The organism is Aeromonas sp. 75A (genome assembly GCF_051919425.1).
GTDB lineage: Bacteria > Pseudomonadota > Gammaproteobacteria > Enterobacterales > Aeromonadaceae > Aeromonas > Aeromonas veronii.
On sequence record NZ_JBQBES010000002.1, the window covers coordinates 4,236,072 to 4,351,414 of the forward strand.

Sequence of the window (115,343 nt, forward strand, 5' to 3'; positions counted from 1 at the left end):
GCAGGAAGCTGCGATCACTCCACATAAAGAGGTTCTTGGCGGTCTGCTGGCTGAGAGTGCTGGCGCCGCGCACCCGTTCGCTGTGCTGGTTGTGCTTGAGCGCCGCGTTGATGGCATCCATGTCAAAGCCGTTGTGCTCGGCAAAGCGCTGATCCTCGGCGGCGATCACCGCCAGTTGCAGCTCTTTGGAGATGGACTCCAGATCTACCCATTGATGGCGTACCTGGGTGATTTTGGCGGGCGGAAAGAGGGCCCGCTCGATACGCCAGCTCCACATCGGCGGATCGATAAAACGCAGCAAGGCGACCGAGCCGACCGAGCAGAGCAGCCCGGCCAGCGCGATCTTGCCTGCCCACCTCAACACCCGGCGCCCAATGGATGCAGATGGGCGCACGGGGGCCACGGCGTCAGGGCCAGACTCCCACTGATAGTGGCTGGGATCATCGGGATCCGGAATTATTGGGGCAGCCATTCGATGTGGCAGAACTTCTCGTCAACACGGCGGGAGAGCAGCATGCGGGCAAACAGGTGCTCATACTCTTGTTCTTCATTGCCAAGGCCTACCCAGATCTCGGCATAGTCGGTATCGCTCACGGCAAAACCCACGTCCGCCTCCCAGTCATCGGCCGGGTCGGTTTCGGCCAGCAGGCCGCGGTCGTTGAACTCCTGATTGAAGCGGGCGATCTCCTGCTCCGGCAGGTTGTCGGAGGCCAGCTCCATAAAGAGTTCGAGGGCGGTATCGAGCAGTTCCTCGACGCTGTGCATTTCGTCATTCATAGACATAAGCGGTCTGTTCCAGAAAAGAGAAAAAGGTGCCAGCGCAGATCACTGCCTGCGGGGCGGCGCTATTCTAGCGGTCGGCAGACCCCTTGGCGAGATGATGCGAGCCGCTGTGACCTGTTTTTGTGCCAATAAAAAACCGGATCCAGTGACAGGATCCGGTCTTCATTGGGGGAAGGGGTCACGCATAGGGCGTCAGCTCATCCCTTCTTGTCATCGGCGAAGGTGATGTTGAGCTCCAGTACCGACAGCTCATCACTCTTCTGATCCAGTTGGACGGTTATCTTCTCCGGATCAATGTTGACGTATTTGCGGATCACATCGAGGATGTCCTGCTTGAGCTGGGGCAGGTAATCCGGCCCCCCTCTGGATGAACGCTCGTGAGCAACAATGATCTGCAACCGCTCTTTGGCCAGTTGTGCGGTGTTCTGTTTCTTGTTGGAACGAAAATAATCCAATAATGACATGTTTAACTCCCGAACAGTCGGCTAAAGAAGCCCTTCTTCTCTTCTTCCAGAAAACGAAATTCCTTGGCATCGCCCAGCAGGCGGGACACCGCATCTTCGTAGGCCTGACCGGCATCGGACTCCTTGTCCAGAATGACCGGTTCGCCGGAGTTGGAGGCGCGCAGCACCGCCTGGGACTCCGGGATCACCCCGAGCAGCGGGATGGCCAGGATCTCCTGTACATCCTGCACGCTCAGCATGTCGCCGCGGTTGACGCGGGTCGGGCAGTAGCGGGTCAGCAGCAGGTGCTCCTTGATGGGGTCTTCACCACGCTCGGCGCGGCGGGACTTGGAGGCCAGGATGCCAAGGATGCGGTCGGAGTCACGCACGGAAGAGACTTCCGGGTTGGTGGTGACGATCGCCTCGTCGGCAAAATAGAGCGCCATCAGTGCGCCCGCCTCGATCCCCGCCGGGGAGTCGCAGACGATGTAATCGAACTTCATCTCTGCCAGCTGATCCAGGATCTTCTCGCCCCCTCACGGGTGAGGGCATCTTTGTCCCGGGTCTGGGAGGCGGGCAGGATAAACAGATTTTCCGAGCGTTTGTCCTTGATCAGCGCCTGATTGAGGTTTGCTTCCCCATTGATGACGTTGACGAAGTCATACACCACGCGCCGCTCGCAGCCCATGATGAGATCCAGATTTCTCAGACCGATGTCAAAGTCAATGACCACTGTCTTGTGACCACGCTGGGCTAAGCCGGTGCTCAGGGCCGCACTGGTTGTGGTCTTGCCAACGCCACCTTTACCCGATGTAACGACTATGATTCGCGCCATTCTCGCTTCCTTGTAACTCTATTTGATACGGTCTATTCGGAGTTGTTCGTTGTCCAGCCGGACGTGTACCGGTTGCTGGATCAGGCCTGCCGGCAATGCATCGCTCAGCTGGAATGTGCCCGCGATGGAGAGCAGCTCGGCCTGTAATTGCTGGCAATAGATCCGGGCCTGGGTGTTTCCCCGGGCACCGGCAATGGCTCTGCCACGCAGGGTGCCATAAATATGAATGCTGTCGTCGGCGAGCACTTCAGCTCCCGGACTGACGGACCCCAGCACCACCAGAGAGGTGCCGGCGGCATAAATCTGCTGGCCGGAACGAACCGGTCCCACATGTACCTTGCTCGGGATCAAGGGGGTGGGTTCGGGCTCGGGAACCACCTCAGGGGCGGCTGGCACTGGGGCAGGCTCGGGTTCCGGTTCGCTCTTGCGACTCTTGCCCGAGGCCATCACGGCCAGTCCCACCGCCTTGGCGGCTGTCTTCATCTCTTCACTGCGCGCCCCCGTGATGCCGACCAGCACAAACTCTTCGGACTCCACCAGCTCCTTGAGCTGTTCGAAATCGGGAATATGTTCCAGTCGGGAAACATTGATCACCAGCGGCGCACAATTAAAAAAGTAGGGGGCCTGGGCCACTTTTTCGGCCAACAACTGACGTATCCGCTCAGGCTCGCCATCGCTGATATGCAACACAGAAATAGTGAAGGTGGTCCCTTTCAATTCGTTATCGCGCTCAACCATGAATCTTCCCCGAGGCAGAGATGCTAATCCGTTATTGTTATTCAATTCCTGATGTTATAGTTTGCCCCCATCAGAGGCAATAAACTCGTCGGATTATATCAATTTCCATGTTGTGTGCAGTCTATAAAAGTCGCAAAAAAGCCGAGACCTACCTTTTTGTTGAAAAAAGAGAGGATTTCTCCCGCGTTCCCGAGCCACTGCTGAGCGCATTCGGGCGTCCCGAGCTGGTGCTGATGACCAAGCTGGATCCGGCCAAGCCCTTGGGACTGGCTGATGTCGGCAAGGTGATGGCCGCGCTGACCAACCAGGGGTTCTACCTGCAGGTGCCGCCGCCTCCCGAGAATTTGCTGGAGCAGCACAAGGCCAGCCTGAAAAAACCATCCTGAATATCCAGCCCCGCTGTGCGTTCTGCCCAGCGGGGCTAATTCTTTGTGACTCTGCATGACGCATTCCGGCCCCGGAGAGGTGGCCTGCGATAATCCCGTGACAGGATCTGGCCAAATTAAACCCTCCCTTTGGTGATATTCACTTTTCGCTGTTTAAATAGAAAGTCAATCTGCTCCCAACACCATATCGTCAACCTTTGCAGGCGCTCACAAAAATAGCGAGCGGCGCGTTCTCATATCCTCGATTTCAACGGCTATTGGCCCATTCATCGATTATTTTCAGCCCCTTCCTTAGGCGCTTTTTTTGTCTCCACTGCGCGATGAGTTATCCATCAAATGGGGCGCAAAGAGGGCGATGATAACGGTGCTAAAACCAGTTTGCGCGATGCGCTGTGACCACAGTGATGAGCTAACCCCCTGTTTGTGTACTTGATTGTTTGCTCTGATCACGAAAGTGCCACATAGGTGGCACTTTCGTGGCGGCGTGATAATCCGCAGGGTGAGCGGTAACCGCGTCTTGCCCAACAAGGGTATGACCAAAGGTGAGGATATTGAGCCGAGGGGCCATCTCGATATCGATTAGTTGTGGAATCGTGACCGGGGCAAGATAGCAGGTACAGGTTTCATGTAGGGGCGTAATGTCCCTCTCAATGCATTGAGAAGAGTTAATCAAGGTATGTAATTAGAGAGGTATGCAGACAAGGCAATCCGCATTGCGGTGGCGTAGCAGGGTATATCAGCGACGCCCTACAGTGAAATGGTCGGTATGCCGGTATAAGTGTCCAGTATCCCATTCGGGCAATAAAAAAGGCGGGATATCCCGCCTTTGTTCAGATGAGGGTCGTAACCCTTATTTATTCGCAGGCAACCTGCATCACCTTGATGGCCAGACCGCCACGGGAGGTTTCACGGTACTTGGAGTCCATGTCCTTGCCGGTGATGTACATGGTCTCGATCACCTTGTCCAGGGAGACGCGCGGCTTGGAGGTACGACGCAGGGCCATACGGGAGGCGTTGACTGCCTTCATGGCTGCGATGGCGTTACGCTCGATGCAAGGCACCTGTACCTGACCGGCAACCGGATCACAGGTCAGACCCAGGTTGTGCTCCATGCCGATCTCGGCGGCTTCACAGACATGCTCCGGGCTACCGCCCATCAGCTCGGTCAGACCGGCAGCGGCCATGGAGCAGGAGACACCCACTTCACCCTGACAGCCCACTTCGGCGCCGGAGATGGAGGCGTTCATCTTATAGAGGATGCCGACGGCACCGGCAGCCAGATAGAAACGGGTGTACTCGTCACGGCCAACCGGCTGGATGAACTTGTCGTAGTAAGCCAGTACGGCCGGGATGATACCGGCAGCGCCGTTGGTCGGGGCAGTGACCACTCGGCCACCGGCAGCATTCTCTTCACTCACGGCCAGAGCGAACATGTTGACCCAGTCAACGATGTTCATCGGGTCGCTCGAGAGGTTCTCGTTGGTGTTGAGCTGACGGTAGAGCGGTGCGGCACGACGGGGTACGCGCAGCGGACCGGAGAGAACACCTTCGGTACGGCAGCCGCGCTCGATACCTTCACGCATGGTGTTCCAGATCTTGCCGAACTTCTTGTAGATCTCTTCCGGAGTGTTGAAGCACTTCTCGTTTTCCATCATCAGGGCAGAGATGGAGAGACCGGTCTGGCTGCAGTGGGCAACCAGCTCAGCGGCGCTCTTGAACGGATAGCGTACGGACATGTCGCCGCTGTCAGCCTTGCCGAAGTTCTCTTCGTCAACGATGAAGCCACCACCGATGGAGTAGTAGGTCTTGCTGTAAACCACTTCATCTTCGATCAGGGCAGTCAGCTTCATGCCGTTTTCGTGCAGCGGCAGGGCTTCGTCGTGGAATACCATGGCGTCACGCGGGAAGCTGACGGTATGGCAGTGCAGGCCGATCGGCAGGCGCTCGGTCTGTTCAACACGGGAGATAAACTCGGGGATGGCATCGATATCGACATTTTCCGGCAGGTTGCCAGCCAGGCCCATGATGATGGCGGTGTCGGTATGGTGGCCTTTGCCAGTCCAGGAGAGGGAGCCGTAAACATCGACATTGATCCGGGTTACATCGCGGATCTTGCCGCCCGCGCGCAGCTCGTCAACAAACTGTTTGGCCGCTTTCATCGGGCCAACAGTGTGGGAAGAAGAGGGGCCTACACCGATTTTGAAGATATCAAAAACGCTGATCATGTCACTATTACCTCAGGGTAGAAGGGGGCGGCATGCCCACTCACAGAAATTTGGGAGATCCATGGAGCGCGCTTGTCAGCGCAGGTCACAGAACCAGATAACCGTAGTGTAACGGCTCTCGACCTAAAAAAAGTTGAAATAGATCTATTTTTGTTGAATCTGAGGCGCGAGTATAAAATTTATTTTTGTGCTTATCCATTTTGTTAAGCGTTTGCCCATAAAAATACCCGGCGATGCCGGGCATTTAGGAACCAAATGGAGTCATTTGCCGTTTTTTAACATTCGGTAATGTTAACGGCGAGGCCGCCACGGGCCGTCTCCTTGTATTTGGTCTTCATGTCGTTGCCGGTCTCCCACATGGTCTTGATCACCTTGTCGAGCGACACCTTGTGCTCGCCGGTGCCGCGCAGGGCGAGGCGGGCGGCATTGATCGCCTTGACCGCCCCCATGGCGTTGCGCTCGATGCAGGGCACCTGCACCAGTCCGCCTATGGGATCGCAGGTGAGGCCGAGATTGTGCTCCATGCCTATTTCGGCGGCGTTCTCCACCATGGCCGGGCTGCCACCCAGCAGTTCGGTCAGCGCGCCAGCAGCCATGGAGCAGGCGACTCCCACTTCCCCCTGACAGCCCACTTCGGCCCCGGAGAGGGAGGCGTTCTTCTTATATAAGATGCCGATGGCAGCCGCGGTGAGGAAGTAGCGGATCAGCGTCTCGTCATCCACCTTGTGCACGAAGCGATCGTAGTAGTGCAGCACGGCGGGGATGATGCCCGCAGCGCCATTGGTGGGGGCGGTGACCACCCGGCCACCGGCGGCGTTCTCCTCGTTGACCGCCAGCGCAAAGAGATCGACCCACTCCATCACCATCAGCGGATCCTTGTTGAAGTTGGTCTCGCAGCTTAGCTGGCGGAATAGCCCCGGGGCGCGGCGCCGAACCTTGAGGCCGCCCGGCAGCACCCCTTCGCTTTTGCAGCCTCGCTCGACGCAGCCCTGCATCGCCTGCCAGATCTTGCGCAGCCCCGCTTTTATCTGCTCATCGCTGCGAAATACCCGCTCATTGGCGAGGATAAGCCCCGAGATGGAGAGGCCGCTCTCCTGACAGTGGGCCAGCAGTTGGGCGCCGCTGTCGAACGGGTAGGGGACAGGATGTTCGGCATCAGACTTGGCTGCCTCTTCTTTGGCGGTAGCAAAGTGGCTCTCTTCAATGATGAAGCCGCCCCCTATGGAGTAGTAGGTCTGGCTGAAGCGCAGGTTTTCCTCTTTATTAAAGGCCCGCAGAGTCATGCCGTTGGTGTGGGCCGGCAGGGTTTTGCGGCGGTTGAAGATGATGGCACCGGTGCGGGGAAAATGGCTTGGTTGTTCGCCTGCCAGCTGCAGGTTCTGCTCCTTTTCCACTCGAGCCAGAATGGCGGGAATCGCATCGATATCGACCGACTCCGGTTCAAAGCCCGATAACCCCAGAATGATTGCCTTGCCGGTACCGTGCCCTTTGCCGGTCTGGCCCAGTGAGCCGTAACACTCCACTTCGACCCGCGTGACTTGTGGCAGATGCCCTTGCAGCTTGAGCTGCTGGACGAAGGCATAGGAGGCACGCATGGGGCCGACAGTATGGGAAGAGGAGGGGCCAATTCCGATGGAAAACAGGTCAAACACGCTGATCATGACATCAATCCGGTGATGGTTTATGTCTGTTTATTCTAGGATTTTTGACGTGGATGGAAAGCGGGGATGTGCGGTGCTGTGACATGGACACAGATAATGGGGCTGGGGATTGCCCAAGAAGGTTGAAGGGGCTGATCCCCTTCAACCGGCCTGATCAGTCGAGAAATTCGCACAGATAAGCTGTGGGGGTTTTCACTTCCAGTTTGAAGGAGGAGTGACCGGCCACCAGGAAGGATTCACCCTGGCTGTAGGTGTGCCACTCATCTTCATCAGCCAGCTGGATGCTGAGGGCGCCCTTGATCACAGTCATCCGTTCGGGGGCGGCGGTGTTGAACAGGTAGTCACCGGCGTTCATCACCCCGACGGTTGATTTCTCCCCTTTTTGTTCGAAACCGATGGATTTTACATTTCCGTCGAAATACTCGTTAACTTTCAGCATCTTTACATCCCTGTGTGTACGTTTGTGCAGCCAAACTAGCACAATCTTTTGCCAGTTGTCATGGGGGATGAGGTAAAAATCGCCGAGACCGCTTTGAATCTTCACTTTTTCGCAAACTTATTAATAGCCAAGGTTAATGATTTGCTGATTTAAAACAGCAATTAAATGTGAGATAACACGCGCAAACAGGGGAATGGGCAGCCGCTCATTCCCCTGTTTGGTTAATTGCACTGGGAAAAGTGTGAATTTTGCTACATAAAGGAACATATTGTGTTAACTAAAGGACTCATTAAAAACATCGGCTTCCAGGTTGTGGTCGCCATGGTACTGGGCGCAGTGGTCGGCGCGTTCATGGGTGAACAAGCCACCGTGTTTGCTCCGCTCGGTACCCTGTTTATCCAACTGATCAAGATGCTGGTGATCCCGCTGGTGGCGGTTGCCATCCTCTCCGGCGCCGCCAATCTGGGTGCCAGCCCGGCTGCGGGCAAAATCGGTGCGGCTACGCTGGCCTTCTTCCTCGTGACCTCAGCGTTGGCCGTGTTGCTGGCGCTGGTGATGGGGCAGATCTTCAAACCGGGTGTCGGGGTCGATTTCGCTTCCGTTGCCTCCATGTTTGGCGGTGACTATGCCGATAAAGGGGCGTTGCCGGATGCAGTCGCCACCTTGCTTGGCATGATCCCCACCAACGTCTTCAACTCCCTCAACGAAGCGAACATCCTGCAGATCCTGGTGTTCTGCATGTTCCTCGGCATTGCGCTGGCCAAACAGCCGCGCGAGCGGGCCAAACCGCTGGTCGATGGGCTCAATACCCTGGTGGATGCCTTCGTCTGGATGATCAACAAGGTGATGATCATCGCGCCGCTCGGGGTGTTCGGTCTGATGGCTGAGGCCATCGGTACCTATGGCTTCGATGTGCTGACGCTGGTACTCAAGCTGTTCGTGGTCTATGTGGCTGCCATCCTCATCTTCGGCTTTGTGGTCTACCCGCTGCTGGTGATGATGTTCTCCAACACGCCGATAATGAAGTACCTCTCTGCCATGAAGAAGCCGCAGATCGTGGCCTTCTCCACCGCCTCTTCCATGGCGACTCTGCCGGTCAATATGGAGACCTGCGAGCATGATCTGAAAGTGACCAACGCGACAGCCTCCTTCGTGTTGCCGCTGGGGGCAACCATCAACATGAGTGGCAATGCCATCTATTACGGTTTGGTCGCCATCTTCTTCGCGCAGGTTTACAACATCGATCTGAGCGTTGGTGCCTGGGCCGCCATCATTGTGACCTCCACTCTGGGGGCGATCGGTCAGGCCGGTGTGCCGGGCCCAAGCTTCCTGGTGGTTGCCGTGCTGCTGGCGGCCGGGATCCCCATCGAAGGGTTGCCGCTGCTGTTCGCGCTGGATCGTCTGTTCGACATGATCCGCACCTCCCTCAATATTACCGGCGATGCGGCCTGTGCTGTCATTGTTGACCGCTTCAGCCCGGAATATGACCCAGAGCGCTGGAACAAGGCATAATTGCTTTGAACTGGGCTGAGATATAACAGCCCTAAGCTGATACTGCGTAACGCGAGCCCCTGCCATGATGGCGGGGGCTTTTTTATATCTGCCGGACAAGTATCAGAGCAAAGGTGTGCACAAGAGATTGCTGACGGATGTAGCTGTGTTGAATGGAGAGTACAGGAGGGGAAAACATCAGTTGTGGGCATGGGCCGTATGGCGTCAACCGGCCTGTTGTAGATGCCGGGGTAGGGGATTGTCAAACGGCGGGTAACAAAAAGGGGAGCCTTGCTCCCCTCGGATATGATCTGCTGCTGGTTCTACTCCATCAGGCCATATGGTTAAACCATCCTGGTTACACCCTTGTGGCGAAAGAAACAGCGTCAACGTGATGAAATCATATCTATGTTGACCATCTCGGCATTATTGCTGAAAAGCGCCAGTTGGTGGCGATTAAACAGACATGGCAAAGAGGGTCGGTCCGGATTGATGCCTCTCTATCCGGCTCAGAACTGTGACAGTGAGGGCAGAGAGACAGCAACCAGGGTGAAAAACACCGTGAAAACGGCAGTAACGACAAACTCTTTCATTTTTCTCTCCCTAAGTTGTTGGTTGAGGTAGTCAAGATACCATAACAAGGGGGTAAAACAAGGTGTAAGTTGATAAAATAGCTGCTTTATGTGTGTGGCTGGTTGAGATGGCTATTTTTGTCATATTGAGCTGATTTTATCACCTGCTATGGCAGGTTAGGCATTCAAGATTCTGTTTTTATGATTATTTCATTTAAATTCAATTGGTTAGTTGTTTGGTGGTTGGCTTGGTAATGGGTTTTGTATGGGGCTTAAATGGCATTTCATAAGTTTTCTTCCTCGTAATAGTGTCATTAAGGTCATAAAAAGTGTGTAAGGCAATGATTTGACGACTCCTGACGTAGATAGTCCATCCAATAGAAGTCTATGGAGAGAGTCTGGTTGCCAACCCTTGTCGCACCATCACTTTATCAGTCCGGAGTCTCCGCATTTTTACAGCAATACACTGGGGGCATAGGGAGGAGAGCCGTGCATCGAGGGGATACAGAGTGGCAGCTGGCTGTTTTATCACCGCCAATTTCCCCGTTGGCCTCGGAAGAGACATGGCCGCAGCAAGAGTGAGGTGGGCAATAGGCCAGAGGCGTATTCTCTGGCTGTGCTGTGCTGTGCTGTGCTGTGCTGTGCTGTGCTGTGCTGTGCTGTGCTGTGCTGTGCTGTGCTGTGCTGGGCTGGGCTGGGCGCGAGCAGCGATCTGCGTGGGCGATGCACCTGCGTGAGTCATGTGATTGCAATACGAGGGCAGCACCGAAGCATGGTTGGGGAAGATATCTGAATACCTTCAACAAGATTGAGATATAAAAAGCGTCGTATGACGAGGAGGCTGAACAAGCTGGTTTCAGGGGCGACAGAGCGCAGGTCAACGCAATCCGGTGCGCAGTGATAAAACATCCACGACGATACCGGAACTCTGTTCGTAAGCTGATGCCGGTTGGTGTGAGGAGGGGAAGGTTAGTAATCTGTCCGATGGCGCAAGGGTTGGAATCAGGCAACCTTATGGTGAGGGCCACATAGCGTGCCGATGCACCCGTTTTTGTAAGATATTAAAAAACCCTCCGATGGAGGGTTTTTGTCATCAACAGCTGGTTAAAAGCCGCGTAGCTTAGAACAGGGTGGTGGAGAGGTTGTAAAGCTCCTGATCGAACGGACGCTTCATGTTCTCGATGCAGTCGATGATGTCGTGGTGTACCAGCTCGTTGCGCTGAATGCCGACGCAGCGACCACCGTGACCAGCCAGCAGCTGCTCGACGGCATAAGCACCCATACGGCTGGACATGATGCGGTCACGAGCAGTCGGGGCACCGCCACGCTGGATGTGGCCCAGGATGGTGGCGCGGGTTTCACGACCGGTCAGGGCTTCGATGTCCTTGGCCAGCGCGTTCACGTCAGTCACATGTTCACAGATGGTGATGATGGCGTGCTTCTTGCCCTTGGCTTCGCCTTCCTTGATCTGCTTGAGCAGCTTCTCTTTGTCAAAAGCCACTTCCGGTACGATCACATATTCGGCACCACCGGCAACGGCGGCGGACATGGCCAGATCGCCACAGTGGCGACCCATGATCTCGACCACGGAGATACGGTGGTGGGAGCTGCAGGTGTCGCGCAGACGGTCGATGGCGTCAACCACCACGTTCAGAGCGGTATCAAAACCGATGGTGAAGTCGGTACCGGCGATATCGTTGTCGATGGTGCCCGGCAGGCCGATGCAGGGGAAACCCTCTTCGGTCAGCTTCTTGGCACCCATGTAGGAGCCGTCACCACCGATGACGACCAGCGCATCGATACCGTGCTTTTTCAGGTTTTCGATTGCTTCGGCGCGCACTGCGGGGTCTTTGAAGGCAGGGAAACGGGCGGAGCCGAGGAAAGTACCACCACGGTTCACCACGTCGGAGACGCTGTGACGCTCCAGCTTGACGATACGATCCTGGTGCAGACCGAGGTAGCCATCATAAATACCGTAAACTTCCAGGCCATGATGCAAACCGGCGCGAACCACAGCGCGGATGGCTGCGTTCATACCCGGTGCGTCGCCACCACTGGTCAAAACACCAATACGTTTGATTTGTTTGGTCATGAGTGCCTCTGGATCTGAGTTGTCAAATACGAATGTTTAAATAGACAAGCCACTTTTACTATATCGGCTTTCATATGGGATGCGGGGGCCACCATAGGAAAAGCGATACATAGAGAGGGGACGAGCCCCTCTCTTTGCCGTAATCAGCGATTACTTGGCAGCGCCAGCGATGATCTGGGAGAAGTCGTCCACTTTCAGGGACGCACCACCGACCAGGCCACCGTCGATGTCCGGCTGACCGAACAGGTCGGCTGCAGTGGCGCCAGTGACGGAACCGCCGTACAGGATCTGTACTTTGGCAGCAACGGCGGCATCAAAACCGGCCAGGTACTGACGGATGTGAGCGTGAACGGACTGAGCGATTTCCGGAGTGGCAGTCTTGCCGGTACCGATGGCCCATACCGGCTCGTAAGCGATAACGGCGTTGTTGAAGGAGGCGATACCGCAACGGTCGATAACGGCTTTCAGCTGGGTCTCAACCACGTTCTTGGTCACGCCGGCTTCGAACTGCTCCAGAGTTTCACCGATGCACAGAACCGGCACCAGGCCGCCTTTCTGGATCGCTTCATACTTGGCAGCAACCACGTCGTCACTCTCTGCATGCAGGGTACGACGCTCGCTGTGGCCGACCAGAGAGTAGGTGCAACCGAAGGCTTTCAGCATGGACGGAGCGTTTTCACCGGTGAAGGCGCCAGACTCGTGTACGTCGGCGTTCTGGGCACCGTAGGCGATTTTGGTGCCAGCGGTCAGCTGCTCAACCAGACCCAAAAAGATAACCGGCGGGCAGACGGCGACTTGCACAGAAGGATGAGCGGCAGCAGCCGGTGTCAGTCCTTTGATCAGAGCTTCTACAGAAGCCTTGGTGCCGTTCAGTTTCCAGTTACCCATTACCAGGTGCTGTCTCATCTTCTTAATCTCCTAGGCATTTGATTGCGCAACATTATATGAATTGAACCGAGCCCAAGATAGCTGACCCGGCGGCAAATGACGTAATTTTTTTTCGCTTTCCTGATCCAAATCAGGAATGAAACGCTTGATTGCTCATTCGTTAACCTGCCCCCGCAAGCGAGCCCACCATACCCCAATCCATTCGTGGATGGCAGCTTCGGAATACATCAGATAGCGCCCTTTGGGTAAATAACTGTAGAGCGGTTGGGCCACCTGGCTCTGCTTGGCGGTGTAATCGGTGGGGGCCGGCACGGCGTTGAGCCCCTGACCCTGATAGAGGGCCATGGCGCGCGGCAGGTGGGTGGCAGAACTGACCAGCGCCACCTCTTTTCCTTTCAGATGTCGGCTGATACTGACCGCCTCATCATGAGTGTCTTTGTTGTTTTCAAACAACGTCATCCGCGAACGGGGTATGCCGAGGCTCTCGGCCATCCGGGCATTGACCTCGGCATTGGAGAGGGTATCCCCCGATACATAGCCGGAGAACACCAGCTCGGCGTCGGGATAGGCCTGGGCAAGGCGAACCCCCTCCAGAGTCCGTGCCAGCGAGATATTGTTCTGCCAACTGCGCATCGGCACCGCCGGGTCGCTGACATGGCCATTGCCGAGCACCACGATGGCATCGATGTTGGGATGCTGGTTCACCTCGAACGGCGGGAAGGTTTGCTCCAGCCCGCGGGCCAGTTCGTAGCTCACCGGCCGCATTCCCAGCAGGGCGACCAGCAGCAGCGACAGAGTCGCCAGCAGCTTGCCAGTTTTCTGAAAACGGGTGAACCAGAGCAGCAGCAGGGCGACCAGCAGCAGGGAGAGGGAGAAGGGGAGCGGCATCAGCAGCTGACCAAGCCACTTTTTGAGCACAAACACGGCAGACACTTCCTTGAGTTTTCAGCAAATTCGGGATGTGACAGAATACCTCTCTTTTTTGGGATGGCCACAACCCTGTGGCGCTAATGTTGAGTTTCTCCTTGAAGCACGATCAGAGTTTTGACGGGCGCGCCGACAAGTTCGCCCGCAACATTTACGACTCCACCAAGGGGCGCATCCGCACCACCATTGTCTGGAGCGACATCGAAGCCTGCCTGGCTCGCCTTGGCAACCGACCGCTGCGCATCCTCGATGCGGGGGGCGGTTTTGGCTATTTCGCCCAGAAGCTGGCGGCCATGGGTCATCAGGTGGAGCTGTGCGATCTGTCAGCAGAAATGCTGGAACTGGCCCGCAGCCAGATCGCCGAGAAGGGGCTGGAAGACAAAATTCGTCTCATCCATTGCCCCATTCAGGATCTGAAGCAACACGTGACCGGGACCTTTGATCTGGTGCTCTGCCATGCGGTGCTGGAGTGGCTTGCCGAGCCGCGTCAGACCTTGCTGGGTCTGTTCCCTTTCGTCAATGCCGGGGGCATACTGTCGCTGCTTTTCTACAACCGCCATGGCCTGCTGTTCCAGAGCCTGGTGGTGGGCAATTTTGACTATGTGCGCCTTGGTCTTCGCAAGAAGCGCCAGACTGCGCTTACGCCCACCAATCCCCAGCTGCCGGAGCAGGTCTATGACTGGATTGGTCGCGGGGGGCTGCGCATCATCGGCAAGACCGGGGTGCGGGTGATCCACGACTATATGCGTCACAAGCAGGATCAGGTGGAGAAGTTCGACGATCTGCTGGCCATGGAGCAGCAATATTGCCGTCAGGAGCCTTTTGTCTCCCTCGGTCGCTATATCCATGTGATGGCCCAGAAGCCGGCCAGTTGATTGCTCGCTGTTCACGTCGATGTGAACCATGTTTTCGATGCTACCGGATGTAGCCGCGCGCACGATTTTGCGCCCAATACAACAACGAGATGACAACATCATGATGAGTACATCCCGTACCCTGCCAGAGCGTTCTTTGCCGGAGCTAGTAGGGTGGGTCAGGCAGGAGGGGTTGGCGCTGAGCCTGCCGACCGACCGGCTGGCCTTTCTGATTGCAATCAAGACGCTATCCGAAGATGAGTCGGACCTGTCGGAAGCGGCGCTGCACGATGCCTTTGGCTATGTCAGCAGCGCTTTCGGCCAGATGGACGAGACCCTCACCGGTCGCGCCAACAACGCCATCAACGATCTCATTCGCCAGCAGCTGCTGTCGCGTTTCAACACCGACATGGTGGCGGGGGAGAGCCTCTACCGCCTGTCGCGCCTGGGGGTGAGCATCGTCGACTTCTTTATGGATCAGCGTCAGGTTGACTCCATCAAGCTCTCCATCCTGCTCGAACACCTGGCTTCCGAGCTCGACACCGCCCGCAAGGCGGCGCTGGAGACCAACACCCGTGAGCAGTGGGATGCCGAGGTGCTGCCGCGCCTCACCTTCTCGCTGGAAGAGACCCTGGGGCGCATCGATCTCACCCAGCGCGCCATGGATGAGCAGCAGAATCAGGTCAAAAGCGAAATCGCGGCCCTGCTGACCCAGAACTGGGTCGATGCCATTCACAGCTGCGAAAAGCTGCTGCACGAGACCGGCCAGACCCTGCGCGAGCTGCAGGATACCCTGGACGCTGCCGGCCACCGCCTGCAGGCGGGGCTGCTCAACATTCAGGAAGCGGCGCAGGGGCGCGACGATCTGTTCCACGTCGAGGAGCTGACTCACGCCTTGCAGGGGCGTCTTGACGTCATCACCAGCTGGGGTCAGCAGTGCATCGAGCTCTGGTCCCGCTACGACAGACACGTCCACAAATTTATCCGCAACGCCATCGACATGGACAAGAACCGCGCCTTCAGCCAGCGGCTGCGCGAGTCCATCCGCAACTTTGAGCAGCACAACTGGCAGCTGCGGGTGGCCGAAGAGCCCCGTCTGCTGGAGCTGCGCGACGAAACCATCGCCATCCACGACGAGGAGGTGACCGGCGAGGTGCCCCTCGAGATGGAGTACGTCGAGATGGTGGACATCAACCAGGAGCTGGCCGAGCGTATCGAGCGCTATCTGGCCCGCTACCCCGAGCAGGGCCAGCAGCTGGACTTGGCCGATGTGCTGCGGGAATACCTGCTGGACTACCCGGCTCATGCCCACTTCGATGTGGCGCGTCTTCTGATCGACCAGGCCGTGCGCCTGGGCCATGCCAGCGGCGAGCGCGAACTGCATCGCCAACCCGCATGGAAACCCATTAACCAAGCTGGATCCAAGGTTCAGGCCTATGTCATTGATCAATTCTGAGTTTCCCTTGCCGCTGCGCCTTGCAGAGGCGATTGCCAACCCCTTGTTTCCGCGCATCGACACCGCCTTGCGCTCCGGTCGCCACATCAGTGCCGACGAGTTCGAGCAGCATTCGGCGCTGGTCGAATATCACAGCGAGCTGGAGATCTTCTACGGCCGCTATCAGGTGGAGCTGATCAAGGCGCCGGAAGGCTTCTTCTATCTGCGTCCGCGCCCGAGCTCCGACATCGGCACGACTGTGCTCTCCGAGCTCGATATGCTGGTGGGCAAGGTGCTCTGCTACCTCTATCTGAGCCCGGACCGTCTGGCTTCGGAAGGGGTATTCGCCATGGCCGAGCTGCAGGAGGAGGTGCTGAGCCTCGCCGACGAGAAGCAGCTGCTGCGGATGGTCAACAGCCGCTCAGGTGGTACCGATCTCGACAAGAAGAAGTTGCTCGAAAAGATCCGTACTTCCATGCGCCGTTTGCGCCGTCTTGGCATGATCACCGCCCTTGGCAACGGGGATAAATTCCGGGTCAACGAATCGGTGTTCCGTTTCGCCGCTGACGTGCGCTCCGATGAAGATCCGCGCGCCGTCCAGCTGCGGATGATCCAGGAGGGTGAAGCCATCTTCCACGACGACGAAATGCCGAGCAGCGACTCGCTCTTTGATGACATCGAGGCGGATCTCGATGAAGAACAACTGGATCTGGAGGTATAACCGGTGCGAGGCAAGTTCAAATCCCTGACTATGGTCAACTGGAACGGCTTCTTTGCCCGGACCTTCGATCTCGACCAGCTGGTCACCACTCTTTCCGGCGGCAACGGCGCGGGCAAGTCCACCACCATGGCGGCCTTTATCGCGGCGCTCATCCCCGACCAGTCACTGCTCCATTTCCGCAATACCACGGAAGCGGGATCGAGCAGCGCCTCCCGTGACAAGGGGCTCTACGGCAAGCTGCAGCGCGGTCACTGCTATTCCCTGCTTGAAGTGATGAACAGCCGCGAGCAGCGGATCTGGGTCGGTGTTCACCTCGAGCAGGTGGCCAACCGCGACAACAAGGTCAACATCACCCCGTTCGCGCTGGTGGATGTGCCCGAGCAGCTGCAACCCACCGATCTGCTGCTGGAAAAACTCGAGGACGGCAAGGGCCGGGTGCGCGCCTTTACCGATCTGAAAGGGGCCGCCGCCGAGCTGGGGGCCATGAAGGTTGCCAAGTTCAATACTGTGACCGACTACCACAACTTCATGTTCGAGTTCGGTATCACCCCGAAGAAGTTGCGCGACCAGAAGGATCGCGGCAAGTTCTATCGCCTGATCGAAGCCTCTCTCTACGGTGGCATCTCCTCGTCCATCAGCCGTTCCCTGCGTGAATACCTGCTGCCGGAGAACTCCGGGGTGCGCAAGGCGTTTCAGGACATGGAGGCGGCCATCTATGAAAACCGCCGCACCCTGGAAGCCATTAAAGAGACCCAAGGTCAGCGGGATCTGTTCAAGAACCTGATCACCGAGACCACCCACTATGTGGCCGCCGACTATGTGCGCAACGCCGCCGAAAAGAGCCGTCTCTCCGAGCTGGCCCTCAAGGCGCGTCAGGAGCTGGCGGAGAAACGCCGCATCTTGGCCGAAGAGCGCCAGCGCGCCATCTATCTGGCCGACGAGGTGGAGCAGCTTACCAACCGCGAGAAATTGCTGACCGACGAGCTGGAATCGGCCTCCGAGCATCTGGCCAAGGTGATGGCGGCTGTCAGCTTGCAGAAGAAGATCGAGATGTACCGCGCCGATCTGGCGGATCTCTCTGACAAACTCGAACAGCAGCAGGCAGTAGTGGAGGAGATCCACGGCCAGCTGCTGGAGGTGGAAGAGCGCAAGGAGTTGGCGCAGGCAGAAGTCGACAGCCTCAAGACCCAGCTGGCCGACTACCAGCAGGCGCTCGATATTCAGCAGACCCGCGCCATCCAGTACCGTCAGGCGGTGCAGGCCCTTGATGCTGCCCGCGAGCAGTGCGGGCTGCCGGGGCTGACCGCCGAGCAGGCGAGCGACACCCTGCACCAGTTCCGTTCAGCCGAGCAGAGTCTCACCAGCCGGGTGCTGGGGGCCGAACAGCAGCTGGCGCTGGCCAAGGCGGCTGTGGCCGAGCACGAAGCGGCGCTGGCGCTGCTGCTCAGCATTGCTCCGGAGACAGTACGTGAGGCCGCCTGGCCCACTGCGCAGGCGCTGCTCAAGCGTCACATCGAAGACAAGGCCCGCATTGCCCAGGGGCAGGGGCTGCGCGCTGCGCTGGCTCGCCTCGAGAAAGAGAGCGAAAGCCAGAAGAGTCTCTTCAAGCTGCGCGACGAGCTACAGCAGGCCTCTGGCCAGCTAATTGCCAGCAGCGATGAGCTGGAGATCTTCCTCGAAGCCCAACGCACCCGTCAGGAGGAGCTCTCCGAGCAGCAGGCGGAGGTGAATCAGCGCCGCGCCAGCCTCGAGCATCAGGGCGCCCAGCTGGGCCGCGATATTGCGGATCTCACCAAACTGGCGCCGCGTTGGCTCAAATCCTTTGAAAAACTCGAGCAGCTGCGCGAGCAGAGCGGTCTGCCGCTCGCCACCGCCGAAGAGCTTTCGGCCGGCATGCAGACAGTGCTCGACAAGGAGCGCGAGTTCGAGCAGGAGAGCAACCGCATCGCGGCGCAGAAACAGGCGCTGGAGCTGCAAATTCGCAACCTGCAGCTGGGGGCAGGCGAGGCGGATCCGCGCTTGGCTCGCATCGCCGAGCAGGTGGGGGGCGTGCTGCTCTCCGATGTCTACGACGACATCTCCATCGACGATGCCCCTTACTACTCCGCGCTCTACGGCCCGGCTCGCAGCGCCCTGGTGGTGCTCGACCTTGAGGGTGCCATCGAGCGGCTGAAAAAGCTGGAAGATTGCCCGGAAGATATCTACCTGATTCAGGGCAACCCCGACTCCTTTGACGAGGATCTGGTGGAAGCGGACGAGCTGGGGGATGCCGTGCTGGTGCGCACCAGCAAGCGTCAGGTGCGCTTCTCCCGCTACCCCGAGCTGCCGCTGTTTGGCCGCGCCGCCCGGGAAAAACGGATCGAGCAGCTCGACCTTGAGCGTGAAGGGCTCATCGAGGGCTACGCCAAGGCCGCTTTCGAGCAGCAGAAGTACCACCGTCTCTACGGTCACTTCCGCGACTTTATCGGCCAGCATCTGGATATCGCCTTCCGTCCCGACCCGGAAGCCGAAGTGCAGGCCAAACAGGCCGAACTGCGCGCGCTGCAAGGGGCCATCGGCGAGTGCGACAAGCAGCTGAGTGATGCCAAAGCGGCCGCCGCCCAGCTGACCCGCCATATCCAGCTGGTGCAGGGGATGCTGCCCTTTGCCCACCTGTTTGCCGAGACTGATCTGGCTGCCCGCCTCGAGGCGGCACACGCCGATGTGGAAGCGCTGAAACAGGCCGAAGCCTTTATCGCCAAGCACGGCAAGTCGCTGGAGAAGCTGGAAACCATGGTGCAGGTGCTGCGTCAGGATCCGCAGGATCTGGCCGCGCTGCAGGCCGCCTATGATGAGGTGAGCGACCTGCTGGCCGAGCAGAAACGCCGTTGCTACTCCCTCGATCAGCTGGTGGCCCGTCTGCCGCACTTTGCCTATCAGGATGCGCAAGATCTGCTGGGCAAGGCGTCCGAGATGAGCGAGCGACTCAAAGAGAAGCTTAAAGCGGCCGAGCTGGCAGCCCGCACCGCCGGTGAACAGCACAAGCAGATAGCCCAGCGTCACACCGAGGCGCTGCAGCTGCGCACCGCGCTCAACTCCAGCGTCGAGGCCAAGCGCCAGACCCTGACCGAATTCGAGCAGGAGCTGGCGGCCATGGGCCTGACCCTCTCTGACGATATGGAAGAGAAGGCGCGCGCCCACAAGAAAGAGATTGAAGAGCTGCTGATCCGCACCCGTTCCCGTCGCACCAGCGCCGAGGCACAACTGCAGGTCACCAAGCGCGAGATCGAATCCCTCGGTGGTCGTCTCAAGCTCGAAGGCAAGGATTACTACAGCGCCCGTAAATCTCTGGTGGGCCACAAGGCGAGCTGGTCGCGGGTGGTGCGGCTGGCGCGGGAGACCGACGTCGAGAAGCGCCTCAACAAGCGCGAGCTGGCCTACCTCGACAGCGACGAGCTGCGCTCCATGTCGGACAAGGCCCTCGGTGCCCTGCGGGTGGCGGTGGCACACGACGAGGCCCTGCGCGATGCGCTGCGACTGTCCGAGGGCAACCGCAGCACCGAGCAGAAGGTCGCCTTCTACGTGCAGGTCTACCGTTACCTGAAAGATCGCATTCGCAACGACATCATCCGCTCCGATGATCCGGTCGAGGCGATCGAGGAGATGGAAATCGAGCTGGCCCGTCTGGCAGACGAGCTCAAGCAGCGGGAAACCCATCTGTCGCTCTCCTCCCACGAGGTAGCGGCCAAGATCACCAACATCATCCGCCGCGAGCAGAACCGCATCCGGGTGCTCAACCAGGGCTTGCAGAACATCGCCTTCGGTCTGGTGCGCGGGGTGCGCCTCAACGTCAATATCCGTGAGGCTCATACCCGTCTGCTGACCGCGCTGGCCGATCAAACCGCCATGCACAACGATCTGTTCGCCGACAAGGAGCTGAGCTTCTCCGAGGCGATGGCCAAGCTGTTCCAGCGCCTGAACCCGCAGATCGAGCAAGGGGATCGCAGCTATCAGGTGATGGGCGACGTGCTGCTCGACTATCGCAACTATCTGGAGCTGGAGATCGAGGTGCAGCGTGGGGCCGATGGTTGGCTGCGTGCCGAGAGCGGCGCGCTCTCCACCGGTGAGGCGATCGGTACCGGTCAGGCCATCCTACTGATGGTGCTGATCAGCTGGGAGGAGGAGTCCCGCCGTCTGCGCGGCAAGGATATCGCCCCGTGCCGTCTGTTGTTCCTCGACGAAGCTGCCCGTCTGGATGGCAAATCCATCGCCACCCTGTTCGAGCTGTGCGAGCGGCAGGATATGCAGCTGCTTATCGCGGCGCCCGAGAACATCAGCCCCGAGAAGGGCACCACCTACAAGCTCATCCGCAAGGTGCAGGGCAAGCACGAGCATGTGCATGTGGTGGGTCTGCGCGGTTTCGGCTTTGCCGACGACAAGCTGATTGCCTGAGAAGTCTCTGGCCCATCCCGTCACGGGATGACCGGTAACTAGTTGAAAGGGAGGCATTTGCCTCCCTTTTTACATGGAAGATATGGCAAAGTAGCTGCACCGTCGCTGCTGCCTGACAACAAGGCGAGTAACATGGCGAGTGCCTTGGACCGATGGCAAGGTGAGAGACTGCCTGTGAACGTGTCGCCAGCGTCACCGGCCGCATCGAAGAGTTAAAAATAGCGCAGAGCGAAAAGAAGAGAGGAGAGGGGAAAGGTGCAACATATCCAGAAAGGGCTGCTGTTATCTCTTTGCCTGCTGCTGGCGGCCTGTAGCAGCCGTTATGACGAGAGTCACGGCGGTAGCTGGCGCGGCTATAGCGAGACCGGCTATGCCAGCTATTATGCTGACCGTTATCATGGCAAAAAGACCGCCAGCGGAGAGCGCTATCGCAACAACCTCAATAGCGCCGCCCATATGGAATTGCCCTTTGGCTCCATGGTACGGGTCACCAACCTCGCCAACGGCAAGAGCGTAGTGGTCAAGGTCAATGACCGCGGCGCCTTTAAAAGCGGGCGTATTATCGATCTCTCCAAGTCTGCCTTTAGCGCCATCGGCAATATTCGCGACGGGATTATCAAAGTAAAAATAGAGGTGCTCTAGCAGTCCACTTGTTCAGTGGCGTGAACAGAGTGTCCGTTCTGTATGGCTATATCCTGCAAGTCTGCCCTCTTACACTGCTCCGTATCCAAGAGATACACCCTATCGAAATACTTGAATGATTGATCTGATAACGGAGCAGATGAAGATGAATGAAGAGAAACTGGTGTCCATCGCAGTGCTTAAAGCTAGAGCCGGTATGAGGGAGCAGCTGCGCCGGGAGTTGATCAAGCTTATTGAGCCTACTCGGCACGAACCGGGTAACTTGGACTATGTGCTGTTTGAATTGCGGGATGAGCCAGGCACCTTTTACATGCGTGAGGCATTCGTCAGCCAAGCCGCGTTGGATAGCCATTGTCAGACTGACTATTTTCAGGCCTTTGCCGCTCAGGCTGAGTATCTGCTTGCAGAGCCACTGCAGCTTATTTTCCTGGATGAGGTCAGCTACTCTTAATCCATTCGGGCCAGGGGGCCCGATTTTTTATTCATATCTCAAGTGCGAGATAAGATGCGTTTCAAGCAAGTTATCACGCCAGTCTTTTGCCAGCCTGCATCTACTAATCCTCTGATTTTTAATTACTCTCTCCTGTTTATATCCAAGATGTTTTCATCTTCCTGTTAACGGATAAGATATCCAAATGAGAATTTAATTTGGGCTCAAGTTCAGTGGTAGTGGTATAACCTGCTATCGCAGGAAGGCATACCAAACGATGGTGCTGACCATCAGCGTGTCGATATGAGGTGGGCAGGGAGGACGAGAATGGGTATTGAGCTTGTAGATGTACCGCAAAGTGAATTTGAGCTGGTCTTTACTGCCGTGAAACAGGGGATTTTTCCCTATGTTGAGTCGCTCTTTGGCTGGGATGACCAATTTCAACGCGAGCGACTAACCAGCTCATATCGGCCGCAATGGTTTTCGTGGATCCTGCATGGGGGAGAACGCATTGGTTTGTTATGTAGCAAGCCATATGAGGATGCCCAGCATGTTCATCTGCTGATCATTTTCCCTCAGTATCAGGGGCGGCAGCTTGGCGCTGCCGTGATGGAACGGCTGCATCAGGAGGCTGAGCGTGAGGGGAAATGCCGGGTCACCTTGTCCAGCTTCACAGACAACCATGGGGCGATACGGTTTTATGAGCGCCTTGGTTACAACGTGGTCGAAGAGGATCCTGAGTTTGTCTCCATGTCCCGGCCGTTGGGCTGTGACCTCGGATTGAAAAAAGTGGTTAATGGAGAGTTGTGATGGCGATTTTGAATATTTTGACGGCTCCCGACCCCAAATTGAGGCTCAAGGCCGAGCGAGTTGAGGATATCGCTGCCGTACAGGGGCTGATCGATGACATGCTGGAGACCCTGTATGCGACGGAAAACGGGATTGGTTTGGCCGCGACCCAAGTCGGGCGTAAAGAGGCCGTCGTTATTATCGACTTGTCCGAGAGCAGGGATCAGCCGCTGGTTTTGATTAATCCACAAGTGATAAGCGGTACTGAAAAGGTGCTTGGACAAGAGGGCTGTCTCTCCGTGCCGTATTACTACGCGGATGTCGAGCGTTACAGCTCGGTGGTGGTATCTGCTCTGGATCGAAAAGGCAATCCGATCACCATCGAGAGCTGCGATTTTTTGGCCATTGTCATGCAGCATGAAATTGATCATCTGGATGGCAACTTGTTCATTGATTACCTGTCACCGCTCAAGCGGCAGATGGCACTCAAACGAGTTAAAAAATCTCTGAAGTCCGCCAGCTAATGTCTGCGGATAGTGGCTGGCCGTTTTAGTTATGTGGAGAGCAGGCAGAATGAAAGTGGCAAGATGGAATGTCAGGGCACTGTTTGGCCGCAATAGCAATGAGGTGCGGGGACGTTATGGGCTGAAGGCCCTGCTGTTGCTGGGAACATTGTGGGCCGCACTCCCCGTATCAGCCGATGAAGAGCAGCTGCCGGCCGAATATCGCCCCTTTGTGCAGCAGTTGGTCGATGCGGCAGAAGCCCGGGATCATCAGGCCCTTGCCAACCAGATGAAGTACCCCTTCAAGCAGGAGTATCCCATTCCCGCCATCGAAACCCCGGCGGAGATGATGAACCGATTTGGCGAGGTATTTGATGACGCCATATTAAAAAGCATCGCTACCTCCCGGGTCGGGCAGGATTGGCAGACCATGGGCTGGCGCGGCATCATGCTGGGCAGTGGCGAGGTCTGGATGGATTTTGATGGCAAGGTGATCGGTATCAATCATCAGACGGCGCAGGCAGCCAAATTGAAAGCCGAGCTTATCGCCAGGGAGAAGAGCGGTCTGCATCCCAGTGTGCGGGAGTACAAGAGCCCCGAGCTGATGTGGCAGACCGAGAAATTTACCATCCGCATCGACGAGTTGGATGATGGCCACTATCGCTACGCCTCCTGGGCCAAGGGCAAGACGCTCGCCGACAAGCCGGATCTGGTGCTAAAAAATGGCACCGTCAGGGTGGAGGGGACGGGGGGCAATCATACCTATCTGTTCACGAGCGGCCCCTATCGCTACGAGTGCGTTGTCACCGTATTGGGTGAGCGAGGAGTGCCACCGGGTGAGCTGGTGGTCTATAAAGACGACGTCGAGATAGTGCACCAACCGGTGATCAAGGTGCTGTGACAGCAAATCCATATAAAGAGAGATCAAGGAGCGGCCAGGTGCCGCTCTTCTGCTTTCGCGAACTGAGGGATGAGCTGCGCTAGCTTTGCGGCACCCTGACCCCTTTATCGAGATAGAGGCTGCTGTAGTGGGCGCGGTGGGTGACAAACATCACCTGATGGCGGCTGCCGTCGGAGAGGATAATAAAATCCCCCGCCTGAGCGGGGCTCTGCAAGGTGATCTCTTGCTCGGGGGCAGTCAGGCGATCGACATCTTCCTTGAAGGTGAGGGTGTAAGAGTACATATGGCGCTCCACTGCTGGCTCATATCAAACACTCCGTTGAAGGTAGTTGCTGGCATGGGCGCGCGCGGCGCCCGATTGGCGCTGTTAGACCAAATATCAGCGATGAGAACGTGCGTGGCTTCAGTCGGGTTGTTCTGCTGAGGTGCGCTTGAGGCGTTTACATCAAGTCCATCGGTATCAAAAGCGATGGGAGAGGGGCAAAAAGGGATGAAAAAACCGCCAGCTGGCGGTTTTTCTTATGCGATGGGCCCTACTTCAGGGCCTTCTTCAGCTTCTTGATCTTGCCTTCATGCTTGGCAATTTTCTCAAGACGAGCGGCGATCTTCTTCTTGATCTCTTTCTTGCTTGCTTTGGCCATCGGTGGCGCTCCTTTGCAGTGGGGACACATGAGGTGTCAGTGTGGGTCTTCCCTTTGACGTCCCAGAGTGCCACAGGGCTCCTTTGTGAACCAGCACTCTGTTGCTTTAATAGCCAGCTCGCTATAACTGCAAGGGGCTGAGCCAGCGGAGCAGTTGCTGGCCCACTTGCGGGCTGGCGAGCAGGGCCATATGACTGGTGCGATAGACAATCAGGGTATGGGCAGGAAGAAAAGCCAGCAGATGGCGCGCTTCGTTGTGCTGACCGAGGGCGCTACGAAGGGGCACCAGTCCATCGCCAATCAGCCGGTCGGCCAGCAGGCTGCGCTTGGTGGCAGTGGTCGCGGCGATGGCATAGCAGTTGACGCTGCAGGGCAAGGGGAGTGGGACGCGGGGATCGCGCAAGGGCGCGGCAAGGTCGGGTTGGGCGAGCGTCTCGATCACCTTGCCGTGGCGCAGATCCTTGATGCCAGCACTGCGCAGCCGCGCCAGTCTGACGAAGGGCTCGCTGTAGGCAGTGGTGGGCAGCAACTGCTCCAGCCAGTGACCGGCATGTTCGAGCGGCGCGCCGTGGTGTGGTGTGCCGAGAAAGATCAGGTTGGCAAGGTGCGCAGGCCAGGTGAGCCCGGCCACGTCGGCATGGTGGCAGGCGCTGCGGGCAACCAGTCCCCCCATGCTGTAGCCCATTATCGTTATCTCTTTGAGCTCTCCCGGCCAGTGGGCGAGCAACTGCTCCAGCAGCAGGGCCAGCGCCTGTCCGTTTTGTGCAATGGGTAAGCCCGAGTTGTAGCGCAGGTAAAGAGGCTGATAGCCAAGCGCGGCGGCAAGTTGCTCCCCGTGATTGACCGGTTTGCCTTGATGCTCGGTCTGCCACTGCAGATCGTTCATGCAGAGGCCATGGATCATCAGCAGCACCCGTCCCTCGCGGGGTAGATCCTTTGGCATCGCCTGCCAATCGAGGGGCTTGCCCTGATAGCGCAGAGTCATGGGGGTGGCGAGAGCATTGTGGTGTTCGACCAGCTTGTCCCCCAACACGCCGTTGAGCGTGGCGATCAGGGCCGCGCGTTTCGGGGTTTCGGGGATCTGGTGGGGCGGCGGTGTGGCTGGCAGGCGGCTGAGCAGTTGGTTGATGCCGCTGCCCAGGGTGTTGGCGGCGCCATGTACCCCCTTGTAGACCAGCCCGGTGATCCCGGCTGTTTTTCCCTCATCCCGTCCCTTGAGCCCCATACCGCTCAGTACCGCCTGATGTACCGCTTCGGTGATCTCTACCGCGGCGGGTAGCGCCAGGTTAAGCAGGTGCGCCAGCTCGCGGATATCCGAAAGATGCCAGGAAGAGGATGGCGATGGGTCTGTGGCGTCGGTCATGGCAAGCCCTTGTGAAAGCGGGTGTCTCGTTGTCGTGCCGCGAAGAGCGCAGCGTATCTCTATATCAAACCAGCTTGCGCCCTTTGTGGCGGGTTTACCAGTAACGGGCCATGCATGGCGGGGCTGATAAGAACCGCTTGCGAAGCAGGTCACGGTAATGACAGGGAAAATCACCTCTACTTCGTCATATGAAGCCACATGGAGAGGTGATGATGTCGCTGTTTGATGAGGTGCGGGTACAGAATTTGTGTGCACGGTTGTTCGATAGCCAGAACGGAAAGGGCTGCTCCCTTGAGAGTCGGCATGGCCGCGAGTTGAAGGAGTTGTTGCAGGCGGTGGGCGGAGTCGAGTCAGTTGGGCGCAGTTCCCGTCATATATTGACCGAAGCGGGGCGGACTTATCTGACCGGACAACTGGCACGGGCAGAGCTCCCCGAACAGGACAAGGGTGAGCAGCTGCAACGAATGGGAGTGAGTTTGCCTGCACGGCTCAATCAGGCCTGCTTTTATGCCCTCTGGCATGGGGATAGCAAGCATTCGCGGTCAGCATCCCTTGCCGCGCCACAGCTTGCGGAATTGTCGCTCACGCAGGATGAGGTGATCCGCATCCGTACCCTCGAACCGCTCTCACTGGTCGATCAGCAGGGTCAGCAGCACGATATGACGGCAATGATGGCGCTGCTGGGGGAATTGGCGTTGCCGGAGCGGACTCTGGGCACGCTGGCTGCCATCGGCTGGCAAGGGGAGCGGGTCATTACGGTGGAGAACAAGGGGGCCTTTGTCGATTACCCGCTGCAACCCGGGCAACTGCTGCTCTTTGCCCCCGGTCGCAATACCACCCTGGCCAAACAGCTAATCCCGCTGCTGCCTGCGGGCGTGCAGTGGGCCCATTTCGGCGATCTCGATCAACGGGGTATCGATATTGCCGTCGAGTTGGCACGTGAGCTAACTCGACCGGTCATGCTCTGGCTTCCCTGTGAGCTGCAACCTTATCTGGATCACTATGCCCGTCCGGTACGCACCTTTGCGACGGACAGTGGCAAGGTGCCCTGGCGTGTGACGAAGCAGGCTGATCAGGTCGATGATCATGGCACGCCGGCAGGCGTTCCCTGGCTTGAGAAACTGATCACAGACGGGACTTGGCTGGAACAGGAGGTATTGATTCTGGCCCCTCACTGGCGGAGCTGGTCATTGGAAGAGATGGGCAATCAGGTGTGAAACGGGGAGCCCGTGCTCCCCGTCATTTCGTGGTCAGCTGTTTACTTGGCGTTGATGGGCCCCTTGGTGCCGGCATCATTATCGACCCAGCCATCTTCACCCTTGATGCGGCGATCCCCCTGAATGGTGTAGATGACCATGCCATCCTTGAACACCAGCGCGCCATCGGATTTCTTGGCATTGACCTTCTTGTCGTTAACCCACACCTGATCCTTGCTATCGATGCGGATATTAGCCACGGTGGCGCCGGTTTGGGGGAAGGTGGCGATCCAGTTGCCCGCATAGGGGCTGTCGCTGGTTGCCGCTGCCGGAGCATTGCCAACACCGGCAGCCGCGTTCTCAGCCTTGGTTTTGTTGATATCGCAGCCATTGAGCTCGCTCACCTGAGTGCAGCCCGAGCGCTCCAGCTTCTGCTCATAGCTCAGATTCAGACCGCCCTCCGCGGCTGGGGCGGCCGTGCCAAATCCCGCCTTGGCATTTTCCGCTTTGGTTTTGTGAATGTCACAGCCCTGCGCCTCGGTGACCTGGGTGCAGCCGGAGCGCTCCAGTTGCTCGGCATATTTGGCGCTGATGGCGTGGGCAGGGGCGATACCGAGCAGGGTCAGGGTGATGAGCAGAGCAGCATTCCTGGACATAGATAATCCCTCAAAGATGTAAGTCATGCAGGTTCATCCGCGCAGTTGCGGCAGTGAACGTCGGCCTCTCCTGAGCATCCGAGACAGATGCGCAGCTGGCGTATTCACGTTAGCACCTTGGGCCAACCGCGCCCAGCGATGTGGCCGGAAGATAAGGCGAGAGGTGATACGGGAGTGCAGGGGAGGCGAGATAGCAGCAGTGTAAACGCTGGAGAGTTCATTCCAAGAGAAAAGGTGTTGCGGGCATTATCATAATGATAACGACAGCCCCGCTGATATCATTTCAGCCCTTGAAACTGACCTTTGATGATAATTCTCACCGATGCCGAGATATCACCTCTGATTATTATCACTCGGCTATTTTATGGCTTGGCTGATCCGCTCACCTTTTTATTGAATAAACCGCTTAAATAGCCGCTGATTTTGTGGGTGGCATCACACACTTTCGCCATTTATTAATATCTTCCTGCATTTTATTGGTTTGGCACGGTTATTGATTGCCTCATATCGACGCTAACCGACGCGCTCACCCACAACCGGGATGCTGGTGACATCGTGAGTGAAAGGGGAGCTATCCATATCTCATCCAATGATTGGGGCGAACGATGAAAGCAGTTAACGAATTAATCAAAGAGATCAGAGCACTCAAATCCAACCTGCATGAAAAAGATTTTCTGCTGACCTGGGAGCAAACCCCTCAGGAGCTGGAGCTGGTATTGAAACTGGCCGAATCCCTCAAGACCCTGCGCGCCGAAAATATCTGCACCAAACTGTTTAACAGCGGGCTCGGTATCTCGGTTTTCCGCGATAACTCCACCCGAACCCGCTTCTCTTACGCCTCTGCGCTGAACCTGCTCGGTCTGGCCCAGCAGGATCTGGATGAGGGCAAATCCCAGATCGCCCATGGCGAAACCGTCCGTGAAACCGCCAACATGATCTCCTTCTGCGCCGATGCCATCGGCATCCGTGACGACATGTTCCTCGGTGCCGGTAACGCCTATATGCGCGAAGTGGGTGCGGCACTGGATGAAGGGTTCGAGAAGGGGGTGCTCCCCCAGCGTCCGGCGCTGGTCAACCTGCAGTGCGACATTGATCACCCGACACAGTCAATGGCTGATCTCGCCTGGTTGCAGGAGCACTTCGGCAGCCTGGAGAGCCTCAAGGGCAAGAAGATTGCCATGACTTGGGCTTACTCCCCCAGCTACGGCAAGCCGCTCTCCGTGCCGCAGGGCATCATCGGCCTGATGACCCGTTTCGGTATGGACGTGACCCTGGCCCACCCGGAAGGGTATGACCTGATCCCGGACGTGATCGAAGTGGCCAAAGAGAATGCCAAGGCCTCCGGCGGCAGCTTCCGTCAGGTCACCTCCATGGAAGAGGCGTTCAAGGATGCAGATATCGTCTATCCCAAGTCCTGGGCCCCCTACAAGGTGATGGAGCAGCGCACCGAGTTGCTGCGTGCCAATGACCACGCTGGCCTCAAGGAGCTGGAGAAACATTGTCTTGAGCAGAACGCCAAGCACAAGGATTGGCACTGCACCGAGGAGATGATGAAGCTTACCAAGGGTGGCGAAGCGCTCTATATGCACTGCCTGCCGGCCGATATTTCCGGTGTCTCCTGCAAAGAGGGCGAAGTGACCGAAGGGGTATTCGAGAAATACCGTATTGCCACTTATAAAGAGGCAAGCTGGAAGCCCTATATTATCGCCGCCATGATCATGGCCCGTAAATTCTCCGCCCCGGCAGAAACCCTGGAAAATCTGATTAAAGAGGCGCAAAAGCGGGTGAAATAAATAGCAGCAGGGGCGGGGTGAATATTCATCCTGCCCACACTGTCGAATCCATTATTTTGAGTTTTCTCCCCGTGGTATCTGAATAACGGATCTCCCGGCGAGGCAGCTCTTTGTCAGGTAACGCCTAGTGAGGTAAGCATGTCCCAATTTTCGCTGAAGATGGATATTGCCGATAACCGCTTTTTTACCGCCGAGCCATCACCGCTGTTTTCTCGCGCCGAAGCACAAAAGGCTCGCGCTTTTCATAAAAAACTGGCCGGTTATGAGCCGACCCCATTGTGCGACCTGAAAGATCTGGCCGCCTATATCGGGGTGAAAAATATATTGGTCAAGGACGAGTCAAAGCGCTTTGGCCTCAATGCCTTCAAGATGCTGGGTGGCGTTTATGCCATCGCCAACCTGCTCTGTGAAAAATACGGGGTTGCCATCGAGGATTTCTCATTCGATCTCATCAAACGCACCATCAAGGAGCCGATGACCTTCGCCACCACCACAGATGGCAACCACGGTCGCGGCGTTGCCTGGGCCGCCAAACAGGTGGGTCAGCATGCGGTGGTCTACATGCCCAAGGGCTCCGCCCAGGAGCGGGTTGACCATATCCTCAACCTCGGTGCCGAGTGCATCGTCACCGACATGAACTATGACGACACCGTGCGCCTGACCATGAAGATGGCGGAAGAGCGCGGTTGGCACATAGTGCAGGACACCGCCTGGGAGGGTTACACCAAGATCCCGACCTGGATCATGCAGGGTTACTCCACTCTGGCCGACGAAGCGGTCGAGCAGATGCAGGCCATGGGCATCAAGCAGCCCACCCACGTGCTGCTGCAAGCCGGGGTCGGAGCGCTGGCGGGCGGCGTGCTCGGTTATCTGGTGGACTGCTTCGGGGCGAACAACCTGCACAGCATAGTCGTCGAGCCGGATCAGGCCGACTGCATCTACCGCTCCGGCGTGGCGGGGGAGATGGTCAACGTAGGCGGCGACATGCGCACCATCATGGCGGGTCTCGCCTGCGGTGAACCCAATCCGCTCGGCTGGCCTCTGCTCAGAAGCTGCACCACCCAGTTCATCTCCTGCCACGACAAAGTGTCGGCGCTGGGCATGCGGGTGCTGGGTAACCCCCTTGGCAATGATCCGCGCATCATCTCCGGCGAATCCGGCTCGGTCGGTACCGGCGTGCTGGCGGCAGTGCGTCACCACCCGGATCGCGCGGCGCTGATGGAACGTCTCGGGCTAAGTCGCGACTCCGTGGTGCTGATCATCAACACCGAAGGGGACACCGATGTGACCCACTACCGGGAAGTGGTGTGGGAAGGCAAACATCCTGCCTGCGATTAACCCCGGCTGTGAGTAATCCCTGCGAGAGCAGAGACACGAATTGAAGCATTGATCGCGCCTCGCCAACGGGGCGCGGTAACGGGCACAGGGCGCTGCCGATGAACAGGCCGCGCACTCTCAGTTGTTATGGAGAATCACAATGAGCAAGCAAATTCCGTTTGAAATGGTGTTGGAGAAGGCCTACCAGTACAAGGCCGAGATGAGTCAGTTCCTGCGCGACATGATCGCCATCCCGAGCGAGAGCTGCGATGAAGAGCGCGTCGTGCTGCGCATCAAGCAGGAGATGGAGACGGTTGGCTTTGACAAGGTCGAGATCGACCCCATGGGCAACGTGCTGGGCTATATTGGCCACGGCCCGCACCTGATCGCCATGGATGCCCATATCGATACCGTGGGCGTCGGCAACATGGCCAACTGGAAGTTTGACCCCTATGAGGGGATGGAAGATCACGAGATCATCGGTGGTCGCGGCGCCTCCGATCAGGAAGGGGGCATGGCCTCCATGGTCTATGCGGGCAAGATCATCAAGGATCTGGGACTGGAAGATCAGTACACCCTGTTGGTGACCGGTACCGTACAGGAGGAGGACTGCGATGGCCTCTGCTGGCAGTACATCATCGAGCAGAGCAAGATCCGCCCCGAGTTCGTGGTCAGTACCGAACCCACCGACTGCCAGATCTACCGTGGCCAGCGTGGCCGCATGGAGATCCGCATCGATGTGCAGGGGGTCAGCTGCCACGGCTCCGCACCGGAGCGCGGTGACAACGCCATCTTCAAGATGGGCCCCATCCTTGGCGAATTGCAGGAGCTGAGCCACAACCTCGGCAACGACGACTTCCTCGGCAAGGGGACCCTGACCGTCTCCGAGATCTTCTTCACTTCGCCGAGTCGCTGTGCCGTGGCGGACAGCTGCGCCGTCTCTATCGACCGCCGCCTCACCTGGGGCGAAACCTGGCAAGGGGCGCTCGACGAGATCCGCGCTCTGCCAGCGGTAAAAGCCGCCGGTGCCGAGGTCTCCATGTACCAGTACGATCGTCCGGCTTACACCGGTCTGGTCTACCCGACCGAGTGCTACTTCCCGACCTGGAAGGTGGAAGAGGATCACATCACCGTAAAAACACTCTCCAAGGCTTATCGCGAGCTGTTCAACAAGGAGCCGGTGGTGGACAAGTGGACCTTCTCGACCAACGGGGTCTCCATCATGGGTCGCCACGGTATTCCGGTCATCGGTTTTGGCCCGGGTAAAGAGCCGGAGGCCCACGCCCCGAACGAGAAGACCTGGAAAGAGCATCTGGTCAAGTGCGCCGCCATGTACGCCGTGATCCCCATGCTCTATCTGGCCGAGCTGGACAAGTAAGGGGTCTGCCGGGTGGTGGCTGCCATCGCTGTCCGGCTGTTGCAAGTGCCCCGTCTCCATTGAGGCGGGGCTTTGCTGTTTGAAGTGATGTTCGAGGTGGTGGGAATGAAACGGCTGATCAAAAACGGTGTGCTGGTCGATGCGCAGGGGGAATATCGTCAGGATCTGCTGATTGATAACGGGGTGATCCGCGCGCGCGCCGCCGCTATCCAGCCCGATGGCGAGACCGACGTGATCGATGCCAGCGGCTGCTACGTGATGCCGGGCGGCATCGACGTCCATACCCACTTCAACATCGATGTCGGCATTGCCCGCAGTTGCGATGACTTTTTCAGCGGTACCCGAGCCGCCGCCTGTGGTGGCACAACCACCATCATCGACCACATGGGATTTGGCCCGGCGGGGTGCAATCTGCATCACCAGCTGGCCCGCTATCACGACTATGCCGCCACACAGGCGGTGGTCGATTACAGCTTTCATGGCGTGATCCAGCATGTGGATGACGCCATCCTTAATGAGATGGCCGCCATGGTGCAGGAGGAGGGGATCAGCAGCTTCAAGCTCTATCTCACCTACCAGTACAAGCTGGGGGACCATGACGTGCTGCGCGCCCTGGCCCGCCTCAAGGAGGTGGGGGCGCTCGCCACCGTCCATCCCGAGAATGATGCCGCCATCGCGGCGCGCCGGGCGGCCTTATTGGCCGCCGGCCATCATGAGCCCTGGTATCACCCGCAAAGCCGCCCGCTGGAGTGCGAGGCGGAGGCTATCGCCCGGATGATTAATCTGGCGGGGCTCGCTGGCAATGCACCGCTCTATATCGTCCACCTCTCAAACGGACTGGGGCTGGAGTATCTGAAACTGGCGCGCCGTCAGGGTCAGCCAGTCTGGGTGGAGACTTGCCCGCAATATCTGCTTTTGGATGATTCCTGCTACTACCGGGAGAACGGAGTCGACTATCTGCTGAGCCCGCCGCTGCGCTCACGCCGCGAGCAGGACAAGCTGTGGGTCGGTATCGCTGCGGGCGACATCGACACGGTGGCGACCGATCACTGCAACTTCTCCCACGCCCAGCGCATGACCCTCTCGGGCAGCGATTTCAGCCGCTGCCCTAACGGCTTGCCGGGCGTCGAGAACCGGATGCTGCTGCTGTTTGCCCACGGGGTATTGGGCGGGCGCATCTCGCCGTCCCGCTTCGTGGCCCTCACCAGCGCCAACCCGGCGCGCCTGTTTGGCCTCTGGCCGCGCAAGGGCAACTTGCAACCGGGGGCTGATGCCGATCTGGTGCTGATGGATCCCTGTGGCGAGACCCTGATCCGCCATGCCGCGCTGCATGACAACGGTGACTACAGCCCCTACGAGGGGATGCGCTGCCCCGGCCAGATCAGGATGACCCTCAGTCGCGGCGAGATAGTCGCTCGCGACGGCGAGTTTCTGGGGCGGCGTGGTCATGGCCGCTTTCTGGCCAGGGCACCCTTTGATCCGCTGCTGGGCGAAGCGGCCCGAGAACAGCAATTAGCACAGTGATAGACAGAACAACCGAGCCGGTATGACGCCGGCCCACCCTTATCATCGGAGAGCACAAGATGAAACAGCGTATCGTACTGGCCCTGGGGGGCAACGCTCTGGGCAACAACCTGCCCGAGCAGATGAAGGCGGTGCAGAGCACGGCGCACACCATCGCCGACCTGATCGCCCAGGGGCACGAGGTGGTGGTCACCCACGGCAACGGGCCGCAGGTTGGGATGATCCAGCAGGCGTTCGAGGTGGCGGCCCGCCACGAGCCAAAATCCCCCCATCTGCCCATGTCGGTCTGCGTGGCCCTGAGTCAGGGCTACATCGGTTATGACTTGCAAAATGCCCTGCGTGAAGCCCTGCTTGAACGCGGCATCCACAAGCCGGTCGCCACCCTGGTGACCCAGGTTGAGGTGGATAAAAACGATCCCGCCTTCCTCGATCCGAGCAAGCCCATCGGCGGTTTCTTCAGCAAGGAGGAGGCCGAGGCGCTGATGGCCAAGGGCGAGCGGCTCAAAGAGGATGCCGGCCGTGGCTATCGCCGGGTGGTCGCATCCCCCAAACCCGTCGATATCATCGAGAAAGAGACCGTCTCTGCCATGCTGGCCGCCGGTCAGGTGGTGATAACCGTCGGTGGCGGCGGCATTCCGGTACTGCGCGAGGGTAATCACCTGCGCGGAGCCAGCGCGGTGATCGACAAGGATTGGGCCAGTGCCAAGCTGGCGGAGCTTATCGACGCCGACATGCTGATCATCCTCACCGCGGTAGAGAAGGTCGCCATCAACTTCGGCAAGCCCGATGTGCAGTGGCTCGATACTCTGAGCGTGGCCGATGCCAACAGCTTTATTGCACAGGGACAGTTTGCCAAGGGCTCCATGCTGCCCAAGGTGGAGGCTGCGCTCTCGTTTGCCACATCCCTGCCGGGGCGAAAATCCCTGATCACCTTGCTGGAAAAGGCAGCCGATGGCATTGCCGGCAAGACGGGAACCCTTATCAGCCGCTAGGCGTTCCAGCTCGGACTGAGTGTGATCGCGGGGGCCGTCGGCCCCCTTGTTCATTTTGGGGCAGTCATGGTCAGCGGAGGATGAGCGGCGTAAGATGGCCGCCTTCAAGCGCGGGCAAGACGCCGAGAGCAGACCCGGTGCAATGAGTGACAAGAGGTGAGTAACAAAAAAATGAGCGGAAAGATCAATATGGCGGCGCTGGTGGGATTGATCCTGCTCACCGCCATCTGGAGTTACAGCTGGATCGTGATGAAGCAGGTGATGCTCTACGCGGGGGCCTTCGAGTTCACCGCCCTGCGCTGCCTGTGCGGATCCCTGGTGTTGTTGCTGGTATTGGCCCTGCGCGGGCGCCGTTATCTCAAACCCACTCCGTTTCGCTATACCCTGGCCATCGCCCTGTTCCAGACCTGCGGCATGGTGGGGTTGGCCCAGTGGGCCCTGATCAGCGGCGGGGCGGGCAAGGTGGCTATTCTGAGCTACACCATGCCGTTCTGGGTGGTGATCTTCGCGGCGCTCTTTCTCGGCGAGCGGATGCGCAAGCTGCACTATCTGGCGGTCGGGGTGGCGGCCTGCGGGTTGCTGCTGGTGATCCAGCCCTGGTTGCTGCATCTTGAATCCCTCAAGAGTGCCCTCTTGGCAATCCTCTCCGGCATCTGTTGGGGGATCAGCGCCATCATCGCCAAGCGGATGTATGCCCGCCACCCTTCGGTGGATTTGATGTCCCTCACCACCTGGCAGATGATCTACGCCACCCTGGTGATGGCCGTGGTGGCGGCGCTGGTGCCGGAGCGCCCCATCGACTGGCAGCCCTATGTGATGGGGGCGCTGGCCTATAGTGCCATCTTCGCCACCGCCATCGCCTGGAGTCTCTGGCTCTTCGTGCTGAAAAAACTGCCAGCTGGGATTGCCAGCCTCAGCACTCTGGCGGTGCCGGTGACCGGCGTGCTGCTCTCCTGGTGGCTGCTCGGCGAAAATCCGGGGCCGGTGGAGGGGAGCGGCATCGCCCTTATCGTGCTGGCGCTTCTCGTCATCAGCCGCAAGGGCAAGCGCTCTGTGGTGTCGGTGGCGGGGGAGACCCGTATCAAGCACGGTTGAGTAGTGGCTGGGCTGCCAGTGGCACGATAAACGGCACTCAAAAGAGCTCGCGACAGGGAACCTGCCCCTCGTTACAATGGCGCTACATAGCTGCGTTGACGCGCAGGTATTTGATTTATTGTGTTTATTTCAACAAACGTAACGGCAAGGATGAAACCGTATGATGACGCTGATGTGGTTGGCCATGGGCCTGGTGTGTCTGGTGGTGGGGGCTGAATATCTGGTGCGGGGCGCATCGCGCCTCGCCACCATGATGGGTATCTCCCCGCTGGTGGTGGGATTGACCATAGTAGCTTTTGGGACCAGTGCCCCTGAACTGGCGGTGAGCATTCAGTCTGGCCTTGAGGGACAGGCGGGTATCGCGGTGGGTAACGTGGTCGGCAGCAATATCTTCAACGTGCTGTTTATTCTCGGCGTCTCGGCCTTGATTGTGCCGTTGGTAGTTTCGCAGCAGCTGGTGCGTTTCGATGTGCCGTTGATGATCGCCATTTCAGTGCTGGTGCTGCTGTTTGGTTGGGATGGCCGGATCTCAGCCTTCGAAGGGGCGCTGCTGTTTGCCGGTGTCGTCGCCTATACCGTGTTTCTGTTTGTCCAGAGTCGCCGTGAAACCAAGGCGGTACAGGCGGAATATGAGCAGGAGTTTGGCCAGAAGGAGCCCGAGACGCCCCACAGCTTGCCCCGCAATCTGCTCTTTATCGTGGCGGGATTGGGGATGTTGATCCTGGGTTCCCGTTTGCTGGTCAGCAGCGCGGTGGAGATTGCCCACTACTTCGGGGTGAGCGATCTGGTGATCGGTCTCACCATAGTGGCGGTCGGCACCTCACTGCCGGAGGTGGTGACCTCCATCGTCGCCGCCCTGCGCGGGGAGCGGGATATCGCGGTGGGCAACGTGGTCGGCAGCAATATCTTCAACATCCTCTGCGTGCTGGGACTCACCTCCATGGTGACGCCGGGAGGGCTAGAGGTGTCGGCTACCGCCCTGCAATTCGATATTCCGGTGATGATTGCGGTGGCGCTCGCCTGCCTGCCCATCTTCTTTACCGGTTACACCATCGCCCGCTGGGAAGGGGCGCTGTTTCTGGCCTACTACATCGGCTACAGCAGCTGGCTGATCCTCCACGCCACATCCAGTCCGCTGCAAGGTCAGTTCAGCGCAGCGCTAACCGGTTTTGTGCTGCCGCTCACCGCCATCACTCTGGTTGTGCTGGCGGTGCGAGCCTGGCGATTGCAACGAACCCGGTCGTGATGCAGGTTCTCCTGATGTAAAGGAGCTGCATCAACCGACAGGCCGAAAAAAGCCCCACCATCATGGTGGGGCTTTTGCTTGGTGAGGGGAACGCGAAGAGCCGTTATCGGCGCTGGGCCAGATGCATTATGGCTTCCAATACGGCGCCGCCGATGGCGCGTGCCTTGTCCGATACCGTGGTGGCATCGGCGCGCTCGCCGCGCGGGTCGATATCACCAATCTTGAAGCCTACTGGCACCTCGATGCCATCGCTGAGCAGCCCCCGCACCATGCCAGAGAGCGGCGCGATAATGGGGGCATCCCCTACATGGGCAATCACATCCCCCTCCTGCACCAGATCACCGAGCTTGATAATGCTCTTCATCACTCCGGGGACGGGGGCGCGTACCACCCGGCGGGCGGAGTGCCCCTCGATCACCCCGGGAATGCCGGTATTGGGCTGGGCGGGGCCCTGATAGATGACCCGCCCCAGATGGTGACCGCGGTTGGTTTCGATCACCGCATCGCAGTCGCGTCCCGCCTCAAAGCCCGGGCCGAGGGCGACCGTGATGGGGGCCATCTCCTTGTGGGTGCCGAGGTTCTGCTTGGCGAGGATGGCATCCACCAGATAGCGGGGCTTGAGCTCGGTGAGGGTGGCGCAGTCGGGGTCAACCAGCAGCGGAATGATGCCCCGATCCAGCTGCTCGAACGCCTGCTCGACGCTCTCAACCCGCTTGGCGCGCACACCCTCGACGCTGGTTTCACCATCAAACATCCCTTGCGCGAAGGCGACGGTGCGGCGGATCACCGTGGGTTTGTCGAGATCCAGCATCACCACCTTGAAACCGGCATTGTGCAGGCGCAGCGCCACGCCAGTAGCGATATCGCCGGAGCCGCGCATCACCACCAGTTGATCCCGCTTAAGGCGCACGTCATCCTGCATCAGCCCACCCGATTTGCCGTTTTTCACCTGCAGCAGCTCGGCGAGGATGCTGATGGCGATCTCCTCGGGGGTCTCGGCACCTATGTTGTAGCCGATGGGGGCGTGCAGCCGCTGCAGTTGTTCCTGGCTCACCCCTTGCTGGCGCAGCGCCTGGGTGAAGGTCTGTACCTTGCGCTTGCTGGCGAGCAGCCCCAGATAGGCGAGGGGGCGATTGATGAGCCGCTCCAGCGCCTCCTTGTCCTGATGGTTGGTGGCGATGATGACGAAGTTGGTGGGCTCGATGGCTAGCGCCTCGATCACCGCGCTGATGGTATCGGCCTGTTTGAGATGGGTACCCACGGGGAAGTGATCGGGGTTGAGGCTTCCTTCAAAACAGTCGCCCACATGGATATCAAAACCCAGTGGCGCGGCGGCATGGGCCAGCGCCCGGTTGACGTGACCGGCACCAATGAGCACCAGCCGTGGCCGCAGGCCATAGACATCGATATAGACCGACATGGCGCCGCCACAGTCCGACCCGACCGCATGTTCGCCGTTGCGGGCCATCCGGCCGTGGAAGATGCGCGGCTTGCGCTCGGCAATGGCCGCCACGGCTTCTTCGATCACCAGCCGCTCGATCATGCCGCCGCCGATGGTGCCGAGGATCCGGCCATCGGCCATCACCAGCATCTGGGCCTGATGGCGGGGGGTGGAGCCACGGCTCTCGATGATCTGGGCAATTGCAAACGGCGTGTTCTCCTGTTCCAGTCGGGCTGCGTGTGCAAAAAGATTCATAAGGTACCTCTTCTTATCCTTAAACCATCATGGGCGAGGCGGCTGTGCCTCATCCTGAGCGAAGTAACCGAGTGCGAGGCGAATGGGCTGTGGCTCGCGAACCGCCCCCTGCCAGATGGCATGGATCTCGGGGTGGCGGCTATGCAGCTTTATCAATTCATCGAGCCACGACGCCTCATTTTGATAATCCCCATTGATAAACCAGATCCGGCGCGCCCTGGCCGGGGTGCCCTTGAACAGCCCCTCGGGGTGGCAGAGCAGCTGGTGAAACAGGGCCCAGTCGAGCGGGTCACCGGCCTCTATCCCGCACAGGGCCTGAAGCTCTGCCCAGCGGTGGATCTGCTGCGGGTCGGCCTTGGCCCCCACCATGGCGCCGCCTGTCAGGGCGATTACCCAATCACTGCTCTGGGGAATGCAAGGTTCGTGCAAAGCGGGCACTTTCAATAACTTGTGATGGGCGCCATCCGCCTCGACCAGGATGAGATCGAAGCGCTGCTGCCCCTTGATGAGATCAATCTGCTGGGGCGTGGGGCCCGCCACCTTTCCGGTGCGCTCGTCGAGATGGCTGAACAGGGCAACCAGCGCCGGGCCATCCGGTAGCGCCTGACAGCGGGTAAGTTGACGAACGGGATCCGTCTCGATAATCAATTCCCGATAGTGTGACGGGGCAGGCAGAAACATCCGGGTGGTGGTGGTAATTAGCACCCTTTTACCCTGTTGATAAAAATATTCCGCCAGCCAGAACAGGGTGCTGGTTTTTCCGCCGGCGCCGCAGAGGCTAATTAAGGTGGTATGGCTATCAATATTTTGGGTGAGCGAGTTTAATAGCGGTTCTATATCTGGAAATGCGACAGCAACAACGTGTGGTAGCGACATAATGACGACCAAAATAAATCTCGAAGGGAGTGGAAAACAACGTTGCCAGGAACAAGTGCAGTGTGACTGTATAATAACGGCGGCGGGTTTATCTTCCCGAATGGGTACCTGGAAAATGATGCTACCTTATTGCCAGGGGACAATGCTTGATGCAAGTCTCAAAAATGCCCTGGCTTTTTGTCAGCGCGTTATTCTGGTGGTGGGCCATCGTGGCGAGGAGCTTCAAGAACGCTACCTTGAGCGGCCGGATATTGTTGTCGTCCACAACCCCGACTATCGGCAGGGGCTGGGCAGCTCCATCCGCTGCGCCCTGGCGGCCAGTGACGCTGACTACCTCTTTATCAGCCACGGGGATCTCCCCTGTATCCCGCGCGATGTCTATCAACAGCTCTGGCAGGCACGGGGCTGTGAGACACTCTTTCCCACCTGGCTGGGGGAGGCGGGCCATCCGGTGTTGCTGCCAAAATCCCTTGCCCGCGAGCTGGCTGCGGCCCCGGTGCAGTCGTCGGTACGGCGCTGGTTGCAAGGGCATCCGCACCGTATGGTGCCCGTCGACAGCCCCGCCATCCTGTTTGATGTGGATACCCCGGAGCGCTATCAGGCGCTGCTGGGTGGCATTCTTGAAAATGAGAACGAGCCCACGAAATAACCCAGTTTAAAAAAATAACGGGGAGATAAATGGCGTATCAAAGTGATATTTATCGCACTTAATCTGATAGGGTGAGTTCTTTTTGAACTGCTCATTAAGTAAATTCCAGAGTGATTGATAACTACTCGCAATACCCATAATGGTGGCATCGCAAAATATCCTCATTAATTGGAGCTGTCTCACGCTTTCACCCTAAAAAATAGTTTTGTGGCTGGTGTGGCCTGATAGTTGCTCCTCTCCTTGCCAAGGGGTAATGCCCGTGCGGGATACCCCATTTATTCATGCTGCCAATGCGCAGAACAGCTGCAAGGAGATAGCCATGGGCGATATTATGCGACCCGTTCCCTTCAAGAACCTTCTGACCCGTATTTTTGCGGAATATAAAGAGAGTCAGAGCATTTTCGGTATTCCCGCCGCGCAATTCTATCGCAAGCAGGACGAGCGCAAGATCAAGGTGTTCGGTGAAACCTGCGAGACCCCCATTGGCCCAGCAGCTGGCCCCCATACCCAGTTGGCCCAGAACATCGTCACCTCCTGGCTGACCGGCGGGCGCTTTATCGAGCTCAAGACGGTGCAGATCCTGGACCGTCTCGAACTGGAAAAGCCCTGCATCGATGCCGAAGACGAGTGCTTCAACACCGAGTGGTCTACCGAGTTCACCCTGCCCAAGGCGTTTGACGAGTATCTGAAGGCCTGGTTTGCCCTCTATCTGCTGGAGGAGGTGTTCGACCCGCGCCTCGACGGAGAGGCCAAGTCCTTCATCTTCAACATGAGCGTGGGTTACAACCTCGATGGCATCAAACAGCCACCGATGCAGCAGTTTATCCACAGCCTGATGGATGCAAGCCAAAGTCCGAAATTTGCCGAGTACCAGCAGGTGCTGCGCGAGCTGGTGGCCGACGAGCAGTTTATCGCCGAGCTGGGGCTGGGGGCGCGCCGCGATCGCCTGCAACAGCTGGTGGATCGCATCCCGGCCGAGCTGGTGCACGGTGTCACCCTCTCCACCATGCACGGCTGCCCGCCGAACGAAATTGAGGCCATCTGCCGCTACATGCTGGAAGAGAAGGGACTCAACACCTTTGTCAAACTGAACCCGACCCTGCTGGGCTACCCGAGGGTGCGCGAAATCCTCGATACCTGTGGCTTTGATTACATTGGTCTGAGCGAAGAGTCGTTCGATCACGACCTCAAGCTGGATCAGGCCAAGGCGATGCTGACCCGCTTGATGGCGCTGGGGGCCGAGAAGGGGCTCACCTTCGGGGTGAAACTCACCAACACCCTTGGCACCATCAACCGCAAAGGGGCGCTGCCGGGTGATGAGATGTACATGTCCGGCCGGGCGCTGTTCCCGCTCTCCATCAACGTGGCAGCCGTGCTGTCTCGCGCCTTCGATGGCAAGCTGCCCATCTCCTACTCGGGCGGTGCCAGCAAGTTCAACATCGCCGAGATCTTCGAGACCGGTATCCGCCCCATCACCATGGCCACCGACCTGCTGAAACCGGGCGGTTACCTGCGCCAGATCGAGTGCCTCAAAGAGATCGACGCTTCTGACAGCTGGGGCATGGCTCAGGTGGATGTGGCCAAGCTGGAGGCGCTTGCCGCCAAGGCCCTCACCATGGATTACACCCAGAAGGAGTGGAAGTCCGAGGATCGGATCGAAGTGGGCGGTGGTCTGCCGCTGACCGACTGCTATGTGGCACCCTGCGTCACCGCCTGCGCCGTGCATCAGGATATCCCCGAGTACATTCGCCTGATGGGCGAGGGGGAGTATGTGGCAGCCCTTGAGCTGATTTATCAGCGCAACGCCTTGCCCGCCATCACCGGCCATATCTGCGATCACCAGTGCCAGTACAACTGTACCCGTCTCGATTACGACAGCGCGCTCAATATCCGTGAGCTGAAAAAAGTGGCGCTGGAGCGCGGCTGGGAAGGGTACAAGGCCCGCTGGCACAAACCGGCAGGCAGTGGTGACAAGCACCCGGTTGCAGTCATTGGTGCAGGTCCGGCTGGTCTCTCCGCCGGTTACTTCCTGGCCCGTGCCGGTCATCCGGTCACCGTGTTCGAGCGCGAAGCGGATGCCGGTGGCGTGGTCAAACACATCATCCCCGAGTTCCGCATCCCGGCCGAGCTTATCCAGCACGACATCGACTTTGTCGCCGCCCACGGGGTCAAGTTCGAGTTTGGTTGCGATCCGGCGCTCACCGTCGACAAGCTGCACGCCCAGGGCTTTACCTATGTCTTCGTCGGCATCGGCGCCGACAAGAATGGCGGCATGCGCCTCGAAGGGGGACATGATCGGGTCTACAAGTCCTTCCACTTCCTGCGCAGCTTCAATCAGGGCAAACCGCTGCCACTGGGCCGCCATGTGGCGGTGATCGGCGCCGGTAACACCGCCATGGACTGCGCCCGCGCCGCCCTCAAGGTGCCGGGTGTCAGCGATGTGACCGTTATCTACCGCCGCAGCGAGAAAGAGATGCCCGCCTATCGTGAGGAGGTTCTGGAAGCGGTGGAGGATGGGGTACGTTTCTGCTTCCTCACCAATCCGGAGCGCTTTGACAAAGATGGCAAGCTCACCGTGCGGATGATGGCGCTGGGGGAACCTGACGAGCAGGGCCGCCGCCGTCCGGTGCCCACCGAGCAGACCGAAGTGATGCAGATGGATGCCCTGATCACCGCCATCGGTGAGCAGCCTGACTGCGAGGTGCTCAAAGCGATGGGCATTCCCCTTGGCAGCGATGGCTGGCCCGAAGTGGATGGCCAGACCGGCGAAACCAGCCGTCGCAACGTCTTCCTTATCGGTGATGTGCAGAGCGGCCCGTCCTCCATCGTCGGTGCCATCGGTGGTGCCCGCCGCGCCGCGGATCTGATGCTCTCGCGCGAGCATGTCGCCAGCCAGCAGAGTGAAGTGACCATCCAGCCGTCGGGCAAGGATGAGATCTACCGCCGCAAGGGGAGCATCGCCGTCACCCTGGTCGACAAAAACGAGCGCGATGCCTTCGTGGCGCAAGAGGCGCACCGTTGCCTCGAGTGCAACTACCTCTGCAGCAAGTGCGTGGATGTCTGCCCCAACCGGGCCAACATCGCCATCCCGGTACCGGGCTTCAAAGACCAGTTCCAGACCCTGCACCTGGATGCCTACTGCAACGAATGTGGCAACTGCGCCCAGTTCTGCCCGTGGCAGGGCAAGCCCTATCAGGACAAGGTCACCATCTTCAGCCTGCCCGAGGACTTCGACAACAGCCGCAATCCCGGTTTCTATCTGGCGGATGGCGGTGAGCTGCGGGTGCGTCAGGATGGCGAGACCTATCGCCTGACCATAGACGCCCAGAGCCGGATCAAGGATGCGCCAGCGGCCCTTGGCGACATGTGCCGCATCATCAGCCATGTCCACGCCCATCACCACTACCTGCTGGGGGCCGTCGAGGCCTGAGCGAATAACGAATAAGCGAAGGAGCACACCATGTTTATTCTGAAAAACGTCACCGCCGTCCAGCTGGAGCCGACCCGTGTGCTGGAAGGGGTGGATATCGCCATCGAAGGCACCCTTATCAAAGCGGTAGGGCCCAATCTGCGGGCCCTCTACCCGGAGGCCAACTATCGGGAGATGGGCGGCAAGCTGGTGATGCCGGGCATCGTCTGTGCCCACAACCACTTCTACTCCGGCCTGTCGCGGGGGATCATGGCCAACATCGCCCCCTGCCCGGACTTTATCTCCACCCTGAAAAACCTCTGGTGGCGGCTCGATCGGGCGCTCGATGAGGAGTCGCTCTACTACAGCGGCCTTATCTGCTCACTGGAGGCGATCAAGAGCGGTTGCAGCGCGGTGATCGACCACCACGCTTCGCCCAACTTCATCAAGGGTTCCCTGAATGTATTGCGCAAAGGGTTTATGGAGGCGGGTTTGCGCGGCATGACCTGCTTCGAAACCACGGATCGCAATAGCGGCCTCGCCGAGCTGCAGGCCGGGGTGGAGGAGAACATCCTGTTCGCCCAACAGATCGATGCGACCAAAGCCAAGGGGAGCGAACCCTATCTGGTGGAAGCTCATATCGGTGCTCACGCCCCCTTCACCGTGCCCGACGAGGGGCTGGCCATGCTGCGCGAGGCGGTGCAGGTCACCGGTCGTGGTCTGCATATCCATGTGGCGGAAGACCGTTACGACATGGCCCACGGCCACCACCACTATGGCAAGGAGCCCATCGCCCGGCTGGACGAGTTTGGCCTTATCGACAGCAAGACTCTGATCGCCCACGGCATCTACCTGAGCCCGGCCGACATCGAGCTGCTCAACAGCCGCGATGCCTTCCTGGTGCATAACGCCCGCTCCAACATGAACAACCACGTGGGCTACAACATGCACCTGCCGGAGTATCGCAATCTGGCGCTTGGCACCGATGGCATCGGTTCCGACATGCTCGAAGAGCTCAAGTTCGCCTACTTCAAGCACAAGGATGCCGGTGGTGCCCTGTGGCCCGACAGCTTTGCCCGCTTCCTGTGGAACGGCAACACCTTGCTGGAGCGCAACTTCGGCGCCAAATTTGGCCGCCTGGAGCCGGGTTACAAGGCCGACCTCACCATTTGCGACTACGACGCACCGACCCCGCTGGCGCCGCGCAACCTCGGCGGCCATCTCGCCTTTGGTATGGGATCGAACAGCGTCAACAGCGTGATGGTGGAGGGGCGCATGGTCTATCAGGATCGCGAGTTCCCGTTCGATGTCGCGCCCATTTACGAGCAGGCCAGCAAGGTGGCGAGCCGCCTGTGGCAACGGATGGATCAGCTGGCCTAAGGCCACCTTCCACAGTTTTGGACCGGATTGCCCGCCCTGTGGATTTTCCCGGCGGCGGGCAGCAAGAGTAAGGACGACACATGATTGAGCAATTCTTCCGACCCGAGCAACTGGGTCAGGCTTTGGAACTCAAGGCCAGTTTCGGCAACGATGCCGTCTACATGGGAGGCGGCAGCAAGCTTAACGCCGCTCCGACCCGCACCGACAAGAAGGTCGCTATCTCGCTGGACAAGCTGGGGCTTGACCAGATTGAGCAGCAGCACGGCCAGCTCCATCTCGGCGCCACCGTCACCCTGCAAGCCCTCAAAGACGACCCTCGTACTCCGGCCGCCCTGTGCGAGGCGCTGGGGTTTGTCTACTCCCGCCATCTGCGCAATCAGGCCACCCTCGGCGGCGAACTTGCCTGCCAGCAGCAGGACTCACCTTTGCTGCCGGTACTGCTGGTGCTCGAAGCCGTGGTGGTACTGGAGAACAATCAGTTGCAACCCATCGACGCCTATCTGGCGGGGCAGCGCAATGCCCTGGTGCTGGGAGTTGTGCTGCCGGAGCCCGAACTGCGCTGCGCCACTCGCCGCATCAGCCGCAACGCCGATGGCTTGGCGGTGATGACCGCCGCCGTGGCCCTCGACAGCATTGGCGAGATGCGGGTGGCCGTCGCTGGCGTCACCCCGCAGCCGATGCGCCTGCGGGATCTGGAGCGCCGTGAACTGCACGATGCCGCGCTGGAGGCCGCCGTGAGCGAGCTGATCTCGCCCCGTGAGGATCTGGCGGGAAGCGTGAGTTACAAGCGGTATATCACCGGTGTAGTGGTGGCGGATCTGCTGGTGGACTGCCAGCAGCAGGAGGTACAGGCATGATGGAACTCAACTTCACACTAAACGGTGCCCTGTGCACCGTCATCACCCCGGCTGGCGAGAATGCCCAGCGGGTGCTGTTCAACCAGTGCCGGATGCACTCTGTGCGCAACAGCGACGACGGCTTCGGTTTTGCCGGCTCCGACGCCATTCTCTTCAATGGCAAGGTGATCAACGCCTCCCTGCTGATCGCCGCGCAGCTGGATGGATCAGAGGTGCGCACCGCCGAGTCGCTCGGCAGCTGGAACCAGCTCAGTCTGGTGCAGCAGGCGATGGTGGATGTGGGGGTGGTGCAGTCCGGCTACAACGATCCGGCCGCCGCGCTCATCGTCACTGACCTGCTTGATCGCCATCCCGAGCCTACCCGTGATCAAATCGACGATGCCCTCTCGGGCCTCTTTCACCGCGATGGCGGTTATCAGCAGTTCTATCAGGCCATCGAGCTCGCTTGCTCGCGGATGAAGGATCCCGATTACCTGTGCCAGATCGCCCCGGAGTTTCGCGACGATCTGCGCCATATCGGCAAGAGCTGCCCGAAAGTGGACGCCGCCAAGATGGTGCAGGCCAAGCCCTGCTATGTGGAGGATCGGGTTACCGAGGATGCACTGATCATCAAGATGCTGCGCAGTCCCCATCCCCATGCGGTGATCACCAAACTCGATGTGAGTCGCGCCGAAGCGCTGCCGGGCGTCGTGCATGTCATCACCCACCTCAACTGCCCGGATGTGTTTTACACCCCGGGTGGACAGAGTGCTCCCGAGCCATCACCGCTCGATCGCCGTATGTTCAGCCGCAAGGTACGCCACGTAGGTGACAGGGTCGCCGCCGTGGTGGCCGAGAGTGAAGCTGTCGCTCTGGCGGCCCTCAAACTCATCGAGATCGAGTATCAGGTGCTGCCAGCGGTCATGAATATCGATGAGGCGATGGCCCCCAATGCCCCGCTGGTCCACGACGAGCCCATCGTCTATATGGCCGGGGCGCCGGCGGATCTGGAGCAGCAGAACGCCTGCTCGGTGCGCCGCGGCGACGAGCACATGATCATCAACTTCCCCATCGGTTCCCGTCCGCACGAGAACCTGGCTGCCAGCGTCCATGGCCAGATCGGTGATGTGGCCAAAGGCTTTGCCGAGGCGGACGAGATTGTCGAGCGCACCTACGAATCGACCCAGGCCCAGCAGTGCCCGACTGAGCCGCACATCTGCTTCACCTACATGGATGGCGATCGTCTGGTGATCCACGCCTCCACTCAGGTGCCGTGGCACGTGCGCCGTCAGGTGGCGCGCATCGTCGGCATGAAGCAGCACCAGGTGCATGTGATCAAGGAGCGGGTAGGGGGCGGCTTTGGCTCCAAGCAGGATATCCTGCTGGAAGAGGTGTGCGCCTGGGCGACCAGGGTCACCGGCCGTCCCGTCACCTTCCGCTACACCCGTGAAGAGGAGTTCATCAGCAACACCTCCCGCCATGTGGCCAAGGTGAAGGTGAAAGTGGGGGCCAAGAAAGATGGCACCATCACTGCCATCGAAATGGATTTTCGTGCCAACACCGGTCCTTACGGCAACCACTCTCTGACGGTGCCGAGCAACGGCCCGGCGCTCTCCCTGCCGCTCTATCCGTGCGACAACGTGCGCTTTACCGTTAACACCTACTACAGCAACATCTGTCCGACCGGCGCCTATCAGGGCTACGGTGCGCCCAAGGGCAACTTTGCCCTGACCATGGCCATTGCGGAACTTGCCGAGAAACTGGGCATCGATCAGCTCGACATGGTGGAGCACAACCGGGTGCATGAAGGGGACATCCTCAAGGTACTGGGGGCCATCGGCGAGGGCAAGATGCCCACCTCGGTGCCCCATGCGGCCAGCTGCGCCCTCGAACCCATCCTCAAACAGGGCCGCGAACTGATCGCGTGGGATAGCCCCAAACCCGCTGACGGGGATTGGCGGATCGGCCGTGGCGTCGCCATCATCATGCAGAAATCGGGGATCCCGGATATCGATCAGGCCAACTGCATGGTCAAGCTGGAATCGGACGGCACCTTTATCGTCCACTCCGGTGGTGCCGATATCGGCACCGGCCTCGATACCGTGGTGGCCAAGCTGACTGCTGAAGTGCTGCATTGCCCGCTCGGGGATGTGCATGTCATCTCCGGCGACACCGACCACGCCCTGTTCGACAAGGGGGCCTACGCCTCGTCAGGTACCTGCTTCTCCGGCAACGCGGCCAAAAAGGCGGCCGAGAACCTCAAGGAGAAGATCCTGTTCCACGGTGCCGCCATGCTGGGCGAGCCGGTAGCAGATGTTGAACTGGCGTTCCCGGGCGTGGTGCGCGGCAAGCTGGGGGAGGTGAGCCTCGCCAAGCTGGCCCACAAGGCCGAGACCGGTACCGGCTTCGGTATCCTCGTGGGCACCGCCAGCTACATCACCTCTGAGCTTGCCTTCCCGTACGGGGCCAACTTCGCCGAGGTGGCGGTCAACGTCAGAACCGGCGAGATCCGGCTCGACAAGTTCTACGCCCTGCTCGACTGCGGCACCCCCATCAACCCGGAGCTGGCGCTCGGCCAGATCTACGGGGCGACCATGCGGGCCATCGGCCACTCATTGACCGAGGAGATCTGCTACGACGGCAAGGGCATTCCGGTCACCCGGGATCTGAAGAGCTATGGCGCGCCCAAGATTGGCGACATTCCGCGCGATTTTCGGGCCTTCCTGGTACCGAGTGACGACAAGGTAGGCCCTTACGGCGCCAAGTCCATCTCGGAGATCGGTGTCAACGGCGCGGCGCCAGCCATCGCCACCGCCATCCACGACGCCTGCGGTGTCTGGCTGCGCAAGTGGCACTTCACGCCGGAGCAGATCCTGCGCGAGCTGGGCAAGCTGTAGTCATAAAACGGCAGAGACCGGCAGGCGGAGCAGACTCCGCCTGCCGGATAAACCCGGGTCACTGTGGGGTGTGATGCATCGGGGTTATTGGATCGTGTTCGATACACCGGAGTAATGAAGGATGTCTGAGAAATCGCGCAAGGACTCTGACCTGATCTATGCCTTGGAAGATCAGCCCCCCTTTGGCCAATCCCTGGTCGGGGCGGTGACCCATCTGCTGGCCATTCTGGTTCCCATGGTCGCACCTGCCCTTATCGTGGGGGCGGCCCTTAATCTCTCGCAAGAGATCACCACTTATCTGGTGTCGATGTCGATGATTGCATCGGGCATCGGTACCTGGTTGCAAGTCAACCGTTATGGCCCCATCGGTTCGGGCCTTCTCTCCATTCAGTCGGTCAACTTCTCGTTCGTCACCGTGATGATCTCGATCGGGACCGCCATGGGCAAAGAGGGGATCGACGAGGCTCAAATCATCTCCTCCCTGATGGGGATCTCCTTTGTCGGGGCCTTTTTGGTAATGGGGGCCTCGTTCGTGCTGCCCTATCTGACCCGGGTGATCACCCCGACCGTGAGCGGCATTGTGGTACTGATGATTGGCCTGTGCCTCATCAAGGTCGGGATTATCGACTTTGCCGGTGGCATGGCGGCCAAGAGCAGCGGCACCTTCGGCAACTATGAAAACATCGGCGTCGGCCTGCTGGTGCTGGCGGTGGTGATCGGGTTCAACTGCTGCAAGAGCCCCCTGCTGCGGATGGGTGGAATCGCCATCGGCCTGCTGGTGGGGTATATCGCCTCCATCATGCTCGGGATGGTGGACTTCTCCGTGTTGCAGGGGTTGCCGGTGGTGACAGTCCCCATGCTGTTCAAATATGGCTTCTCCTTTGATTTCGGCGCCTTCCTGGTGGCGGGCACCATCTATCTGCTGAGCGTGCTGGAGGCGGTCGGTGCCCTGACTGCCACCGCCATCGTCTCCCATCGTCCGGTGGAGGGGGAGGAGTATACCCGCCGCCTCTCCGGCGGTGTGCTGGCAGATGGGCTGGTTTCCGTCATCGCCTCGGCGCTGGGTTCACTGCCGCTGACCACCTTCTCCCAGAACAACGGGGTGATCCAGATGACCGGGGTGGCATCGCGCCATGTCGGCAAGTTCATCGCCATGATCCTGGTGATAATGGGGCTCTTCCCGGTGGTTGGCCGCTTCTTTACTACTATCCCGTCCCCGGTATTGGGCGGAGCCATGACCCTGATGTTCTCCATGATCGCCATCGCCGGTTGCCGGATCATCCTGACTCACGGCATGGATCGAAGGGAGACCCTGATCGTTGCCACCTCTCTGGGTCTCGGGCTCGGTGTCTCCTACGACCCGAGCGTGTTCAGAGTCTTGCCTGATGCCCTCTACGTGCTTGTAGAAAACCCCATCTGCGCCGGCGGCATCACCGCCATCATCATGAATCTGGTATTGCCCCAGAGCCGCACCCGCAAGGCAAAGGCTGCTGCCAAAGCGCTCAAGACGGCCGATGCGGTAGAAGTGATCCAGCTTAGCGATAAACCGGATGTGGCCTTCACGGTCCGTCCTGTCAGCACCGCGAATCGCCGCGATGAAGAGGCGCTGGCCGATGCCAAACCGGTCGCAGCCGTCCAGACCGAACGGGTTTGATGGTCACAACAGAACAATAAAAAGTAGGGGAACGAGGTATGAAATACGACAACTCCGTCAAAGCCGTGCGCGGCAGCTTCTTCGACATTACCCGGGTGGTGGATCAGCCCGAGGAGATTGAGTCCAACGCCCGGCTTATCGAGGATGGTCTGCTGATCATTCGCAACGGCTGCATCGACTGGTTCGGTGAGTGGGAGGAGGGGAAGGATCGCATTCCGGCCGAGGTGCGGGTGCGGGATTACCGCGGCAAGATGATAGTGCCGGGCTTTGTCGACACCCACATTCACTATCCCCAGAGCGAGATGGTGGGGGCCTATGGCGAGCAACTGCTGGAGTGGCTCAACCGCCACACCTTCCCGGCCGAGCGGCGTTACAACGATCTCGAGTATGCCCGCGAGATGTCCACCTTCTTTATCAAGCAGTTGCTGCGCAACGGCACTACCACGGCGCTGGTGTTTGGCACTGTTCACCCCGAGTCGGTGGATGCTCTGTTCGAGGCGGCCAGTCGCATCAATATGAGGATGATCGCGGGCAAGGTGATGATGGATCGCAATGCACCCGATTATCTGCTCGATACCGCCGAGAGCAGCTATGTGCAGAGCAAGCAGCTTATCGAACGCTGGCATGGTAACGGTCGACTTCTATATGCCATCACACCAAGATTTGCACCCACCTCGACATCCGAGCAGCTGGCGATGGCGCGGCGGCTGCGCGAAGAGTTTCCCACCACTTATCTGCACACTCATCTGTGCGAGAACAAGGACGAGATCGCCTGGGTGAAATCCCTCTTCCCGGCGCACAAGGGTTATCTCGATGTCTATCACCAGCATGGCCTCACCGGCCACAACTGTGTCTTTGCCCACTGCGTCCATCTGGAAGAGCAGGAGTGGGATTGCTTGAAAGAGACCAATTCCACCATCGCGTTTTGTCCCACCTCCAACCTTTATCTCGGCAGCGGCCTGTTCAAGCTGCACAAGGCGTGGCGCAAGCAGGTGAAAGTGGGGATGGGCACCGACATCGGCGCCGGTACCACCTTCAACATGCTGCAGACCCTCAACGAGGCCTACAAGGTGATGCAGTTGCAGGGTGAGCGCCTCTCGGCCTATCAGGCTTTCTATCTGGCGACCCTGGGCGGTGCCCATTCGCTCGGGCTTGATGAGAAGATCGGCAGTTTTGCGGTAGGCAAGGAGGCGGATTTCGTGGTACTCGACCCGGTCGCCACCCCGCTGCAGCAACTGCGTTATGACAACTCCACCACCTTGCGCGACAAGCTCTTTGTGCTGCTGACGTTGGGTGATGACAGAGCCATCTACCGCACTTATGTGGACGGTCAACTGGTCCACGAACGGGGTTAGGGAGAATAAACCGGGCAGGGCAGCAAAAGCGCCGCTCTGCCACGAATACGGAGGCTGGCGTGCCCGCTCGGGGCGCCAGCGCCGCGATACATCAGGGCGACCCCCTGATGACCAACCTGAAATGGCCCGGTTTTTTGATCAGCAAGGCAAACGTTTGATTGGTGCTGCCAGCCCTGGTCTCTGAGTTGCACCTTCCGTGTGCAATGGCAGATCCACAGATCCTGTCGCCATTTCGTGATGAAACACTCAGGCGCTTGTGAAGGAGTTGGGTATGACCCAAGCAAACAGCAGGACAAACAGCGTGGAAGGGCTGGCCAGTCAAGACACCGGCAAGACCGCATCACACCAGCAATCGCTCACCGCTCTCGATCGCTATTTCATGATCAGCGAGCGGGGCAGCAACGTCAGACAGGAGGTGCTGGCCGGGCTCACCACCTTCCTTGCCATGGTCTATTCGGTGATCGTGGTGCCCGGCCTGCTCGGCAAGGCTGGTTTTCCACCGGGAGCCGTCTTTGTGGCCACCTGTCTGGTGGCGGGGTGTGGTTCATTGTTGATGGGGCTCTGGGCCAAGCTGCCGATGGCGATCGGCTGTGCCATCTCGCTCACCGCATTTACCGCTTTCAGTCTGGTGCTGGGGCAGCAGATCCCCATTCCGGTCGCGCTCGGTGCCGTCTTCCTGATGGGGGTGTTGTTCACTGCCATCTCTGTGACCGGGGTGCGTAGCTGGATCCTCGACAACCTGCCGATGGGGATTGCCCATGGTACTGGCATCGGTATTGGCCTCTTCCTGTTGCTGATAGCGGCCAACGGGGTAGGGCTGGTCATCAAGAACCCGCTCGAGGGGCTGCCGGTCGCGCTGGGGGCCTTTACCTCGATGCCGGTCATCATGACCCTGCTTGGCCTCGCGGTGATCTTCGGTCTGGAGAAGCTCAAAGTCCCGGGCGGGATCCTGCTGGTGATCATCGCCATCTCCATCTTCGGTCTCATTTTTGACCCGGCGGTGAAGTATCAGGGGTTGTTCGCTCTGCCGAGTCTCTCCGACGATCAGGGCAAGTCTCTCATCTTCAGCCTGGACATCATGGGGGCGCTCTCGCCGCTGGTGCTGCCCAGCGTGCTGGCATTGGTGATGACCGCGGTGTTTGATGCCACCGGCACCATCCGCGCCGTGGCGGGGCAGGCCAACCTGCTCGATAAGGATGGTCACATCATCAACAGCGGCAAGGCGCTCAGTGCCGACTCGGTGAGCAGCATCTTCTCCGGTCTGGTGGGGGCATCTCCGGCCGCCGTCTATATCGAATCGGCGGCGGGCACGGCGGCGGGGGGCAAGACCGGCCTCACTGCCACCGTGGTGGGCGGCCTCTTCCTGCTGATGCTGTTTCTGGCGCCGCTCTCCTATCTGGTGCCTGCCTATGCCACCGCACCGGCATTGATGTATGTGGGTCTCCTGATGCTGAGCAACGTCACCAAACTCGATTTCAGTGACTTCGTCGGGGCCATGTCCGGTCTGCTGTGCGCCGTCTTTATCGTGCTCACCTGCAACATCGTCACCGGCATCATGCTTGGCTTCAGCTCGCTGGTGATCGGCCGCATCTGCTCGAAGGAGTGGCACAAGCTCAACGTCGGCACCGTGGTCATCGCCCTGGCGCTGGTGCTCTTTTATGCTGGGGGGTGGGCTATTTAGGGATAACCCGCCCGTTTGGGGCCGCACTGGCGGCCCCATTTTTATGCCTGTTATTTTTAGCCCGCCCACGCAGGCGTCACGCCTAGGCCGTCTACGCAGTTGGGGGGCATCGCGATACCATTTTGATAAATCCCCCTACCAGATTGATAGGCTTCCACCCTTGCTCTCCTCGCTCTGCCGCTTTTTTCACCGCAAATGTGCCCCGTTTGCTCAGGGGCTGCCCTTGGCTTGTCGCTGCGAGCCAACAAAAGCGGGCTAGATGGGATCCCCTTCACACTTCTCCCCATTCTCCTGACTATGGTGGGAAACAGGCGCATATCTTGCTGTTTTTTATGCCGGTTCCAGATTTTTCCCTTCGAAAAAAGGACTTGCATATGTCCATAGGATTACCGCTCAAGCGGGTGGATGCTGAGGCCAAGGTGACCGGCAGTGCCCGTTATACCGATGACAACATCATGCTCGGCATGCGCCACGCCAAGTACGTGCGCAGCAATATCGCCCACGGCAAGGTGCTTGCCATCGACGCCAGCGAGGCACTGGCCCTGCACGGGGTCGAAGCCGTGTTCACCCATGAAGATGTGCCCACCACCTGTTTTCGCACTGCCGGCCACGCCTGGTCCCTCGATGAGGCCAAGCGGGATGTGAAAGACCGCCGTCTGCTCACCGACCATGTGCGCCACTTTGGCGATGGGGTCGCCATCGTGGTGGCCCGCGATCCGCTGGTGGCCGAGAAGGCTGCCGCCCTGGTCAAGGTGACCTACGAACCGCTGCCGGTGATGACGGATGCCCACAGTGCGCTGGCCGAGGATGCTTATCCCATCCATCCGAATGGCAACCTGCTGCGGCAAAGCCAGATCCGGGCGGGTGAGCCGGAACAGGCAATCGCAACAGCGGATCTGCAGTTCAAGGCGCACTATCAGACGCCGGTGGTACAGCATTGCCATCTGGAGACGGTGACCTGCTACGCCTATATGGATCAGCCGGACCACATCATAGTGGTCAGCAGTACCCAGATCCCCCAGATTGTGCGTAGCCGGGTGGCCAAATCCCTCGGTCTGCCCTGGTCGAGCGTGCGGGTGATCAAGCCCTACATGGGCGGCGGTTTTGGTAACAAGCAGGATGTGCTGGAAGAGCCGATGGCGGCATTTTTGAGCTACAAGCTTGGCGGCGTGCCGGTCAAGGTTACCTTGAGCCGGGAGGAGTGCTTTTTTGCCTCCCGCACCCGCCACGGCTTTGCCATCGATGGCAAGATGGGCCTCAACCGCGATGGCACCCTCAAGGGCTATCAGCTCTACGTGCTCTCCAACACCGGCGGCTATGCCTCTCACGGCCACTCCATCGCCAGCGCAGGGGGCAACAAGATCAGCTACCTCTATCCGCGCAGCGCCTTCGGTTATGACGCCAAAACCTTCTACAGCAACCTGCCCACCGCAGGTGCCATGCGCGGTTACGGCGCGCCGCAGGTGATTTTTGCCCTCGAGTGCATGCTGGATGACGCCTGCGCCGAACTGGGGCTGGATCCGCTCGATGTGCGGATCGCCAACGTGGCGCGCGAGGGGGATGTCAATCAGGTCAACCAGAAGACCATCTACAGCGCCGGGTTGCCGGACTGCCTGCTGCGTGGTCGCGAGATGTTCGAGTGGGATCGGCTCAAGGCCGAGTGTCTGGGGCAGGATCCGGCAAGTCGGGTACGCCGTGGCATCGGGGTTGCGTGCTTTAGCTACGGCTCCAACACCTATCCGGTGGGGGTCGAAATTGCCGGCGCCCGCATGCTGCTCAATCAGGATGGCACCGTCAATCTGCAGATCGGCGCCACCGAGATAGGGCAGGGGTCGGACACCGTCTTTGCCCAGATGGCGGCCCAGACGTTGGGCATTCCGTTTGAGCAGATCCGGGTCATCTCGACTCAGGATACCGACATCACCGCCTACGACCCCGGCTCGTTCGCCTCGCGCCAGAGCTATGTGGCGGCCCCTGCCATCCATCAGGCGGCGCTGCAGTTGCGGGCCCGCATCCTCTCGCTGGCGGCCCAGCTCTGTCATCAGGATGTGGGGTCGCTCACCCTGATCGACGGCTACGTGGTGCTGGCCGGCGCACCGGACAAGGTGCTGATCAGCGTCGCCGAGGTGTCGGTCAACGCCTATTACCACCTCACCATCGGCGGCCAGATCACCTCCGAGGTCTCCCACAAGACCACCACCAACCCGCCGAGCTTTGGCTGCACCTTTGTCGATCTCAGCGTCGACATCGATCTCTGCAAGGTGACCATCAATCGCATTCTCAACCTGCACGATGCCGGCAAGATCCTCAACCCGCAGCTGGCGGAGGGGCAGGTGCACGGCGGCATGGGGATGGGGATCGGCTGGTCGCTGTTCGAGGAGATGATCATCGACGCCAAGAGTGGCGTGGTGCGCAACCCCAACCTGCTCGACTACAAGTTTCCCACCATGCTGGATTTGCCCGAGCTCGAATGCGACTTCGTGCAGACCTACGAGCCCCAGTCGGTCTATGGCCACAAATCCCTGGGGGAGCCGCCCATCATTTCACCGGGCCCGGCGATCCGTAACGCCATTCGCATGGCGACCGGGGTCGCCATCAACGAGCTGCCAATCACCCCCAAGACCCTGTTCCGGGAGTTTGTCGCGGCGGGTCTGATTGGCGAGGGAGCAGGGGAGGAGCAACGCCATGTTTGATATTGCCCGTTACTACAAGGCCCACAGCGTGGCCGAGGCAATCGCCCTGCGCCAGGCCGACCCCGAGGCGCGCCTGCTGGCCGGTGGCACCGATGTGATGATCCAGCTCCATCACCTCAACGCCGCCTATCGCCATATCGTCGACATTCACGACTTGTCCGAACTCAAGGGGGTGAGTGAGCTGGCCGACGGCGCTATTCGCATCGGCTCTGGCACCACCTTTACCGAGTTGATTGAAAGCGAACTGGTGCAGCGCCGCCTGCCGATGCTGGCCGAAGCCGCCGCCACCATCGCCGGCCCGCAGATCCGCAACGTCGCCACCTATGGCGGCAACATCTGCAACGGCGCCACCAGTGCCGACTCGGCGGCGCCAACGGTCGCGCTGGAAGCCGAGCTGGAAATTGCCGGCCCCGATGGCACGCGCCGCATCCCCATCGCCGGCTTTCACACCGGCCCCGGCAAGGTGGCGCTGCAACCGGCGGAGATCCTGGTGGCGTTTCACTTTGCCCCTGACCCTCATCCCCAGGTGGGCTCCCACTACTTCAAGTACGCCATGCGGGGGGCCATGGACATCGCCACCATCGGCTGCGCCGCCTACTGCCAGATTGAGGATGGTCACTTCAAGCGCCTGCGGCTGGCCTACGGGGTGGCGGCCCCGACGCCGGTGCGCACGCCACACGCGGAAGCGGCGGCTGAGGGGCAACCCCTGACCCGGGCGACGCTTGCGGCGATTGCCGAGGCGGTGGTGGCCGATGTGGCGCCGCGCTCCTCTTGGCGGGCAGAAAAGGAGTTTCGCCTGCACCTGATCAAAACCCTGGCGCAGCGGGTGGTCGCCTGCGCAGTCGAACGTGCCGGAGGCAAGATCCTATGATGCAACCGCAAAGCTGTCCCGCCGTGGAGATCCAGTGCGAGATCAACGGCAAGCCTTACTCCTATGCAGTGCCGCCCACCATGTCGCTGCTCCACTTCCTGCGCGGGCAGGGGCTCATCAGTGTGAAAGAGGGGTGCAGTGTCGGTGAGTGCGGCGCTTGTACCGTGCGGGTGAATGGCACGGCTATCGACAGCTGCCTCTATCTGGCGGTCTGGGCCGATGGCAAATCCATTCGTACCGTGGAGGGGGAGCGTAAGGGGAATGAACTCTCCGATGTACAGCAGGCCTTTATCGACGAGGGGGCGGTGCAGTGCGGTTTTTGCACCCCGGGCCTCGTGATGGCGAGCGCCGCCCTGCTCGACAAGACTGAGCGCCGTCCGCTGACCGATGCGGAGATCCGCCGCGGGCTGTCAGGCAACCTCTGCCGCTGTACCGGTTATCAGAACGTGGTGCGGGCGGTGAAGAAGTGCTGCAAAGGGTGATAGTTCGGGTGCCGTGAGTGGTGCGTGCCGTTGTTTGAAAAAAGGAAATCAAGCCGCCCAAAAACACAGGCCCGCCTCGAAAGAGGCGGGCCTGCTGCTGAGTGGGGTCAGGAGACATCACACTTTTGGCTGGTCGATCACCAATTTGCCATCCTTGACCGGAATGGTGGCGCCGGGGGCTTGCTTCATGCGGATCACCCCCTCCTGACCTGCGAGGCGATAGGTCACGTCATAACCAATGGTGTTGACGCTCGTATCCTGCACGGTTTTGCAGCGCTGCTCGGTGGTGGTGTAGGTATCGCCCGCCTGCATATTGCCCTGCACCTGATTGCCGGCATAACCCCCCGCGACCGCCCCAGCTGCGGTGGCCACCTTCTTGCCGCTGCCGCCGCCAAACTGGTGGCCAACCACGCCACCTAGTGCCGCGCCCACCACGGTGCCGAGGATCTTGTGCTCATCCTGTACCGGCTTGCGATGGGTCACGGTGACGTTGCGACACTCCTGGCGGGGAGTCTTGATGGTCTCGGTGATCGGCTTGCTGGCGATCACCTCGGCAAAGGTGGGCTGAGGTGTAAAGAGGGAGCCGCTGGCCGCGGCCGAGAGCGCCAGGGCCGAGGCGATGCCAATACCGATACCTGCCATCATGGATCTGTTCATCTTATGGTTCTCCTGCATACCCATACGGGCTGTTCCAATCTGGCGCCATCTTGTCATAACCGGTTGGCCGGACAAGGCGAGTGGGATGGGCCTGCGACAGGCACTGGCAAGGTCAAAAAATAGCCACCATGAAAAAGTGTCTGACTTTGGCGACAACGGACTAAAAGTGACCAGTTTCCGGCGCATGGTGGACTGTGCCAGTGTAATAAGGAGCAATTCGAGTCGCAATTTGCAAGGCGGGCGGTGAGCAGAATGCCAGAGTGGCAAAGTGCTGACGGGGGCAGGTCAAGGGAGAGGTTTTGAACGGCGTGCTGTTCTTTGAGATGGCCACGCAAGTGGTTGATAAATGGCTCCAGCCCCATCGGATGTTGGCCGATAAGAGATCACGGCAAGCATTTTGCTTTGATTGGGTGAAGCCGAGGGTGAACGGGTCGGCAGACAACGGCGTAAGACCTGATATGAAGACGTTTACCCGAGGTCACCGGATCAACGAGGGGGAGATATGTCAATGTTACCCAGCTGGATCAACCCGGCCATTCAGGCCAACATCATCACGGTGCAGCAGGCCGAGCGTCTGCTCTCATCCCTCTACCAGCCCCTGGCCGAGCAGGGAGAGGAGCTTCCCGCCGATATCGCCGACATCAGCCTTAAACTCTACTGCTTCCGCCAGCAGGGGCGGGTACGCCACTAAGGCTGAATAAAAACCCCGCGCGCCAGGCACGGGGTGTTGTCACTGATGTATCACAGGCCCATCAGGCCAACATAACTTGCGCTACCAACATCAGGGCGCCAAATCCCAGCACAAAGCCCACCATGGGCAGCACGAACTTGACCCACTTGTTGAACTGGATGCCGAGCATCTGCAGAGTGACCAGCACCAGTCCGGTGGGGGCCAAAAACAGCATGGCGTATTGCCCCCAGTTGTAGGCCGACACCACGATATAGCGGGGGATCATCACAGTATCTGCCAGCGGCGCCATGATGGGCATGGAGAGTACTGCGAGCCCCGAGGAGGAGGGCACCACCAGTCCCAGCAGGGTGAACACCAGCATCTGCGCCACCGCGAACACGGCGCCATGCATGCCGGAGACCAGATCGGAGGCGTAGGCCAGAATAGTGTCCGAGATCATCCCCTGATCCAGCACCAGATTGACACCCCGTGCCAGCCCGATGATGAGCGAGACGGCTACCAGCTCCGACGCCCCCTGAGTGAAGGCTTCGACCGCCTCTTTCTCTTTCAGGCCCGAGATAAAAATGATGATGATGGCGATGGTCAGGAAGGAGGCCGCCATCTGCGGAAACCACCAACCGGCCATGGAGACGCCCCACACCATCAGCGGGAAGGCGAGGATAAACAGGGTCAGAATGATTTTGCGGCGCAGGGTGAAGGGCACCCCTTCGTCCATAGAGCCCTCTTTGAGAAAACGGGCGCGAAAACTCTCTCTGTCCTCATAGGTGTAGGAGAAGGCAGGGTTGGCCTTGATCTTCTTGCAGTACCAGTAGAGATAACTGATCACCACCAGGGTGCCCACCAGACAGCCAATGGCGCGAAAGATCAGCCCCTCGGTAAAGGGAATGCCGGCGGCATTGGAGGCGATCACCACCGAGAAGGGATTGATGGTGGAGAAGGTGGTGCCCATGGAGGCAGCGAGGAAGATGGCTCCCACGCAGACGATGGAGTCATAGCCGAGCGCCAGAAAGACGGGCACCAGTATGGGGTAGAAGGCGACCGCCTCTTCCTCCAGTCCGCAGGTGGTGCCTCCCAGCGCCATTACGAAGCAGACCAGCGCCACAAACAGGAACTCGTTGCCCCGGGTCTTGCGCGACAACGCCACCAGCCCTGCACTGAAGGCGCCTGTCTTGTTGATGACGCCGATCAGCCCCCCGAGCACCAGAATAAAGACGATGATATCCGCCCCCTCTATGGTGCCCTTGACCATGCTGACCGCCACGTCACCGAACCCCTTGGGCGCTTGCTCCAATCGGGCATAGGTGCCGGGAATGGCGATGGGCTTGCGGATGGTGCCGTTGGTAAATTGCTCCACCGCAATATTGATATTGAGTTTTGCCAGGGCATCCTGGGTTGCGGGAAGTCGGCTTATTTCCCCCTGTGGGCTATTGACCATCAGGCTTTCACTGGCCGGATTATAAGATAGCTTGGCATAGGCGCCCGCCGGAATTATCCAGGTCAGCGCAATGGCCAGTAACATAATAAGAAACAGAATGGTAAATGCAGTAGGGAATTGTCTGCGTGGTGTGGTATTCGGCACGGCACACATAAAATGCTCCTTGATAAAGCAGGTTTGGGCTCGGCGGAATATCGGGTCGATAGGGTTTCTGCGTCATACATCCAAGGTACGCAAACCCACTGTGGATTGCGTAGTGATTGGCGAGAAATCTGGCCTGATATTGAACATCCGGTAGATTGTTTCACGTTGTAACCGTAACCCGTGCGTGGCTGGATGAACATGGTGCCATGCTCGCTTTATGGGATGGCTCACAGAATTTATTTTCCATGGATTTAACAGCTGATATGAAATAAAAGTTATTATGCAATAACTATTTCAGCTTTCGTTTTACGCGGCTTGCCTTAAATAAAAGTCATGAAAATAGTGCGTGCCGAGATGAATGAAGTGACATATAAAGCAGCTTTGACGGAATAATATTCCACCATCGTCATTTTTCGTCATTCGCCAAAAACAGCCTGTGAAAAAAATGGCACGCTTTCTAGTAACGAAATATTTTTTGCAACGAAAACAGGGGGCCCTGTTGGCAGGCGGCAGCTCCTGTCTAAGACGTTTTGCTAATACCTGCAGCCGCAGGCTCACTGTTAGGCTGTCATCCCCATAAGAGACCAGTGACGGGCAGGATGCCCATGTCGCTTCCTGATCTCTGAATCATCCCGGAACAGCCCGTTTTGTGCCACCTGTGAGGAAGGAATCCGATGACAGTGCAGAACATCTATGAGCGCGACCTTGCCAAAACCGCCGCCAATTTCGAGGCCCTGACCCCCATCAGCTTTCTGGGGCGGGCGGAGCGGGTCTATCCCGACTATCTAGCGCTGATCCACGGCTCGCTGCGCCAGAGCTGGGGCGAGACTGCCCGCCGTTGCCGCCAGTTGGCCTCGGCCCTGCGGCTGCGCGGCATCGGGGAGGGGGATACCGTCTCCATCGTTGCGCCCAATATCCCGGCGATGTTTGAAGTGCACTTCGGGGTGCCCATGAGCGGCGCCGTGCTCAACACCATCAATACCCGGCTCGATGCCGAGTCGATGGCCTTTATCTTCCAGCATGCCCAGAGCAAGGTGGTGCTGGTGGACAGGGAGTTCGGCCCTGTGGTGCGCAAGGCATTGGATCTGCTGGAGAGCCAACCGCTGGTCATCGCCATCGATGATCCCCTCTACCGGGAAGGGGCGCTTATCAGTGACCTCGACTATGAGACCTTTATTGCCACTGGTAACGGCGATGAGCCCGGCTGGCTGCCCCAAGATGAGTGGCAGGCTATCTCCCTTAACTACACCTCCGGCACCACCGGCAACCCCAAGGGGGTGGTCTATCACCATCGCGGCGCCCACCTCAACGCCATCAACAACGTGCTCTCCTGGGAGCTGCCCAAACATCCCGTCTATCTCTGGACCTTGCCGATGTTTCACTGCAACGGCTGGTGCTTCCCCTGGACGCTGGCGGCCACCGCCGGGGTGAGCGTCTGCCTGCGCCATGTGCAGGGCGCCGCCATTTATGAGGCGCTGCACGAGCACAAGGTGAGCCATTTTTGCGCGGCGCCCATCGTGCTCAATATGCTCAACAATGCCGAACCAGCGCTCAAGCAGGGGCTGGATCACCCCATCAAGGTGATGACCGCCGGCGCTGCGCCCCCCGCCACCGTGATCGCCGGGATGGAGGCGATGGGGATCGCCGTGACCCACGTCTATGGCCTCACCGAAACCTATGGCCCCTGCGTGTTGTGCGAGCCGCAAAGAAGTTGGCAAGGGCAGGATGCCACGGCGCTCTCCCGCCTCAAGGCACGGCAGGGTGTTGCGTCGCCTCTGCAGGGGGAGATGCGGGTTATCAATCCGGTCACTGGCGAGCCGGTGGCCAAAGATGGCAAAACCATGGGGGAGATAGTGCTGCGCGGTAATGTGGTGATGAAGGGCTATCTCAAAAATCCGGCGGCCAGCGCCGAGGCGATGGCGGAGGGGTGGTTTCGCAGTGGCGATCTGGCGGTATGGCACCCGGATGGTTATGTGGAGATCAAGGACAGATCCAAGGACATCATCATCTCCGGCGGGGAGAATATCTCCAGTCTGGAGGTGGAGGACGTGCTCTATCGTCATCCCGATGTGGACGAAGCGGCAGTGATCGCCATGCACGATGAGAAGTGGGGGGAGGTGCCCTGCGCCTTCGTCAAACTGAAAGAGGGGCGAGAGACCACCCAGGCGGAGCTGATCGCCTTTTGCCGGGAGCAGATGGCCCACTTCAAGGCCCCCAAACGCATCATCTTCACCCCGCTGCCGAAAACCTCGACCGGCAAGGTGCAAAAATTCGTGCTGCGCAAACAGCTGGGGTAGCGGCCTGTTCGTAAGGAGCCAGCACAGACTTTCATAGGAGGGAGATACGAGGGAGCTGGAGGGCTGCGGGCCCTCCCGTTGTGTGGCTAGGGAGCCTTGCAGGCGACGCAGTTGCGGCCGCTCTGTTTAGCCTGATAGAGCATCTGATCGGCGCGGGCGTAGAGGCTCTCCATCAGCTCCCCCTCGCCATTTTCCACCAGTCCGGCGCTGATGGTGATGACCAGCTTATCTCCATCTGGCAGGGGCAGCGGGCTTTGCATCACCTGCAGGCGCAGCCGCTCGGCCAGGGATGCGGCGGCCAAGAGGGTGGTGTTGGGCAGCAAGATGGCAAACTCGTCACCGCCGATGCGGGCCAGCACATCTTCGCTGCGCAGCACCGATTGCATCACCCTGCCCAGATGCACCAGCGCGCTATCCCCAAGGGGATGACCGAAGCGATCGTTGATGCACTTGAACTGATCCACATCCAGCACCATCAGCACCGAGGTAAGGTGGTGGCGCATGTCCAGACTGAGGTTCTTCTCGCACATTTCGAAAAAGAAACGGCGGTTGTAGAGACCGGTGAGGCCATCGCGCACCGACTGCTGGTGCAGCTGCTCCTTGAGCTGGTGCAGTTCGGTAATGTCGGAGGAGATACCGATCAGGGTGGGAGTGCCATCCCCCAACAGAAAGGGCACCTTGACCGACCAGTAGTAGTGCTGATTTCCCTCGGGATCGGTCAACATCTCTTCCCCGGCTTGCAGCTCGCCGGTTTCGAATACCCGGTTGTCCAGTCGCCACAGCTGGCAGGCGCTGGCCGCGGGTATCACCTCATCATCGCGCCGGTTGATGATCTGCTCGGCAGGAAGGCCCAGCAGGTCGGCGACCTTTTGGTTGACGTAGAGAAAGCGGTGCAGGCTGTCCTTCATATAGATATGGGCATCCACGTTGGCGAGGATGATTTCCAGCAGCTGATGCTGCTCCGCCATGCGGGCCTCAATCAGCTTGTGTTCGGTGATATCGGTGGAGATGCCGCACAGGCCGATCAGGTTGCCGTCCCGGTCATACATGGGCTTTTTAACGGTCCAGTAGCAGCGCTTTTCCCCTGTGGTTTTGAGGTAGTTGATCTCCTCCTGGGCGAGGGCGAGCTGCTGCTCCAGTACCAGTTGGTCGTTGCGCTTAATCGCATCCGAGAATTCGAGATCAAAAAAAGCCCGATCATCCTGCCCCTGCAACTCGACGAGGGTGCAGCCAAAGAGATCCAGCACCGCCTGATTGGCATAGGTGTAACGGCCCGCCAGATCCTTGGTGAACATGTAGGCGTCCGTCTCGTTGAAGATGGCTTTGAGGTGATCCAGCTCATGCTGTAACTGGATAGAGAAGGGTTCATCCTTCATGGGGTTAACCATCCTTGGTCAATGGAGTCGTTGTATACCGCGCGAATATATGTACCAACGGTTTAAATTAAGCACTGAACAGGCCATATTTCGTGTTTATTTCCGCAAGTTCTGCGCCATGTCACACGATTGTCATCGTTGGTGTGGTCAAAGGAAATCAACTGAGTCCGTGGCTATGCAGATAACCGTCCCACCTATATCGGCCCGGCATCGTGGGCCAGCAGCAGAGCAATTGCCCGGCAGTCAAATACGCCAGCCCGAGCGGCAGAAAGGGCAACAAACAGGTCTTTAATCAAACTATTTTCACTGTGCCCCTGATATCATCCTCAGCAACGTAATAAGGAGAGATACGAGATGGCAGTGGCACCGTTTAATTGGGATGACGCAGTTCAGTGGGACGGGCCGGGGGCCATTGCGGGCGGTGAAGAGTTGGCTGGTGATCGGCTGGAACGTGCCCGCTATGCCGAGTTTCTGACCAACTACCTCGCAGCCGAAGGCACGCAGCGCAACTATGTGCTCAATCTCAATGCCGAGTGGGGGGCGGGTAAAACCTGGTTTATCAAGCGTTGGTATATGGAGCTGAAAGCGCACTATCCCACGGTCTATATCGACGCCTGGCAACAGGACTTTTCCGACGATCCCTTATTGACGGTGATTTCGTCGATTATCGAGCAATTGAGAGATGCAACAGGAAATAAGGTTTCAATACCTGATGGCATCAAGTCCAAACTATTGGGTTTGCTAAAGGTGGGCGGAAAATTGGTGCTCAAGTCAGCCATTAAAAAAGCTGGATGGGAAGATAGTGATTTTTCTGTGGAAGGCGAAGATGCAGATAAGCTGGTTGATACGCTTTGTAGCAATCACAAAGAGCGTTATGAATCTATCCAGTATCTTAAACAAGAAATTCGGCAATGGGTTGAAGCTGCGGTTTCAGCAAACTTAGACCAATTGGATGGCCAAGGTCGATTGGACTATCCCGCCTTTATTCTGATTGATGAGCTGGATCGCTGTCGCCCCTCCTATGCGGTAGAAATGCTGGAGACCATAAAACATATTTTTGATATTCGCGGCGTGGTGTTTGTACTTGCAACCGATACCGAGCAGTTACAGCATGCTATCAAGGTAATTTATGGCGATGGTTTTGATGCAGAAAGTTATCTTGGCCGATTTTTTCATAGACGATTTACGTTAGGCAGTATCTCTCGACGAGAGTTTATTCAGCAGGCAATTGTAGATAAAAAATTGCATTTTGAGCATATCAATGCATGGCCGAAAATAACTGATAGTCAAGTGTTGGTAAATGTATTAACAGCTGTCTGTGATCATTTTTCATTGAGCTTAAGAAGAACAGAGCAAGTGTTGGACCGAACGATTGCTTCCATCGTTAATTACGAAGGTTGCACATTAAATCTGATTTTTCTTGTCTATCTGTTCTCTCTATGCGAGAAAAATAATGAAGATTATCGGGCTGTAGCGGATGGCAAAATGCCTACGACAGATAACCATCCTAAGCTAAAAGGTTTCAATACTCTTACAAGTGAGTATGAAGAACAACATTTTCAATGTTTTATAAAAGCAGGGAGTGCAATAGGAAGTTATATTGAGGATGTCGATCATGAACGATATCTAAATCCTTTTATAGATGGAATATATATGGTTTCATTAAAAAATATGTTAGCCATTTCTTATGGAAGTCTATTGAAATCGACTTCAGATGATGAGTGTTCATATCGTTTTATCACGTTAGCAAAAGATTGTGTTAAGCGAATGCGAAATTTGACTGTAGAAGAAAATACTATTTTGGCAGAAAAGGAACTCTCACTATTGGAGCGACGTTTAACAACGTATAAAAATTTAGTTGAGCTGGCTGTGCATCTTGACTAAATAAAGCCGGGAAATCCCGGCTTTATTATCAGTTTATTTATTGTGCCGCTCATAAAGCCGCTGAACGACATCCTGTAATCCCAGCCCTTCGTTTTGCAGCAGCACGGTCAGGTGGTAGAGCAGATCGGCGGATTCGTTGATGAGCTCCTCCCGATCCTTGGCCATGGCGGCCAGCGCCACTTCAACACCCTCTTCACCTACCTTCTGGGCGATGCGCTTGGTGCCCTTGCCATAGAGGCTGGCAGTGTAGCTGGTGGCCGGATCGGCCCCTTTGCGGGCGGCCAGGATCCGTTCCAGCTCAGCCAGAAAACCGAGCGGCGGCAGCGGGTGGCCGTTAAAACAGGAGGTTGTCCCCTTGTGGCAGGTGGGGCCGACGGGGTTGGCGGCGATCAGCAGGGAGTCCTGATCACAGTCGGTGCTGATGGCCACGAGTTGGAGCACATTGCCCGAGCTTTCACCCTTGGTCCAGAGCCGCTGTTTGCTGCGGCTAAAGAAGGTGACCTGACCGGTAGTCTGGGTCTTCTCCAGCGCTTCGCGGGTCATAAAGCCCTGCATCAGCACCTCGCCGCTGGCGGCATGCTGGACGATGGCGGGGATCATGCCGTCGCATTTTTCCCAGTCGAGCTGTTCAATTAATAAGTTGGAATTATGCACGGGTATCGGCTCCTCTATTATCAGACCGGCACTCAGGGCGGGGGATCATGGCGCATTTACATTTTTCCCAGTCGAGCTGCTCGGCAAGAGGGCGCGCGCTGGCGGTTGTTTGTGCATTTTCAGAGAAATTACTCACGGATGGCGACTCCTTCGGTTTTCAGCCAGCGTTTCAATTCGGGAATGGGGATAAGGCCCTTGTGGAACACAGAGGCGGCCAGCGCCCCGTCCACGTCGGCGAGGGTAAAGGCATCGCGAAAGTGCGCCATGGCACCGGCGCCGCCGGAGGCGATCAGCGGCACCTTGCAGACGCTGCGCACCAGCTTGAGCTGCTCGAGATCATAACCTTGGCGCATGCCGTCCTGATTCATCACGTTCAGCACGATTTCGCCCGCGCCGCGCTTTTGCACCTCCTGCACCCAATCGAGGGTGTGCCAGGCGGTGGTGCGGGTGCGACTCTCGTCACCGGTAAACTGTTTGACCTGATAGTGGCCCGTGTCGGCGTCGAAGTAGGAGTCAATGCCCACCACCACGCACTGCACGCCAAAGCGCTCGGCCAGTCGGCTGATGAGGGTCGGGTCGGCCAGCGCCGGAGAGTTTATGGAGACCTTGTCGGCGCCAAATTCGAGGATCTGGCGGGCATCTTCCACGCTCTTGATGCCACCGGCGACGCAGAAGGGGATATCGATCACCTCCGCTACCCGGCTCACCCAGCTCTTGTCCACTACCCGGGCATCGCTGGAGGCGGTGATGTCATAGAACACCAGCTCGTCAGCGCCTTCCTCGGCGTAGCGGCGCGCCAGCTCGACAATGCCGCCCATCACCTCGTGGTTGCGAAACTGCACCCCCTTGACCACCACGCCATCTTTCACGTCGAGGCAGGGGATAATGCGTCTTGCCAGCATCAGTTACCTCCTGTGGTATCGGCAGCGGGTGCTTGCCAGCAGGCGATGGCGTCACCCACCGAGAATTTTCCCTCCAGCAGGGCGCGGCCAAGGATGATCCCCTTGACGCCGGAGCCCTTGAGCGCCTCGATATCCGCGATGCCGCCAATGCCGCCGGAGGCTTGAAAGGCGACGCTCGGGTAGCGGGCGCAGAGATCCCGATAGAGCTCGACGTTGGTGCCAGCCAGGGTGCCGTCACGGCTGATGTCGGTACAGAGCACATGCTTGAGCCCGGCGGGGAGGAAGCGCTCGATCAGCGCCTCGATGGTCACGCCGCTGTTCTCCTGCCAGCCCGCCACCGCGATATGGCGATTGCCCTGATCATCGATATTGACGTCCAGCGCCAGCACGATCTGCTCGGGGCCATATTTCTCCATCCAGCTCGCCACCAGATCCGGAGATTTGACGGCGGTGGAGCCAATCACCACCCGGCTGGCACCGGCGGCCAGCAGATCCGCCACATCCTGTTCGGTACGCACGCCGCCGCCGACCTGCACCGGCGCTTCGGTGGCTGACAGCAGTTGGGTCAGCAGGGGCAACTGGCGCGCCTTGGCATCCTTGGCACCGTCCAGATCCACCAGATGGAGCTGCACCGCCCCCTGAGAGACATATTCGTCGAAGCGGGCCTGCGGGCTGCTGCTGTATTCGGTCTTCTGCTCGTAGTCCCCCTGATAGAGGCGAACTACCTGACCGTTGATAAGGTCAATTGCGGGAATGATCATGCTAGTCACAGCTCCAGAAAATTTTGCAGCAAACGGGCACCGGCTGCGCCTGAGCGCTCCGGGTGGAATTGGGCGCCAAAGAAGTTGCTGTGCTCTGCAACCCCACCGACGATGGCGGTAAACGGCTGGCCGTAGTCGCAGGTCGCCAGCGTCGCTTCGGTTACCTCCAGCGCATAGGAGTGCACGAAGTAGAAGTAGCTGCCGCTCGGGATCCCCTTGAGCAGAGGATGGCTCTCGTCGTGCTCAATCTGGTTCCAGCCCATGTGGGGCAAACGCAGGTTGCCCACCTCCATCAGCTTGATCCTGCCCGGTACTATGCCAAGACAATCGATCAAGGCATGGGCCTTGCCATCGGTAGCCATGCTCTCTTCGGACGCTTCCGCCAGCATCTGCATGCCGAGGCAAAAACCCAGCAGCGGCTGCTTGGCGGCGCGAATGAGCGGCACCAACCCCCGTTCGTTGAGATTCTTCATGGCGGCCACTGCGGTGCCGACGCCGGGCAGGATCAGCTTGTCCGCCGCTTCGATGTCGGCTGCCTCGCGGGAGACCCGCGGCTGCACGCCGAGGCGCTCGAATGCCATGCGCACCGAGGCGAGGTTAGCGCAGCCGGTGTCGATAATGACCAGCTTCTGCTTGCTCATATCCATCACAGCACTCCCTTGCTGGAGGGAAGCTCGATCCCTTCCACCCGAATGGCCTGACGCAGGGCGCGGCCAAAGCCCTTGAACAGCGCCTCTACCTGATGGTGGGTATTGCCGCTGCCCACCTTCATCTGCAAGGTGATGGCCATGGCGTCCGACAGCGAGCGGAAGAAGTGGGGCACCATCTCGGTGGCCATCTCGCCCACGTTGTCGCGGCCAAAGCCGCTCGGGCAGTCAAACACGAAGTAGGGGCGACCGCTCAAGTCCAGCGCTGTGCTCACCTCCTGCTCGGTCAGCGGGCGCGCATCGATTACCGCCTGCACCTCGTCCATCGCCAGCACGAAGCCGAAACGGCCGATGCCGCGCTTGTTGCCAAGGGCCTGACGCAGCGCCTGACCCAGCGCCAGCCCCACATCCTCTACCGTGTGGTGATCGTCGATATGCAGATCACCGCTGACGTTCAGCTTGAGCTGGAAACCGGCGTGGGTGGCGATCTGATCCAGCATGTGATCAAAGAAGCCGATGCCGGTGGCAATCTGGTTGCCACCGCTCTTATCCAAGTCAAGCGCCACCTCAATACGGGTCTCCTTGGTGTAACGCTCAACCTCGGCCACACGCCCCTTGGACAGTAGCTGATCACGGATGGCGAGCCAGTTGTGATCCTGCGGGTGGTAGCGAATACCGCCAATGCCCATGTTCTCGGCCAGCTGCAGATCGGTCTGGCGATCGCCAATCACGAAGGAGTTGGCAAAGTCGATGCGACCCGAGGCGAGATACTCCTTTACCAGCCCGAGGTGGGGCTTGCGGCAGCTGCAACCGTCGGTGGGGAAGTGCGGGCAGATCAGCACCTGCTCCCACTTCACCCCTTGCGATTCAAACAGGTGCATCATCAGGTCGTGGGGTGGCTGGAAGTTTTCCAGCGGCAGGCTGGCGGTGCCCAACCCATCCTGGTTGGTCACCATCACCAGCACGTAACCGGCGGCCTGCAACTCGCGCAGCACCGGAATGACCATGGGCTCGAAGCGAAGTTTGGCGAGGCTATCCACCTGCTTGTCGGTCACTGGCTCTTCAATCAGGGTGCCGTCGCGGTCGATAAACAAAAACGGGGTCTTCATCGCTACATCCTTGTCTTACAAAGTGGGAGAGGGCATATCACGCAGTATCGCCAGCACGGCATCCATCTCGCCCTGATAGCCGATGGTGACGCGAATGCTGTTGTCCAGACCCGGCTTGCTGGAGAAATCCCGCAGTATGATGCCAGCGGCCTTCATGGCGGCAAAGACGGCGGCGCCATCAACAAAGCGCACCAGCACGAAGTTGCCCTTGTCTTCGAATACTTCCTTCACGCAGGCAAGCGTTGCCAGCTCTGCCTTGAAGGCGGCTTTTTGCTTGTTGAGCTCTATTACTCGCTCGCGCATCAGCTCCAGCCCCATGGGGGAGAGTGCCTGCGCCGCGATCTGGGCGATGGGCTCGGGGATGGGATAGGGGGCGATCACCTTGGCCAGCATGGCGATCACCTCGGGGCTTGCCAGCGTAAAGCCGCAGCGGATCCCCGCCAGAGCAAAGGCTTTGGAGAGGGTGCGGGTCACCACCAGATTGGGGAAGCGGGCCAGCAGGTCCACCACGGACGCCTCGGGGCAGAACTCGATATAGGCCTCGTCCACCACCACGATGGCGCGATCCCGAGCTTTTTCCAGCAGGGCGATGAGGCCGTCGCGACCCACCAGATCCCCGGTGGGGTTGTTGGGGGAGCAGAGAAACACCAGTTTCACGTCGGACAGGCGATCGGCGATGGCGGGCCAGTCCGGTTGGCGGCTGGCGGTCAGCGGCTGTTCGACGATGCCAACGCCACAGGTCTCGGCGCTGATGGCGTACATGCCGTAGGTGGGCGGGCAGATGAGGATCTGATCTTCACCCGCTTCGCAGAAGGTGCGAATAAGCAGCTCGATGGCCTCGTCGGCGCCGCGGCTCACCAGTACCTGATCGGGATTGACCCCGGCGTAGGCGGCATAGCTGTTCACCACCTCGGCCGGTTGGCACTCGGGGTAGCGGTTGAGGCGGCTCCCCTCGATGGTAAAGGGATAGGCCTGCGGCGCCTCATTGGCGTTGAGCCAGACGTGGCCCTTGCCGCCGATGCGGCGGGCGGATTGATAAGGGGTGAGGGCCCGCACCACGCGGCGCGCCAGATTGGCAATGCTCATGACAAATCCTTCTGCTGTGCTGTTGGTTGGGGCGCGGCGACCAGGGCGTTCAATCTCAGCGTCACGGCGTTCTTGTGGCCATCGAGCCTCTCGGCCTGGGCGATACGCTCGACGATGGGGCCAAGGCCCTGAATGCCGCGCTCGCTCAGCTCCTGCACCGTGTAGCGGCGCTGATAATCGGCGAGGCCAAGGCTCGAGCAGGTGCGGGCATAGCCATAGGTGGGCAAGGTGTGGTTGGTGCCGCTGGCGTAATCGCCGACTGACTCGGGCGTCCATGCTCCCAGGAAGATGGAACCGGCGTTTTCAAGCTGGTCCAGCAGCTCGCGGGGTGACTGGGTCTGCACAATCAGGTGCTCCGGCGCGTAGGCGTTGGAGATGGCACACGCCTCGGCCAGATCGTCACAGAGGATCACCAGACTGCTGCCGAGCGCCTGGGCGGCGATATCGCGGCGGCTCAACTTGGCCAGCTGGCTCTTGATTTCGCCAGCGATGGCATCGGCCAGCAGGGGCGAGGTAGTCACCAGCACAACCTGACTGTCGGGGCCATGCTCGGCCTGGGAGAGCAGATCTGCTGCCACGAACGCCGGGTTGGCGCTCTCGTCGGCGATCACCAGCACCTCGGAGGGGCCGGCTGGCATATCGATGGCGGCGCCGCGCCAGTCGCGGGATACCTGCCCCTTGGCCTCGGTCACATAGGCGTTGCCCGGGCCGAAGATCTTGTCCACTTTGGGAATGCTCTCTGTGCCGTACGCCATGGCGGCGATGGCCTGGGCGCCGCCAATGGCGAACACCTTCTCGACGCCGCAGGCGCGGGCGGCAAACAGGATCTCGTCGCTGGCGGGGGACGGGGTGCAGAGCACCACTTCACGGCAACCGGCGATAGCAGCCGGAATGGCCAGCATCATCACGGTGGAGGGGAGCGGCGCGCTGCCCCCCGGCACATAGAGGCCGACTCGACTGATGGGTTGGGTGCGCAGCTCGCACACCACCCCGGGCTGGGTTTCTACCCGTACCACCGGCTGCACTTGCGCGGCGTGGAAGGTGCGAATATTGGCAATGGCCGCTTCGATGGCATTTTTGATGTCGTCATCCAGCCGCGCGCATGCAGCTTCAATCTCATCTTCGCTGACGCGCAACTGCTCACGGGGGGCACGCTCGAAGCGCAGGCTCAGCTCGCGCAGGGCCTCATCGCCACGGCTACGCACCGCGGCGATGATATCCCGCACTACGGCGCCGATATCCGCCTCGTCATTGAGGGCGGGCCGAGTCAGCACGTCGGCCTGCTGGGCAGGGGAGAGGGTCTTCCAGATCAGGGTCTGCATGATGTCCCTTCCTTATTCCATCATTTTTTCGATGGGCAGCACCAGAATGGAGCTGGCGCCGAGGGCCTTGAGCTGCTCCATGGTCTCCCAGAACAGGGTCTCGCTGGAGACGACGTGCAGGGCCACCTGATTGGTGTCACCGGCCAGTTGCATGATGGTGGGGCGCTCGGCACCCGGCAGCAGATCGGTGATGGCATCGAGCTTGTCTTTGGGGGCGTGCAGCATGATGTATTTGCTCTCGCGGGCCTGCTGCATCCCCTGAATGCGGGGCAGCAGTTTGTCGATGAGCTTCTGTTTGGCATCAGACAAGGGGTTGGGGGCCTGGACCAGTACCGCCTTGGAGCGGTAGATCACCTCCACCTCTTTGAGGCCATTGGCTTCCAGGGTCGCGCCGGTGGAGACCAGATCGCAGATGGCATCGGCCAGGCCTGCGCGGGGTGCCACTTCCACCGAGCCGCCCAGCATCACGCTCTTGAAGCCAAGGCCCTTTTCGTCAAAGAAGCGCTTGAGCAGCCCGGGATAGGAGGTCGCGATGCGCTTGCCGGCAAGGCTAGCTGGCCCTGTGTAGTTCACATCTTCCGGCACCGCCAGCGAGAGGCGGCAGCCGCCAAAGTCCAGCTGCTTGAGGGTTTTGACCTCGAAGGGCAGTCCCTGTGAAGCGCGAATAAGCTGCACCTCTTCCAGCACGTTCTCGCCGATGATGCCAAGGTCGACCACCCCTTCCATCACCAGACCCGGGATATCGTCATCACGCACCCGCAGGATATCGATGGGCATGTTCTCGACATGGGCGATAAGGCGCTGCTCGCGCAGGTTGATTTTCAGACCACAGCTCTTGAACAGGGCTTGGGAGTCCTGGCTCAGACGACCGGACTTTTGCATGGCGATACGCAGACGTTGTGTTTCCATTGCTCGATTTCCTTCTAGTCAAAAACGAAAAAACCCTCGGAAGTGGGTGCTTCCGAGGGTTTATGAATCTTGCGGTCCTTTTGGAAGTCACCAGTTAAGTGTCTTCCAGCAGTCAACCTCCTGAAAGACTAGTCGGGATGATGATGGTGGTGATGAGTCTTCAGGGTGGTGAACTTCATGTAATCAATCCTTTACAAAATAAGATGTCGTAATTGACGCCTGATTTAAACTACCTGCCTTGACAGAAAATGCAACCCGAAATTGTGATTTGATCGATTAAAGTGGCGAAAACGGTTTTCTGGTCGATAACTAGACAATAACCCCTGCAGGAGTCGCCATCATGCCCAGCCAGGACCTGTTGTTCCCCATTTTGCCCCGGGCGCCCGCTGCGCCCGGCAGCGAAGAGATCAAGCGGGAAGTGAACCAGATCAGCAAAAAGCACCAGCTGCGCAAGACCAGCACTGACAACAGTGACTCCCAGCAGCGCCAGCAGGCATATAACACGCCAGCCAAACGTGATCAGCCCAAGGCGGAAGAGGGCGATCACAAGCCGGACCCCGAGCATCAGATCGATCTGTTCGTCTAGGCAGATTATCTGTCCCGCTTTTGCCGCGCTTTTGGCATAATGGCCGCTTTTGCTGCGGGACGCCCTTTTGACCATCCAGACCCTGTTCAAGCCAGATGGCCCTCTGGCCAGCCATATCGACGGTTTCAAAGCCCGCGCTCCCCAACTGGAGATGGCCGAAGCGGTCGCGCGCGCCATCAAAAGTGGTGGCCGTCTGTTGGTGGAGGCGGGGACCGGTACCGGCAAGACCTACGCCTATTTGGTGCCTGCGCTGGAGTCCGGCAAGCGGGTGGTGATCAGCACCGGCTCCAAGAACCTGCAGGAGCAGCTCTTCTATCGGGATCTCCCGACCATCACAGGGGCGCTCTCCTACACCCCGCCGGTGGCCTTGCTCAAGGGGCGCAGCAACTATCTCTGCATCGAGCGGATGAACCGGCTCTTGAGCGAATCCCATCTGCAAAAGCCTGAAATTCTCAACGATCTGGTGAAGGTCAAATCCTGGTCCACTGCTACCGATAACGGCGATGTGGGGGATATTCCGGGATTGCAGGAGAACGCCGAGATCCTCGCCCACGTCACCAGCACCAACGATAACTGCCTCGGTCGCGACTGCCCCTATTACGACGACTGCCATCTGGTGGTGGCACGACGCCGCGCCATGGACGCCCAGGTGGTGGTGATCAACCACCACCTCTTCTTCGCCGATATGGCGGTGAAAGACACCGGATTTGGTGAGTTGGTGCCCGAAGCGCAAGTCTATGTCTTTGACGAGGCACATCAGCTGCCGGAGATCGCCACCAACTACTTCGGCAAGTCGGTGGGCAGCCGAACGATTCAGGATTTGGCGCAGGATATCCAGCTTGCCTATCGGGCCGAAGCCCACGACATGGCCCAGCTCGGCAAGGCGGCGGACCGGCTCGCTATCGCCAGTCAGGATCTGCGGCTCGCCTTCGGGGTGGATGGCGGTCGTGGTAATACCCGCGACATGCTGCGCCAGCAGCTCTGGGGGCAGGCTTTGGCTCGTCTTAACGATGCCATCGGGCTCTGCTACGAGGTGCTGAAACTCGCTCTTGGCCGTGGCGAGCAGCTGGATCACGCCTTCGAGCGCATCAGTGAACTGCGCACCCGCCTGGGTGAAGTGCTGGCGGTCAACCAGACCGGTTTCTCCTACTGGTACGACTGCTCACGGCTTCATTTCACCCTCAATCTGACGCCGCTTTCGGTGGCCGAGCGATTCAGTGCCGAGGTGCAAAGAGCGGAAGTGGCCTGGGTCTTCACCTCCGCCACCCTGACGGTGGATATGCGTTTTGACCACTTCAAGGCCGAGCTGGGACTGGCGGGCAGTGCTGAGCTTATTCTCGACAGCCCGTTCGACTATGGCGAGCAGGCGCGGCTCTGTGTGCCCCGCTATCTGCCGGAGCCCAACGCCTTTGGTCGCGGCGAGCAGCTGGCAATCTGATGATTCCCCTCATCAACAAGACGCCGGGTGGCTGTTTCTTCCTCTGCACCAGCCATCAGGTGATGCGTCAGGTGGCCGAGGTGCTGCGCCGGGAGATTGGCCGAACCGTCTTGTTGCAGGGGGAGGACAACAAGCAGCGGCTGCTCAAGGAGTTTGTCGAGAATGGCCGCGCCGTGCTGGTGGCGACCAGTAGCTTCTGGGAGGGGATCGACGTGCGAGGGGCTGCGTTGTCGTGTGTTATCATCGACAAACTGCCGTTTGCCAGTCCCGATGATCCGCTGCTCAAGGCGCGGGTGGATGATTGCAAGCTCAAGGGGGGTGATCCCTTCGCCGAGCTGCAGTTGCCCAAGGCGGTGATTGCCCTCAAACAGGGGGTGGGGCGGCTTATTCGTGATCGCACAGATCACGGGGTGCTGGTGATATGTGATCCCCGAATGGTCAACAAACCTTATGGCGCCACTTTTATCAAGAGTCTGCCCGCCATCCCCCGTACCCGGGAATTGGGAACGTTGGGGAGTTTTTTCGATCGCACTGAACGCGGTGAATAAGTGTGCCGCCAGCTAACAGATTTGAACAACGGGTGAGCATATCTCGCTTGCCGGTTATGTAATTGACTGATTTTATAGAGATTGGAAAGCATGAACGAGTTGAAGATCCTGGCCGTTGATACCGCCACCGAAGCCTGCTCCGCCGCCTTGCTGGTGGGTGACAAGCTGTTCTCCCGCTGGGAGGAGGCGCCACGGGATCACACCCGAAAAATCCTGCCCATGGTTCAGGCTGTGTTAGAGGATGCCGGGATAAGTTTGAGTGACCTCGATGCCATTGCGTTCGGTCGCGGCCCGGGCTCCTTTACCGGCGTGCGGATCGGCATCAGTGTGGCGCAAGGTCTGGCGTTTGGTGCGGGTGTGCCGCTGATTGGCATCTCGACCCTGGCCGCCATGGCGCAAGGCGCCTATCGACTGGATGGCGCCGAGCAGGTGCTGACCGCCATCGATGCCCGGATGAACGAGGTCTATTTCGGCCGCTATGAGCTGATTGATGGCCGCATGCAGCTGGTGGGTGACGAGGTGGTGAGCGATCCCGCGGCGCTGGTTGACGTCCGTGGCAAGCTGGCGGGCCCTGTGACCTGCGTCGGCACCGGTTTTGAAACCTATGGCGAGACCCTGAGTGGTCTGGCCGATGAGCTGGCGGTGAGCCAGGTGCGCTTCCCGGCGGCAGAGGACATGCTGCCGCTGGCCCGCGCCGCCTGGCTGGCGGGGGAGGCTGTGCCGGTGGAGCAGGCGACGCCGGTTTATTTGCGTGACAAGGTGACCTGGAAAAAACTGCCGGGTCGCGAATAAGGGCAGGAGCACTGACAGCATGTCGCTCTTGCCGCTCATCAGCTGCAATATAAGCGGGTGGCCCCTACGGGCCACGCCGGCAACAGGAGAGTGACATGATGCGTAATAGCAGAAGCGACATGATGAAACGCGGGATGGTGGTCGGGGCGCTGGCTCTGCTGCTCGGGGCCTGCAGCTCGGTCCCCAAGGAGCTGGCCTATGAGCCAGAAAACCAGCTGGTGGCCTATCAGCCCGCCCTTGGCGGAATGGAGGGCAAACCGGCCCGTTGGAGCGGTGTTATCTCGGCGGTGCACAACAAGGCGGATCAGAGCGTTATTGAAGTGGTCTATCTGCCGCTCAAGTCCAACGGTGTGCCGGAGCAGACCGAGCAGAGCCCGGGCCGTTTTCTGGCCATCATGAAGGGTTTTGTCGATCCGACCCTCTACGCCAAGGGGCGCAGCCTGACAGTGCTTGGCACCATAGGCCAACCGGTTGATAGCCAGATTGGCGAGCACAAGTACCGCTTCTCTGTGCTCAATGTGACGGGCAGCAAGCTGTGGCCGCCAGTCAAGGAGGTGGAGGTGCGCTATATGGACCCCTACTTCTACGACCCCTTCTATGATCCCTTCTGGCCGAGACGGCCGCTGCGTCGCTAAGGCTTGCCATGATCAAGAGCATCAAAAGCACTCTGCACGAACGTCTGCTCACCTTGGCAGATGGTCGGCAGGTGGCCCTGCTTGAGAATCAACTCGCGGGTCAGACTCAACAGGGCAAACCCCTGCTGATTGCCCTACATGGCTGGCTCGACAATAGCGCCAGCTTCTTGCCGCTGGCGCCGCATCTGGGGGATTTTCACCTCATCTGTGTCGATCTGCCGGGGCATGGTCACTCCGATCACAAAACCACCCCTTATGTCTTTGTCGACTGGCTGGACGATCTCTACCAGATCGTGCAGGCGGCGGGCTGGTCGCGTTTCACTCTGCTCGGTCACTCCCTCGGGGCGCTGATCGCCTCCGCCTATGCCGGGGTGTTCCCCGAACAGGTGGAGCGGTTGATCATGCTGGAGGGGCTGGGGCCGCTGAGTCAGCCCGATGAGGAGGTACCTGCCCAGCTGCGACGTGCAATTTTAAACCGCAGCCGCACACGGGAGCGCAGTGCCAACGGCTTTGCTTCCATTGATGAGGCTGTCGCCGCCCGTTGCAAAGTGGCGGATATCACGCCGCAGGCGGCGCATCTTATCTGTGAACGGCAGCTTGAGATGAGGGCAGGGCGCTGGCACTGGCGAAGCGACCCCCGCTTGCGGGATCTGTCGCCCCTGAGAATGAGCGAAGGACAAGCTCGGGCACTGATGGCGGCTATCCGTTGTCCTGTGCTGTTGATTCAGGGGGAGCAGGGCTTTGCTGCGCTGGAAGCCCAATGGCAGGCCCGTCAGGATGCCTTCCAGCAGATCGAGCGGGTCATATTGGGTGGAAACCATCATTTTCATATGGAAAATTCGGTTGATACGGCCGTTTGTATCGTAAAGTTTTGTCAAGTTCGGTAGAATCGCCAGCTTTCAATAATTCCAGGTTTGTTTTCTCCCTCACATTTTTCCGTTGTTAATTTGCTGTTAATTGATGTTGCGCTGTGTAAATATGTGCGGCATTAGAGCATCAGCTTAAAACAACCGATTAAAATGGATGTGAACCGGGACGGAGGCAACACAGTGAGCGCACAGGTGCTAGTTATGCAGGAGAAGTTTGTGGAAAAAGTCTGGCTGAAACGTTATCCGGAAGGGGTCCCCGCCGAGATCAATCCAGACCAATACAGCTCCCTGGTCGAGATGTTCGAATCCTCGGTGACCCAGTTTGCCGATCAGCCCGCCTTCGTCAACATGGGCCAAACCATCACCTACCGCCGGCTGGAAGAGCAGTCCCGCGCCTTTGCTGCCTATCTGCAAAACGAGCTGAAGCTGGAGAAAGGGGATCGAGTTGCGGTGATGATGCCTAACCTGCTGCAATACCCCATCGCCGTGTTCGGCATCCTGCGCGCCGGCATGATAGTGGTCAACGTCAACCCGCTCTATACCCCGCGCGAGCTGGAGCATCAGCTCAAAGACTCCGGTGCCAAGGCCATCGTCATCGTCTCCAACTTCGCCCATACCCTGGAAAAGGTGGTCTACGACACCCCGATCAAGCACGTTATCCTGACCCGGATGGGGGACAATCTGGGGCTGGCCAAGGGCACTCTGGTCAACTTCGTGGTCAAGTACGTCAAGAAGCTGGTGCCGAAATACAATCTGCCCCACGCCACCACCATGCGTCAGGCCCTCTCCAAGGGGCGTTTCCTGCAGTACATCAAGCCGGAGATCACCAACGACGATCTCGCCTTCCTACAGTACACCGGTGGCACCACCGGCCTCTCCAAAGGGGCCATGCTGACTCATCGCAACATGATTGCCAACGTCGAGCAGTGCCTCGGCGTCTACGGCCCCATGCTGGAGCGCGGCAAGGAGTTCGTGGTCACCGCGCTGCCGCTCTATCACGTCTTTGCCCTGACCGTGAACTGCCTGCTCTTTATGCGCATCGGCGGTTACAACCTGCTGATCAGCAACCCGCGCGACATCCCGGGCTTTGTCAAAGAGATCAAGAAGTATCCCTTCACCTGCATTACCGGGGTCAACACCCTGTTCAATGCGCTGGTCAACAACGAAGAGTTTCAGGGGATCGCCTTTGACAAGCTCAAGCTCACCATCGGCGGTGGCATGGCGGTGCAGCGCGCGGTCGCGGAGAAGTGGAAGACGCTGACCGATACCCCGCTGCTGGAAGGCTATGGCCTGACTGAGTGTTCGCCACTGGTGAGCGTCTGCCCCTACGATCTGACCGATTACAACGGTTCCATCGGTCTGCCGGTCTGCTCTACCGAGATCCGGCTGGTGGATGACAACGGTCAGGTGATCCACGCCCTCGGCACCCCGGGCGAGATGCAGGTGCGCGGCCCGCAGGTGATGGTGGGCTACTGGCAGCGTCCCGAGGCGACCGCCGAAGTGATGCAGGATGGCTGGCTCTGTACCGGTGATATCGCGGTGTGCGACGAGCAGGGCTTCTTCAAGATCGTTGACCGCAAGAAGGACATGATCCTGGTCTCCGGTTTCAACGTCTATCCGAACGAGATCGAAGATGTCGTCGCCCTGCACCCGAAAGTGCTGGAAGTAGCTGCCGTGGGTGTGCCGCACAAGGTTTCCGGTGAGCTGGTGAAGATCTTTGTGGTCAAGAAAGATGCAAAATTGCAGGAGGACGAGATTATTGCCCACTGCCGCAAACATCTGACTGCCTATAAGGTGCCGAAACTGGTAGAATTTCGTGACGAACTTCCCAAGACCAATGTGGGCAAGATCCTGCGCCGCGTACTGCGCGACGAGGAGATTGCCAAGCAATAACCGGACTGTGGCTGCAGAAGCCTCTGCAAACCAGCACCGTCGTTATGCAAAACCGTGGGTCATCCCACGGTTTTTTCTTTTTGGCCCTGATCAACCGCGCAGGCACAGATGCACTATCAACTTATCACTCAGCAAGCCGAACTTGAGCAGTATCTCGCTTCTCTGGCCGACGTTCCCCTGGCTATCGATACTGAATTCGTTCGCACCCGTACCTACTACCCCCAGCTTGGCCTGTTCCAGATCTATGACGGCGAGCATCTGGCACTGCTGGATCCGCTGACGCTGGATCTCTCCGCCCTCTGGCAGCGACTGGGCAGGGAAGGGCAGATCGCCATCCTGCACGCCTCTGGCGAAGATCTGGAGCTTATCCAGCATCAGGCGGGCCACCTGCCCAACCAGATGCACGACACCCAGCTGGCAACCGCCTTTCTCGGTTACGGCGTCTCGGTCGGCTTTGGTGCGCTGGTGAACGAATTCCTTGGGGTCGAGCTGGAAAAAGATCAGGCGCGCACCGATTGGCTGGCCCGCCCGCTTACGCCACGTCAGCTCGAATACGCGGCAGCGGATGTCTTCTACCTGATGCCGCTCTACGAGAAAGTGATGGCCAAACTGCGGGAAAGCGGCAAGTTTGCCTGGTTCGAGCAGGAGTGCCAAAACCACTCCGCCCGCAAGACCCAGGGTAGCGATCCCCGTCAGGCATATCTTGACATCGTCAACGCCTGGCAACTGGGTCGCCGCGAGCTCGCCATTCTGCGCGAGCTGGCCGCCTGGCGCCAGCAAGAGGCGGTGCGCCGCGATCTGGCCCTCAACTTCGTGGTCAAAGAGCTGCACCTGTTCAAGGTGGCAGAGCGTCGTCCTGCCTCCCTGCGGGATCTCAACGAGCTCGGCCTATCGCCCATCGAGATCAAGATCCACGGCAAGCGGATGCTCGATATCGTCGCCAAGGCGCAGCAGAGCGATCCTGACAGCTGGCCCGAGCCCATTCGTCGGCTGGTCGACTTCCCCCAGTACAAGGCCGAGCTCAAGCGCATCAAAGCCATGGTGGAAGAGAAGGCCAAGGCGAGCAATATTCCGCCTGAGCTGATTGCCAGCAAGAAGATCATTCACCAGTACTTCACCTGGAGCTGGCGGATGAACGACGAAGAGCGGGCCCGCAGCGACAAGCCGATGCTTCTGCAAGGGTGGCGTCATGAGCTGGTCGGGCACCTGCTGGCACAATAAGCCACCAGAGTGTTGCACCTATAAATCAATCCTCACCCTCGGGTGGGGATTTTTATTTTTAGGGGGAATTTATGATTTAAAATGTCAGAATATCTTGCGGTCGCTTATCAAATAATTGTGGCTCAAGAACAAGAGCTCGAAATAAACGAGCTTATTTTTCGTGACTGTGTTGGCAATAAAAAGTCATATATCATTAATTGTCTTGTTGAACTTGATAGTGAAAATTCTTACAAGATAAATAGAGGTAAGTCCGCTACCAATAAGACTGCAAACATGTAGATAGGGTGATGCTTCAATAATTCCATTTCGTATGGCAGATGGGCATACTATAAAAATAGTCAACAAGAAGCACATAGGGATATTGATTGTATGCTGTCTATTTATTGCATTTCTATCATCTGGCCATATGAAAAAACCATATTTATATGCCATTACTAAAAAAATGGTGATCAACAATAGGTAGTATATAACTTGAGGAAGTACATAGGTTAGTAAGGTGCTGTAACTGGCCTGAATGGGGATAAATTCAGCTCTATATATTATTTCAAATGAAATATTAACGAGTAGTATTATTATCCCATGAATGACTGTTGGGCGTTTGTAATCTCTGATTCTATATCTGGCTCGTGACTTCTTCAGGAAAAAAATAAATAACAATATGGCGATAGCTAAAGCAAGATACATTTTTTTTCCCAAGTTTGGATGGTCAGAGCCAAATCATGGTGAATTATAAAGACTCGCTTGTACCTATAGCAATGAGGGCTTCAGAAAAAAAAGGAAAAAGGCAGCGGAACACCGCTGCCTTTTTTGATCACCAGATAGGCTGGGTCAGATAAGGGTTGCTCACCTTCTCGCGACCGAAGGTGGAGCTGGGGCCGTGGCCCGGGATAAAGACGATCTCGTCCCCCAGCGGCAGCAGGGTCTCGGTGATCGACTTGATCAGCGTACCGTGATCGCCACGGGGGAAGTCGGTGCGGCCGATGCTGCCGGCAAACAGCACGTCGCCAACCCAGGCGAGTTTTTCGGCCTGACTCAGCAGCACGATATGGCCCGGGGTGTGGCCTGGGCAGAAGTAGACCTCCAGCTCGCACCGGCCAATCTGCACCTTGTCACCCTGCTCAAGCCAGCGATCAGGCGTGAAGGCGGGGCTATGGGCAAAGCCGAACATCTGGCTCTGCTGGGGCAGCATGTCGAGCCAGAAGGCGTCTTCCTTATGAGGGCCGGTGATGGCGACGCCGGTTTTTTCCCGCAGCTCGGCGGCGGCACCGACGTGATCCAGATGACCGTGGGTCAGCAGGATGTGGGTCAGGGTCAGGCCGCGTTTGGCGATGGCGGCCAGCAGTTTGTCCGCTTCGCCGCCCGGATCGATCAGGGCCGCCTGATGGGTCTCGTCACACCAGATGAGGGAGCAGTTCTGGGCGAACTGGGTGACCGGGATCACCTCGAATTTCAACATAGAGTTCCTCGCTTGGGATGGGTCAGCCGCGCAGCGCGCTGGCATGTTGCTCGGCGAAATAGTCGAGACAGGCCTGCTTGTCACCGCGAAACACGATGCGCTCCTGCTTGTTGCCAAGCTGATAGAGATACATGGGGTCGTAGTAGCGGGTCAGCAGCAACGTGATCCAGGCCAGATGCAGCCCGGTATCGCCGCTCTTTTCCTGCTCGGTGAGGGCGGTCTGCATCAGGGCATCCAGCTCGCGGTGGGCCAGATCGCCAAGACGGCGCTTGAGGCGGGCCAACGCATCGGTGAGATAGGCGGCAAACAGCGGCCATCCCTCTTCTTGGCCATACATGGCTTGATAGCGCAGCCAGAGATCGTGCACGTAATCTTCGCGGATCTGCTCGGCGCGCTCCTCCTGCGGTACATCCACCACCACCAGCGGTGCCTGACTCATGGCCTCATGGAGGGAGAGGGGCAGGCAGCAGCGGCCGATCAGGCGACTCTCATCTTCGACCACGAAGGCATGCTCGCCCTGATGGCGGCGCTTGAGCAGCTCGATGGCCATGTTGTTTTCAAAATTGATGTTGCTGGGCTGGCCGCCGGGCAGCTGACCAAACGACGACCCCCTGTGATGGGCGTGTCCTTCCAGATCGAGCGCCTGGGCAACATGGTCCAGCATATGGGTCTTGCCGGAGCCGGTCATGCCGGTCAGCACAGTCCAGCGGCACTCGGCAGAGGCCTTGTCCTGGGTGTCGATCAGGAAACGGCGCAGCTCCTTGTAGCCACCGGCGACGCGGGGGCGAGTCACCCCGGCATCCGCCAGCCACTGTTGTACAGTTTGCGAGCGCAGGCCGCCGCGAAAGCAGTAGAGCAGGGCATCGGGCTGCTTGCGCAACTGCGCCAGCCAGCCTTCGAGTCGTTCGGCACGTACTGCTCCCCCCACCAGCTTGTGTCCAAGCTCAATGGCGGCGGCCTGACCCTGCTTCTTGAAGCAGGTCCCCACCTGGGCGCGCTCATCGTCTGTCATCAAGGGCAGGCTGGTCGAGCAGGGGAAGGCCCCCTCCTTGAACTCGATGGGGGCGCGCACATCAATCAACGGCACATCGCCTAAAAAAATCTGGGCGTAGTCCGTGGCCAGTGGCAATTCACTCATTGGACAATCTCGATAAAGCGGGTGCCTTCAAGGGGCTTGATCTGGCCGATGGGCGAGAGCGCAAGGCCAGCTTCGTGCGCGATGGCGAGCAGCTCGGCTTCGCTCTCTTTACCCACGGCAACCAGCAGGCCGCCGCTGGTTTGCGGGTCGCACATGATGTTGCGGGTGCGATCGTCCATGGCATCCAGCTTGTGGCCGTAGGAGTCGTGGTTGCGCAGGGTACCGCCCGGTACGCAGCCCTCACTCAGGTAGTAATCCACCTCATCCAGCAGCGGCAGCGCCTTGAAGTCGAGGCGGGCACTGACGCCAGATCCTTCACACATCTCCAGCAGATGGCCAGCCAGACCAAAACCGGTGACGTCGGTCATGGCGTGCACACCCGGCAGCTCGGCAAAGCGCTGGCCGATCTTGTTGAGGGTGCACATGGCGTCGGGGGCCAACTGCTCGTGTTCGGGCTTCAGCTTGCCCTTCTTCTGGGCGGTGGTGAGGATACCGATACCAAGGGGCTTGGTCAGATAGAGGGTGTCACCCACTTTGGCGGTGTCATTCTGCTTGATGGCGTCAAGGGGCACGATACCGGTGACCGCGAGGCCGAAGATGGGCTCGGGGGCATCGATGCTGTGGCCACCGGCCAGCGAAATACCCGCTTCATGGCACACCTGACGGCCGCCGTCGATCACCTGCTGGGCCACTTCGGCGGGCAGGGTATTGATGGGCCAGCCGAGGATGGCGATGGCGACGATGGGCTTGCCGCCCATGGCATAGATATCGCTGATGGCGTTAGTGGCGGCGATGCGGCCAAAGGTGAAGGGGTCATCGACGATGGGCATGAAGAAGTCGGTGGTGGAAACAATGCCCTGACCGTTGCCGATATCGACCACGGCCGCGTCATCCTTGCTGCTGTTGCCAACGATCAGGGTCGGGTCGTTGAAGCCCGGGATCTGGCTCTTGAGGATGGTGTCGAGTACCTTGGGAGAGATTTTGCAGCCGCAGCCAGCGCCGTGGCTGTATTGGGTCAGACGAATGGAAGACATACTTACCCCTTTTATTTGCAAACAGAGCAGAGGCTCTGTGGAGCCGTCTTGGTCAATGGGCGGTCTTGTAGAGAGAATGACAAGAAGCCGCAAATATGGGTGGCCTCGGTGCCAACAGGGGCAGCGATGACTGGCAGTTATGAAGGACCGCCAGGCCTGACGGGGAAGAAAAGGGCGACAAGATGCGCCAGCGCAGCCCCGCCAAGGGCCACAGGACGGGGCATTATGCCACATTTGCCCCTTGGGGTTCGAACAGGAATTCACATAAACAGCAGGGAATTGCCCGCACTTCCCTGTCATCGGTCTGGATCCAGCGCTGGCTGATTGATTGCGGTACAGATGCAGCAAAGAGAACGTCAAAGAGACCAACAGCACGCAACTGCCGATCTACAACAGGAGAGCTTAGTGACCACCACATTTTTGGTTAACCACCCCATCACCACGGCACAGTTTGCGGCGTTGTTGGCGCAGACCTCGCTGGGGGCGAGACGGCCGCTGGACCATCCGGCCACCCTGCAGGGCATGCTGGATCACGCCAATTTGCTGATCACCGCCTGGCAGGGTGAGACCCTGGTCGGGGTGGCCCGCTCGGTGACCGATTTTCATTTTTGTTGTTACCTCTCGGATCTGGCGGTAGCCGAGTCGGTGCAGGGGCAGGGGATTGGCAAAGCCCTTATTCGCGAGACATTCTTGCAATTGCAGCCCGGCTGCAAGCTGATCCTGCTGGCCGCGCCGCAGGCGGTGGCATACTACCCCAAGCTTGGATTTAGCCAGCACCCGAGTGCCTGGGTGATGAGCAATCTGGATGAACTGGTACTGGATGAGTTGGCATAAAACCGTCAACTCATCCAGACAGGGCGAGATTAACTTATCCGGCTTGCTCCAGCACCGGCTGGCGAGCCTTGCCCCAGCGGCGCAGGCGCCGTTGCAGTGGCCGCTCCAGCAGGTTGTAGCTCAGCGCCGAGAGCCCGATCAGCACCGCCAGCATCATCAAGGTTGCCACTACCCCCAGCAGCGGGTTGGTCTGGCCATACCACCATTCGGTGAGCCCCGGCGCCAGATAGTGGATGAGCTCGCAGCCGGTGAGCAGTACCAGCGCATGGAGCAGGTAGATGGAGTAGGAGAGATCCCCCAGCCAGTTGGTGAAGCGGTTATCCAGGAGGTGCAGCAGCGGGCTCTGGCGCTCCCCCTGTGCGGCGGCAATCCAGATCAGCAGTATGTAGGAGCCGATCAGCAACAGAGTCAGCTGTGGCGTCATGGTGAACTGCATCAGCGCGAAGGGCAGCACAAAGGCGATCAAGAGCGGCAGATCCCGCTTCATCATGGGGAAGTTTTTCGCAGCCTTGACCCTCGGCAGCAGCCAGAGGCCGAGTACAAATTCACTCACCCCGCGTCCCACCGCCAGCGCCCCGCTGGTGACATCCAGTGTGCCGCGACTGTGCACGATAAAGGCCAGCACCGTCAGCGCCAGCAGGGGTGCGAGATGGCTCCAGCGACTGCGGGTGACCGCCAGCGGGATCAGTAGCGGGAACAGCAGGTAGCTGATCCACTCCACGCTGAGCGACCAGGCGGCGAAGTTCCAGGTCAGCCCGTGATCGGTCACTACCTGCAGCAGCAGGAAGGCGCTTGGCAGCGCCTCGGCCGGGGTGAAGGGGGAGCCGAAAGGCGGCATCCCTTCCCACTCCCACATCTTGAACATGGGGCCGGCATAGAAGCCCACCCCGTGCCGCGCCTTGTAAAGCTCCCAGCTAACCAGCAACAGCAGGGTCACCAGATAGAGAGGGTAGACACGAGTCAGCCGCAGCCAGAGAAAACGGCCATAGCTCACGGTGCGGGGCGTGCGGGTGAAGGCCTCGCCATAGACATGGGCCAGCACCACGCCGCTCAAAATAAAGAACAGGTCGACCCAGAGGTAGCCATTCTCGATGAGTTGGGTGTGGCTTGCGATCGACTCCATCCACTGGGGAAAGAGCAACAAGCGGGCATGGAACAGCACCACCATCAGGGCAGCGATGCCCCGCAGCGGCGTTAACAGCGGCAATGATTGATTCATAACGGGATCCCTTGTGATGTTCAGCTTGGCCTGACATCGATTTTTGTTGTTGTACCGTCCATTACTCCTGATAGGACGGTTGCCCCAGCTTGGCTGCCGAAGGCGGGATCACACTACGGAAAAGAGAGTCATACGGGTGTGATTTGAATCATAAATGCGCAGTTATTGTGCAAAAAAATTTAAACAGATAAAGACGTGGGACGCAGGCAGGGAAAGAGGAGGAGAGAGAACACCCATAAAGCAGAGAGGTGGAATCGGGGCGAGCGTCAGGCTCAGGCCTATACGGCGCGAGCAAAACAATCAGGCCCGCAAGGGGCCTGATTGATCACAAGGGAAGATGACGGCCGATCAGCGGGCGCGTACCACCAGACCCTTGAGGTAGAAGCCTTCCGGATAGGCGGTACCGATAGGGTGATCGGAGGCCTGGGAGAGCAGCTCCAGGATCTGGGCATCGCGACCGGCATCGAGCGCCGCATCGGCAACGATCTTCTGGAACAGGCTCTGCTCCATCAGGCCGGAGCAGGAGTAGGTCAGCAGCACGCCACCCGGCGCCAGCAGCTGGAACGCCAGCATATTTATGTCCTTGTAGCCACGGCAGGCACCCAACAGCTGGGCCTTGCTCTCGGCGAACTTGGGCGGATCCAGCACGATGACGTCGAACTTCTCGCCCTTCTCGCGATATTCCCGCAGCAGCTTGAACACGTCGTGACGGACAAACTGGGTGTTGCTGGTATCCAGCCCGTTCAGCTCGGCATTCTGGCGGGCGATATCCAGCGCATTCTGGGAGAGATCGACGTTGACCACTTCCTTGGCGCCGCCCTTGAGGGCATAGACGCCAAACCCACCGGTGTAGCAGAAGCAGTTGAGGACGCGCTTGCCTTCGGTGTATTTGGCGGCAGCCTGACGGTTATCCCGCTGATCCAGATAGAAACCGGTTTTATGGCCGTTGCGAATGTCTACCAGGATCTTGACGCCACCGTTCTCTTCAATGACCACCGGCTCGTTCGGGGTCTCGCCATAGATAACGCCGGTGCGCTCTTTCAGCCCTTCCTTCTTGCGCACTGCCACATCGGAGCGCTCATAGATGCTGCACTCGGGGTAGAGGGTACGCAGTGCTTGCGTTATCAGCTCACGCTGGAACTCGGCGCCGGCAGAGAGGATCTGGCACACCAGAAAATCGGCATAACGGTCGATGGTCAGACCCGGCAGGCCGTCGGATTCGGCGGCGCAGAGGCGATAACCGGTGAGACCCTGACGCTTGATCAGCGGATCGCGAGACTCCTGCGCATATTTGAGGCGACGGATAAAGAAGTCGAGATCGACGGTCTCATCCTTGTCGAAGGTCCAGACCCGGGCACGGATCTGGGAACTGCCTGACCAGGCGCCACGGGCGAGCCACTTGCCATCGTTGGCATAGATCTCGACGGTATCGCCGTCAATGGGATTGCCCTGAACCCGCTCAATCCCCTTGGAGAAGATCCAGGGGTGGCGACGCAGCAGGGATTTTTCGCGGCCTTTGACGAGATAGATGGAAGCGCTCATGGATGTTTGCCGATGGTAGAAAGAAAAGGGGCCACATTCTATGTGGCCCGCAGGTAAAACTCAAACAACCCTGTGTAATGGATGGGGTTGCCCTGATATGACACCTCATATGGTCAGAGCTTAATCCCCTTGAGTGCCTGGGTCAGCTCGCTGGCGGTGGCTTTCAGCCCCTGCGTGCCAGCTACCGAGGCGCTGGCGGATTCTTCCACCTGCGCCGCTTCATGGCGCACCTGATCCAGATTGTGGGTGATCTCGGCGGCGACCGAGCTCTGCTCTTCGCTGGAGGTGGCGATCTGGGTGCTCATCTCCAGCACAGCATCGCTGTGGTTGCTCAGTTTTTCGATATCTAGCCCCACCTCGCTGATGAGCTGCTGGCTGCTGGCGGCACGCCCCACGGTTTTCTCCATGATCTCGTTCAGCGCCCCGGTACCGGTCTGAAGCTCTTCGATCATCTGCTGGATTTCGACCGTCGCCTGCTGGGTACGGCTGGCGAGAGTACGTACTTCATCCGCTACCACCGCAAAGCCGCGACCCTGCTCACCGGCACGGGCCGCTTCGATGGCGGCGTTGAGGGCCAACAAGTTGGTCTGCTGGGAGATGGCGTTGATGACGTTGACCACCTCGTTGATCCGGTTGGCGTTGTGGGTGAGCCGCTCGACCGCGCCGGAGGCGTTGCCAATCTCGTCGGCCAGGGTGCGGATTGCCTCTATGGTGCGGGCTACCCGGTTGGCGCCATTGGCTGCCTCTTCGCTCGACTGGCGGGTTTGTTGCAGGGTGTCGTTGGCATTGCGCGCGACTTCGCGGATCGCCGCCGACATCTGCTCCATGGCGGTGGCCAGCGAATCCATGTGCTGGCGCTGGGAACGCGCCATGTTTTCGCCTTCACTGGCGTGGTCACGAAACTCGTCGGCGGCCATGGTCAGCGCCTCGGCAGACTCTTCGACCAGTTTGACGATCTGGTGCTGGCGGTCGGTAAATCGGTCGATGCTGCCCGCCAGGGTGGAGAACTCGTCCCGCACCGGGAAGAAGTTGAGACGGAAGGTGAGATCCCCGTCCGCCACGGTTTGCAGCGCCTTGTTGGTGGAGTAGAGCGCACCGGAGACAAAGGTCATCATGTAGTGGATCACCAGTGCCATCAGGGCGGCCAGCGCGCCGATCAGGAGCAGGGTCGAGCCCTGACCCTCCCACATGGAGAGGTTGCCGGTATCGAGATCGCCGATGACGTAGCCTGCCTGACCCGCTGGCGCGCTAAAGAGGTAGTGATCTCCTTGCTGCTGCAACCCGCTGCTGCCTTGTCGAGTCAGACGCAGATCAGCAGGCAACACCAGAGTTGGCTGCTGGCTGACCAGCTGCGCCGTGGTCTCGACCCGTTGCTGCAACTGTGCTACCCGCAGGGAGATCTCCTGCTGATGGCTGGCCGCCAGCATATACCAGCTGAGAAAGGCGATGATGAAGAGAGGTAACCAGAACGCGATATGGAATTTTTCACTGATGGTGAGGTGAATGAGATAGCGGTCAACCCACCGGAATTTAACTTCTTTCATAATGGAGCTGCATCCTGCAGAGATAGAGTGTCGGGCACATTATCGTCTCGGGAATTTTTTTCTTAAGCAGAAGGTGTGAGAAATGGGAGAGCAATCGTTTGTCATTCGGGTGTGGGGGCAGGTGCAGGGGGTGGGATTTCGCTATTTCACCCGTGAGCGGGCGCTGCAACTGGGTTTGCGGGGCCATGCCTACAACCTGGAGGATGGCTCGGTGGAGATCCTCATCAGCGGCCCCGCGCAGGGGGTGCAGATGATGCTGGGTTGGCTGGAGCATGGCCCGCGCACCGCTAGGGTGACCCGGATGGAGTATGAAGAGGCGCTGCCGCCCACCGGTCAGGGCTTTCACACCAACTGAAGGGGCGGAGACGAGATGGACGCGGACAAGGAAGGTCTGTTGCTGACTCAGGCAACAAGCTGGGTCGCCCGTTATCAGGAGGCGGCGCGGGCGGTGCGCGAAGAGGCCAGCGAACCGGCCGTGCATGGCTACCGTATCGCGGCACGCCGCTTGCTGGCGCTGCTCGCCCTGTGGCGGCCACTCATCTATCATCCCGAGCTGGAGCCGCGTCTGCTGCGCTCGGTCGGGCGGCTCTCGGCGCTGCGGGATGCGCAGGTCTACGCCGAGCGTTTTGGCAAGCCGCCTGCCAGCACGGGCAATACCCACAAATCGGCCTGTCGCGTGCCCCTGTTGTCGCGGCGACTGGCCCGCTGGCTTGCGGCGGTGGCGCAGGTGCCGGATGCGCGGGCATTGGCGTTCCTCTATCAGCAGCATCTGGCCCTGAGCCTTGATGAGGCGCAGAGCGCTCTCGATGAACCTATTCCCTGCGTTGGGAAATCTGTCAGCTCCCGTCAGCAACAGTTGCGCCGCTGGCATCGGCTGCGCCTCGAGATCAAGCAGGCCCGTTATGGCGTGGAACTGTTGCTGGATCTGGGGAGTGGAGATCCCGGCTGGTTGAGCACCCTGACTCACTGGCAGGAGCGACTCGGCCAGTTGCAGGATTGGCGTCAATGGCGGCGGAGGTTGCGAGCAGAGCAGGGGAACACCCGCAAGCAGACGAAACTGCGGCAGCAGTTGAAGGGGAAGATCACCACCCGTTTGCGTCAACTGGACTGCCAGCAGGCGGAGCTGGTGGCGCTCAAACTGGCGATGCTGGCAGGCCACAACATGAATGACATGCCAAGTCGGCTGGTCAGGTATTCAGAACAAAATGTATCGCCCGCGAATCCCGGTGGTGGATAGCCCCAAGGCCGCAATCTACGAAAGTCAACCGCGACCAGCATCTACAGAAACTATCCAAGCCAAACAGGTGAGACAAAAAAGAGAGGCCGTTTGGCCTCTCTTCTTCTATCTCGCTGTGGTCGCAGTCAGCGATACGCTTACTTGACGCGCATACCCGGCTGGGCGCCTTCCTGCGGCTCCAGGATCCAGAGATCCTTGCCGCCCGGGCCTGCAGCCAGCACCATGCCTTCGGACATGCCGAAACGCATTTTGCGCGGCGCCAGGTTGGCCACCATCACGGTCAGCTTGCCTTCCAGATCTTCCGGGTTGTAGGCGGACTTGATACCGGCAAACACCTGGCGGGTTTCGCCGCCGATATCCAGTTGCAGCTTGAGCAGCTTCTCGGCTTCCGGTACCGCTTCGGCCTTCTTGATCAGCGCTACGCGCAGGTCAATCTTGGCAAAATCGTCATAGGTGATGGTTTCGCTGATGGGGTCATCAGCCAGGGGGCCGGTCACTTTCGGTGCCTGCTCCTTGGCCAAGTCTTCCTTGGAGGCCTCGATCATGGCTTCAATCTTCGCCGGCTCGATGCGGGAGAAGAGGGCCTTGAACGGCGCAACGGTATGATCGACCAGCGGCATCTCGATGCCATCCCAGCTGAGGGTTTCGGCCAGGAAGGCTTCGGCACGTTCGGCCAAGAACGGCATGACGGGCTTGAGGTAGGCCATCAGCACGCGGAACAGGTTGATGCCGACCGAGCAGACAGCTTGCAGCTCGGCATCAGCCCCTTCCTGCTTGGCGATAACCCAGGGAGCCTTGTCGTCCACGTAGCGGTTGGCCTTGTCGGCCAGCGCCATGATTTCGCGGATGGCGCGGCTGAATTCGCGGCTCTCATAGGCTTCCGCAATAGCGGTGCGGGCGTTGGCGAACTCGGCGTAGAGCTCCGGTTCGGCGCAGGTGGCAGCCAGCTTGCCGCCAAAACGCTTGGCGATAAAACCGGCGTTGCGGGAGGCGAGGTTGACCAGCTTGTTGACCACGTCGGCGTTGACCCGCTGCACGAAATCTTCGAGGTTCAGGTCCAGATCATCGATGCGGCTGTTGAGCTTGGCGGCGTAGTAGTAACGCAGGCACTCCGGATCCAGGTGGTTCAGGTAGGTGGATGCCTTGATAAAGGTGCCCTTGGATTTGGACATCTTGGCGCCGTTGACGGTCACATAGCCGTGCACGTTGACCTTGGTCGGCTTGCGGAAGTTGGCACCTTCCAGCATGGACGGCCAGAACAGGCAGTGGAAGTAGGCGATATCCTTGCCGATGAAGTGGTAGAGCTCGGCGTCGGAGTCCGCTTTCCAGTAGCTGTCAAAGTCGATGTCGCCACGCTTGTTGCACAGGTTCTTGAAGGAAGCCATGTAACCGATGGGGGCATCCAGCCAGACGTAGAAGTACTTGCCCGGCGCGCCGGGAATTTCGAACCCGAAGTAGGGGGCATCACGGGTGATGTCCCACTGCTGCAAGCCGCTCTCGAACCACTCCTGCATCTTGTTGGCCATCTCTTCCTGAATGGCGCCGGAGCCGCGTACCCACTCAGAGAGCCATTTTTCAAACTGCGGCAGGTCGAAGAAGAAGTGCTCGGAGTCCTTCATTACCGGAGTCGCGCCGGAGACGGCAGATTTCGGATCGATCAGCTCAGTCGGGCTGTAGGTGGCGCCGCAGCTGTCGCAGTTGTCGCCATACTGCTCCGGAGATTTGCACTTGGGGCAGGTTCCCTTGACGAAACGATCCGGCAGGAACATGGATTTTTCCGGATCGAACAGCTGGGAGATGGTGCGGCTCTTGATAAAGCCACCATTTTTCAGGCGGCCATAGATCAGCTCCGCCAGCTCGCGGTTCTCGTCGCTGTGGGTAGAGTGATAGTTGTCAAAGCTGATGTTGAACCCGGCGAAATCAGCCTGGTGCTCCTTGGAGACAGCGGCAATCATCTCTTCCGGGGTGATCCCCATCTGCTGTGCCTTGAGCATGATCGGGGTGCCGTGGGCATCATCGGCACAGATGAAGTGCACCTGATGACCGCGCATTCGCTGATAACGAACCCAGATATCGGCCTGGATGTGTTCCAGCATGTGGCCAAGATGGATGGAGCCATTGGCATAGGGGAGGGCGCAGGTTACCAGCATTTTACGAGGATCAGTTGCCATATTACGTTCTTGATGTGCTTGTTGGGATGATAGAGTGCCGTGCATGTTACCCGAATTGGGGGTAGCCTGCCTAGGGTTGTGGCTATGCCAACCTTGGCAGCACCTGCTGTTACGATGGCAGGCAAGCCACTGATTTGTGTGCGGTAACCGTTCACCTCAAGATAATGACAAGATAATGAGGAGTTAATGGTGATTGATTCAGTAAAACAGATCCTCGCCGAATTTAAGCCAGCTGGCTGGCACAAGGATCTGGTGGATGCCGGATTCGTTCGCGAGATCATCAATCAGGGTCAGGGGCTTACTATCCGGCTGGTATTGCCGTTTGCCGGTCTCTCGCTGCTCGATCAGCTCAAAGAGAACTACGATGCCAGGCTGCGCAGCGCCACCGGCGCCGCCCGTATCGACTGGGCACTGGAGATTGACGTCGCCAGCATGCCGCGGGCGCAGGGCCTCAATGCCGTGCAGGGCATTCGCAACATCATCGTGGTCGCCTCCGGCAAGGGGGGGGTGGGCAAATCTACCACTGCGGTCAACCTGGCGCTGGCCCTGCAAAAAGAGGGGGCGCGGGTTGCCATCCTCGATGCCGATATTTATGGCCCCTCCATACCTACCATGATGGGCACCCTCAAGGAGCGCCCGGTCAGCCATGACGGCAAGCTGATGGAGCCGGTGATGGCCTGCGGCCTCAAGAGCAACAGCATCGGCTATCTGGTCTCCGAGCAGGATGCCACCATCTGGCGGGGCCCGATGGCGAGCAAGGCGCTGGCGCAGATCCTCCATGAGACCCGCTGGGGCGAGGTGGATTATCTGGTGGTAGACATGCCGCCGGGCACTGGCGACATCCAGCTCACCATGGCCCAGCAGGTGCCGACGTCGGCGGCAGTGATCGTCACCACCCCACAGGATGTGGCGCTGGCCGATGCCCGCAAGGGGATCGCCATGTTCAACAAGGTCAATGTGCCGGTGCTCGGCATCATCGAGAACATGAGTTATCACGTCTGCAGCGCCTGTGGTCATCATGAGCCGCTGTTCGGTACCGGTGGCGGTCAGAAGATGGCAGAGCAGTATCAAGTGGCGCTGCTTGGCCAGTTGCCGCTGCACATCGACATCCGCCAACACATGGATGATGGCTGCCCGACGGTGTTCGGCGCACCGGAAGGAAGCCTGGCTCAGGCCTATTTGAAGCTGGCGCGCAGGGTAGGGGCTGAACTCTTTTTCAGCGCAAAACCGATTGCGACCCCCCTCTATGCCATGGCGCTGGATGAATAATCGGCGGTCGGTCACTTGAAAGGGAATTGAGGGTGGGCATGACCCACCCTTTTTTATATAATGGATCGGTTTAAACCATCCCCACTGCTCTTCTCTTTTAGGTATTTGTCATGTCTGATACTCAACATTCGTGTGTGATCATCGGTATTGCGGGCGCATCTGCGTCTGGCAAAAGTCTTATAGCCCAGACCATTTATGAAGAGCTGGTGGCCGAACTGGGCGCAGGTCAGATTGGTGTGATCACCGAAGATTGCTACTACCGTGATCAGACCCACCTGACCATGGAAGAGCGGGTCAAGACCAACTATGACCACCCCAACGCGCTGGATCACGACTTGTTGGTACAGCATTTGAGCCAGCTGGTCAAAGGTGACGCGGTTGCCATTCCCCAGTACTCCTACACCGAACACACCCGGATGAACGAAGTGACCCCGTTTGCGCCGCGCCGGGTGATCATTCTGGAAGGGATCCTGCTGCTGACCGACAGCCGTCTGCGGGATCTGATGGATGCCTCCATCTTTATGGATACTCCGCTCGACATCTGCCTGCTGCGCCGTCTGGTGCGTGATGTGCAAGAGCGTGGCCGTACCATGGACTCCGTGCTCAAGCAGTACCAGAAGACGGTACGTCCGATGTTCCTGCAGTTTATCGAGCCGTCCAAACAGTATGCCGATGTGATCGTGCCCCGTGGTGGCAAGAACCGCATCGCCATTGACATGCTCAAGGCGCGTATTCGCCACATGTTGATTGGTTAAGATGAAACAAGCCGGGTGATGCCCGGCTTTTTTAAAAGCACAATTTGTCAGGAGAGTCGCCCAATGCGTCTGTGTGATACCGATATTGAACGCCATCTGGATGAAGGCAAGATCGTAATTGAGCCACGGCCCGGGGTAGAGCGGATCAGTGGTGTCAGTGTCGATGTGCTGCTGGGTAACGAGTTTCGGGTGTTTCGCGATCATACCGCACCCTATATCGACCTGAGCGGCCCGAGCAGCGAGATGGCCGATGCCATCGATCGGGTGATGAGTGACGAGATCCACATCCCCGATGGCGAAGCCTTCTATCTGCACCCGGGTCAGCTGGCGCTGGCGGTGACCTACGAATCCGTCACCTTGCCTGCCGATATTGTCGGCTGGCTGGATGGCCGTTCTTCATTGGCGCGCCTGGGTCTGATGGTGCACGTGACCGCGCACCGGATCGATCCGGGTTGGTCCGGTCGCATCGTGCTGGAGTTCTACAACGGCGGCAAATTGCCGCTGGCGCTGCGTCCGAAAATGAAGATCGGCGCCTTGAACTTCGAGATGCTCTCCGGCATCGCGGCCCGTCCCTACAACAAGCGGGAAAATGCCAAGTACAAGAGCCAACAGGGCGCCGTTGCCAGTCGCATCAATCAGGACTGATAACTGGCAACACGGCAACGATTCAAGGGAGCACAAGGTGCTCCCTTTTTGCATCTGGAATCAAACGGATATGGGATTGATGGTGCTGGTCGGATGAGATTGGCGGGCGGGGACGTTTTATCACCACTTTTTCCCGTTTTTCTGTCATAAAAACGTCATAAAAATGAAATTATTGGCTTAATTGTCAGCTATTTTTGCCCTTTCCCGCAATCATTGATGGCTTTAATTAATCGATGGCAAGCCGCATGAAGACTGGCTCTAGGATATTTTTTTCCAAAAAGCTCTTTTTTTTTATGGCTGAAATATTTCAATGGTGGCTATGGTGTTGGCCGCCATCTGGCATAATCCGCCGCAACTCATAAACAGGCTTTTTTTTATGTTTGAAATGTTTAGTGGTTTGGGTTTGTGGTGGTCAATCGGTTTGGTATTGGCCGTTTTTTTTGTGCTTGCCTATGAATTTATCAACGGCTTTCACGATACCGCCAACGCGGTAGCAACGGTTATCTATACCAAGGCGATGCCAGCTCACCTGGCGGTCGTTGCATCGGGGATCTTCAACTTTTTTGGCGTCATGTTCGGCGGTCTGGGTGTGGCCTATGCCATTGTCCATCTGCTGCCCATCGACCTGCTGCTTGGGATGGACTCCACCCAAGGGTTGATCATGGTCTTCTCCTTGCTGTTTTCCGCCATCGTGTGGAACCTGGGCACCTGGTTCTTCGGGATCCCGGCCTCCAGTTCACATACCTTGATCGGTTCCATTCTGGGGGTAGGCGGTGCCTATGCCTGGATCACCCATAAACCGGTGACAGAAGGGATCAACGTGGGCAAAGCGATCGACATCATGCTTTCCCTCATCATCTCTCCCACCATAGGTTTCATCATCGCGGCACTGCTGCTGCTGGCGATGAAGCGCATCTGGACCAGCAACAAGATCCACAAAACGCCGGAAGAGCGTCAGCTGGTGGATGGCAAGAAACACCCGCCGTTCTGGGCGCGTCTGACCCTGGTGGCCTCGGCCATGGGCGTCAGCTTCGTACACGGCTCCAACGATGGCCAGAAGGGCATCGGTCTGGTGATGCTGGTGCTGATCTGTATGGCGCCCGCCTATTTCGCACTGGACATGAACAGCCGCGCCTATGATCTGGACCGGACCCAGGATGCCAACCAGCGCATCATGGAGATCTACCAGCGTAACCAGTCCGCCCTCTCTGGCGTCATCAACTTCTCTGCACCGGCAACTGCTCAGGAAGAGCTGATGACTCACTGCTCCGCCGATGGCGTGCTGCAGGCGATGGCCACTCTGGATGCCCGTCTGGGGGCCGTGCGTACTTATGATCAGATGAGCCTGACCGACCGCCGCGAAGTGCGTCGTCTGCTGCTCTGTATCGATGATACCGCCCGAAAGGCTGCCAAGCTGCCGCTGCCCGCCAAGGAGCTGACCGATCTGGCCAAATGGCGCAAGGATCTGACCGCGACCGCTGAATACGCACCGACCTGGGTTATCGTCTCCATCGCGCTGGCGCTGGGTTGCGGCACCATGGTGGGCTGGCGTCGTATCGTTCATACCGTGGGCGAGAAGATCGGCACCACCGGCATGACCTACAGCCAGGGCATTGCGGCCCAGATCACGGCTGCTACCTCCATCGGGGTCGCCAGTCTGACCGGTATGCCGGTGTCCACCACCCACATCCTCTCTTCTGCGGTGGCGGGGACCATGATTGCAAACAAATCCGGCCTGCAGAGCCAGACCATCAAGACCATCCTGATGGCCTGGGTATTGACTCTGCCGCTGACCATGCTGCTCTCCGGCGGCCTGTTCATCGTCAGCCACCATCTGTTTGGCGGATAACATCGTTACCTTTCTAAGGGCCTGAGGGCCCTTTTTTCATATCTGCGATTGGTTTTAATATGCCAACAAACAAAGTATTATATTGAAATTATCAATGGGTGTGATACTGAACATTAACGCTTTGAATGAACTTTCTCAGAGATATCCAAAGCGCAAACACAGGAGAAAGCAGGGCGTTTTCCTGTAGCAACACTCCCTTCAAAATCCCGTTCACCCGCTCCGCCAACGCATTCTGGTAACAGTCATACCCATCCGTCATCGAGCATTTCACCCCGTATCGTTCATGTAGTGACTGATACAGCCCAGAGCAATACTGCACGCCGCGGTCTGAGTGATGGATTAACTCCCCGCCGCCACGTCGTTGCTTCAGTGCTTTCTTGAACGCCATCGCAACCGACTCCGCGTGCATCCCTTCGTGCACGTGATGGCCCACTATCTTGCGTGAGTAGACATCCGTCACCAGGCTCAGGTACAGCTGTCCGCTCCTGGCGGGCAGATAGGTGATATCAGCGACCCAGACCTGCTCCGGGGCCACCGGCGTGACCTGCTCTGGCCCCGCCTTGAGCAAGTTGGGATGACGGTAGAAACGGTGAAAACTGTGGGTGGTCTTGTGATACGCCCGCTTAGGCTGCACCAGCAGGCGGTGCTCGGCCAATATCCGAAACAGCCTGTCACGCCCGACCTTGAGCCCGTCATCATCCTGACCCTGCAGCAGATAATGCAGCTTGCGAGTGCCGACCCGAGGTTGTCGCAGTCGAACCTGACGCACGAAGCGCACCACCTGCAATCCCTGAGCATGGCGCTCGTCGGCGACCCGATTGCGCTTGTAGTAAGCCTGCCGGCTTATCCCCAGAAACAGGCAAGCCCTGACAATGGTCAGTCTCTCGACTTGCCGCTGCGAGAGGACTTGCCGGGTCGCTTTTTTACGATGGAGACGCCGTAGTCATTCTTCAGTACATCGACGACGGCTTCAAAGAACTGGGCTTTCTGGCTCATCAGCGCCAGCTGTTGCTCGAGTTCCTTGATACGCTGCTCGGGCGTCTGGTTGTCGGGGTCAGGCATGGTGATGCTCCTGCCGGCACGAACAGAAGCCCCCTGGCTCCAATCTTGCCGACCATGTTTACGCAACCATACCAGAACGGTGGAGCGGCCCTGAATGCCATAACGCACCTGAGCCTGTTTGTAGGTGAGCTCGCCTTTTTCAATCTGCTCGACCAGTGCCAGTTTAAAAGTCAGCGAGTAATCGCGCTGTGTCCGTTTCACACCTTGTCCCATCGGGTTCTCCATTTATTGGGGGGATGGTGTAAACCATATTCAGGACGGGACAAGAGAAATAAAAAAGCCACACCGGTTGGTGTGGCTTTGTTTAGGGGTCACCCGGGTTGCTTAGGGGCGACCGGCCGGGCAGGTGGCCACGTTGACGGCGGCAGTGCTGCCACCATGACGACCTGATGTGCTCACCTCGTTGCGTACCAGCGGCGGGTAGTTAACCGGCTCACGGGCAGGCAGGGCAGGGGCTTCGGCAGGGGTTGCCATCGGGGCGGATGCTTTGCGGGCACGAGCCAGCAGGCCAGCACCGTGAGCTACCTGTTTGGTCACGACCGGAGTCTCTTCCACCACAACCGCAGCGACAGGTGCCGGGGCTTCGACAACAGCAACTGGCATTTCGACTGCAGCCGGTTCAGCTTCCACGACAGGAGTGCTGACAGCTGGGGCCTCTTCAACAACCTGAGCAGTTTCAACGACTTCAGTGGCAGCCATGTCGACAGCCTGAGCGGCGACAACGGCAACTTCTGGCGCTGCTGCAACCACGACTTCTGCGACAGCGGCAACAACCGGGCTAGCGATCTCATCGGCTTGAGTTGCGTCGACATGGGCAGCAGCCTGCTCGGCCGCTTCTTCAGCAACGGCTTCGACAACCACATGCTCGGTCAGTGCCGCAGAGGCTTGCAGGGCAGCTGCGACGGCTTCAGCGCTCGGGATGGTAACAACAGGCACTACCGGCTCTTCAACCTGCGCTTTGGCAATATCTGCCTGGGCTGCGGTGGTCAGAGTGGTGGTCTCTTGCTGTTCTTCGTCACGCTGGCTGCGGGCATCTTCGTTGATGCGCTTGCGGCGCTGACCTTCGATACGCTGGCTGCGCGGAGTGCGGCGTGAACGGCGTTGGCCTTCACTCTGCTCTTCCTGCTCGTTACCCACGGTGGCATCGATCACTTCAGCTTGCGCTGGTACTTCTTCAACCGGCAGGGCAGGGGTGTCAGCAGCGGCGACATCGACGCGGATCTGCTTGCGCAGTTGGCGACGTTCGCGGCGCTCGGCCACTTTCAGCTCTTTCTCCTGACGTGGCTGGACGGCAGCTGCATCAACGGTGTCTACCGCGTCAACAACGACTTCGGCGCGCGGCTCACGGGGAGCACGAGGTTCACGGGCAGGACGTGGCGCACGTTCCTGCCGCGGTTCGCGAGGCTCGCGCTCCTGACGGGGTTCACGTTCCATGCGTTGTTCGCTGCGCACTTCGCCACGAGCTTCACGCTCCTGACGAGGCTCGCGCTCTTTACGTGGACGGCGATTGCGGTTTTCACCAGCTTCGCGGTTGCCACCTTCACGCTTCTCGCCTGCTTCCGCATTGTTGCGGTTGCCACGATTGTCGTCACGACGAGGACGCTGACCACGGCCACGGCCTTCTTCGCGCTGGTGACGTTGACCTTCATCCTTGCGTGCTTCACGAGCTGCAGGTTTCTCGGCGGGAGCTTTCACGTCGGCAGGGGCTGCATCGCTGCTGAACAGGCCGGTAATGCCTTTGATCAGCTTGCTGAAGAAGCCGGCTTCGGCAGGGGCCGCAGCAACGGGAGCCGCCGGCTGTTGCGGCGCAACAGGGGCAGGTTGTGCCGGTTGGGCAAAGCCTTGCAGCAGCGGTTGCTCACGCTCGATCACCTGAGCTTGCTTCGGTTGGTAGACCGGCTTGGCAATCTCGGTTTTCAGCTCGTAGCTGGCCGCTTCCGGGATCTCGTTCTGACGAATGCGAGTCACTTCGTAGTGCGGGGTTTCCAGATGCTGGTTCGGAATGATGTAAACACGCACATCATTGCGCTGTTCCAGACTGGCGATGGCGGCACGCTTCTCGTTAAGCAGATAGGCGGCAACATCCACCGGCACCTGGCCGTGAACCTGCTCGGTGTTGTCCTTCATGGCCTCTTCTTCGATGAGACGCAGGATGGATAGGGCGAGAGATTCGTTGTCACGGATCACGCCCTGACCCTGGCAACGAGGGCAGATATGGCTGCTGGATTCGTTGAGGGAGGGGCGCAGACGCTGGCGAGACATCTCCAGCAGACCGAAACGGGAGATCCGGCCAAGCTGGATGCGGGCACGATCCTGATGAACCGCTTCTCGCAGACGGTTTTCCACTTCGCGCTGATGGCGAACCGGCGTCATGTCGATGAAGTCGATTACGATCAGTCCCCCTAAGTCGCGCAGACGCAATTGACGGGCAATTTCGTCGGCCGCTTCCAGGTTGGTTTGCAGCGCAGTCTCTTCGATATCGCCGCCCTTGGTGGCGCGGGAGGAGTTGATATCGATGGAGGTCAGCGCTTCGGTCGGATCGATAACGATGCTGCCGCCGGAGGGGAGGCGCACTTCACGCTGGAAGGCTGATTCAATCTGGCTCTCAATCTGGAAGTGGTTGAACAGGGCGACTTCACCCTTGTACAGCTTCACACGGTTGAGGAAATCGGGACGTACCAGTTCGATATGGGCCTTGGCGCGTTCAAAAATCACCGGATTGTCGATCAGGATCTCGCCCACATCGCGACGCAGATAGTCACGGATGGCACGCACGATGACGTTGCTTTCCTGGTGGATCAGCACCGGCGCAGCGCGCTCCTGAGAGGCTTTGTGGATGGAGTCCCAGTGGTTGAGCAGAACGTTCAGATCCCACTCCAGCTCTTCTGGCGACTTGCCCACACCTGCGGTACGTACGATCAGGCCCATGCCTTCCGGCACGGTCAATCCGCTCAGGGCTTCTTTCAGTTCAGTCCGCTCATCACCCTCGATGCGGCGGGAGATACCACCGGCACGGGGGTTGTTGGGCATCAGTACCAGGTAGCTACCTGCCAGGCTGATAAAGGTGGTGAGGGCTGCACCCTTGGTGCCACGCTCTTCCTTGTCGATCTGGACGATAACTTCCTGACCTTCGCGGACCACTTCTTTGATGTTGGGACGACCCTGATAGGAGTAACCGGAGGGGAAGTAATTGCGGGCGATCTCCTTCAACGGCAGGAAACCGTGGCGCTCGGCGCCGTAGTCAACAAAAGCAGCTTCAAGGCTGGGTTCTACGCGGGTGATCTTACCCTTGTAAATGTTCGCTTTCTTCTGCTCGTGTCCCGGACTTTCAATATCCAAATCGTAGAGCTGTTGTCCGTCAACCAGCGCTACGCGCAACTCCTCTTCTTGAGTTGCGTTGATAAGCATTCTTTTCATTGAGTTCTCATTATTGTGTCATTTTGATTTCCTCCATCTGGGTCCTGCCAGCGCCGGCCTCGGGTCTTCAGCATACTGGGGCAACCTCCCGGTTGGGGTATGCATGAGGCGCAAACTAAGGGCGTTCTGGTCATCACTTCTCGAGAAGGAATGAATAAGGATACCGAAATGGAGACAAATAAACGGTGATGTTTGTGTTCTCCATGCGTTGTACCTCGCACCCGGGAACCGTCATGTTCTTGTATACACGGTGTTTCGGGATTGGGTGGCATACTTTTTGGCCACTTAGTACAAGGCTTGAACACAATGACAAAACCTTGTTTATTATCCCATTTAAACCTCTTTTATAGCAAGGCGCCATTTTTCAACAAACCATGCAGCCAAGGGGCGCTGGCAGTGTTAAAATCCGCGCCATGACACAGATACAACAACAAGTGCAGCTGCTCACCATCGAAGCTGAGCATGACGGGCAGCGCATCGACAATTTTCTCAAGACTCAGCTAAAGGGCGTCCCCAAGAGCCTGATCTATCGCATCCTTCGCAAAGGCGAAGTGCGGGTAAACAAAAAGCGCATCAAACCGGAGTACAAACTCTGCGCAGGTGACGAGGTGCGGGTTCCCCCCGTGCGCGTTGCAGAGAAAAATGAGCTGCCTTCAGCCAACCTCGGGGTTATCCAGCGTCTGGAGAGCCAGATCCTGTTCGAAGACGATGCCATGATCGTGCTGAACAAGCCCTCCGGCATGGCAGTACACGGTGGCAGCGGCCTGAGCTTTGGCGTTATCGAGGGGCTGCGAGCCCTGCGGCCGGAAGCCCGTTTTCTCGAACTGGTTCATCGACTGGATCGCGACACCTCTGGTGTATTGCTGGTTGCCAAGAAACGCAGCGCCCTGCGCAGCCTGCATGAGCAGTTGCGGGTCAAGACCATGCGCAAGCAGTATCTGGCGCTGGTGCGTGGCAAATGGCAGGCTCACGTCAAGGTGGTCAATGCGCCGCTGCGCAAAAACGACCTGCAGTCTGGAGAACGGGTGGTGCGGGTCAGTGCCGATGGCAAGCCCTCCGAAACCCGGTTCCGTATCGTGCGTCAATTTGCCGAAGCGACTCTGGTCGAGTGCAGCCCCATTACTGGCCGTACCCACCAGATCCGCGTGCACACCCTGCATGCCGGTCACCCGATCGCCTGTGACGATAAGTACGGTGAAGCGGCGTTTGACGAGAAAATGCGCAGCCAAGGGCTAAAACGGCTCTTTTTGCATGCCTGGAAGCTCAGCTTCACCCATCCGGCCGATGGTCGCGAGATGCAGGTAGAAGCGCCGCTGGCACCTGAACTCGACAACTTCCTCAACGGCTTGCCACGCTGATGCAGGATATCCGGCTCGCCATTTTCGATTGGGACGGTACCCTCATGGATTCGGTGGGCAGGATTGTGGCCTGTGTGCAGGGGGCCGCCAGAGATTGTGAGCTGGCGGTTCCTGCACCAACCCAGATCCGGCAGATCATCGGATTGAGCCTTGATGTCGCCATGTCCCGTCTGTTCCCTTTAAGTAGTGGTAGTGGCAGTGCCTTTGATGAGCGCCAGATTGCCGCACTCATCGATCGCTATCGTCATCACTATCTGCACGATGCGACCCCCAGCCCGTTGTTTTCCGGGGCAGGGGAGTTGCTGCATGATTGGCGGTCACGAGGGCTGCAACTGGCCGTCGCGACCGGCAAATCACGCCGCGGGCTGGATCGGGTATTGGATGAGACCGGACTGCGCCCGTTGTTTGTAACCAGTCGCGGGGCCGATGAGGCTCGCTCCAAGCCTGATCCGCTGATGCTTGAGCAGATCCTGGACGAGCTGGGGCTGTCACCCCGGCAGGCGGTAATGATCGGCGACTCTGTTCACGATATGGCGATGGCCGAGGCGATCGCCATGCCGCGCATTGGCGTTACTTGGGGTGTAGATAGCCGCGATGTCCTCAGTCGTCACGGGCCTGTGGCGGTGGTGGATTCCATGGTGGCTCTTCGCGGGCTGTTATAGACGCCTCTCTTTTAAGAGACATCGATCTGATTGATAACAGAAGCCCGGTCTATTGACCGGGCTTTTTATATTCTCGTTCTAGCTTATCTATTCGTCCGCAATCAGGGCAGGGCAATACCGTGGCGCTCCAGCAGCTCGATCAGGCCGATCAGCGGCAGACCGATCAAGGCGTTAGGATCGCGCCCCTCCAGCCCCTTGAACAGAACGATCCCCATCCCTTCACATTTGAAGCTGCCCGCACAATCTAGGGGCAATTCTGCCTCTACATAACGGCGAATGGCGGCTTCATCGAGGTTGCGAAAATGGACGGTGAAAGGCTCCACCAGTTGATGAGCCTCACCGGTTGCGGCATTCACCACGCACAGCCCGGTGTAAAAGGTGACGCTGCGACCTTGAGCCGCCATCAGCTGGGCGATGGCATTGTCGATGGTGCCCGGTTTGCCGAGGATGTGATTATTGCAGACACACACCTGATCAGATCCGATGATCAAGCCGTGATCACGATGTTGGGCGACAGCATCAGCCTTGGCACGAGCCAGTCTTGCCACCAGCGCCTCGGCGGATTCGCCAGCCAGCGGGCGTTCATCCACATCGGGCGCGGCACATTCAAAGGGGAGGCCGAGCTTCTCCAGCAGGGCTTTGCGATAGCGAGAAGTTGAGGCGAGGATCAGATTCTGTGGCATAATCAGGTACCGATGAAAGCAAGTACCGGCATTCTAGGGACTTGTGACGTTAAAATCATCGGCGGTAAGGACTTTTTCCTTTGACTATCAGTTGTTGGACCTATATTATTCGCGCCCTATGCAAAAGGTGAAGTTGCCCGTTAAGGTTGATCCAGTCCGTAGTGCCTTGAAGCTACTCGATTACATCGGGATAGTGGAAAAGTCGCAGATGCCCAGGCTGGAGGAATCAACCGCTGGCTTGCAGAGTGATATCGATGTATCACTGCACTTTGGCAAAGATGTCCAGAAGTTGACCGTTATGAAAGGCACTGCCCATGCCAAGGTTGACCTGGTTTGCCAACGTTGCGGAGAGACATTCGAACACCTCTGTGAAGCTGAATTTATCTACACTCCGCTGTTCGAAAGAACAAACGAGGAAGAACTGCCGGAAGCTTATGAGCCCATTGAGTTGGACGAAAACGGCGAGATAGATCTTCATCAAATCCTGGAGGATGAACTCATCCTCTCGTTGCCTCAAGTCGCAATGCATTCTTTGGATGCATGCCCGAGAGGAAACATGGAGATGACCTGGGGTGAAATCGAACCTGCTGATGAGCGGCCGAATCCCTTTGCAGTTCTTGAAGAGCTTAAACGTAAGTGAATTTAGGAGTTAGCCTACAATGGCCGTACAACAGAACCGTAAAACCCGTGCCAAGCGTGGCATGCGTCGTTCCCACGATGCGCTGACCACCGCTGCCCTGACTGTTGATCAGACCAGTGGCGAAATTCATCGTCGTCACCACGTGACTGCCGATGGTTTCTACCGCGGTAAAAAGGTAATCGCTTAAGGATTGCCTTTGTCTACGCAAACTGTCGCGCTAGACATCATGGGGGGAGATATTGGCCCCTCGGAAACAGTGCCTGCCGCCGTGCAGGCACTGTCTCTTTTACCCCAGCTAAAACTGATCCTGGTCGGCGACCAGCACCAGACCTCCTCTCTGCTGCAGCAACATGGTTTGCTGAATCATCCCCGAGTCCGTTTCGTACATGCATCCCAGGTGGTTGGCATGGGCGATAAACCGATCGTGGCGCTGCGTACTCTGAAAGACTCCTCCATGCGGGTGGTACTCAATCTGGTGAAAGCCGGTGAGGCCGATGCCTGCGTCAGTGCCGGCAATACCGGTGCGTTGATGGCGATGGCCAAGTGCGTGCTCAAATCCCTGCCCGGGGTAGACAGACCTGCCCTTATCAAGGCGCTGCCCACATTGAGCGGCAAGCGCACCGTGATGCTGGATCTCGGCGCCAACGTCAGTTGCGATGCGGATACCTTGCTGCAGTTTGCCGTGATGGGCTCCGTCGTAGCCGAAAAGGTCGAAGGGATTGCATCCCCCCGTGTTGCCTTGCTCAACATCGGCGAGGAGGAGATCAAGGGCAATGATCTGGTACGCCACAGTGCCGAATTGTTGCGTCAGTGCCACGCGCTCAATTATGTCGGGTTCGTCGAAGGGGATCGCATCTTCAGCGGCGACAGCGACGTGATCGTCTGCGACGGTTTTGTCGGCAATGTCGCCCTCAAGACAGCAGAAGGGGTGGTGCGGATGATGGCCCAGCTGGCCGGATATCCCCGCAAGAAACGCACTTTTCTTGGCCGGATCGCCGGATTTATGTTCAAACGGCGTTTTTCTTACCTGAACCCCGACCAGTATAACGGGGCAAGTCTGTTAGGATTGCGCGGCATTGTGGTAAAAAGTCATGGGCGGGCCGAACGGCGCGCTCTGTGTAATGCGATCCTGCTGGCCGCACAAGAGGCCAAACATCAACTTCCACTGCAAATAGCAGATCGCCTTGAAGCTGTCTTCTCTGACAGGGATCTATAAGAACTCTATGCATAGCAAAATTCTGGGTACTGGCAGCTACCTGCCGAGTTCAGTGCGTACCAACGCCGATCTCGAGCAGATGGTTGAGACCAGTGATGAGTGGATCGTGGAACGCACCGGTATCCGTGAGCGCCGTATTGCCGGGGCTGACGAAACCGTTGCCACCCTCTCTTACCAGGCCGCCCTGCGCGCCCTGGATGCAGCCGGTCTGACCGCTGCCGATCTCGATATGATAGTGCTGGCCACCACCAGTGCTGAAAATGCCTTCCCGGCTGCCGCCTGCGAGCTGCAGGGGCTACTCGGTGTTCCGGGCATTCCTGCCTTTGACGTGGCTGCAGCCTGCGCCGGTTTCACCTACGCACTCTCCATTGCCGATCAGTTCGTCAAATCCGGCGCTGCCCGCCATGTGCTGGTCGTCGGGGCCGATGTACTCTCCCGCATGTGCGATCCACAAGATCGCGGCACCATCATCCTGTTTGGTGACGGGGCAGGGGCTGTGATTGTCGGTGCCAGCGAGACGCCGGGTATCCTCTCTACCCATCTTCATGCCGATGGCCGTTATGGCGAGCTGCTCAAGCTGCCTCATCCCCGTCGCGGCATGCCGGGTGCCGAGCTCGAAGCCTACATGTATATGAAGGGCAACGATGTCTTCAAGGTCGCGGTCACCCGTTTGAGCGAGATCGTAACCGAGACGTTGGCCGCTGCTGGCATCGAACCGAGCGAGCTGGACTGGCTGGTGCCGCATCAAGCCAACTTCCGCATCATCAGTGCCACCGCCAAGAAGCTGGGTATGAGCCTCGATAAAGTGGTACTGACCCTCGACAAGCACGGCAACACTTCTGCTGCGTCCGTCCCTGTCGCCTTCGATGAAGGGGTGCGGGATGGCCGGATCAAACCGGGTCAGCTGGTACTGCTGGAAGCCTTTGGCGGCGGTTTTGCCTGGGGCTCGGCGCTGGTTCGCCTCTGATCTTCGGCGGGATGGTGCGCCCATCATCCCGTCACCGATTTCATTTTTGTCTTATCTAAAAGGAATCAATGATGACCCAATTTGCCATTGCCTTCCCGGGACAAGGTTCCCAGTCCGTTGGCATGCTGGCCGAGCTGGCCGAACAACATGCCGTGATCAAGGAGACCTTCGCCGAGGCGAGTCAGGTGCTGGGTTATGACCTGTTTGCCCTGGTGATGAATGGTCCGGTTGAAGATCTGAACAAAACTTGGCGCACCCAGCCTGCGCTGCTGACAGCCTCTGTCGCCCTGTGGCGCCTGTGGCAACAGCAGGGTGGGGCAACGCCTGCCATGATGGCGGGTCACAGCCTGGGTGAGTACTCCGCGCTGGTTTGCAGCGGCGCACTCGATTTTGCCGATGCGGTCAAACTGGTCGAGCTGCGTGGTCTGGCCATGCAGGAAGCGGTACCGGAAGGCACCGGCGCCATGGCGGCCATCATCGGTCTGGATAACGAATCCATCGCCGCCAACTGCGAAAAAGCGGCAGAGGGGCAGGTGGTCTCTCCGGTCAACTTCAACTCCCCGGGCCAGGTGGTTATCGCCGGTCACAAAGAGGCCGTTGAGCGCGCCAACGTGCTGATGAAAGAGTCGGGCGCCAAGCGTGCGCTGCCGCTGCCGGTCTCCGTGCCGTCTCACTGCGCGCTGATGAAACCTGCCGCAGAAAAACTGGCAGCTGCGCTGGACGGGATCGAGATCAAGGTTCCAACTATCGCGGTCATCAATAATGTCGACGTATCCTGTGAACAGGATCCGGCCGCCATCAAGCAAGCGCTGGTACGTCAGCTGTTCAGCCCGGTTCGTTGGACCGAGACTGTCGAGCGGATGGCCAATGAGGGGGTTACCCTCGAGATCGAGATGGGACCGGGCAAAGTGTTGACCGGGCTCGCCAAGCGCATCGACAAGCGCGTGGAAGGTATTCACGCCAACGATGCAGCCTCTTTCGAGCAGGCGCTGGCCCAGATCAAGTAAACAGGAGCAAGAGATGAGCTTTACCGATAAGGTTGTGTTGGTGACCGGTGCCAGTCGTGGCATCGGCCGTGCGATTGCCGAAACATTCGTGGCCCGTGGCGCGAAAGTGGTCGGTACGGCGACCAGCGAGAGCGGTGCCGAGGCGATCAGCGCCTATCTGGGCGACAATGGTTGCGGCATGGCACTGAACGTGACCAGCCAGGAATCCATCGAAGCCGTCTTCGCCGCCATCAAGGCGCGCTTTGGCGACATCGACATCCTGATCAACAACGCGGGGATCACCCGTGACAACCTGTTGATGCGGATGAAAGATGACGAGTGGAACGAGATCATCGATACCAATCTGACCTCGCTTTACCGTCTGAGCAAACCGGTGTTGCGTGCCATGATGAAGAAACGTCACGGTCGCATCATCAGCATTGGCTCCGTGGTGGGAACCATGGGCAATGCCGGTCAGGTCAACTATGCTGCCGCCAAGGCCGGTCTGGTTGGTTTTACCAAATCGTTGGCGCGGGAAGTGGCATCCCGTGGTATCACAGTGAACGCGGTTGCCCCCGGTTTCATCGAAACCGACATGACCCGTGCCCTGAATGACGATCAACGTGCCGGCATCATGAGTCAGGTGCCTGCCGCCCGTTTGGGTGATCCAAAAGAAATTGCCGCAGCTGTGGTATTCTTGGCTTCTGATGAAGCAGCCTATATCACCGGCGAAACCCTGCATGTTAATGGCGGGATGTACATGGTGTAATCAATTTGTCGTGAGATCTGTTCAAATTTGCGATAGTACGCCGAAGTTTGGCACATTTCGTGGTTTGACCAGCGGCAAGCTACTTGCAAACTCACGTCAATTGAATAAACTACCCCAACCAGACGCAAATAGCGTATTTTTAAAGGAAAATTCAGGTCATGAGCAACATCGAAGAACGCGTAAAGAAAATCATCATCGAACAACTGGGTGTTAAAGAGGAAGACGTTAAGAACGCTGCCTCCTTCGTCGACGACCTGGGCGCTGACTCTTTGGATACCGTTGAACTGGTAATGGCGCTGGAAGAAGAATTCGATACCGAAATTCCTGATGAAGAAGCCGAGAAGATCACCACTGTTCAAGCGGCTATCGACTACATCACCGCTAATCAGGAATAAGTTCCTGTTCTGAAAGAAGCGGCCCAAGGGCCGCTTCTTTTGTATTTGTTCCTTTTCAAAACACCTCTCGGAGACTACCTCAGTGTCAAAACGCAGAGTCGTGGTGACCGGCTTGGGGATGCTTTCCCCGGTGGGTAACACTGCCGAATCCAGCTGGCAAGCACTGCTCAACGGGCAGAGCGGCATTTCTCTTATCGAACACTTTGATGCCAGCGAGTTTGCAACCCGCTTCGCAGGTCTGGTCAAGGATTTCGATCCCGAGCAGTACGGTATCAACCGTAAAGACGCTCGCAAGATGGATCTCTTCATTCAATACGGCATCGCGGCCGGTATGCAGGCGCTGGATGATTCCGGCCTGACCATCAATGAAGAGAATGCCGAGCGTGTCGGCGTGGCGATTGGCTCCGGTATCGGCGGTCTGGGTCTGATTGAACAGAACCACGAAAGTTTGGTCAACGGCGGCCCGCGCAAGATCAGTCCCTTCTTCGTTCCGTCCACCATCATCAATATGGTGTCCGGTCATCTTTCCATCATGAAAGGTCTGCAAGGGCCGAACATCGCCGTGACGACCGCCTGTACCACTGGTACCCATGCCATCGGCATTGCTGGCCGGATGATCGCTTACGGTGATGCCGACGTGATGGTCGCCGGCGGTGCCGAGAAAGCCTCCACCGCGATGGGGATGGGTGGTTTTGCTGCCGCCAAGGCACTCTCCAACCGCAACGACGAGCCGCAAAAAGCGAGCCGTCCGTGGGATAAGGATCGCGACGGTTTCGTGCTGGGTGACGGTGCCGGGGTACTGGTGCTGGAAGAGTACGAACACGCCAAGGCCCGTGGCGCCAAGATCTACGCCGAGCTGGTCGGTTTTGGTATGAGCGGTGACGCGTACCACATGACTGCGCCTCCTGCAGATGGCAACGGTGGTGCTCGCGCCATGAAAAATGCCATCAAGGATGCCGGCATTGCCCCCGAGCAGATTGGTTACATCAACGCGCACGGCACCTCCACCCCGCTGGGTGATGTGGCTGAACTGCGTGGCATGAAGTCGGTGTTTGGTGAGCACGCCAAATCCCTGATGGTCAGCTCCACCAAGTCGATGACTGGTCACCTGCTGGGTGCAGCTGGCGCCATCGAGGCGATCATCACTGTGCTGGCCCTGCGCGATCAGATTGCACCGCCCACCATCAACCTGGACAACCCGGATGATGAGTGCGATCTGGATCTGGTGCCTCATGTGGCCAAGCCAGGCAGCTTCGAGTACGCCCTTTCCAACTCGTTTGGTTTTGGCGGCACCAATGGCTCACTGATCTTCAAACGCGTATAATTTGCCGCAGGGCAAAGACACAGGCCCGATACTGCCGGTATCGGGCCTTTTTTATCGGAGGGATCCCTTTGCTTATCAATGGCATGAAGCTTGATACGATCTCGGCCCATGATCGGGGGCTGGCCTATGGTGACGGTCATTTCACCACCATGGCGGTCAGGGAGGGCCGCGTGTTGCAGTGGCCTGCCCATCTGGCACGGCTGCAGCTGGCTAACAACCGGCTGGGATTGGTTGAGCCTGACTGGGATCTCTTGACCCGGGAGGTTGAAGAGATGGTGGTCGACCAGTCACAATGCGTGGCCAAGGTGATCCTGACCCGCGGCGAGGGGGGGCGGGGCTATGATGGCAGCGGATGTCAACACACAACCCGGATTGTCACTCTGGCGCCATTTCCCACTCACTATGGCCAGTGGCAACAGGTGGGGATCGAGATGGTGGTGTGCCGCCAGCGGATTGGCGATGCACCTATGCTTGCCGGGCTTAAAACCTTGAATCGTCTGGAGCAGGTATTGCTAAAAAGCGAACTTGTCAGCCGGAATGCAGTCGAAGGGATAGTGCTTAACAGTCGCGGTGTTCTCATTGAAGGGGTCAGTGCCAATCTGTTTTGGCGTCGGGGCAAGACGGTGTTTACGCCCGATCTCGCCCGCGGTGGTGTCGATGGCATCATGCGCCGCCAGGTGATGGCGATGTTGAAACAGATGAGTATTGAGTTGCGTGTGGTAGAGGCTCCGCTGGAGTCACTATGGCAGGCGGAAGAGGTGTGGCTCACCAATACCCTGATGGGGATCGTGCCGGTCAATGGCATAGAGGATATTCACTATCCCCCAGCGGTATTGAGTCGCCGTTTACAGGAGCGTTTGGTCATTGAAGTTTAATCGGCTTTACACCCTGCTCGCGGGGGCGGCACTGACGGTAGCCGCTGCCGGGGGCTATGTACATTACAAATTGCAACAGGTAGAGACGCTCACCAACAAGGGGCCGACCCGGCTCTTTACGGTGGAGAAGGGCGCCCATGCGGCGCGCCTCATCGCCGAACTGGGGGAGGGGGAAACCAGCCCTTGGGCGGTGCGGCTCTGGCTGCGCAGCCACCCCGAACTGGTGGCCATCAAATCGGGCACCTACGAAATCAAGGAAGGGGCCCCTCTCAAGGAGACCCTTTCTCTGTTCGCATCGGGCAAGGAGTTTCACTTCAGCCTCACCTTCGTCGAAGGTTCCCGTTTCGAGGATTGGCAGAAGCAGCTCTCCAGCGCCCCATACCTTGAGCGATTGACCGTTGAGCAATCCGAAGCCGACTTGGCGCAGGAGCTCGGCATTGAGAATGGCAAGCTGGAGGGGTGGTTCTTGCCGGAAACCTACGCCTATACCACCCATGCCAGCGATCTCTCGATCTTGCGCCGCGCCCATCAGGATATGGAGACCTTCCTGCAGCAGAGCTGGGAAAAACGTCAGGCTAACCTGCCTTACAAAACGCCCTATGAGGCGTTGATCATGGCCTCCATTATCGAGAAAGAGACCGGTCAGCCGGACGAGCGGGCGCAGATCGCCTCCGTATTCGTCAACCGTCTGCGTTTGGGCATGAAGTTGCAGACTGATCCCACCGTCATTTACGGGGTGAAGGATCGCTACGACGGCAACATTCGCCGCAGTGATCTGACCGACAAGAATCCCTACAACACTTATGTGATCGACGGTCTGCCGCCCACGCCCATCGCCATGCCGGGCAAGGCCTCCATCGAAGCAGCGCTCAACCCCAAATCGACCGACTATCTCTACTTTGTCGCCAAGGGGAGCGGTGCTCACTATTTCTCCAAGACCCTCGATGAACACAATCGGGCGGTTCGTGAGTACATATTGAAGAAACCCTAATGTCTAAATTTATTGTGATCGAAGGATTGGAAGGGGCAGGGAAGAGCTCGGCCGTTCGTTATGTGACCGACTATCTGCAGCGCCACGGCATCAACCGGATCGAGTGCACCCGCGAGCCGGGTGGTACGCCACTGGCCGAGCGGATGCGGGCTATCGTCAAAGAGGTGCACGACGAGCGCCTCACCATCGAGGCGGAATTGCTGCTGATGTATGCCTCGCGGGTACAACTGGTGGAGACCCGCATCAAACCCGCGCTGGCCGACGGTGTCTGGGTGGTGGGGGATCGCCACGATCTCTCCTCCCAGGCCTATCAGGGTGGCGGCCGTGGTATCGATGCCCAGCTTATCGGAGCCATCAAGCAGGCGGTGCTCGGCAACTTCAAGCCGGATCTCACCCTCTATCTCGATATCGATCCCGCCCTTGGCTTGCAGCGTGCTCGCCATCGCGGCGAGCTGGATCGCATCGAACTGGAGCAACTGAGCTTCTTCGAGCGTACCCGAACTCGTTATCTCGAACTGGCCGCCAAGGATGATTCCATTGTGGTGATCGATGCGGCGCAAACGCCGGAACAGGTCAAAGCTGCCATCGAGCGTGCATTGGAGCACTATCTGTCGAACGAGCCGCTATGTATCCCTGGCTGATCCCCGACTGGCATGCCCTGAGCCAGACGGCCCAGTCCGGTCGTCTCGGCCACGCTTGGTTGTTGCTGGGCGATCCCGGTCTTGGCAAGGAGCAACTGGCCGAGCGGCTGGCACGTTTGCACCTTTGCCAGCAACCGGATCGCGGAGAGCCGTGCGGCCACTGCCACTCTTGCCAGCTGTTTGACAAGGGCAACCACCCGGATCTCGGCACCATAACTCGCGACAGCAAGACCATCGGGGTCGAGGCCATTCGCGAGATCTGCACCCGGCTACAGGGCTCTGCCCAGCTCGGCCGTGGCAAGGTGGTGATCATTCCTGATGCGGAGCGAATGACCGAATCGGCGGCCAACGCCCTGTTGAAAACCCTGGAAGAGCCGGCCGGCGACAGCTTGCTGTTGCTGATCGCTTCCCAGGTTTCCCGGTTGCTTCCCACCATTCTCAGTCGCTGTCACAAACATGTCTGTCAGTTGCCTGCGGAAGGGGAGACAGTGCGCTGGTTGGCCGAGCAGGGTCATCAGGCCACTCTGGCTCAGGTGCGGATCTGTCAGGGGGCCCCGCTGCGGGTACTCGACTATATCGAGCAGCAACAGGACGGTACTCGCCGCGAATTGCTGGAACAGTTTGTCGCCCTGAGTCAAAGTCCGGTCAAGGCGACGGCACTGTGCAGCCAGCTTGGTCAGGAGACGCAGGTCAGGTTGCACTGGTTGCAGCTCTTCTTGTGCGATGCCCTGAAAACCCAGGCCGGATGTGGTCACCATCAGCTGGCAATGCCTGATCTGGCCATCTTGAGTCAACGTTTGGCGGAGCAGCACTCCAGCGAAAAACTGCTGGAGGCAGAACAAGATCTGGTTGCCCTGAAAGCGGCATGCCAGCCGGGTCAGCTCTCCAATCCCACCATCCATCTGATGAACTGGCTCAGTCGCTGGTTATAAGTACCAACAA

At 58.8% G+C, this 115,343-nt stretch carries 95 protein-coding genes, 3 pseudogenes and 1 other annotated feature (1 of these 99 only partly in view); of the genes and pseudogenes, 61 read left to right on the plus strand and 37 right to left on the minus strand.

Annotated features, from left to right (window positions below; translation table 11 throughout):
• From mtgA to minC, 5 genes and pseudogenes are all read right to left on the minus strand, one after another.
• A protein-coding gene (gene mtgA, locus ACTG2T_RS19680; RefSeq protein ID WP_439973812.1) for a monofunctional biosynthetic peptidoglycan transglycosylase crosses the window boundary here: on the minus strand, positions 1 to 472 show its 5' portion. 320 nt of this gene lie to the left of the window's left edge; 472 of the gene's 792 nt are visible here — the first part of the coding sequence; it begins with the start codon at positions 470 to 472; its stop codon lies off the left edge, out of view.
• On the minus strand, positions 457 to 783 hold the full coding sequence (locus ACTG2T_RS19685; RefSeq protein WP_005352317.1) for an HI1450 family dsDNA-mimic protein: 327 nt from the start codon (positions 781 to 783) through the stop codon (positions 457 to 459). The genes mtgA and ACTG2T_RS19685 overlap by 16 nt, the downstream gene beginning before the upstream one ends.
• Positions 784 to 980: 197 nt before the next feature.
• On the minus strand, positions 981 to 1,247 hold the full coding sequence (minE, locus tag ACTG2T_RS19690) for a cell division topological specificity factor MinE (protein WP_005336848.1): 267 nt from the start codon (positions 1,245 to 1,247) through the stop codon (positions 981 to 983).
• 2 nt (positions 1,248 to 1,249) lie between these two features.
• Positions 1,250 to 2,061: pseudogene (minD, locus tag ACTG2T_RS19695) on the minus strand (septum site-determining protein MinD).
• An 18-nt stretch (positions 2,062 to 2,079) separates the two neighbouring features.
• A complete protein-coding gene (minC, locus tag ACTG2T_RS19700; RefSeq protein ID WP_330124168.1) occupies positions 2,080 to 2,799 on the minus strand; it encodes a septum site-determining protein MinC in 720 nt (239 codons plus the stop codon).
• A gap of 107 nt (positions 2,800 to 2,906) precedes the next feature.
• Between minC and ACTG2T_RS19705 the strand changes: the two genes are divergently transcribed.
• Entirely contained in the window at positions 2,907 to 3,185 is a 279-nt protein-coding gene (locus ACTG2T_RS19705) for a YcgL domain-containing protein (protein ID WP_005360946.1), read from the plus strand.
• Positions 3,186 to 4,039: 854 nt separating this feature from the next.
• On the opposite strand, the gene ACTG2T_RS19710 is transcribed toward ACTG2T_RS19705, so the two are convergent.
• The 3 genes from ACTG2T_RS19710 to ACTG2T_RS19720 all read right to left on the minus strand — a co-directional run bounded on the left by ACTG2T_RS19710 (position 4,040) and on the right by ACTG2T_RS19720 (position 7,510).
• Positions 4,040 to 5,410, minus strand: a complete 1,371-nt coding sequence (locus ACTG2T_RS19710) for an L-serine ammonia-lyase (protein WP_005336844.1) — start codon at positions 5,408 to 5,410, stop codon at positions 4,040 to 4,042.
• Between the two features lie 275 nt (positions 5,411 to 5,685).
• Positions 5,686 to 7,071: an L-serine ammonia-lyase gene (locus ACTG2T_RS19715; RefSeq protein ID WP_201992129.1), complete on the minus strand. Its 1,386-nt coding sequence runs from the start codon at positions 7,069 to 7,071 to the stop codon at positions 5,686 to 5,688.
• Positions 7,072 to 7,225: 154 nt separating this feature from the next.
• Positions 7,226 to 7,510, minus strand: coding sequence for a pyrimidine/purine nucleoside phosphorylase (locus ACTG2T_RS19720; protein ID WP_201992130.1), 285 nt, complete (start codon positions 7,508 to 7,510; stop codon positions 7,226 to 7,228).
• Positions 7,511 to 7,780: 270 nt separating this feature from the next.
• Here ACTG2T_RS19720 and ACTG2T_RS19725 point away from each other — a divergent pair, with 270 nt between their 5' ends.
• Positions 7,781 to 9,022, plus strand: a complete 1,242-nt coding sequence (locus ACTG2T_RS19725) for a dicarboxylate/amino acid:cation symporter (RefSeq protein WP_201992131.1) — start codon at positions 7,781 to 7,783, stop codon at positions 9,020 to 9,022.
• 1,671 nt (positions 9,023 to 10,693) lie between these two features.
• Here ACTG2T_RS19725 and pfkA read toward each other — a convergent pair.
• The 3 genes from pfkA to elyC all read right to left on the minus strand — a co-directional run bounded on the left by pfkA (position 10,694) and on the right by elyC (position 13,477).
• Positions 10,694 to 11,665 carry a 6-phosphofructokinase gene (pfkA, locus tag ACTG2T_RS19730; RefSeq protein ID WP_005336840.1) on the minus strand — a complete coding sequence of 324 codons (972 nt, stop codon included), beginning with the start codon at positions 11,663 to 11,665 and terminating at the stop codon, positions 10,694 to 10,696.
• Between the two features lie 150 nt (positions 11,666 to 11,815).
• On the minus strand, positions 11,816 to 12,571 hold the full coding sequence (gene tpiA, locus ACTG2T_RS19735) for a triose-phosphate isomerase (RefSeq protein WP_041207655.1): 756 nt from the start codon (positions 12,569 to 12,571) through the stop codon (positions 11,816 to 11,818).
• Between the two features lie 135 nt (positions 12,572 to 12,706).
• Positions 12,707 to 13,477 carry an envelope biogenesis factor ElyC gene (elyC, locus tag ACTG2T_RS19740; RefSeq protein WP_330124169.1) on the minus strand — a complete coding sequence of 257 codons (771 nt, stop codon included), beginning with the start codon at positions 13,475 to 13,477 and terminating at the stop codon, positions 12,707 to 12,709.
• Positions 13,478 to 13,578: 101 nt separating this feature from the next.
• Here elyC and cmoM point away from each other — a divergent pair, with 101 nt between their 5' ends.
• The 9 genes from cmoM to ACTG2T_RS19785 all read left to right on the plus strand — a co-directional run bounded on the left by cmoM (position 13,579) and on the right by ACTG2T_RS19785 (position 24,186).
• Positions 13,579 to 14,355, plus strand: coding sequence for a tRNA uridine 5-oxyacetic acid(34) methyltransferase CmoM (gene cmoM, locus ACTG2T_RS19745; protein WP_033113262.1), 777 nt, complete (start codon positions 13,579 to 13,581; stop codon positions 14,353 to 14,355).
• 100 nt (positions 14,356 to 14,455) lie between these two features.
• Complete coding sequence (gene mukF, locus ACTG2T_RS19750; RefSeq protein ID WP_111901131.1) at positions 14,456 to 15,790, plus strand: chromosome partition protein MukF; 1,335 nt, start codon at positions 14,456 to 14,458, stop codon at positions 15,788 to 15,790.
• The gene (gene mukE, locus ACTG2T_RS19755; protein WP_005336835.1) at positions 15,771 to 16,490 is read left to right on the plus strand and encodes a chromosome partition protein MukE; all 720 of its coding nucleotides are present in this window, start codon (positions 15,771 to 15,773) and stop codon (positions 16,488 to 16,490) included. The genes mukF and mukE overlap by 20 nt, the downstream gene beginning before the upstream one ends.
• 3 nt (positions 16,491 to 16,493) lie before the next feature.
• Positions 16,494 to 20,921: a chromosome partition protein MukB gene (mukB, locus tag ACTG2T_RS19760; RefSeq protein WP_330124171.1), complete on the plus strand. Its 4,428-nt coding sequence runs from the start codon at positions 16,494 to 16,496 to the stop codon at positions 20,919 to 20,921.
• A 255-nt stretch (positions 20,922 to 21,176) separates the two neighbouring features.
• The gene (locus tag ACTG2T_RS19765; protein ID WP_330124172.1) at positions 21,177 to 21,563 is read left to right on the plus strand and encodes a septal ring lytic transglycosylase RlpA family protein; all 387 of its coding nucleotides are present in this window, start codon (positions 21,177 to 21,179) and stop codon (positions 21,561 to 21,563) included.
• 139 nt (positions 21,564 to 21,702) lie between these two features.
• Entirely contained in the window at positions 21,703 to 22,014 is a 312-nt protein-coding gene (locus ACTG2T_RS19770; protein ID WP_330124173.1) for a putative quinol monooxygenase, read from the plus strand.
• Between the two features lie 306 nt (positions 22,015 to 22,320).
• Positions 22,321 to 22,803: a GNAT family N-acetyltransferase gene (locus ACTG2T_RS19775; protein ID WP_330124174.1), complete on the plus strand. Its 483-nt coding sequence runs from the start codon at positions 22,321 to 22,323 to the stop codon at positions 22,801 to 22,803.
• Positions 22,803 to 23,306 (plus strand): peptide deformylase, encoded by a 504-nt coding sequence (gene def / locus ACTG2T_RS19780; protein WP_330124175.1) that lies wholly within the window; start codon positions 22,803 to 22,805, stop codon positions 23,304 to 23,306. Before ACTG2T_RS19775 ends, def begins: the two co-directional genes overlap by 1 nt.
• A 49-nt stretch (positions 23,307 to 23,355) precedes the next feature.
• Positions 23,356 to 24,186, plus strand: a complete 831-nt coding sequence (locus ACTG2T_RS19785; protein ID WP_330124176.1) for a hypothetical protein — start codon at positions 23,356 to 23,358, stop codon at positions 24,184 to 24,186.
• 79 nt (positions 24,187 to 24,265) lie between these two features.
• On the opposite strand, the gene ACTG2T_RS19790 is transcribed toward ACTG2T_RS19785, so the two are convergent.
• Both ACTG2T_RS19790 and ACTG2T_RS19795 read right to left on the minus strand, forming a co-directional pair.
• On the minus strand, positions 24,266 to 24,469 hold the full coding sequence (locus tag ACTG2T_RS19790; protein ID WP_005352285.1) for a hypothetical protein: 204 nt from the start codon (positions 24,467 to 24,469) through the stop codon (positions 24,266 to 24,268).
• 479 nt (positions 24,470 to 24,948) lie between these two features.
• Positions 24,949 to 26,190 carry an esterase/lipase family protein gene (locus ACTG2T_RS19795; protein WP_330124177.1) on the minus strand — a complete coding sequence of 414 codons (1,242 nt, stop codon included), beginning with the start codon at positions 26,188 to 26,190 and terminating at the stop codon, positions 24,949 to 24,951.
• 212 nt (positions 26,191 to 26,402) lie between these two features.
• On the opposite strand from ACTG2T_RS19795, the gene ACTG2T_RS19800 reads away from it, so the two are divergent.
• Positions 26,403 to 27,407 carry a Wadjet anti-phage system protein JetD domain-containing protein gene (locus tag ACTG2T_RS19800; protein ID WP_330124364.1) on the plus strand — a complete coding sequence of 335 codons (1,005 nt, stop codon included), beginning with the start codon at positions 26,403 to 26,405 and terminating at the stop codon, positions 27,405 to 27,407.
• Positions 27,408 to 27,448: 41 nt separating this feature from the next.
• Here the strand turns inward: ACTG2T_RS19800 and ACTG2T_RS19805 are convergent, their stop codons facing one another.
• Entirely contained in the window at positions 27,449 to 28,042 is a 594-nt protein-coding gene (locus ACTG2T_RS19805; RefSeq protein WP_330124178.1) for a hypothetical protein, read from the minus strand.
• 605 nt (positions 28,043 to 28,647) lie between these two features.
• On the opposite strand from ACTG2T_RS19805, the gene ygeW reads away from it, so the two are divergent.
• The 7 genes from ygeW to ACTG2T_RS19840 all read left to right on the plus strand — a co-directional run bounded on the left by ygeW (position 28,648) and on the right by ACTG2T_RS19840 (position 37,387).
• Positions 28,648 to 29,835 (plus strand): knotted carbamoyltransferase YgeW, encoded by a 1,188-nt coding sequence (gene ygeW, locus ACTG2T_RS19810; RefSeq protein ID WP_005336811.1) that lies wholly within the window; start codon positions 28,648 to 28,650, stop codon positions 29,833 to 29,835.
• Positions 29,836 to 29,973: 138 nt separating this feature from the next.
• Positions 29,974 to 31,173, plus strand: a complete 1,200-nt coding sequence (gene dpaL / locus ACTG2T_RS19815; protein ID WP_330124179.1) for a diaminopropionate ammonia-lyase — start codon at positions 29,974 to 29,976, stop codon at positions 31,171 to 31,173.
• A gap of 139 nt (positions 31,174 to 31,312) precedes the next feature.
• A complete protein-coding gene (locus tag ACTG2T_RS19820) occupies positions 31,313 to 32,530 on the plus strand; it encodes a YgeY family selenium metabolism-linked hydrolase (RefSeq protein ID WP_330124180.1) in 1,218 nt (405 codons plus the stop codon).
• Between the two features lie 105 nt (positions 32,531 to 32,635).
• Positions 32,636 to 34,054 carry a dihydropyrimidinase gene (gene hydA / locus ACTG2T_RS19825; protein WP_330124181.1) on the plus strand — a complete coding sequence of 473 codons (1,419 nt, stop codon included), beginning with the start codon at positions 32,636 to 32,638 and terminating at the stop codon, positions 34,052 to 34,054.
• A 59-nt stretch (positions 34,055 to 34,113) separates the two neighbouring features.
• Complete coding sequence (gene arcC, locus ACTG2T_RS19830; RefSeq protein ID WP_236341660.1) at positions 34,114 to 35,046, plus strand: carbamate kinase; 933 nt, start codon at positions 34,114 to 34,116, stop codon at positions 35,044 to 35,046.
• A 171-nt stretch (positions 35,047 to 35,217) separates the two neighbouring features.
• Positions 35,218 to 36,141 carry a DMT family transporter gene (locus tag ACTG2T_RS19835; RefSeq protein ID WP_330124182.1) on the plus strand — a complete coding sequence of 308 codons (924 nt, stop codon included), beginning with the start codon at positions 35,218 to 35,220 and terminating at the stop codon, positions 36,139 to 36,141.
• 160 nt (positions 36,142 to 36,301) lie between these two features.
• On the plus strand, positions 36,302 to 37,387 hold the full coding sequence (locus ACTG2T_RS19840; protein ID WP_330124183.1) for a calcium/sodium antiporter: 1,086 nt from the start codon (positions 36,302 to 36,304) through the stop codon (positions 37,385 to 37,387).
• Positions 37,388 to 37,490: 103 nt separating this feature from the next.
• Here ACTG2T_RS19840 and yqeB read toward each other — a convergent pair whose 3' ends face one another.
• Both yqeB and yqeC read right to left on the minus strand, forming a co-directional pair.
• Positions 37,491 to 39,083 carry a selenium-dependent molybdenum cofactor biosynthesis protein YqeB gene (gene yqeB / locus ACTG2T_RS19845; protein ID WP_330124184.1) on the minus strand — a complete coding sequence of 531 codons (1,593 nt, stop codon included), beginning with the start codon at positions 39,081 to 39,083 and terminating at the stop codon, positions 37,491 to 37,493.
• Between the two features lie 27 nt (positions 39,084 to 39,110).
• Positions 39,111 to 39,959, minus strand: coding sequence for a selenium cofactor biosynthesis protein YqeC (gene yqeC / locus ACTG2T_RS19850; protein ID WP_330124185.1), 849 nt, complete (start codon positions 39,957 to 39,959; stop codon positions 39,111 to 39,113).
• A 1-nt stretch (position 39,960) separates the two neighbouring features.
• Here yqeC and mocA point away from each other — a divergent pair, with 1 nt between their 5' ends.
• The 11 genes from mocA to xdhC all read left to right on the plus strand — a co-directional run bounded on the left by mocA (position 39,961) and on the right by xdhC (position 57,866).
• Positions 39,961 to 40,608, plus strand: coding sequence for a molybdenum cofactor cytidylyltransferase (gene mocA, locus ACTG2T_RS19855; protein ID WP_330124186.1), 648 nt, complete (start codon positions 39,961 to 39,963; stop codon positions 40,606 to 40,608).
• Between the two features lie 319 nt (positions 40,609 to 40,927).
• Complete coding sequence (gene ygfK, locus ACTG2T_RS19860; RefSeq protein ID WP_330124187.1) at positions 40,928 to 44,038, plus strand: putative selenate reductase subunit YgfK; 3,111 nt, start codon at positions 40,928 to 40,930, stop codon at positions 44,036 to 44,038.
• Between the two features lie 30 nt (positions 44,039 to 44,068).
• Positions 44,069 to 45,397, plus strand: a complete 1,329-nt coding sequence (gene ssnA, locus ACTG2T_RS19865; protein ID WP_330124188.1) for a putative aminohydrolase SsnA — start codon at positions 44,069 to 44,071, stop codon at positions 45,395 to 45,397.
• 80 nt (positions 45,398 to 45,477) lie between these two features.
• Entirely contained in the window at positions 45,478 to 46,254 is a 777-nt protein-coding gene (gene ygfM / locus ACTG2T_RS19870) for a molybdopterin-dependent oxidoreductase FAD-binding subunit (protein ID WP_330124189.1), read from the plus strand.
• Complete coding sequence (locus ACTG2T_RS19875; protein WP_330124190.1) at positions 46,251 to 49,130, plus strand: molybdopterin-dependent oxidoreductase Mo/Fe-S-binding subunit; 2,880 nt, start codon at positions 46,251 to 46,253, stop codon at positions 49,128 to 49,130. Before ygfM ends, ACTG2T_RS19875 begins: the two co-directional genes overlap by 4 nt.
• A gap of 121 nt (positions 49,131 to 49,251) precedes the next feature.
• Positions 49,252 to 50,784, plus strand: coding sequence for a nucleobase:cation symporter-2 family protein (locus ACTG2T_RS19880; RefSeq protein WP_330124191.1), 1,533 nt, complete (start codon positions 49,252 to 49,254; stop codon positions 50,782 to 50,784).
• A 38-nt stretch (positions 50,785 to 50,822) separates the two neighbouring features.
• The gene (gene guaD, locus ACTG2T_RS19885; RefSeq protein WP_330124192.1) at positions 50,823 to 52,139 is read left to right on the plus strand and encodes a guanine deaminase; all 1,317 of its coding nucleotides are present in this window, start codon (positions 50,823 to 50,825) and stop codon (positions 52,137 to 52,139) included.
• Between the two features lie 379 nt (positions 52,140 to 52,518).
• Positions 52,519 to 53,820 carry an NCS2 family permease gene (locus tag ACTG2T_RS19890; RefSeq protein WP_233267213.1) on the plus strand — a complete coding sequence of 434 codons (1,302 nt, stop codon included), beginning with the start codon at positions 52,519 to 52,521 and terminating at the stop codon, positions 53,818 to 53,820.
• Positions 53,821 to 54,194: 374 nt separating this feature from the next.
• Positions 54,195 to 56,513: a xanthine dehydrogenase molybdenum-binding subunit XdhA gene (gene xdhA / locus ACTG2T_RS19895; protein ID WP_330124194.1), complete on the plus strand. Its 2,319-nt coding sequence runs from the start codon at positions 54,195 to 54,197 to the stop codon at positions 56,511 to 56,513.
• Positions 56,506 to 57,384, plus strand: coding sequence for a xanthine dehydrogenase FAD-binding subunit XdhB (xdhB, locus tag ACTG2T_RS19900; RefSeq protein WP_330124195.1), 879 nt, complete (start codon positions 56,506 to 56,508; stop codon positions 57,382 to 57,384). The genes xdhA and xdhB overlap by 8 nt, the downstream gene beginning before the upstream one ends.
• Positions 57,381 to 57,866: a xanthine dehydrogenase iron sulfur-binding subunit XdhC gene (xdhC, locus tag ACTG2T_RS19905; protein WP_021230037.1), complete on the plus strand. Its 486-nt coding sequence runs from the start codon at positions 57,381 to 57,383 to the stop codon at positions 57,864 to 57,866. The genes xdhB and xdhC overlap by 4 nt, the downstream gene beginning before the upstream one ends.
• 117 nt (positions 57,867 to 57,983) lie before the next feature.
• On the opposite strand, the gene ACTG2T_RS19910 is transcribed toward xdhC, so the two are convergent.
• A complete protein-coding gene (locus ACTG2T_RS19910) occupies positions 57,984 to 58,523 on the minus strand; it encodes a glycine zipper 2TM domain-containing protein (protein WP_026035120.1) in 540 nt (179 codons plus the stop codon).
• 502 nt (positions 58,524 to 59,025) lie between these two features.
• On the opposite strand from ACTG2T_RS19910, the gene ACTG2T_RS19915 reads away from it, so the two are divergent.
• On the plus strand, positions 59,026 to 59,214 hold the full coding sequence (locus ACTG2T_RS19915; RefSeq protein WP_111901154.1) for a hypothetical protein: 189 nt from the start codon (positions 59,026 to 59,028) through the stop codon (positions 59,212 to 59,214).
• Positions 59,215 to 59,275: 61 nt separating this feature from the next.
• On the opposite strand, the gene ACTG2T_RS19920 is transcribed toward ACTG2T_RS19915, so the two are convergent.
• Positions 59,276 to 60,802: a YfcC family protein gene (locus ACTG2T_RS19920; RefSeq protein WP_330124196.1), complete on the minus strand. Its 1,527-nt coding sequence runs from the start codon at positions 60,800 to 60,802 to the stop codon at positions 59,276 to 59,278.
• A 665-nt stretch (positions 60,803 to 61,467) separates the two neighbouring features.
• Here ACTG2T_RS19920 and ACTG2T_RS19925 point away from each other — a divergent pair.
• Entirely contained in the window at positions 61,468 to 63,090 is a 1,623-nt protein-coding gene (locus ACTG2T_RS19925; protein WP_330124197.1) for an acyl-CoA synthetase, read from the plus strand.
• Positions 63,091 to 63,176: 86 nt separating this feature from the next.
• Here the strand turns inward: ACTG2T_RS19925 and ACTG2T_RS19930 are convergent, their stop codons facing one another.
• On the minus strand, positions 63,177 to 64,466 hold the full coding sequence (locus ACTG2T_RS19930; protein ID WP_330124198.1) for a sensor domain-containing diguanylate cyclase: 1,290 nt from the start codon (positions 64,464 to 64,466) through the stop codon (positions 63,177 to 63,179).
• Between the two features lie 354 nt (positions 64,467 to 64,820).
• On the opposite strand from ACTG2T_RS19930, the gene ACTG2T_RS19935 reads away from it, so the two are divergent.
• Positions 64,821 to 66,350, plus strand: coding sequence for a KAP family P-loop NTPase fold protein (locus ACTG2T_RS19935; protein WP_330124199.1), 1,530 nt, complete (start codon positions 64,821 to 64,823; stop codon positions 66,348 to 66,350).
• 33 nt (positions 66,351 to 66,383) lie between these two features.
• Here the strand turns inward: ACTG2T_RS19935 and hisIE are convergent, their stop codons facing one another.
• From hisIE to hisG, 8 genes are all read right to left on the minus strand, one after another.
• Positions 66,384 to 67,004: a bifunctional phosphoribosyl-AMP cyclohydrolase/phosphoribosyl-ATP diphosphatase HisIE gene (gene hisIE / locus ACTG2T_RS19940; protein WP_330124200.1), complete on the minus strand. Its 621-nt coding sequence runs from the start codon at positions 67,002 to 67,004 to the stop codon at positions 66,384 to 66,386.
• Between the two features lie 128 nt (positions 67,005 to 67,132).
• On the minus strand, positions 67,133 to 67,906 hold the full coding sequence (hisF, locus tag ACTG2T_RS19945) for an imidazole glycerol phosphate synthase subunit HisF (RefSeq protein WP_111901492.1): 774 nt from the start codon (positions 67,904 to 67,906) through the stop codon (positions 67,133 to 67,135).
• Complete coding sequence (gene hisA, locus ACTG2T_RS19950; protein ID WP_236316944.1) at positions 67,906 to 68,667, minus strand: 1-(5-phosphoribosyl)-5-[(5-phosphoribosylamino)methylideneamino]imidazole-4-carboxamide isomerase; 762 nt, start codon at positions 68,665 to 68,667, stop codon at positions 67,906 to 67,908. The genes hisF and hisA overlap by 1 nt, the downstream gene beginning before the upstream one ends.
• 5 nt (positions 68,668 to 68,672) lie before the next feature.
• Positions 68,673 to 69,314: an imidazole glycerol phosphate synthase subunit HisH gene (gene hisH / locus ACTG2T_RS19955; protein ID WP_330124201.1), complete on the minus strand. Its 642-nt coding sequence runs from the start codon at positions 69,312 to 69,314 to the stop codon at positions 68,673 to 68,675.
• A complete protein-coding gene (hisB, locus tag ACTG2T_RS19960; protein ID WP_236316942.1) occupies positions 69,314 to 70,423 on the minus strand; it encodes a bifunctional histidinol-phosphatase/imidazoleglycerol-phosphate dehydratase HisB in 1,110 nt (369 codons plus the stop codon). The genes hisH and hisB overlap by 1 nt, the downstream gene beginning before the upstream one ends.
• A 15-nt stretch (positions 70,424 to 70,438) precedes the next feature.
• The gene (hisC, locus tag ACTG2T_RS19965) at positions 70,439 to 71,509 is read right to left on the minus strand and encodes a histidinol-phosphate transaminase (RefSeq protein WP_330124202.1); all 1,071 of its coding nucleotides are present in this window, start codon (positions 71,507 to 71,509) and stop codon (positions 70,439 to 70,441) included.
• The gene (hisD, locus tag ACTG2T_RS19970) at positions 71,506 to 72,831 is read right to left on the minus strand and encodes a histidinol dehydrogenase (RefSeq protein WP_330124203.1); all 1,326 of its coding nucleotides are present in this window, start codon (positions 72,829 to 72,831) and stop codon (positions 71,506 to 71,508) included. The genes hisC and hisD overlap by 4 nt, the downstream gene beginning before the upstream one ends.
• A gap of 12 nt (positions 72,832 to 72,843) precedes the next feature.
• Positions 72,844 to 73,740, minus strand: a complete 897-nt coding sequence (hisG, locus tag ACTG2T_RS19975; protein WP_005345626.1) for an ATP phosphoribosyltransferase — start codon at positions 73,738 to 73,740, stop codon at positions 72,844 to 72,846.
• 24 nt (positions 73,741 to 73,764) lie between these two features.
• Positions 73,765 to 73,893, minus strand: a sequence feature (His leader region).
• A 187-nt stretch (positions 73,894 to 74,080) separates the two neighbouring features.
• On the opposite strand from hisG, the gene ACTG2T_RS19980 reads away from it, so the two are divergent.
• The 7 genes and pseudogenes from ACTG2T_RS19980 to rnd all read left to right on the plus strand — a co-directional run bounded on the left by ACTG2T_RS19980 (position 74,081) and on the right by rnd (position 81,722).
• Positions 74,081 to 74,326 carry a hypothetical protein gene (locus tag ACTG2T_RS19980; protein WP_047440092.1) on the plus strand — a complete coding sequence of 82 codons (246 nt, stop codon included), beginning with the start codon at positions 74,081 to 74,083 and terminating at the stop codon, positions 74,324 to 74,326.
• Between the two features lie 67 nt (positions 74,327 to 74,393).
• Positions 74,394 to 76,312 (plus strand): annotated as a pseudogene (locus ACTG2T_RS19985) (ATP-dependent DNA helicase).
• A gap of 90 nt (positions 76,313 to 76,402) precedes the next feature.
• Positions 76,403 to 77,104, plus strand: a complete 702-nt coding sequence (gene tsaB / locus ACTG2T_RS19990; protein ID WP_181281633.1) for a tRNA (adenosine(37)-N6)-threonylcarbamoyltransferase complex dimerization subunit type 1 TsaB — start codon at positions 76,403 to 76,405, stop codon at positions 77,102 to 77,104.
• 119 nt (positions 77,105 to 77,223) lie between these two features.
• Positions 77,224 to 77,739 (plus strand): Slp family lipoprotein, encoded by a 516-nt coding sequence (locus tag ACTG2T_RS19995; RefSeq protein WP_076491763.1) that lies wholly within the window; start codon positions 77,224 to 77,226, stop codon positions 77,737 to 77,739.
• 8 nt (positions 77,740 to 77,747) lie between these two features.
• Positions 77,748 to 78,626, plus strand: coding sequence for an alpha/beta fold hydrolase (locus tag ACTG2T_RS20000; protein ID WP_330124205.1), 879 nt, complete (start codon positions 77,748 to 77,750; stop codon positions 78,624 to 78,626).
• A gap of 198 nt (positions 78,627 to 78,824) precedes the next feature.
• A complete protein-coding gene (gene fadD, locus ACTG2T_RS20005) occupies positions 78,825 to 80,501 on the plus strand; it encodes a long-chain-fatty-acid--CoA ligase FadD (protein WP_085942148.1) in 1,677 nt (558 codons plus the stop codon).
• A gap of 108 nt (positions 80,502 to 80,609) precedes the next feature.
• A complete protein-coding gene (rnd, locus tag ACTG2T_RS20010) occupies positions 80,610 to 81,722 on the plus strand; it encodes a ribonuclease D (protein ID WP_005360672.1) in 1,113 nt (370 codons plus the stop codon).
• Positions 81,723 to 82,533: 811 nt separating this feature from the next.
• Here the strand turns inward: rnd and ACTG2T_RS20015 are convergent.
• The 3 genes from ACTG2T_RS20015 to selD are packed head-to-tail and all read right to left on the minus strand — an operon-like array spanning position 82,534 to position 85,350.
• Positions 82,534 to 83,178 carry an MBL fold metallo-hydrolase gene (locus tag ACTG2T_RS20015; protein WP_330124206.1) on the minus strand — a complete coding sequence of 215 codons (645 nt, stop codon included), beginning with the start codon at positions 83,176 to 83,178 and terminating at the stop codon, positions 82,534 to 82,536.
• 22 nt (positions 83,179 to 83,200) lie between these two features.
• A complete protein-coding gene (mnmH, locus tag ACTG2T_RS20020; RefSeq protein WP_330124207.1) occupies positions 83,201 to 84,316 on the minus strand; it encodes a tRNA 2-selenouridine(34) synthase MnmH in 1,116 nt (371 codons plus the stop codon).
• The gene (gene selD, locus ACTG2T_RS20025) at positions 84,313 to 85,350 is read right to left on the minus strand and encodes a selenide, water dikinase SelD (protein WP_330124208.1); all 1,038 of its coding nucleotides are present in this window, start codon (positions 85,348 to 85,350) and stop codon (positions 84,313 to 84,315) included. The genes mnmH and selD overlap by 4 nt, the downstream gene beginning before the upstream one ends.
• A 405-nt stretch (positions 85,351 to 85,755) precedes the next feature.
• Between selD and ACTG2T_RS20030 the strand changes: the two genes are divergently transcribed.
• A complete protein-coding gene (locus ACTG2T_RS20030) occupies positions 85,756 to 86,184 on the plus strand; it encodes a GNAT family N-acetyltransferase (RefSeq protein ID WP_167567727.1) in 429 nt (142 codons plus the stop codon).
• Positions 86,185 to 86,218: 34 nt separating this feature from the next.
• Here the strand turns inward: ACTG2T_RS20030 and ACTG2T_RS20035 are convergent, their stop codons facing one another.
• The 3 genes from ACTG2T_RS20035 to ACTG2T_RS20045 form a co-directional block, all read right to left on the minus strand.
• A complete protein-coding gene (locus tag ACTG2T_RS20035) occupies positions 86,219 to 87,403 on the minus strand; it encodes an acyltransferase family protein (protein WP_330124209.1) in 1,185 nt (394 codons plus the stop codon).
• A 348-nt stretch (positions 87,404 to 87,751) separates the two neighbouring features.
• Positions 87,752 to 88,945: a class I SAM-dependent methyltransferase gene (locus ACTG2T_RS20040; RefSeq protein ID WP_005336736.1), complete on the minus strand. Its 1,194-nt coding sequence runs from the start codon at positions 88,943 to 88,945 to the stop codon at positions 87,752 to 87,754.
• Positions 88,946 to 89,058: 113 nt separating this feature from the next.
• Positions 89,059 to 90,489: a methyl-accepting chemotaxis protein gene (locus tag ACTG2T_RS20045; protein ID WP_330124210.1), complete on the minus strand. Its 1,431-nt coding sequence runs from the start codon at positions 90,487 to 90,489 to the stop codon at positions 89,059 to 89,061.
• Between the two features lie 82 nt (positions 90,490 to 90,571).
• On the opposite strand from ACTG2T_RS20045, the gene ACTG2T_RS20050 reads away from it, so the two are divergent.
• Together ACTG2T_RS20050 and ACTG2T_RS20055 are read left to right on the plus strand one after the other, a co-directional pair.
• Positions 90,572 to 90,844, plus strand: coding sequence for an acylphosphatase (locus tag ACTG2T_RS20050; protein WP_005345583.1), 273 nt, complete (start codon positions 90,572 to 90,574; stop codon positions 90,842 to 90,844).
• A 15-nt stretch (positions 90,845 to 90,859) separates the two neighbouring features.
• Positions 90,860 to 91,726 (plus strand): CHAD domain-containing protein, encoded by an 867-nt coding sequence (locus ACTG2T_RS20055; protein ID WP_330124211.1) that lies wholly within the window; start codon positions 90,860 to 90,862, stop codon positions 91,724 to 91,726.
• Positions 91,727 to 91,863: 137 nt separating this feature from the next.
• Here the strand turns inward: ACTG2T_RS20055 and metG are convergent, their stop codons facing one another.
• Positions 91,864 to 93,897, minus strand: a complete 2,034-nt coding sequence (metG, locus tag ACTG2T_RS20060) for a methionine--tRNA ligase (protein WP_323888960.1) — start codon at positions 93,895 to 93,897, stop codon at positions 91,864 to 91,866.
• Positions 93,898 to 94,083: 186 nt separating this feature from the next.
• On the opposite strand from metG, the gene apbC reads away from it, so the two are divergent.
• The 4 genes from apbC (at position 94,084) to ACTG2T_RS20080 (ending at position 98,415) form a co-directional block, all read left to right on the plus strand.
• Positions 94,084 to 95,166 carry an iron-sulfur cluster carrier protein ApbC gene (apbC, locus tag ACTG2T_RS20065; protein ID WP_005345574.1) on the plus strand — a complete coding sequence of 361 codons (1,083 nt, stop codon included), beginning with the start codon at positions 94,084 to 94,086 and terminating at the stop codon, positions 95,164 to 95,166.
• 110 nt (positions 95,167 to 95,276) lie between these two features.
• Positions 95,277 to 95,921, plus strand: coding sequence for a uridine kinase (gene udk / locus ACTG2T_RS20070; protein WP_005352133.1), 645 nt, complete (start codon positions 95,277 to 95,279; stop codon positions 95,919 to 95,921).
• A 63-nt stretch (positions 95,922 to 95,984) separates the two neighbouring features.
• Positions 95,985 to 96,566, plus strand: coding sequence for a dCTP deaminase (gene dcd, locus ACTG2T_RS20075; RefSeq protein WP_201987612.1), 582 nt, complete (start codon positions 95,985 to 95,987; stop codon positions 96,564 to 96,566).
• 376 nt (positions 96,567 to 96,942) lie between these two features.
• A complete protein-coding gene (locus ACTG2T_RS20080; protein WP_040065480.1) occupies positions 96,943 to 98,415 on the plus strand; it encodes an inorganic phosphate transporter in 1,473 nt (490 codons plus the stop codon).
• Positions 98,416 to 98,599: 184 nt separating this feature from the next.
• On the opposite strand, the pseudogene ACTG2T_RS20085 reads toward ACTG2T_RS20080, so the two are convergent.
• Positions 98,600 to 99,690: pseudogene (locus ACTG2T_RS20085) on the minus strand (IS3 family transposase); the annotation flags it as partial.
• A 111-nt stretch (positions 99,691 to 99,801) separates the two neighbouring features.
• Positions 99,802 to 102,894 (minus strand): ribonuclease E, encoded by a 3,093-nt coding sequence (gene rne / locus ACTG2T_RS20090; protein WP_330124212.1) that lies wholly within the window; start codon positions 102,892 to 102,894, stop codon positions 99,802 to 99,804.
• A 413-nt stretch (positions 102,895 to 103,307) separates the two neighbouring features.
• On the opposite strand from rne, the gene rluC reads away from it, so the two are divergent.
• Positions 103,308 to 104,252 carry a 23S rRNA pseudouridine(955/2504/2580) synthase RluC gene (gene rluC / locus ACTG2T_RS20095; protein ID WP_005351815.1) on the plus strand — a complete coding sequence of 315 codons (945 nt, stop codon included), beginning with the start codon at positions 103,308 to 103,310 and terminating at the stop codon, positions 104,250 to 104,252.
• Positions 104,252 to 104,914, plus strand: coding sequence for an HAD-IA family hydrolase (locus ACTG2T_RS20100; RefSeq protein WP_330124213.1), 663 nt, complete (start codon positions 104,252 to 104,254; stop codon positions 104,912 to 104,914). Before rluC ends, ACTG2T_RS20100 begins: the two co-directional genes overlap by 1 nt.
• A gap of 101 nt (positions 104,915 to 105,015) precedes the next feature.
• On the opposite strand, the gene ACTG2T_RS20105 is transcribed toward ACTG2T_RS20100, so the two are convergent.
• A complete protein-coding gene (locus ACTG2T_RS20105; protein ID WP_330124214.1) occupies positions 105,016 to 105,597 on the minus strand; it encodes a Maf family protein in 582 nt (193 codons plus the stop codon).
• Between the two features lie 118 nt (positions 105,598 to 105,715).
• Here ACTG2T_RS20105 and yceD point away from each other — a divergent pair, with 118 nt between their 5' ends.
• From yceD to holB, 12 genes are all read left to right on the plus strand, one after another.
• Entirely contained in the window at positions 105,716 to 106,237 is a 522-nt protein-coding gene (gene yceD / locus ACTG2T_RS20110) for a 23S rRNA accumulation protein YceD (RefSeq protein ID WP_013723766.1), read from the plus strand.
• A gap of 19 nt (positions 106,238 to 106,256) precedes the next feature.
• A complete protein-coding gene (rpmF, locus tag ACTG2T_RS20115) occupies positions 106,257 to 106,424 on the plus strand; it encodes a 50S ribosomal protein L32 (RefSeq protein WP_005300935.1) in 168 nt (55 codons plus the stop codon).
• Between the two features lie 9 nt (positions 106,425 to 106,433).
• Complete coding sequence (gene plsX / locus ACTG2T_RS20120) at positions 106,434 to 107,453, plus strand: phosphate acyltransferase PlsX (protein WP_005351844.1); 1,020 nt, start codon at positions 106,434 to 106,436, stop codon at positions 107,451 to 107,453.
• Positions 107,454 to 107,460: 7 nt separating this feature from the next.
• A complete protein-coding gene (locus ACTG2T_RS20125; protein WP_040065495.1) occupies positions 107,461 to 108,420 on the plus strand; it encodes a beta-ketoacyl-ACP synthase III in 960 nt (319 codons plus the stop codon).
• Between the two features lie 71 nt (positions 108,421 to 108,491).
• Positions 108,492 to 109,427 carry an ACP S-malonyltransferase gene (fabD, locus tag ACTG2T_RS20130; RefSeq protein WP_111901117.1) on the plus strand — a complete coding sequence of 312 codons (936 nt, stop codon included), beginning with the start codon at positions 108,492 to 108,494 and terminating at the stop codon, positions 109,425 to 109,427.
• Between the two features lie 13 nt (positions 109,428 to 109,440).
• Positions 109,441 to 110,175 carry a 3-oxoacyl-ACP reductase FabG gene (gene fabG / locus ACTG2T_RS20135; RefSeq protein WP_005351850.1) on the plus strand — a complete coding sequence of 245 codons (735 nt, stop codon included), beginning with the start codon at positions 109,441 to 109,443 and terminating at the stop codon, positions 110,173 to 110,175.
• Between the two features lie 158 nt (positions 110,176 to 110,333).
• Positions 110,334 to 110,570: an acyl carrier protein gene (gene acpP / locus ACTG2T_RS20140; RefSeq protein ID WP_005300909.1), complete on the plus strand. Its 237-nt coding sequence runs from the start codon at positions 110,334 to 110,336 to the stop codon at positions 110,568 to 110,570.
• A gap of 82 nt (positions 110,571 to 110,652) precedes the next feature.
• Positions 110,653 to 111,894: a beta-ketoacyl-ACP synthase II gene (gene fabF / locus ACTG2T_RS20145; protein ID WP_330124215.1), complete on the plus strand. Its 1,242-nt coding sequence runs from the start codon at positions 110,653 to 110,655 to the stop codon at positions 111,892 to 111,894.
• Between the two features lie 68 nt (positions 111,895 to 111,962).
• The gene (gene pabC / locus ACTG2T_RS20150) at positions 111,963 to 112,769 is read left to right on the plus strand and encodes an aminodeoxychorismate lyase (protein WP_330124216.1); all 807 of its coding nucleotides are present in this window, start codon (positions 111,963 to 111,965) and stop codon (positions 112,767 to 112,769) included.
• Entirely contained in the window at positions 112,759 to 113,760 is a 1,002-nt protein-coding gene (gene mltG / locus ACTG2T_RS20155) for an endolytic transglycosylase MltG (RefSeq protein ID WP_330124217.1), read from the plus strand. The genes pabC and mltG overlap by 11 nt, the downstream gene beginning before the upstream one ends.
• The gene (gene tmk / locus ACTG2T_RS20160; RefSeq protein WP_139429135.1) at positions 113,760 to 114,401 is read left to right on the plus strand and encodes a dTMP kinase; all 642 of its coding nucleotides are present in this window, start codon (positions 113,760 to 113,762) and stop codon (positions 114,399 to 114,401) included. The genes mltG and tmk overlap by 1 nt, the downstream gene beginning before the upstream one ends.
• Positions 114,386 to 115,333 (plus strand): DNA polymerase III subunit delta', encoded by a 948-nt coding sequence (gene holB, locus ACTG2T_RS20165; protein WP_042011462.1) that lies wholly within the window; start codon positions 114,386 to 114,388, stop codon positions 115,331 to 115,333. Before tmk ends, holB begins: the two co-directional genes overlap by 16 nt.
• Positions 115,334 to 115,343 lie beyond the last annotated feature (10 nt).

Coding starts and splice junctions, on each gene's coding strand:
- def (WP_330124175.1), top strand. CDS start 22,803: ATGGCGATTTTGAATATTTTGACGGCTCCCGACCCCAAATTGAGGCTC.
- ACTG2T_RS19790 (WP_005352285.1), bottom strand. CDS start 24,469: ATGTACTCTTACACCCTCACCTTCAAGGAAGATGTCGATCGCCTGACT.
- ACTG2T_RS19770 (WP_330124173.1), top strand. CDS start 21,703: ATGAAGATGAATGAAGAGAAACTGGTGTCCATCGCAGTGCTTAAAGCT.
- mukF (WP_111901131.1), top strand. CDS start 14,456: ATGATGAGTACATCCCGTACCCTGCCAGAGCGTTCTTTGCCGGAGCTA.
- ACTG2T_RS19925 (WP_330124197.1), top strand. CDS start 61,468: ATGACAGTGCAGAACATCTATGAGCGCGACCTTGCCAAAACCGCCGCC.
- ACTG2T_RS19935 (WP_330124199.1), top strand. CDS start 64,821: ATGGCAGTGGCACCGTTTAATTGGGATGACGCAGTTCAGTGGGACGGG.
- hydA (WP_330124181.1), top strand. CDS start 32,636: ATGAAACGGCTGATCAAAAACGGTGTGCTGGTCGATGCGCAGGGGGAA.
- dcd (WP_201987612.1), top strand. CDS start 95,985: ATGCGTCTGTGTGATACCGATATTGAACGCCATCTGGATGAAGGCAAG.
- ACTG2T_RS19800 (WP_330124364.1), top strand. CDS start 26,403: ATGTCGCTGTTTGATGAGGTGCGGGTACAGAATTTGTGTGCACGGTTG.
- rluC (WP_005351815.1), top strand. CDS start 103,308: ATGACACAGATACAACAACAAGTGCAGCTGCTCACCATCGAAGCTGAG.
- ACTG2T_RS19715 (WP_201992129.1), bottom strand. CDS start 7,071: ATGATCAGCGTGTTTGACCTGTTTTCCATCGGAATTGGCCCCTCCTCT.
- xdhB (WP_330124195.1), top strand. CDS start 56,506: ATGTTTGATATTGCCCGTTACTACAAGGCCCACAGCGTGGCCGAGGCA.
- ACTG2T_RS20015 (WP_330124206.1), bottom strand. CDS start 83,178: ATGTTGAAATTCGAGGTGATCCCGGTCACCCAGTTCGCCCAGAACTGC.
- mnmH (WP_330124207.1), bottom strand. CDS start 84,316: ATGAGTGAATTGCCACTGGCCACGGACTACGCCCAGATTTTTTTAGGC.
- arcC (WP_236341660.1), top strand. CDS start 34,114: ATGAAACAGCGTATCGTACTGGCCCTGGGGGGCAACGCTCTGGGCAAC.
- hisC (WP_330124202.1), bottom strand. CDS start 71,509: ATGAGCATTGCCAATCTGGCGCGCCGCGTGGTGCGGGCCCTCACCCCT.
- ACTG2T_RS19930 (WP_330124198.1), bottom strand. CDS start 64,466: ATGAAGGATGAACCCTTCTCTATCCAGTTACAGCATGAGCTGGATCAC.
- pfkA (WP_005336840.1), bottom strand. CDS start 11,665: ATGACCAAACAAATCAAACGTATTGGTGTTTTGACCAGTGGTGGCGAC.
- ACTG2T_RS19785 (WP_330124176.1), top strand. CDS start 23,356: ATGAAAGTGGCAAGATGGAATGTCAGGGCACTGTTTGGCCGCAATAGC.
- ACTG2T_RS19920 (WP_330124196.1), bottom strand. CDS start 60,802: ATGTGTGCCGTGCCGAATACCACACCACGCAGACAATTCCCTACTGCA.
- ygfM (WP_330124189.1), top strand. CDS start 45,478: ATGATTGAGCAATTCTTCCGACCCGAGCAACTGGGTCAGGCTTTGGAA.
- udk (WP_005352133.1), top strand. CDS start 95,277: ATGTCTGATACTCAACATTCGTGTGTGATCATCGGTATTGCGGGCGCA.
- minC (WP_330124168.1), bottom strand. CDS start 2,799: ATGGTTGAGCGCGATAACGAATTGAAAGGGACCACCTTCACTATTTCT.
- minE (WP_005336848.1), bottom strand. CDS start 1,247: ATGTCATTATTGGATTATTTTCGTTCCAACAAGAAACAGAACACCGCA.
- hisB (WP_236316942.1), bottom strand. CDS start 70,423: ATGAAGACCCCGTTTTTGTTTATCGACCGCGACGGCACCCTGATTGAA.
- ACTG2T_RS19890 (WP_233267213.1), top strand. CDS start 52,519: ATGATCAGCGAGCGGGGCAGCAACGTCAGACAGGAGGTGCTGGCCGGG.
- yqeB (WP_330124184.1), bottom strand. CDS start 39,083: ATGAATCTTTTTGCACACGCAGCCCGACTGGAACAGGAGAACACGCCG.
- ACTG2T_RS19685 (WP_005352317.1), bottom strand. CDS start 783: ATGTCTATGAATGACGAAATGCACAGCGTCGAGGAACTGCTCGATACC.
- ACTG2T_RS20040 (WP_005336736.1), bottom strand. CDS start 88,945: ATGAGCGCTTCCATCTATCTCGTCAAAGGCCGCGAAAAATCCCTGCTG.
- tmk (WP_139429135.1), top strand. CDS start 113,760: ATGTCTAAATTTATTGTGATCGAAGGATTGGAAGGGGCAGGGAAGAGC.
- hisF (WP_111901492.1), bottom strand. CDS start 67,906: ATGCTGGCAAGACGCATTATCCCCTGCCTCGACGTGAAAGATGGCGTG.
- dpaL (WP_330124179.1), top strand. CDS start 29,974: ATGTCCCAATTTTCGCTGAAGATGGATATTGCCGATAACCGCTTTTTT.
- ACTG2T_RS19775 (WP_330124174.1), top strand. CDS start 22,321: ATGGGTATTGAGCTTGTAGATGTACCGCAAAGTGAATTTGAGCTGGTC.
- ACTG2T_RS19880 (WP_330124191.1), top strand. CDS start 49,252: ATGTCTGAGAAATCGCGCAAGGACTCTGACCTGATCTATGCCTTGGAA.
- ACTG2T_RS20105 (WP_330124214.1), bottom strand. CDS start 105,597: ATGCCACAGAATCTGATCCTCGCCTCAACTTCTCGCTATCGCAAAGCC.
- metG (WP_323888960.1), bottom strand. CDS start 93,897: ATGGCAACTGATCCTCGTAAAATGCTGGTAACCTGCGCCCTCCCCTAT.
- ACTG2T_RS19705 (WP_005360946.1), top strand. CDS start 2,907: ATGTTGTGTGCAGTCTATAAAAGTCGCAAAAAAGCCGAGACCTACCTT.
- ACTG2T_RS20045 (WP_330124210.1), bottom strand. CDS start 90,489: ATGAAAGAAGTTAAATTCCGGTGGGTTGACCGCTATCTCATTCACCTC.
- selD (WP_330124208.1), bottom strand. CDS start 85,350: ATGTCTTCCATTCGTCTGACCCAATACAGCCACGGCGCTGGCTGCGGC.
- xdhC (WP_021230037.1), top strand. CDS start 57,381: ATGATGCAACCGCAAAGCTGTCCCGCCGTGGAGATCCAGTGCGAGATC.
- xdhA (WP_330124194.1), top strand. CDS start 54,195: ATGTCCATAGGATTACCGCTCAAGCGGGTGGATGCTGAGGCCAAGGTG.
- ACTG2T_RS19995 (WP_076491763.1), top strand. CDS start 77,224: ATGATGAAACGCGGGATGGTGGTCGGGGCGCTGGCTCTGCTGCTCGGG.
- hisA (WP_236316944.1), bottom strand. CDS start 68,667: ATGATCATTCCCGCAATTGACCTTATCAACGGTCAGGTAGTTCGCCTC.
- hisG (WP_005345626.1), bottom strand. CDS start 73,740: ATGGAAACACAACGTCTGCGTATCGCCATGCAAAAGTCCGGTCGTCTG.
- ACTG2T_RS19835 (WP_330124182.1), top strand. CDS start 35,218: ATGAGCGGAAAGATCAATATGGCGGCGCTGGTGGGATTGATCCTGCTC.
- fabG (WP_005351850.1), top strand. CDS start 109,441: ATGAGCTTTACCGATAAGGTTGTGTTGGTGACCGGTGCCAGTCGTGGC.
- ssnA (WP_330124188.1), top strand. CDS start 44,069: ATGTTTATTCTGAAAAACGTCACCGCCGTCCAGCTGGAGCCGACCCGT.
- ACTG2T_RS20080 (WP_040065480.1), top strand. CDS start 96,943: ATGTTTGAAATGTTTAGTGGTTTGGGTTTGTGGTGGTCAATCGGTTTG.
- rpmF (WP_005300935.1), top strand. CDS start 106,257: ATGGCCGTACAACAGAACCGTAAAACCCGTGCCAAGCGTGGCATGCGT.
- ACTG2T_RS19805 (WP_330124178.1), bottom strand. CDS start 28,042: ATGTCCAGGAATGCTGCTCTGCTCATCACCCTGACCCTGCTCGGTATC.
- apbC (WP_005345574.1), top strand. CDS start 94,084: ATGGTGATTGATTCAGTAAAACAGATCCTCGCCGAATTTAAGCCAGCT.
- ACTG2T_RS19875 (WP_330124190.1), top strand. CDS start 46,251: ATGATGGAACTCAACTTCACACTAAACGGTGCCCTGTGCACCGTCATC.
- mocA (WP_330124186.1), top strand. CDS start 39,961: ATGACGACCAAAATAAATCTCGAAGGGAGTGGAAAACAACGTTGCCAG.
- ACTG2T_RS20100 (WP_330124213.1), top strand. CDS start 104,252: ATGCAGGATATCCGGCTCGCCATTTTCGATTGGGACGGTACCCTCATG.
- rne (WP_330124212.1), bottom strand. CDS start 102,894: ATGAAAAGAATGCTTATCAACGCAACTCAAGAAGAGGAGTTGCGCGTA.
- tpiA (WP_041207655.1), bottom strand. CDS start 12,571: ATGAGACAGCACCTGGTAATGGGTAACTGGAAACTGAACGGCACCAAG.
- rnd (WP_005360672.1), top strand. CDS start 80,610: ATGCACTATCAACTTATCACTCAGCAAGCCGAACTTGAGCAGTATCTC.
- hisH (WP_330124201.1), bottom strand. CDS start 69,314: ATGGATATGAGCAAGCAGAAGCTGGTCATTATCGACACCGGCTGCGCT.
- ygfK (WP_330124187.1), top strand. CDS start 40,928: ATGGGCGATATTATGCGACCCGTTCCCTTCAAGAACCTTCTGACCCGT.
- ACTG2T_RS19980 (WP_047440092.1), top strand. CDS start 74,081: ATGCCCAGCCAGGACCTGTTGTTCCCCATTTTGCCCCGGGCGCCCGCT.
- hisD (WP_330124203.1), bottom strand. CDS start 72,831: ATGCAGACCCTGATCTGGAAGACCCTCTCCCCTGCCCAGCAGGCCGAC.
- ACTG2T_RS20050 (WP_005345583.1), top strand. CDS start 90,572: ATGGGAGAGCAATCGTTTGTCATTCGGGTGTGGGGGCAGGTGCAGGGG.
- mukE (WP_005336835.1), top strand. CDS start 15,771: ATGTCATTGATCAATTCTGAGTTTCCCTTGCCGCTGCGCCTTGCAGAG.
- yceD (WP_013723766.1), top strand. CDS start 105,716: ATGCAAAAGGTGAAGTTGCCCGTTAAGGTTGATCCAGTCCGTAGTGCC.
- ACTG2T_RS20125 (WP_040065495.1), top strand. CDS start 107,461: ATGCATAGCAAAATTCTGGGTACTGGCAGCTACCTGCCGAGTTCAGTG.
- acpP (WP_005300909.1), top strand. CDS start 110,334: ATGAGCAACATCGAAGAACGCGTAAAGAAAATCATCATCGAACAACTG.
- ygeW (WP_005336811.1), top strand. CDS start 28,648: ATGAAAGCAGTTAACGAATTAATCAAAGAGATCAGAGCACTCAAATCC.
- guaD (WP_330124192.1), top strand. CDS start 50,823: ATGAAATACGACAACTCCGTCAAAGCCGTGCGCGGCAGCTTCTTCGAC.
- ACTG2T_RS20000 (WP_330124205.1), top strand. CDS start 77,748: ATGATCAAGAGCATCAAAAGCACTCTGCACGAACGTCTGCTCACCTTG.
- ACTG2T_RS19915 (WP_111901154.1), top strand. CDS start 59,026: ATGTCAATGTTACCCAGCTGGATCAACCCGGCCATTCAGGCCAACATC.
- fabD (WP_111901117.1), top strand. CDS start 108,492: ATGACCCAATTTGCCATTGCCTTCCCGGGACAAGGTTCCCAGTCCGTT.
- ACTG2T_RS20035 (WP_330124209.1), bottom strand. CDS start 87,403: ATGAATCAATCATTGCCGCTGTTAACGCCGCTGCGGGGCATCGCTGCC.
- ACTG2T_RS19820 (WP_330124180.1), top strand. CDS start 31,313: ATGAGCAAGCAAATTCCGTTTGAAATGGTGTTGGAGAAGGCCTACCAG.
- ACTG2T_RS19795 (WP_330124177.1), bottom strand. CDS start 26,190: ATGACCGACGCCACAGACCCATCGCCATCCTCTTCCTGGCATCTTTCG.
- holB (WP_042011462.1), top strand. CDS start 114,386: ATGTATCCCTGGCTGATCCCCGACTGGCATGCCCTGAGCCAGACGGCC.
- ACTG2T_RS19910 (WP_026035120.1), bottom strand. CDS start 58,523: ATGAACAGATCCATGATGGCAGGTATCGGTATTGGCATCGCCTCGGCC.
- yqeC (WP_330124185.1), bottom strand. CDS start 39,959: ATGTCGCTACCACACGTTGTTGCTGTCGCATTTCCAGATATAGAACCG.
- ACTG2T_RS19710 (WP_005336844.1), bottom strand. CDS start 5,410: ATGATCAGCGTTTTTGATATCTTCAAAATCGGTGTAGGCCCCTCTTCT.
- tsaB (WP_181281633.1), top strand. CDS start 76,403: ATGAACGAGTTGAAGATCCTGGCCGTTGATACCGCCACCGAAGCCTGC.
- ACTG2T_RS20055 (WP_330124211.1), top strand. CDS start 90,860: ATGGACGCGGACAAGGAAGGTCTGTTGCTGACTCAGGCAACAAGCTGG.
- ACTG2T_RS19840 (WP_330124183.1), top strand. CDS start 36,302: ATGATGACGCTGATGTGGTTGGCCATGGGCCTGGTGTGTCTGGTGGTG.
- ACTG2T_RS19720 (WP_201992130.1), bottom strand. CDS start 7,510: ATGCTGAAAGTTAACGAGTATTTCGACGGAAATGTAAAATCCATCGGT.